99 protein-coding genes, 9 pseudogenes and 4 riboswitches are annotated in these 105,470 nt (G+C 45.5%); of the genes and pseudogenes, 71 read left to right on the top strand and 37 right to left on the bottom strand.

From position 1 onward, the window contains the following. Positions 1–41 precede the first annotated feature (41 nt). Entirely contained in the window at positions 42–395 is a 354-nt protein-coding gene (locus MOC09_RS18880; RefSeq protein ID WP_268360380.1) for a hypothetical protein, read from the bottom strand. Positions 396–642: 247 nt separating this feature from the next. Continuing rightward, entirely contained in the window at positions 643–1,008 is a 366-nt protein-coding gene (gene cotNE / locus MOC09_RS18875) for an inner spore coat protein CotNE (RefSeq protein ID WP_268360381.1), read from the bottom strand. Positions 1,009–1,112: 104 nt separating this feature from the next. On the opposite strand from cotNE, the pseudogene MOC09_RS18870 reads away from it, so the two are divergent. The 10 genes and pseudogenes from MOC09_RS18870 (at position 1,113) to MOC09_RS18825 (ending at position 9,841) form a co-directional block, all read left to right on the top strand. After that, positions 1,113–1,468: pseudogene (locus MOC09_RS18870) on the top strand (DUF3255 family protein). Further along, complete coding sequence (locus MOC09_RS18865) at positions 1,458–2,018, top strand: hypothetical protein (protein ID WP_268371516.1); 561 nt, start codon at positions 1,458–1,460, stop codon at positions 2,016–2,018. The pseudogene MOC09_RS18870 and the gene MOC09_RS18865 overlap by 11 nt, the downstream one beginning before the upstream one ends. 39 nt (positions 2,019–2,057) lie before the next feature. Further along, positions 2,058–2,870, top strand: a complete 813-nt coding sequence (gene yidA / locus MOC09_RS18860; RefSeq protein WP_268360383.1) for a sugar-phosphatase — start codon at positions 2,058–2,060, stop codon at positions 2,868–2,870. 314 nt (positions 2,871–3,184) lie between these two features. Next, positions 3,185–4,171, top strand: a complete 987-nt coding sequence (locus MOC09_RS18855) for a choloylglycine hydrolase family protein (protein WP_268360384.1) — start codon at positions 3,185–3,187, stop codon at positions 4,169–4,171. A 170-nt stretch (positions 4,172–4,341) separates the two neighbouring features. Then, a pseudogene (locus MOC09_RS18850) lies at positions 4,342–4,482 on the top strand (ethanolamine utilization protein EutH); the annotation flags it as partial. A gap of 74 nt (positions 4,483–4,556) precedes the next feature. Next, positions 4,557–5,384 carry a DUF1206 domain-containing protein gene (locus tag MOC09_RS18845; protein WP_268360385.1) on the top strand — a complete coding sequence of 276 codons (828 nt, stop codon included), beginning with the start codon at positions 4,557–4,559 and terminating at the stop codon, positions 5,382–5,384. A gap of 133 nt (positions 5,385–5,517) precedes the next feature. After that, positions 5,518–6,459, top strand: a complete 942-nt coding sequence (deoR, locus tag MOC09_RS18840) for a DNA-binding transcriptional repressor DeoR (RefSeq protein ID WP_268360386.1) — start codon at positions 5,518–5,520, stop codon at positions 6,457–6,459. Positions 6,460–6,564: 105 nt separating this feature from the next. After that, on the top strand, positions 6,565–7,236 hold the full coding sequence (gene deoC, locus MOC09_RS18835; protein ID WP_268360387.1) for a deoxyribose-phosphate aldolase: 672 nt from the start codon (positions 6,565–6,567) through the stop codon (positions 7,234–7,236). A 93-nt stretch (positions 7,237–7,329) separates the two neighbouring features. Beyond that, entirely contained in the window at positions 7,330–8,511 is a 1,182-nt protein-coding gene (gene nupC / locus MOC09_RS18830) for a nucleoside permease NupC (RefSeq protein ID WP_268360388.1), read from the top strand. 28 nt (positions 8,512–8,539) lie between these two features. Next, on the top strand, positions 8,540–9,841 hold the full coding sequence (locus MOC09_RS18825; RefSeq protein ID WP_268360389.1) for a pyrimidine-nucleoside phosphorylase: 1,302 nt from the start codon (positions 8,540–8,542) through the stop codon (positions 9,839–9,841). Between the two features lie 42 nt (positions 9,842–9,883). On the opposite strand, the gene MOC09_RS18820 is transcribed toward MOC09_RS18825, so the two are convergent. The 6 genes from MOC09_RS18820 to hutP form a co-directional block, all read right to left on the bottom strand. After that, a complete protein-coding gene (locus tag MOC09_RS18820; RefSeq protein WP_268371514.1) occupies positions 9,884–11,311 on the bottom strand; it encodes an amino acid permease in 1,428 nt (475 codons plus the stop codon). A gap of 78 nt (positions 11,312–11,389) precedes the next feature. Beyond that, complete coding sequence (hutG, locus tag MOC09_RS18815) at positions 11,390–12,346, bottom strand: formimidoylglutamase (protein ID WP_268371512.1); 957 nt, start codon at positions 12,344–12,346, stop codon at positions 11,390–11,392. Further along, entirely contained in the window at positions 12,339–13,604 is a 1,266-nt protein-coding gene (gene hutI / locus MOC09_RS18810) for an imidazolonepropionase (RefSeq protein ID WP_268371510.1), read from the bottom strand. The genes hutG and hutI overlap by 8 nt, the downstream gene beginning before the upstream one ends. Before the next feature lie 12 nt (positions 13,605–13,616). Continuing rightward, on the bottom strand, positions 13,617–15,275 hold the full coding sequence (gene hutU, locus MOC09_RS18805) for a urocanate hydratase (protein WP_268371508.1): 1,659 nt from the start codon (positions 15,273–15,275) through the stop codon (positions 13,617–13,619). Beyond that, a complete protein-coding gene (hutH, locus tag MOC09_RS18800) occupies positions 15,272–16,798 on the bottom strand; it encodes a histidine ammonia-lyase (protein ID WP_268360394.1) in 1,527 nt (508 codons plus the stop codon). The genes hutU and hutH overlap by 4 nt, the downstream gene beginning before the upstream one ends. Positions 16,799–16,910: 112 nt before the next feature. Next, on the bottom strand, positions 16,911–17,357 hold the full coding sequence (gene hutP / locus MOC09_RS18795) for a hut operon transcriptional regulator HutP (protein WP_003243875.1): 447 nt from the start codon (positions 17,355–17,357) through the stop codon (positions 16,911–16,913). A 315-nt stretch (positions 17,358–17,672) separates the two neighbouring features. Between hutP and MOC09_RS18790 the strand changes: the two are divergent. The 20 genes and pseudogenes from MOC09_RS18790 (at position 17,673) to MOC09_RS18695 (ending at position 34,607) form a co-directional block, all read left to right on the top strand. Then, positions 17,673–17,824: pseudogene (locus tag MOC09_RS18790) on the top strand (hypothetical protein). Between the two features lie 140 nt (positions 17,825–17,964). Further along, positions 17,965–19,374 (top strand): arabinan endo-1,5-alpha-L-arabinosidase AbnB, encoded by a 1,410-nt coding sequence (abnB, locus tag MOC09_RS18785; RefSeq protein ID WP_268371506.1) that lies wholly within the window; start codon positions 17,965–17,967, stop codon positions 19,372–19,374. Between the two features lie 304 nt (positions 19,375–19,678). Beyond that, positions 19,679–20,044, top strand: a complete 366-nt coding sequence (locus tag MOC09_RS18780; protein ID WP_003218945.1) for a YwqH-like family protein — start codon at positions 19,679–19,681, stop codon at positions 20,042–20,044. 11 nt (positions 20,045–20,055) lie between these two features. After that, a complete protein-coding gene (locus tag MOC09_RS18775) occupies positions 20,056–20,325 on the top strand; it encodes a YwqI/YxiC family protein (RefSeq protein WP_087961391.1) in 270 nt (89 codons plus the stop codon). A 19-nt stretch (positions 20,326–20,344) separates the two neighbouring features. Continuing rightward, positions 20,345–21,077: pseudogene (locus MOC09_RS18770) on the top strand (ribonuclease YeeF family protein); the annotation flags it as partial. Positions 21,078–21,911: 834 nt separating this feature from the next. After that, positions 21,912–22,151, top strand: coding sequence for a hypothetical protein (locus MOC09_RS18765; protein WP_268360396.1), 240 nt, complete (start codon positions 21,912–21,914; stop codon positions 22,149–22,151). 19 nt (positions 22,152–22,170) lie between these two features. After that, positions 22,171–22,449, top strand: a complete 279-nt coding sequence (locus tag MOC09_RS18760; RefSeq protein WP_268360397.1) for a DUF4176 domain-containing protein — start codon at positions 22,171–22,173, stop codon at positions 22,447–22,449. Next, positions 22,450–22,656: a hypothetical protein gene (locus MOC09_RS18755; protein ID WP_041850331.1), complete on the top strand. Its 207-nt coding sequence runs from the start codon at positions 22,450–22,452 to the stop codon at positions 22,654–22,656. It begins immediately after the preceding gene. 31 nt (positions 22,657–22,687) lie between these two features. After that, positions 22,688–23,875: pseudogene (locus tag MOC09_RS18750) on the top strand (T7SS effector LXG polymorphic toxin); the annotation flags it as partial. A gap of 16 nt (positions 23,876–23,891) precedes the next feature. Then, positions 23,892–24,218, top strand: a complete 327-nt coding sequence (locus MOC09_RS18745) for an Imm8 family immunity protein (RefSeq protein WP_268360398.1) — start codon at positions 23,892–23,894, stop codon at positions 24,216–24,218. Positions 24,219–25,211: 993 nt separating this feature from the next. Next, complete coding sequence (gene bglP, locus MOC09_RS18740; RefSeq protein WP_268371505.1) at positions 25,212–27,041, top strand: PTS beta-glucoside transporter subunit IIABC; 1,830 nt, start codon at positions 25,212–25,214, stop codon at positions 27,039–27,041. Between the two features lie 21 nt (positions 27,042–27,062). Beyond that, a complete protein-coding gene (gene bglH, locus MOC09_RS18735) occupies positions 27,063–28,472 on the top strand; it encodes an aryl-phospho-beta-d-glucosidase (protein WP_268371484.1) in 1,410 nt (469 codons plus the stop codon). Between the two features lie 102 nt (positions 28,473–28,574). Continuing rightward, positions 28,575–29,021, top strand: coding sequence for a universal stress protein (locus MOC09_RS18730; protein WP_268371482.1), 447 nt, complete (start codon positions 28,575–28,577; stop codon positions 29,019–29,021). A gap of 340 nt (positions 29,022–29,361) precedes the next feature. Beyond that, positions 29,362–29,916, top strand: a complete 555-nt coding sequence (locus MOC09_RS18725) for an SdpA family antimicrobial peptide system protein (protein ID WP_268360402.1) — start codon at positions 29,362–29,364, stop codon at positions 29,914–29,916. Beyond that, a complete protein-coding gene (locus MOC09_RS18720; protein ID WP_268371480.1) occupies positions 29,907–30,878 on the top strand; it encodes a sporulation-delaying protein SdpB family protein in 972 nt (323 codons plus the stop codon). The genes MOC09_RS18725 and MOC09_RS18720 overlap by 10 nt, the downstream gene beginning before the upstream one ends. Before the next feature lie 21 nt (positions 30,879–30,899). Continuing rightward, positions 30,900–31,469, top strand: a complete 570-nt coding sequence (locus MOC09_RS18715; protein WP_268360404.1) for a sporulation delaying protein family toxin — start codon at positions 30,900–30,902, stop codon at positions 31,467–31,469. 105 nt (positions 31,470–31,574) lie between these two features. Then, positions 31,575–32,510 (top strand): MerR family transcriptional regulator, encoded by a 936-nt coding sequence (locus tag MOC09_RS18710; RefSeq protein WP_268360405.1) that lies wholly within the window; start codon positions 31,575–31,577, stop codon positions 32,508–32,510. Continuing rightward, complete coding sequence (locus MOC09_RS18705) at positions 32,507–32,803, top strand: hypothetical protein (RefSeq protein ID WP_268360406.1); 297 nt, start codon at positions 32,507–32,509, stop codon at positions 32,801–32,803. The genes MOC09_RS18710 and MOC09_RS18705 overlap by 4 nt, the downstream gene beginning before the upstream one ends. Before the next feature lie 207 nt (positions 32,804–33,010). Further along, positions 33,011–33,934, top strand: a complete 924-nt coding sequence (locus MOC09_RS18700) for a DMT family transporter (protein ID WP_268360407.1) — start codon at positions 33,011–33,013, stop codon at positions 33,932–33,934. Positions 33,935–34,169: 235 nt separating this feature from the next. Beyond that, positions 34,170–34,607: a hypothetical protein gene (locus tag MOC09_RS18695; protein WP_268367222.1), complete on the top strand. Its 438-nt coding sequence runs from the start codon at positions 34,170–34,172 to the stop codon at positions 34,605–34,607. Positions 34,608–34,859: 252 nt separating this feature from the next. Here MOC09_RS18695 and MOC09_RS18690 read toward each other — a convergent pair. Then, positions 34,860–35,183, bottom strand: a pseudogene (locus MOC09_RS18690) (DUF2812 domain-containing protein); the annotation flags it as partial. Beyond that, positions 35,180–35,521: a PadR family transcriptional regulator gene (locus MOC09_RS18685; protein ID WP_268360146.1), complete on the bottom strand. Its 342-nt coding sequence runs from the start codon at positions 35,519–35,521 to the stop codon at positions 35,180–35,182. The pseudogene MOC09_RS18690 and the gene MOC09_RS18685, both read right to left, overlap by 4 nt. Positions 35,522–35,686: 165 nt before the next feature. Here MOC09_RS18685 and MOC09_RS18680 point away from each other — a divergent pair, with 165 nt between their 5' ends. Both MOC09_RS18680 and dbpA read left to right on the top strand, forming a co-directional pair. Continuing rightward, a complete protein-coding gene (locus MOC09_RS18680; protein WP_268360147.1) occupies positions 35,687–36,835 on the top strand; it encodes a rhamnogalacturonan acetylesterase in 1,149 nt (382 codons plus the stop codon). Positions 36,836–36,916: 81 nt separating this feature from the next. Next, positions 36,917–38,356, top strand: a complete 1,440-nt coding sequence (dbpA, locus tag MOC09_RS18675) for an ATP-dependent RNA helicase DbpA (protein WP_268371476.1) — start codon at positions 36,917–36,919, stop codon at positions 38,354–38,356. An 18-nt stretch (positions 38,357–38,374) separates the two neighbouring features. Here dbpA and MOC09_RS18670 read toward each other — a convergent pair whose 3' ends face one another. Next, positions 38,375–39,661, bottom strand: coding sequence for an MFS transporter (locus MOC09_RS18670; RefSeq protein WP_268360149.1), 1,287 nt, complete (start codon positions 39,659–39,661; stop codon positions 38,375–38,377). Positions 39,662–39,866: 205 nt separating this feature from the next. On the opposite strand from MOC09_RS18670, the gene MOC09_RS18665 reads away from it, so the two are divergent. From MOC09_RS18665 to bglS, 5 genes are all read left to right on the top strand, one after another. Beyond that, a complete protein-coding gene (locus MOC09_RS18665; protein WP_268371474.1) occupies positions 39,867–40,541 on the top strand; it encodes a hypothetical protein in 675 nt (224 codons plus the stop codon). Positions 40,542–40,634: 93 nt separating this feature from the next. Further along, positions 40,635–41,468 (top strand): transcriptional antiterminator LicT, encoded by an 834-nt coding sequence (licT, locus tag MOC09_RS18660; RefSeq protein ID WP_268360151.1) that lies wholly within the window; start codon positions 40,635–40,637, stop codon positions 41,466–41,468. A 312-nt stretch (positions 41,469–41,780) separates the two neighbouring features. Then, positions 41,781–43,613, top strand: a complete 1,833-nt coding sequence (locus MOC09_RS18655) for a PTS beta-glucoside transporter subunit IIBCA (protein ID WP_268371472.1) — start codon at positions 41,781–41,783, stop codon at positions 43,611–43,613. Positions 43,614–43,633: 20 nt separating this feature from the next. Further along, positions 43,634–45,058 carry a glycoside hydrolase family 1 protein gene (locus MOC09_RS18650; protein WP_268371470.1) on the top strand — a complete coding sequence of 475 codons (1,425 nt, stop codon included), beginning with the start codon at positions 43,634–43,636 and terminating at the stop codon, positions 45,056–45,058. A gap of 456 nt (positions 45,059–45,514) precedes the next feature. Continuing rightward, positions 45,515–46,246, top strand: a complete 732-nt coding sequence (gene bglS, locus MOC09_RS18645) for a beta-glucanase (protein ID WP_268371468.1) — start codon at positions 45,515–45,517, stop codon at positions 46,244–46,246. A 168-nt stretch (positions 46,247–46,414) separates the two neighbouring features. Here the strand turns inward: bglS and citH are convergent, their stop codons facing one another. Beyond that, positions 46,415–47,695 carry a citrate transporter CitH gene (gene citH, locus MOC09_RS18640; protein ID WP_268360155.1) on the bottom strand — a complete coding sequence of 427 codons (1,281 nt, stop codon included), beginning with the start codon at positions 47,693–47,695 and terminating at the stop codon, positions 46,415–46,417. 189 nt (positions 47,696–47,884) lie between these two features. On the opposite strand from citH, the gene MOC09_RS18635 reads away from it, so the two are divergent. The 3 genes from MOC09_RS18635 to MOC09_RS18625 all read left to right on the top strand — a co-directional run bounded on the left by MOC09_RS18635 (position 47,885) and on the right by MOC09_RS18625 (position 51,103). Then, entirely contained in the window at positions 47,885–49,945 is a 2,061-nt protein-coding gene (locus MOC09_RS18635; protein WP_268371466.1) for a catalase, read from the top strand. Between the two features lie 49 nt (positions 49,946–49,994). Next, on the top strand, positions 49,995–50,285 hold the full coding sequence (locus MOC09_RS18630; RefSeq protein ID WP_268360157.1) for a hypothetical protein: 291 nt from the start codon (positions 49,995–49,997) through the stop codon (positions 50,283–50,285). 146 nt (positions 50,286–50,431) lie between these two features. Then, positions 50,432–51,103 (top strand): DUF3298 and DUF4163 domain-containing protein, encoded by a 672-nt coding sequence (locus tag MOC09_RS18625; protein WP_268360158.1) that lies wholly within the window; start codon positions 50,432–50,434, stop codon positions 51,101–51,103. A gap of 42 nt (positions 51,104–51,145) precedes the next feature. Here MOC09_RS18625 and MOC09_RS18620 read toward each other — a convergent pair whose 3' ends face one another. After that, positions 51,146–52,339 carry a NupC/NupG family nucleoside CNT transporter gene (locus MOC09_RS18620; protein ID WP_003236213.1) on the bottom strand — a complete coding sequence of 398 codons (1,194 nt, stop codon included), beginning with the start codon at positions 52,337–52,339 and terminating at the stop codon, positions 51,146–51,148. Between the two features lie 127 nt (positions 52,340–52,466). Further along, a riboswitch (purine riboswitch) is annotated at positions 52,467–52,568 on the bottom strand. A 388-nt stretch (positions 52,569–52,956) separates the two neighbouring features. Between MOC09_RS18620 and MOC09_RS18615 the strand changes: the two genes are divergently transcribed. From MOC09_RS18615 to MOC09_RS18595, 5 genes are all read left to right on the top strand, one after another. Beyond that, positions 52,957–53,817, top strand: coding sequence for a methyltransferase domain-containing protein (locus tag MOC09_RS18615; RefSeq protein WP_268371464.1), 861 nt, complete (start codon positions 52,957–52,959; stop codon positions 53,815–53,817). A gap of 149 nt (positions 53,818–53,966) precedes the next feature. Next, positions 53,967–55,385, top strand: coding sequence for a GntP family permease (locus MOC09_RS18610; RefSeq protein ID WP_268371462.1), 1,419 nt, complete (start codon positions 53,967–53,969; stop codon positions 55,383–55,385). Between the two features lie 23 nt (positions 55,386–55,408). Then, on the top strand, positions 55,409–56,125 hold the full coding sequence (locus MOC09_RS18605; protein WP_268360161.1) for a CoA transferase subunit A: 717 nt from the start codon (positions 55,409–55,411) through the stop codon (positions 56,123–56,125). Beyond that, positions 56,122–56,778: a CoA transferase subunit B gene (locus MOC09_RS18600; protein WP_268371461.1), complete on the top strand. Its 657-nt coding sequence runs from the start codon at positions 56,122–56,124 to the stop codon at positions 56,776–56,778. Before MOC09_RS18605 ends, MOC09_RS18600 begins: the two co-directional genes overlap by 4 nt. A gap of 16 nt (positions 56,779–56,794) precedes the next feature. Then, on the top strand, positions 56,795–57,568 hold the full coding sequence (locus tag MOC09_RS18595) for a 3-hydroxybutyrate dehydrogenase (RefSeq protein ID WP_268371459.1): 774 nt from the start codon (positions 56,795–56,797) through the stop codon (positions 57,566–57,568). A gap of 51 nt (positions 57,569–57,619) precedes the next feature. On the opposite strand, the gene MOC09_RS18590 is transcribed toward MOC09_RS18595, so the two are convergent. The 9 genes and pseudogenes from MOC09_RS18590 to MOC09_RS18550 all read right to left on the bottom strand — a co-directional run bounded on the left by MOC09_RS18590 (position 57,620) and on the right by MOC09_RS18550 (position 63,966). Further along, entirely contained in the window at positions 57,620–58,756 is a 1,137-nt protein-coding gene (locus MOC09_RS18590) for a 5-methyltetrahydropteroyltriglutamate--homocysteine S-methyltransferase (protein WP_268360164.1), read from the bottom strand. A 77-nt stretch (positions 58,757–58,833) separates the two neighbouring features. Next, positions 58,834–58,940: riboswitch (SAM riboswitch) on the bottom strand. 68 nt (positions 58,941–59,008) lie between these two features. Continuing rightward, positions 59,009–60,142: a 5-methyltetrahydropteroyltriglutamate--homocysteine S-methyltransferase gene (locus tag MOC09_RS18585; protein WP_268371457.1), complete on the bottom strand. Its 1,134-nt coding sequence runs from the start codon at positions 60,140–60,142 to the stop codon at positions 59,009–59,011. An 83-nt stretch (positions 60,143–60,225) separates the two neighbouring features. Beyond that, positions 60,226–60,332, bottom strand: a riboswitch (SAM riboswitch). Positions 60,333–60,397: 65 nt separating this feature from the next. Next, positions 60,398–60,886: an LURP-one-related/scramblase family protein gene (locus tag MOC09_RS18580; RefSeq protein WP_268371455.1), complete on the bottom strand. Its 489-nt coding sequence runs from the start codon at positions 60,884–60,886 to the stop codon at positions 60,398–60,400. A 129-nt stretch (positions 60,887–61,015) separates the two neighbouring features. After that, the gene (locus MOC09_RS18575) at positions 61,016–61,264 is read right to left on the bottom strand and encodes a hypothetical protein (protein WP_268360167.1); all 249 of its coding nucleotides are present in this window, start codon (positions 61,262–61,264) and stop codon (positions 61,016–61,018) included. Positions 61,265–61,574: 310 nt separating this feature from the next. Continuing rightward, the gene (locus MOC09_RS18570) at positions 61,575–61,703 is read right to left on the bottom strand and encodes a hypothetical protein (protein ID WP_268360168.1); all 129 of its coding nucleotides are present in this window, start codon (positions 61,701–61,703) and stop codon (positions 61,575–61,577) included. Between the two features lie 104 nt (positions 61,704–61,807). Beyond that, positions 61,808–63,040, bottom strand: coding sequence for a peptidase T (pepT, locus tag MOC09_RS18565; RefSeq protein WP_268360169.1), 1,233 nt, complete (start codon positions 63,038–63,040; stop codon positions 61,808–61,810). Between the two features lie 49 nt (positions 63,041–63,089). Beyond that, positions 63,090–63,380 (bottom strand): annotated as a pseudogene (locus tag MOC09_RS18560) (response regulator transcription factor); the annotation flags it as partial. Next, positions 63,377–63,475: pseudogene (locus tag MOC09_RS18555) on the bottom strand (hypothetical protein); the annotation flags it as partial. The pseudogenes MOC09_RS18560 and MOC09_RS18555, both read right to left, overlap by 4 nt. A 17-nt stretch (positions 63,476–63,492) precedes the next feature. Further along, complete coding sequence (locus tag MOC09_RS18550) at positions 63,493–63,966, bottom strand: CcdC protein domain-containing protein (protein WP_268360170.1); 474 nt, start codon at positions 63,964–63,966, stop codon at positions 63,493–63,495. A 200-nt stretch (positions 63,967–64,166) separates the two neighbouring features. Here MOC09_RS18550 and galE point away from each other — a divergent pair, with 200 nt between their 5' ends. Continuing rightward, positions 64,167–65,189 carry a UDP-glucose 4-epimerase GalE gene (gene galE / locus MOC09_RS18545; protein ID WP_070548156.1) on the top strand — a complete coding sequence of 341 codons (1,023 nt, stop codon included), beginning with the start codon at positions 64,167–64,169 and terminating at the stop codon, positions 65,187–65,189. Between the two features lie 623 nt (positions 65,190–65,812). Here galE and MOC09_RS20280 read toward each other — a convergent pair. After that, positions 65,813–66,154 (bottom strand): annotated as a pseudogene (locus tag MOC09_RS20280) (DUF4352 domain-containing protein); the annotation flags it as partial. 265 nt (positions 66,155–66,419) lie between these two features. Further along, a riboswitch (guanidine-I (ykkC/yxkD leader) is annotated at positions 66,420–66,523 on the top strand. 69 nt (positions 66,524–66,592) lie between these two features. On the opposite strand from MOC09_RS20280, the gene MOC09_RS18530 reads away from it, so the two are divergent. Next, positions 66,593–67,429: a YitT family protein gene (locus tag MOC09_RS18530; protein WP_268360171.1), complete on the top strand. Its 837-nt coding sequence runs from the start codon at positions 66,593–66,595 to the stop codon at positions 67,427–67,429. A gap of 41 nt (positions 67,430–67,470) precedes the next feature. Here MOC09_RS18530 and MOC09_RS18525 read toward each other — a convergent pair whose 3' ends face one another. Continuing rightward, the gene (locus MOC09_RS18525; protein ID WP_268360172.1) at positions 67,471–68,928 is read right to left on the bottom strand and encodes an aldehyde dehydrogenase family protein; all 1,458 of its coding nucleotides are present in this window, start codon (positions 68,926–68,928) and stop codon (positions 67,471–67,473) included. Between the two features lie 176 nt (positions 68,929–69,104). On the opposite strand from MOC09_RS18525, the gene MOC09_RS18520 reads away from it, so the two are divergent. The 4 genes from MOC09_RS18520 to MOC09_RS18505 all read left to right on the top strand — a co-directional run bounded on the left by MOC09_RS18520 (position 69,105) and on the right by MOC09_RS18505 (position 72,989). Next, positions 69,105–69,998: a PucR family transcriptional regulator gene (locus tag MOC09_RS18520; protein WP_268371453.1), complete on the top strand. Its 894-nt coding sequence runs from the start codon at positions 69,105–69,107 to the stop codon at positions 69,996–69,998. Between the two features lie 120 nt (positions 69,999–70,118). Continuing rightward, positions 70,119–71,216, top strand: a complete 1,098-nt coding sequence (gene msmX / locus MOC09_RS18515; RefSeq protein ID WP_268360174.1) for a maltodextrin ABC transporter ATP-binding protein MsmX — start codon at positions 70,119–70,121, stop codon at positions 71,214–71,216. A 101-nt stretch (positions 71,217–71,317) separates the two neighbouring features. Next, entirely contained in the window at positions 71,318–72,046 is a 729-nt protein-coding gene (locus tag MOC09_RS18510) for a ZIP family metal transporter (RefSeq protein ID WP_268360175.1), read from the top strand. 103 nt (positions 72,047–72,149) lie between these two features. After that, positions 72,150–72,989: a polysaccharide deacetylase family protein gene (locus MOC09_RS18505; RefSeq protein ID WP_268371451.1), complete on the top strand. Its 840-nt coding sequence runs from the start codon at positions 72,150–72,152 to the stop codon at positions 72,987–72,989. A 12-nt stretch (positions 72,990–73,001) separates the two neighbouring features. Here MOC09_RS18505 and MOC09_RS18500 read toward each other — a convergent pair whose 3' ends face one another. The 3 genes from MOC09_RS18500 to cimH all read right to left on the bottom strand — a co-directional run bounded on the left by MOC09_RS18500 (position 73,002) and on the right by cimH (position 76,424). Further along, a complete protein-coding gene (locus MOC09_RS18500) occupies positions 73,002–73,202 on the bottom strand; it encodes a hypothetical protein (RefSeq protein WP_268371449.1) in 201 nt (66 codons plus the stop codon). A gap of 58 nt (positions 73,203–73,260) precedes the next feature. Continuing rightward, a complete protein-coding gene (locus MOC09_RS18495) occupies positions 73,261–74,949 on the bottom strand; it encodes a M56 family metallopeptidase (RefSeq protein ID WP_268371447.1) in 1,689 nt (562 codons plus the stop codon). Between the two features lie 122 nt (positions 74,950–75,071). After that, on the bottom strand, positions 75,072–76,424 hold the full coding sequence (gene cimH, locus MOC09_RS18490; protein ID WP_268367223.1) for a citrate/malate transporter CimH: 1,353 nt from the start codon (positions 76,422–76,424) through the stop codon (positions 75,072–75,074). 552 nt (positions 76,425–76,976) lie between these two features. Here cimH and cydA point away from each other — a divergent pair. The 5 genes from cydA (at position 76,977) to MOC09_RS18465 (ending at position 83,724) form a co-directional block, all read left to right on the top strand. Continuing rightward, positions 76,977–78,383, top strand: coding sequence for a cytochrome ubiquinol oxidase subunit I (gene cydA / locus MOC09_RS18485; protein WP_268371445.1), 1,407 nt, complete (start codon positions 76,977–76,979; stop codon positions 78,381–78,383). Continuing rightward, on the top strand, positions 78,367–79,383 hold the full coding sequence (gene cydB, locus MOC09_RS18480) for a cytochrome d ubiquinol oxidase subunit II (protein WP_268371444.1): 1,017 nt from the start codon (positions 78,367–78,369) through the stop codon (positions 79,381–79,383). The genes cydA and cydB overlap by 17 nt, the downstream gene beginning before the upstream one ends. Beyond that, positions 79,383–81,086, top strand: coding sequence for a thiol reductant ABC exporter subunit CydD (gene cydD / locus MOC09_RS18475; RefSeq protein WP_268360420.1), 1,704 nt, complete (start codon positions 79,383–79,385; stop codon positions 81,084–81,086). The genes cydB and cydD overlap by 1 nt, the downstream gene beginning before the upstream one ends. Then, positions 81,083–82,810 carry a thiol reductant ABC exporter subunit CydC gene (cydC, locus tag MOC09_RS18470; protein WP_268371443.1) on the top strand — a complete coding sequence of 576 codons (1,728 nt, stop codon included), beginning with the start codon at positions 81,083–81,085 and terminating at the stop codon, positions 82,808–82,810. Before cydD ends, cydC begins: the two co-directional genes overlap by 4 nt. A gap of 83 nt (positions 82,811–82,893) precedes the next feature. Beyond that, a complete protein-coding gene (locus tag MOC09_RS18465) occupies positions 82,894–83,724 on the top strand; it encodes an NAD(P)H-hydrate dehydratase (RefSeq protein WP_268371440.1) in 831 nt (276 codons plus the stop codon). A 13-nt stretch (positions 83,725–83,737) separates the two neighbouring features. Here MOC09_RS18465 and MOC09_RS18460 read toward each other — a convergent pair whose 3' ends face one another. Further along, positions 83,738–85,111: a purine-cytosine permease family protein gene (locus tag MOC09_RS18460; protein WP_268371438.1), complete on the bottom strand. Its 1,374-nt coding sequence runs from the start codon at positions 85,109–85,111 to the stop codon at positions 83,738–83,740. A gap of 209 nt (positions 85,112–85,320) precedes the next feature. On the opposite strand from MOC09_RS18460, the gene sigY reads away from it, so the two are divergent. The 6 genes from sigY to MOC09_RS18430 are packed head-to-tail and all read left to right on the top strand — an operon-like array spanning position 85,321 to position 88,225. Further along, complete coding sequence (gene sigY / locus MOC09_RS18455) at positions 85,321–85,857, top strand: RNA polymerase sigma factor SigY (protein ID WP_268360424.1); 537 nt, start codon at positions 85,321–85,323, stop codon at positions 85,855–85,857. After that, positions 85,850–86,170 carry a YxlC family protein gene (locus tag MOC09_RS18450; RefSeq protein ID WP_268360425.1) on the top strand — a complete coding sequence of 107 codons (321 nt, stop codon included), beginning with the start codon at positions 85,850–85,852 and terminating at the stop codon, positions 86,168–86,170. Before sigY ends, MOC09_RS18450 begins: the two co-directional genes overlap by 8 nt. Further along, the gene (gene yxlD / locus MOC09_RS18445; protein WP_268360426.1) at positions 86,167–86,373 is read left to right on the top strand and encodes a sigma Y negative regulator YxlD; all 207 of its coding nucleotides are present in this window, start codon (positions 86,167–86,169) and stop codon (positions 86,371–86,373) included. The genes MOC09_RS18450 and yxlD overlap by 4 nt, the downstream gene beginning before the upstream one ends. Continuing rightward, on the top strand, positions 86,370–86,558 hold the full coding sequence (gene yxlE / locus MOC09_RS18440) for a sigma Y negative regulator YxlE (RefSeq protein WP_003218770.1): 189 nt from the start codon (positions 86,370–86,372) through the stop codon (positions 86,556–86,558). The genes yxlD and yxlE overlap by 4 nt, the downstream gene beginning before the upstream one ends. Before the next feature lie 6 nt (positions 86,559–86,564). After that, positions 86,565–87,452 (top strand): ABC transporter ATP-binding protein, encoded by an 888-nt coding sequence (locus MOC09_RS18435; protein ID WP_268371436.1) that lies wholly within the window; start codon positions 86,565–86,567, stop codon positions 87,450–87,452. Then, the gene (locus MOC09_RS18430) at positions 87,449–88,225 is read left to right on the top strand and encodes an ABC transporter permease subunit (protein ID WP_268360429.1); all 777 of its coding nucleotides are present in this window, start codon (positions 87,449–87,451) and stop codon (positions 88,223–88,225) included. The genes MOC09_RS18435 and MOC09_RS18430 overlap by 4 nt, the downstream gene beginning before the upstream one ends. On the opposite strand, the gene MOC09_RS18425 is transcribed toward MOC09_RS18430, so the two are convergent. Both MOC09_RS18425 and katX read right to left on the bottom strand, forming a co-directional pair. Next, positions 88,222–89,424 carry an MFS transporter gene (locus MOC09_RS18425; protein ID WP_268371434.1) on the bottom strand — a complete coding sequence of 401 codons (1,203 nt, stop codon included), beginning with the start codon at positions 89,422–89,424 and terminating at the stop codon, positions 88,222–88,224. The genes MOC09_RS18430 and MOC09_RS18425 overlap by 4 nt on opposite strands. Before the next feature lie 101 nt (positions 89,425–89,525). Further along, positions 89,526–91,169 (bottom strand): catalase KatX, encoded by a 1,644-nt coding sequence (katX, locus tag MOC09_RS18420; RefSeq protein ID WP_268360431.1) that lies wholly within the window; start codon positions 91,167–91,169, stop codon positions 89,526–89,528. Between the two features lie 127 nt (positions 91,170–91,296). Here katX and MOC09_RS18415 point away from each other — a divergent pair, with 127 nt between their 5' ends. From MOC09_RS18415 to licH, 7 genes are all read left to right on the top strand, one after another. Next, entirely contained in the window at positions 91,297–91,887 is a 591-nt protein-coding gene (locus tag MOC09_RS18415) for a DNA-3-methyladenine glycosylase (RefSeq protein WP_268360432.1), read from the top strand. 27 nt (positions 91,888–91,914) lie between these two features. Beyond that, a complete protein-coding gene (locus MOC09_RS18410) occupies positions 91,915–92,073 on the top strand; it encodes a hypothetical protein (protein WP_009968374.1) in 159 nt (52 codons plus the stop codon). A 160-nt stretch (positions 92,074–92,233) separates the two neighbouring features. Then, a complete protein-coding gene (gene licR, locus MOC09_RS18405; protein ID WP_268371432.1) occupies positions 92,234–94,159 on the top strand; it encodes a transcriptional regulator LicR in 1,926 nt (641 codons plus the stop codon). Positions 94,160–94,287: 128 nt separating this feature from the next. Continuing rightward, complete coding sequence (licB, locus tag MOC09_RS18400) at positions 94,288–94,596, top strand: PTS lichenan transporter subunit IIB (protein WP_003218755.1); 309 nt, start codon at positions 94,288–94,290, stop codon at positions 94,594–94,596. A 15-nt stretch (positions 94,597–94,611) separates the two neighbouring features. Further along, on the top strand, positions 94,612–95,970 hold the full coding sequence (gene licC / locus MOC09_RS18395; protein WP_268360434.1) for a PTS lichenan transporter subunit IIC: 1,359 nt from the start codon (positions 94,612–94,614) through the stop codon (positions 95,968–95,970). 18 nt (positions 95,971–95,988) lie between these two features. Next, complete coding sequence (licA, locus tag MOC09_RS18390) at positions 95,989–96,321, top strand: PTS lichenan transporter subunit IIA (RefSeq protein WP_268360435.1); 333 nt, start codon at positions 95,989–95,991, stop codon at positions 96,319–96,321. Then, the gene (licH, locus tag MOC09_RS18385) at positions 96,318–97,646 is read left to right on the top strand and encodes a 6-phospho-beta-glucosidase LicH (RefSeq protein WP_268371429.1); all 1,329 of its coding nucleotides are present in this window, start codon (positions 96,318–96,320) and stop codon (positions 97,644–97,646) included. Before licA ends, licH begins: the two co-directional genes overlap by 4 nt. A gap of 33 nt (positions 97,647–97,679) precedes the next feature. Here the strand turns inward: licH and MOC09_RS18380 are convergent, their stop codons facing one another. From MOC09_RS18380 to MOC09_RS18350, 7 genes are all read right to left on the bottom strand, one after another. After that, the gene (locus tag MOC09_RS18380; RefSeq protein ID WP_187953060.1) at positions 97,680–98,771 is read right to left on the bottom strand and encodes a branched-chain amino acid aminotransferase; all 1,092 of its coding nucleotides are present in this window, start codon (positions 98,769–98,771) and stop codon (positions 97,680–97,682) included. A gap of 141 nt (positions 98,772–98,912) precedes the next feature. Continuing rightward, positions 98,913–99,671 (bottom strand): SDR family oxidoreductase, encoded by a 759-nt coding sequence (locus tag MOC09_RS18375; RefSeq protein ID WP_268371427.1) that lies wholly within the window; start codon positions 99,669–99,671, stop codon positions 98,913–98,915. A gap of 87 nt (positions 99,672–99,758) precedes the next feature. Then, positions 99,759–100,937, bottom strand: coding sequence for a D-alanyl-lipoteichoic acid biosynthesis protein DltD (dltD, locus tag MOC09_RS18370; RefSeq protein ID WP_003227323.1), 1,179 nt, complete (start codon positions 100,935–100,937; stop codon positions 99,759–99,761). Next, positions 100,937–101,173, bottom strand: a complete 237-nt coding sequence (gene dltC, locus MOC09_RS18365) for a D-alanine--poly(phosphoribitol) ligase subunit DltC (RefSeq protein WP_003227325.1) — start codon at positions 101,171–101,173, stop codon at positions 100,937–100,939. Before dltC ends, dltD begins: the two co-directional genes overlap by 1 nt. 16 nt (positions 101,174–101,189) lie before the next feature. Beyond that, on the bottom strand, positions 101,190–102,377 hold the full coding sequence (gene dltB / locus MOC09_RS18360) for a D-alanyl-lipoteichoic acid biosynthesis protein DltB (RefSeq protein ID WP_003227327.1): 1,188 nt from the start codon (positions 102,375–102,377) through the stop codon (positions 101,190–101,192). Next, positions 102,374–103,885: a D-alanine--poly(phosphoribitol) ligase subunit DltA gene (gene dltA, locus MOC09_RS18355; protein WP_268367224.1), complete on the bottom strand. Its 1,512-nt coding sequence runs from the start codon at positions 103,883–103,885 to the stop codon at positions 102,374–102,376. The genes dltB and dltA overlap by 4 nt, the downstream gene beginning before the upstream one ends. Positions 103,886–103,902: 17 nt before the next feature. Then, a complete protein-coding gene (locus tag MOC09_RS18350; protein WP_029317146.1) occupies positions 103,903–104,052 on the bottom strand; it encodes a teichoic acid D-Ala incorporation-associated protein DltX in 150 nt (49 codons plus the stop codon). Between the two features lie 149 nt (positions 104,053–104,201). Here MOC09_RS18350 and MOC09_RS18345 point away from each other — a divergent pair, with 149 nt between their 5' ends. Further along, positions 104,202–104,336 (top strand): hypothetical protein, encoded by a 135-nt coding sequence (locus MOC09_RS18345; RefSeq protein WP_268360439.1) that lies wholly within the window; start codon positions 104,202–104,204, stop codon positions 104,334–104,336. A gap of 160 nt (positions 104,337–104,496) precedes the next feature. Beyond that, on the top strand, positions 104,497–105,432 hold the full coding sequence (locus tag MOC09_RS18340) for a 1,4-dihydroxy-2-naphthoate polyprenyltransferase (protein ID WP_268360440.1): 936 nt from the start codon (positions 104,497–104,499) through the stop codon (positions 105,430–105,432). Positions 105,433–105,470: the final 38 nt, after the last annotated feature.

Raw genomic sequence — 105,470 nt, 5'->3', positions numbered from 1 at the left:
CAAAAACGGGGGTCAGTCCCTTGTGTTGAGCTTTTTTTATGTTACTGCTGGTAGGATTGCTGCTGGAATGGCGTGTTTTGGCCGAATGGAAGTGTAGACACATTCGTATTCATGACGCTGGATTGTCCAGTAAGTTCCTGCTGCATTTGGTTGCACATGTTGACAACCTGCTGGCACTTTTGAATGGCCATGTCGTGTCCGTGCAACGCTTGCTGAATGGTATGTGCAGCTTGTTGTTCGTGGTTTAGAATCTGCTGCAGCATTTGGATGTTTTGCTGCTCCTGGTGAAGCATTTGGCGATATTGCTGGCTGCTTTGCTGAGTTTGCTGAATGAGCTGCTGAGCAGTCTGGCGGCATTGATTCAGCTGCTGCAAGCCGTGTTGTGTTTGATGCATGAAAATAATCCCTCCATAATATCGATTGACATGAGTCGGTATTATCATGCAACTTGAATGAAAAGAAATTCTATAAAAGAGGAACTACAATTATTTTCCTTAGCCTCTCTATCTTTGAATGGAAACGGTAAAGATTGTATACTGGTAAAAACCCTTTTTATGTAAGGTCCGTTTGAATACATAAGGATCGCGGAAAACGAAACCCTGAAATCGGGAGAATCGTCTTCCGCTTTTTTCTTTTCCTGCTTCAGAAGCCGCCTTCTCCTGCAGTAAATGGGATATTCAGCCTGTTCTCTACTGTGCGGAGGCGCTGATTGAGCCGATTTAGGCGGCGTGTATGGCGTTCAACAGCCTGGCTTAGCTGATTGACCTGTTCGGCAATCCGTGCAATTTCCCGATTTTGACGGCGGTCTTCGTTTGTCAGACGGGTTAATTCTCTCGACTGCTGTTCATTTTGCCGTTCAAGTGCTGCGATTCTTCTTTCCAATGCCGGCTGTCTGTCAAGTTGGTATGGCTCGTATACATCCTGCTGCGGATAAGGGTTGTAATCATATTGGCTATAGTAAGGTTCCTGCTGAGGCAGCTGCGGGCTGTAATATTGATAAGGGTTCATGTAATCAGTCTCCTTAAAAAAATGTAAATGTGGGTGAATTCCTTATAACTTATGTAGTTATTGGCACAGTGCCACGGCATTCGCCCAAAAAAGAGGAGGAAAGGATGGTGGTCTCATTGATCAACAAATATGGCATTTTGCTTTTAATGGCTGTATGCATCGTGTTATCGGGCTGCCAACAGCAAAAAGAAGAGACGCCGTTTTATTACGGAACGTGGGATGAAGGGATTGCTCCAGGAGCCATGTATGGCGTGAAATCATCAACAGTCACATTTACCAAGGAAGTCTCCAAAGCAATGACGGGTCTATTGAGATTCAGTATCTCGGCCCCTATTATCCGCTCAAAAGCACGCTGAAAAGAGGGAAAGACGGAACATTGATCTGGGAGCAAAATGGCCAGACAAAAACGATGACAAGAATTGAATCAAAGACCGGCAAGGAGGAGAAAGATGAGAAATAAAAAAGCTGAAAGCCTGGTGGTAACAGGACTTATTCTACATATCATTCAGTGGCTATTTATAGTATGGGCTTTTCTTAAGATTAAGCATTTATTTAGTGACTATACGATCTATAACCCTAATGTCATCAGCGGATCGATGCAGTCCTTATCGTTTATCCAAATGATGCGCGCTATGATCTACTCAGGGGCAATCGTGAATGTTGTGTTGTTTGCTGCGTTTGCATTGCTTATTTATGGTGTAGTGCTTCATGCCATCTTGATTGTTCTGGAAATGGCTGCATACGTCATGATCAGACGGAATCCTGCCTCTGCATGGGGACTCTTTCTGACGGCGGCGGGTGTGAAGCTTGCCATCTTGAATATCATCGGCATTCCGTTTTTAGCTGCCGGCTTTCTGCTGATGAAACAGGAAAAAACAGAAAACGGAGACGTAGAGACAGAAAGAAAGAGAAAACCGCGCATGCGTATCCGAAGACAAGGAAGGCGACTATACAGAAAACGGAGAAAATCATCTCTTCCGGTTGAATCTCAAAAAGAAAAAACGATATGATGGGACTATAGCCTGAAAACGACATGAAGGAGATGCAGGATGTACAAACTAATTGCAATTGATATGGATGGAACACTTTTAAATGATCATCATGAAGTAACAGAGGAGGTCCGTAACGCGCTTCATGCGGCAAAAGCGGAAGGCGTCAAAATTGTGCTTTGCACCGGCCGGCCTATCGGGGGTGTGCGAAGATATTTAGATGAACTGAATTTAATTGAAGAAGGCGACTATGTCATCGCGTATAACGGAGCGCTTGTTCAAAATACGCATACAAATGAAGTGGTCTCGGAGCTGTCTCTCGGCTATGATGATTTAACTTCATTATATGACCTGAGCTTAGAGCTGAAGACGCCGATGCATTTTTTTGACTCATCTAATTTGTATACGCCTAACCGGGATATTAGCGAATTTACCGTATACGAATCCTATGTGACACAAGTGCCGCTTCATTTCCGCAAGATTGACGAGGTGCCAAAAGATATCCTTATCCCGAAAGTGATGTTTATTGATCAACCGGAGAACTTAAGCCGCGTCATTACATCGATTCCAAAAGACGTGAGAGAAGCATATACGATGGTCAGAAGCGCGCCTTTCTTTTATGAAATTCTGCATCCTGAAGCCAGCAAAGGAAATGCCGTACGCCAGTTGGCGCAGCTGCTTGGAATTGAACAGGCGGAAGTCATGTGCATAGGCGACAACGGGAATGACCTGACAATGATTGAATGGGCGGGCTGCGGCGTGGCCATGGCAAATGCTATCCCAGAAGTACTGGAAGCCGCAAACTTTCAAACACGCTCCAATAATGAACATGGTGTTGCGCATGCCATTCACGAGCTTGTTTTAGCGAAATAATGATATCCAGCCTTTTTTGAGGTTGGATTTTTTGTTATGTTGTGCCTGTGAGGTCTGTCATTTCAAGCTGCCCTTTTTCGGAATGGAGCGCCGATATTTAGAACGTCAGCAAATCATTTTTGGTTGCCGAAATAAAAAAGGGAGCAATTACATAAACATCAGCATCGTATATGTTTTTCTCATGAACGAATTTCCCCACCTTTATTTTGGGTAATGAATCTTTTGACGAATCTATTTGACTTTCGTTATGCTGATAAAACAAGTTGTTCACAAAATGTATGATCTTAATCTGAATGGAAAGGGGATTGAATCAGATGTGCACAAGTCTAACATTGGAAACTGCTGACGGAAATCATTTATTAGCGAGAACAATGGATTTTGCATTTCAGCTGGGGACGGAGGTTATTCTCTATCCGCGCCGTTATAGCTGGACGAGTGAAGCTGACGGAAAGGTGCATCAAACACAGTACGCGTTTATCGGCATGGGGAGAAAGCTTGGAAATATATTATTTGCCGACGGTGTTAATGAAAGCGGTTTATCCTGTGCTGCGCTTTATTTTCCGGGCTATGCGGAGTACGAAAAAACGATACGCGAAGACACCGTTCACATTTCCCCGCATGAGTTTGTGACATGGGCGCTGTCAGTCTGCAATTCTTTAGAAGACATCAAAGAAAAGATCCACTCTTTAACGATTGTGGAGAAGAAATTAGCTCTATTAGATACCGTTTTACCGCTTCACTGGATATTGTCAGACCGGACGGGACACAGCCTGACGATAGAACCGAGAGCAGATGGCCTCAAAGTCTATGACAATCAACCAGGTGTCATGACGAACAGCCCCGACTTTATATGGCATGTAACCAATCTGCAGCAATATACAGGAATAAGGCCGAAACAATTAGAGAGCAAAGAGATGGGCGGATTAGCACTATCCGCTTTTGGCCAAGGCTTAGGAACTGTAGGCCTGCCTGGGGATTATACACCGCCTTCCCGGTTTGTCAGAGCTGTTTATTTGAAAGAACACCTAGAGCCGGCGGCCGATGAAACGAAAGGTGTAACAGCCGCTTTTCAGATTTTGGCAAACATGACGATACCCAAGGGCGCTGTGATAACGGAAAAAGACGAAATTCATTATACGCAATATACTTCCGTGATGTGCAACGACACGGGAAACTACTATTTCCACCACTACGACAATCGCCAAATCCAAAAAGTAAGTTTATGTCGTGAAGACCTTGACCGTTTTGAGCCTAAAGTGTTCTCCGCTAAAGCAGAAGAAAGTATTCTAGAACTTAATTAAGATTCAATCAGCTGATTCCGGCATGATCCGGGGCCAGCTTCTTTTTTTGTCAATAGACCGTGCTGCGCTGAAAACATGATCAACAACGCAGTTCACGTGCTGTATTCGAATATACAGGCTGCACAATGCCGCCCCATTAATCCCGCGGAATTCTTTTCAGGTCAAAAAGTGTCGTCGGAATGAAAAAAGAAATGGCAGCTGCCATGATCATTGGAAAAGTAGCTGGCGGAATTACAGCTGCCGTAGCGGCTGCGTGGATGACGCCCGCACATTCAGCTGATCACCACAAACACGCCTCAGCCGGCCAATGATTCAAAAAAGCTGTTTCAACTTTGTCCAATCGGGAATGTTACAGTAAGGATTCTGTGGAAAGAGGGTTAGACACATGGCCGTGAAAGACCAGTACATGGCAAAAATCAAACAGGAAACCAAGCCTTGGATTAAGCGATTCGGGAGGCTTGGTTATTTTGCATTCGGCGGTGTTTTTATCCTGCTCGGGATTTTGGCGTTTATGACGGCTGCCGGGGCAGGCAGCGCAAAAGATTCGAGCGGAGCGCTCCAAACGTTATCACGCATGCCGTATGGGTCAATATTGCTTTTTTTTATCGGTGTTGGTCTTATTGGTTATGTAATCTGGATGGTGCTGAGTGCGCTTAAGGATACAGAAGGTCACGGGACTAGCAGGCGCGGCCTGTCGCGGAGAACGGGAAACTTTTTCAGCGCCGCCATTTACGCATCCATTGCTTGGAATGCTTTGCGATTTGTGTTTGACCAAGGGGACGGAAGCACCTCAGAACAGACGTGGTCCGCTTATGTATTGGCACAGCCGTTCGGCCAATGGCTCACAGGACTTACGGGCGCGGGTTTTCTCCTCTTTGCAATTGTTCAATTTATAAAAGGCGTGCGGGCAGCTTTTATGAAAGAATTTGATACGTCAAAAATGAACAAACACATGATATGCATTGCAAAAAGCACCGGACGCGCAGGCAATATCGCCCGTGCCATTATTTTCTCAGCCATTGGCTATTTTCTTATTAAGACAGCCATGACGGCTGATCCTGACGACACAAGAGGCTTTGACGGCGCGCTCGCCGAACTCGCGCAGCAGCCGCATGGCAAAATGATTCTGGCTATATTAGCGTGCGGGCTGATCCTATATGGACTGTACGCCATTATGAAAGGAATTTATCAGCATATGACATGGAAGAAATAAGCTCTGGCCGGACCTGTATCCAGAGCGTTTTTCAGTTTTTCAGAAATCAGGTGGATGAAAGCCGGCGCCAGCCTGTATAATAAAAGCAAATCGTAAGCAGTTTCATTAAGAACTGGTCCAAGGGAGGTGCGGAATGGATCGGGAAAAACAACAATTAAGCATAGAAGCGGCAAGGCTTTACTATCAGTCTGACTACAGTCAGCAGCAAATTGCTGAGCAGCTTAACATTTCAAGGCCGACCGTTTCCCGGCTGCTGCAATATGCAAAAGAAAAAGGATTTGTCCAGATTCGCGTCATGGACCCTTTTGAGGATTTGGATGCGCTCGGTTCCATGCTTGAAGAGAAATATGGGCTGCTCGAGGCGCATGTTGTGTTTTCCCCGACACCCGATTATGCAGGAATTACACATGACCTCAGCCGCTATGGTGCAGAATATATGCATGAAACTGTAAAAGACGGTGACATTGTCGGCGTCAGCTGGGGAACCACCATGTATCAAATTGCGCAAAACATGCAGCCGAAGCAGGTAAAAGGCGTTGAGGTCGTCCAGCTGAAAGGCGGCATTAGCCATTCCCGGGTAAACACGTATTCTGCTGAAACGATTCAGCTGTTTGCGGAGGCTTTTCAAACGATGCCGCGCTATCTCCCGCTTCCCGTCGTATTTGACAATGCAGATGTGAAGCGAATGGTGGAGAAGGACCGCCATATTGAGCGGATTATTGAAATGGGCAAGCAGGCGAATATCGCTCTCTTCACGGTGGGCACTGTCCGTGACGAAGCGCTGTTATTCCGGCTCGGTTATTTTAATGAAGAAGAAAAGGCCCTGCTGAAAAAACACGCTGTCGGAGATATCTGTTCACGATTTTTTGATGCGAAAGGGAATATTTGCAGCAGCGCCATCAATGACCGGACCATCGGTGTCGAGCTTGAAGACCTCAGGCTGAAGGAACGCTCCATTTTAGTGGCAGGAGGGAGCAGAAAAGTGTCCTCCATACACGGTGCGTTAATGGGGAAATATGCCAACATTTTAATCATTGACCAGCATACCGCAAGGGCGCTTGTTAATGATTTGTGACACGCTTACACCGTTCGTTGAACAAAATTTCAATTACCAATTTACATATGTTCAAAAGTCGGTTATGCTAAAAAATATCTTAATAAAAAAGGAAGTGTGCGAAGGATGTCATTAGCTAACATAATTGATCATACAGCTTTGAAACCGCATACACAAAAAGCGGAAATTCTACAACTAATTGAAGAAGCGAAAACATACAAATTTGCTTCAGTGTGCGTCAATCCGACGTGGGTGGAGCTTGCAGCAAAAGAGCTTGAAGGAACTGGAGTTGACGTTTGTACGGTCATCGGCTTCCCGCTTGGTGCCAACACAACTGAAACAAAAGCGTTCGAAACAAAAGACGCGATTTCAAAAGGTGCCACTGAAGTGGACATGGTTATTAATATTGCGGCATTGAAAGACAAGGAAGACGACGTCGTTGAAGCGGATATTCGCGGTGTGGTGGAAGCTGCAGCCGGAAAAGCGCTTGTCAAAGTCATTATCGAAACATGCCTTCTGACTGATGAAGAAAAGGAACGGGCGTGCCGTTTAGCGGTTTCTGCTGGAGCGGATTTTGTGAAAACATCAACAGGCTTCTCTACAGGCGGCGCAACGAAGGAAGATATCGCTTTAATGCGCAAAACAGTAGGCCCTGATATCGGCGTCAAAGCATCCGGCGGCGTCAGAACGAAAGAAGATGTAGACACAATGGTCGAGGCGGGAGCAAGCCGAATCGGCGCTAGCGCAGGGGTTTCCATTGTGAAAGGAGAAAACGCATCAGGCGGAGACAACTACTAAGAAGCTGACGGAAGGCACATTGCTTTCCGTTGCTTATCTTTCTTTTCTGGGGAAACAGCTATTGTAAGCGAATACAAATAAAGGAGAACACATATGAAGTATTTGATTGGGGTTATCGGTTTAATCGTGTTTTTAGGCCTTGCATGGATCGCAAGCAGCGGGAAAAAAAGAATTAAGATCCGCCCAATTGTTGTTATGCTCATTTTGCAATTTATTCTCGGCTACATTCTCCTCAATACCGGGATAGGGAATTTCCTTGTAGGAGGCTTTGCCAAAGGATTCAATTACCTGCTTGAATACGCGGCAGAAGGAATCAACTTTGTGTTTGGCGGTCTCGTCAATGCGGACCAAACGACATTCTTTATGAATGTTCTCTTGCCAATTGTGTTTATTTCCGCTTTGATCGGAATTCTGCAAAAATGGAAAGTCCTCCCGTTTATTATTAAATATATCGGCCTTGCCCTCAGCAAGGTAAACGGTATGGGAAGACTGGAATCGTATAACGCAGTTGCTTCTGCTATTTTAGGACAGTCGGAAGTATTTATCTCCTTGAAGAAAGAACTCGGTCTATTAAATCAGCAGCGCTTGTACACGCTTTGCGCTTCTGCAATGTCAACCGTGTCAATGTCGATCGTCGGTGCGTATATGACGATGCTGAAACCGGAATATGTTGTAACGGCGCTAGTCTTGAACTTATTTGGCGGTTTCATTATCGCTTCTATTATTAATCCTTACGAGGTTGCGAAAGAAGAGGATATGCTTCGTGTGGAAGAGGAAGAAAAACAATCCTTCTTCGAAGTGCTCGGAGAATACATCCTTGACGGATTCAAAGTAGCGGTAGTCGTCGCTGCGATGCTGATCGGATTTGTTGCGATTATTGCCTTGATTAACGGTATTTTTAACGCAGTATTCGGTATTTCCTTCCAAGGCCTTCTTGGATATGTGTTTGCTCCATTCGCTTTTCTTGTGGGTATTCCATGGAATGAAGCTGTTAATGCGGGAAGCATTATGGCAACAAAAATGGTATCCAATGAATTTGTCGCCATGACGTCACTAACGCAAAACGGCTTCGACTTCAGCGGCCGTACGACGGCGATCGTATCGGTGTTCCTTGTATCATTTGCGAACTTTTCTTCAATCGGAATCATTTCCGGTGCTGTAAAAGGGCTGAATGAAAAGCAAGGAAATGTCGTTGCTCGCTTCGGCTTGAAATTATTATACGGCGCTACGCTTGTCAGCTTTTTATCAGCGGCAATTGTGGGCTTGATTTACTGAACTTAATCGAAAAGGATCGGTGACTATAATGAGAATGGTAGATATCATCATCAAAAAACAGAACGGTAAAGAACTCACCACAGAAGAAATTCAATTTTTCGTGAACGGCTATACGGATGGGAGCATTCCTGATTACCAGGCAAGCGCACTTGCCATGGCGATTTTCTTTCAGGATATGAGTGACCGTGAACGTGCGGACTTAACGATGGCTATGGTGAACTCCGGTGAAACGATTGATCTTTCTGCCATTGAAGGAATTAAAGTCGACAAACACTCTACCGGCGGCGTCGGTGACACGACAACACTTGTTCTTGCTCCGCTTGTTGCAGCTCTTGGCGTGCCGGTTGCCAAAATGTCCGGCCGAGGCCTCGGCCATACGGGCGGGACGATTGATAAATTAGAGGCAATCGACGGCTTTCACGTGGAACTGACGAAGGATGAATTTATTAAGCTTGTGAACCGTGACAAGGTCGCTGTCATTGGGCAAAGCGGCAACTTGACGCCGGCTGATAAAAAACTGTACGCGCTTCGTGATGTAACGGGAACGGTTAATTCCATCCCGCTGATCGCAAGTTCGATCATGAGTAAAAAAATCGCTGCCGGAGCGGACGCAATCGTGCTTGACGTAAAAACGGGGGCGGGCGCCTTCATGAAAACGGAAGAAGACGCGGCTGAACTCGCCAAAGCGATGGTTCGCATCGGAAATAACGTCGGCCGCCAAACCATGGCTGTTATTTCTGATATGTCCCAGCCGCTCGGCTTTGCGATCGGAAATGCGCTTGAAGTCAAAGAAGCGATTGACACACTCAAAGGTGAGGGGCCTGAGGATCTTCATGAGCTTGTCTTAACGCTCGGCAGCCAAATGGTTGTGCTTGCGAAAAAGGCCGAGACACTTGACGAGGCGAGAGCAAAGCTGGAAGAAGTCATGAAAAACGGCAAAGCGCTTGAGAAGTTCAAGGACTTCCTGAAAAACCAAGGCGGCGACAGCTCGATTGTTGACGATCCTTCTAAGCTTCCGCAAGCTGCATATCAAATGGATGTGCCTGCCAAAGAAGCGGGTGTCGTCTCCGAAATCGTTGCGGACGAAATCGGCGTCGCAGCGATGCTGTTAGGGGCCGGCCGCGCCACAAAAGAAGACGAAATCGATTTAGCCGTCGGCATCATGCTCCGCAAAAAGGTCGGCGACAAGGTAGAAAAAGGTGAACCGCTTGTCACGCTTTACGCCAATCGCGAAAACGTGGATGAAGTCATCGCGAAAGTATATGACAACATCCGCATTGCAGCAGAAGCGAAGGCGCCAAAACTGATTCACACGTTAATTACAGAATAAAAATAAAGCACATCCCATCCTGAGTGGGGTGTGCTTTTTTGATTAAAGGATATGATCCATCTGATATTCTTCCTGGCTGCTTTTTTTTGCTCTCTCAAACTTTGATTTGAAGTAGAAGATGAGATAGCAAAGGATGATACAAGGAATTCCGCAGAAAAGCGCGATTCTTTGATTGGGATCAAAAGCAAGACCGATACAAGAAGCTGAGCATAATAAAAGAGCGGCTATAGGCATAAGAGGATAAAGCGGTGTGCGAAATGTCAGATCTTTTACATTCCCCCCTTTTTGAAGAAATCTTTTCCGAAACAAGAGCTGGGACAGCGCAATGCTCATCCAGACCACGACTCCTGCAAATCCAGCAATTGCTACCATCACCACATAGACAGTTCCAGGGGCCACGATACTGGAAACGAGAGATAAACAAGATACGGCCATGCTGATCATTAAGGCATTTAAGGGAATGCCTTTCGATGTGACTTTCTTAAAACGGGAGCTGATCATGTTTTCATTTGCCAACGACCACATCATACGGGTTGAAGCATATAGGCCTGAATTGGCGACAGACAGCAAGGCTGTTAGTATAACGAAATTCATAATATCTCCGGCGTAAGGGATACCGATCTCCGCAAATACGGCTACAAACGGGCTTTCAATCACGCCTGCTTCCTTCCATGAAATCAATCCGGATAAGACGAACACAGCGCCAATGAAAAAAATAACTGTCCTCCATGCGACATTACGGATGGACCGCGGAATATCCTTTTGGGGATTTGCTGATTCTCCTGCTGTAACGCCGATTAACTCTGTACCGGAAAAGGCGAAGCTTACAGATATCATGGCGATAAAAACGGCGAGAAAGCCATTCGGAAACAGCCCTCCATGATCCGTGAAATTTGACAGCATAGGTGCGTCGGCCGTCCCGTTTAATGAGATCAAGCCAAACATCGCGGCTCCCCCTAAAATGATAAATAAAATAATGGTGACAATCTTTACGCTGGAAAACCAAAATTCAGTTTCCGCAAATAACTTAACTGAAAATGCGTTGCATATAAAAAGAAGGGCTGCGAAAATCGCACTCCACATCCATACGCTGCTGTCAGGAAACCAGCGCTGCATAAGAATGCCGGATGCGGTAAACTCGGAACCTACCGTCACCACCCAATTCACCCAGTACATGATGCCGACCATAAAACCGGTAGATGGCCCGATGAATGTGGTGGCGTATTTTTGAAAAGAACCGGTCACCGGCATGGCGACCGACAATTCACCGAGACATTGCATGACGAGGTACATCATCAACCCGCCGATTAAATAAGCGAGTATCGTACCGCCGGGTCCGGCTTGGTTTAGCGTATAACCCGTGCTGAGGAAAAGCCCTGTCCCTATGACGCCTCCCAATGAGATCATAAATAAGTGCCTGCTTTTCATCGTGCGTTTTAGCTGTTGACCGCTGTTCTCCTGAAGATTCACCGTCTCGCCCTCCTTTTAGCTGCCGTTCATTAGGCAGATGAGTTTCTCGTGCCCAAAATACAACCTGCCAGAAGATCACTAGAATTGGGAGCGTTTCATTCCTTTTAAAGCGTGTAACAGAACGTGAGCTGCGGCTCTGCTTGTCATATCCCGAAAGTCGAGGGTAGGATCAACTTCAACGATTTCAATCCCGGCGACATTGGGCTGTTGTGCGATGTACTTGACTGCTTCGAGCAATTCGTCTGTATAAAGACCGCCCGGACCAATCGCTGGACAGCCCGGTGCATGGGACTGGTCTAAGACATCCATGTCAACAGATATAAAAATGGTATCTGCTCTCGCCTGAACAGCGGGCAGAATCTCTTTTACAGTCTGAATTAGTCCTTTTTCACGAATCATGTCCATCGTGTGAATGTTCACGTTATGTTTTTTTGCATATGCTTCATAGGCCTGGCTGTTGCTGAATTCTCTGATCCCCAGCTGGATCAAATGTTGACCTTCAATGATCTCTTCATCCAAAAGGCGGCGGAAGGGGGTGCCGTTTGTCGGCCCCCCGTCCTCCGTATTGCGAACATCGTGATGGGCATCAAATTGAATCACCGCTGTCGTTCCTTTTGTTTGTGCTATCGCTTTTATTGTGGAGTAGCTGATAGAGTTATCTCCCCCAAGTATGAGCGGCACCCAATCCGGATGATCCGAAAGCAGAGCGTGCATGGTTTGAAAAATGTGATGATGTGACTTGACGATATCAGTGACATGAATATCGATATCCCCCAGATCGTAAAGAAGATCTGATACGACATGTCCTCCAAGCTCCGCAGAATAGGCCGATGAATGTTTCAGGGCCTGGCGGATTGTTCCGGGTGCAAAGGAAGCGCCGGAATGACTGATGGAGGATTTTGATAGGGGAACACCTATCAATGCTGGCCCCTTAATGCCTTGGCCGTCCCATGTTGCGATCAGGTCACTCATTTTTGTCACATCCCGGTCTTTAAACGAAGAGCCTGCCTCTCTGAGAAAAGGGTATTTATCCAAGAATGGCTCCCTCCCTGTTGACAACAATAGTTCCGTTTTTCATGACTTGATGGACATGATTGACGCCGTAGTGATACGGAATATACATGTAATTCGAGGCTTGCCAAATGACTAGATCAGCTGAGCGGCCAGCTTTGAGCTGGCCGGCTTCTTCTCCTTTTCCTATGGCGTATGCGGCATTGACTGTGACCGCGTGCCATATTTCTTCCGCAGTCATTTTCAGATGAAGCGCGGCAATGGACATGATCAGCTGGATATTTTCAGTCGGCGAGCTGCCAGGATTAAAGTCCGTTGCCAAGCTGATACATACATCCTCATTAATCATGTCTCTAGCCCTGGCATACGTGTTTTTGCCAAGATAAAACGTCGTGCCTGGCAAGAGGACGGCGATCGTTCCTGCCTCAGCCAATTTCTTTATGCCTTCGTCTGAGGCACCTACCAAATGGTCGGCTGAGACAGCCTTTAGCTCACCCGCTAATTCAGCTCCTCCAAGCGGATCAATTTCATCTGCGTGTATTTTTAAGCCGAAGCCCGCCTCAGCCGCTTTTTGTAAATAATGGCGGGATTGACTGACGGTAAAAACGCCTGTTTCTGTAAAAATATCTGCAAAGCTGGCGAGCTCCTGCTCTTTGATTTCCGGCAAAAGGGACAGCATTTGATCCAGAAATTGATATGGATCGTTTTGATATTCGGGAGGAATCGCATGGGCTCCCATAAATGTGGAGACAAGGTCAACAGGCTGAATTTCATGCAGTTTTTTTGCGACACGCAATTGCTTCAGCTCTGTTTCGTTTTCCAAGCCATAGCCGCTTTTCACTTCAGCCGTGGTTGTGCCATAGGACAGCATTCTTTGCAGGTGAAAATGGCCTTTTTGCAGCAGCTCTTCTTCTGAAGCTGCTCTGGTGTCCTTGACAGTAGAGAGAATCCCGCCCCCCTGCGCCAGAATATCTAAATATGAGATGCCCTGAAGCTTCAGATTCATCTCCTTTTCCCGAGATCCGCCAAATACAAGGTGGGTGTGCGGATCGACAAGGCCTGGCGTTACAAGCCGTCCCGAACAGTCAATGATTTCCTCTGCCTTGTAGCCGGCTTCAGCTCCTTTTTTTCCGGCGAACACAATCTTCTGTTCATGGATGCCGACAACAGCGTCTTCGATCACATGAAGATCCTGCATGCTTTTGCCTGCACGAGGGCCACTGCTTTCCATCGTCAAAAGCTGCCCAATGTTAATGAGAATCGTATCAATTTGTTTCGGCATGTCATCACTCCCTTATTTTTGCATCGGCACGATAATGTCTTGTTTTTTCGCTACTTCAATGGCACGTTCATAACCCGCATCCGCATGGCGGATAATGCCCATTCCTGGGTCGCTCGTTAAGACCCGCGCGAGCCGCTCGTCAGCCAGCTCACTTCCATCGGCAACGGCGACCATGCCGGCATGCAGGGAATAGCCCATTCCAACGCCGCCGCCATGGTGGAAGGAAACCCAGCTTGCACCCGCCGCCGTGTTCACAAGCGCATTGAGCACAGCCCAATCGCCGACAGCATCACTTCCGTCCTTCATCGCTTCTGTCTCCCGGTTTGGAGAGGCGACAGAACCGCAGTCCAAATGATCTCTTCCAATGACAACAGGGGCTTTTAGCTCCCCGCTTCTGACCAGCTCGTTAATGGCAAGGCCCATCTTTTTTCGTTCTCCGTATCCAAGCCAGCAAATACGGGACGGCAAGCCTTGGAACGTGACTTTTTCCTGTGCCATATCGATCCAGCGGTGAAGGGCTTTATTTGCCGGAAACAGTTCTTTTAATAACGCATCCGTACGGTAAATATCTGCCGGATCACCGGACAGCGCCGCCCAGCGGAATGGTCCTTTTCCTTCACAGAATAAGGGGCGGATGTAGGCAGGGACAAACCCCGGAAAATCGAAGGCGTTCTCCAGGCCTTCATCCTTTGCGACTTGCCGGATATTGTTGCCGTAGTCAAATACAACAGAGCCCTTTTGTTGGAATGCCAGCATGGCTTTGACATGTTTTTTCATGCTTTGCTTCGCAAGGCGCACGTAAAGCTCTGGAGTGTCTTGGCGCAAACGGTCAGCTTCCTCAAGTGAATAGCCCTCGGGAACATAACCGATTAACGGGTCATGGGCGGACGTCTGATCCGTCACGATATCAATTTTGACGCCTCGGTTCAAAAGTGTGTGATGGACCTCAGCCGCGTTTCCGAGAAGCGCGATAGATAGAGGTTTTCCTGCCTGCCTTGCCTCTTCAGCCCACACTAAGGCTTCCTCAATCGAGGCTGTTTTTCGATCGCAGTATTTTGTTTCGATCCGCTTGTCGATGCGTGTCTCGTCAACCTCAACGGCAATGACGACGCCTTCATTCATCGTGACAGAGAGCGGCTGGGCGCCTCCCATTCCGCCGAGACCGGCTGTCAGCGTCAATGTTCCTTTTAAGCTGCCTCCGAAGTGCTGTCGCGCGAGCTCAGCGAAGGTTTCATATGTTCCTTGCAATATGCCCTGTGAACCAATGTAAATCCAGCTCCCTGCCGTCATCTGTCCGTACATCATTAACCCTTTTTTCTCAAGCTCGTGGAAATGCTCCCAGTCTGCCCACTTTGGAACAAGAACAGAATTCGCTAAAAGCACGCGCGGGGCCTGCGGGTGTGTACGGAACATGCCAACCGGCTTTCCGGATTGCACGAGCAATGTCTCATCATGTTTTAGTGTTTTCAAGGATTGCTCAATGGCGTGAAACGCGTCCCAGTCTCGTGCGGCTTTGCCAATCCCGCCATATACGATGAGGTCCTCCGGCTTCTCGGCGACTTCCGGATCAAGGTTGTTTCGAAGCATCCGAAGCACTGCCTCTTGCTCCCATCCTAAGCATTCAAGCTCTGTTCCTCTGTTGGCACGGATTGATTTTTTTACATCAGTCATATGTTCATCCCCCTTAGTTCTTCATTCTGATGATCAGGTATTAAAGATTCCTTCTTCAGCCAGTCAGTCAAGCGCTCAATGTCATAGGAAAACACACGGTCCTGCTGAATGGACGGCACGACTTTTCTCATTTCCTGAAAAAGCTGTTTCGTATAGGACGCTGCATGTTCTATGCCTCTGTATTCAACCGCCTGCAATGCGCAAATCGCTTCGATGGCAATGACCCTTCTTGTATTTGCAATCACCTGATAAGCATGCCGAGCGGCGATGGTTCCCATGCTGACATGGTCTTCTTGGTTGGCGGATGACGGAATAGAATCAACACTTGCAGGATGGGCCAGTGTTTTATTTTCAGAAACGAGTGAGGCTGCGGCATACTGCATGATCATCGCACCGGATTGCAGTCCGGGATGAGGGCTCAGGAACGGCGGCAGGTCATTCAGCTGCGGATTCACAAGGCGTTCGATCCTGCGCTCTGCGATATTCGCAAGCTCTGATATTGCGATTTTCAGAAAATCCATGGCAAAGGCGATCGGCTGTCCGTGAAAGTTTCCGCCGGAAATCACTTTGTCACCGTCATTGAAAATAAGAGGATTGTCTGTAGCTGCATTCATTTCAATCTCTAATTTTTCTTTGACATAGCCTAGTGTCTGCCAAGTCGCACCGTGTACCTGCGGAATACAGCGCAATGAATAGGCATCCTGAACCCGCAGTTCTCCTTGGGAGGTTGTCAGGCCGCTGTCAGACAGATAGAAGCGAATTCGTTCTGCGACATCGATCTGCTCCTGATAGCCGCGGGCCGAGTGAATATCCTCGTCAAATGCATCGATAATTCCCCGAAGCCCTTCAATCGTTAGGCTGGCAATGCGCTCTGTTTGATAGGCTAGTTTCTCAGCTTCAATGTAGGCAACCACTCCCATTGCAGTCATAGCCTGAGTTCCGTTTATCAAGGCAAGCCCTTCCTTGGATGTCAAAGTTGCCGGCTGAATACCGGCTTTTTTCAAGCCCGTCATTGCCGGCATTCTTTCCCCCTCAAAAAAGACTTCTCCCTGCCCGATCAGCGCAAGAGCCAGATGGGAAAGCGGCGCTAGATCTCCGCTTGCGCCAAGTGATCCCTGCTGGGGGATGACAGGATGGACGCGTTTATTTAAGAGGGCAAGCAATTGTTCGATCAGCTCAGCGCGTACACCGGAAAAGCCTTTTAACAGGGCATTGGCGCGCAAAAGCAGCATTGCCCTGGAAACACACTCAGGAAAAGGGTCACCGACTCCGCAGGCATGAGAAAGGATTAAATTCAGCTGCAGCGCCTCCGAATCTTCTTTCTGAATCAGGACATCACTGAATTTGCCAAATCCGGTGGTGATGCCGTAAATTGTCTTTTCCTCGTGTACAATCCGTTCCACAGCCGCTCTGCTTTTTTTCACGCGCTCCATACTTTCCTCGGAAGCCGCTGCCTCTTCAAAATCAAACAGCACACGAGCGACATCGGCTGTTGTCAATGAAGAACCGTCTAAAGTCACCATAAGCCCAACTCCTTTGTCTTTACTTTGGTAAAGCGCCCATACAAAAAGGGGCTATGCTGTGAACATCTGTTTTCACGCATAGCCCCCTATCGCCTAAGATCTATGGGCTGTTTCATATGTGATTAATTCCAACACCGAATGTCTCGTGCTCAAGACCTTTAATCGGTGCCCCGATTGTTCCGTAAAGCGAGACAGCAATCCAATCGCCTTCCGCTTCACTTTCATAAGGATTTCCTCTCAAAACGGCAAACCTCAAGCCCACCGTCCGAAGCAGCGATCCCAGCAGCATTTCACCCCTGGTCACGCCATGCAAAGCCTCCATCGTCGCATGATAAAGCGCATGTGACTCTCGATAACCCTCAGATTGAATGACACCGCTCTTTTTGGAAGCGGTTTCAATTGCGGCTACTACTTTATGCGCGTCCATTGATCCTACCTTGCCGAGACAGACCTTCCAGCCGTCTCGCTCCAGCTCCTCAACCTGCGTACTCTCTTCCGCCTCATTCAGCAGCAGGAGAACAGACAGCCGTCCGATCCGACGCTCTTTATGCAGTGTCATATGAATCACTCAATTCCTAAAAATTCTGATAACTATTAACTGAGTATTATATTAATTGGTTCAGCAGCAGAAGTCAAAAGGTTTTTTACAGTCTTTAACAAGTTAGATTGCTATTGTAATAGCGCGACGCAGACACGATAGCCAGACAGGAGGCAAGCGGCGGCTGTCTTACTCTCAATATGCGTTTACGAAGTCGCATTTTTCGCAAGGCATTTTCTCAAGAGCCAGCCGAATGACATCCTCAGCACCGCCAAGCCAACTGACTCCGGTGTTGACGAGCAATCAGGCATCATCTTAAAAAACGCCGACAACGAAATGGCTGTATCACAGTCGACGACTTTACAAAAACGGACAAATCAGTTATTACATGTACGCGAATGAAAAACAGAGTGATGAAAGAAGGAGAAACAGCAAAAGAGTTGAACTATGAAGGAGAGGATATGCAAGCAGCAGTTCTGCGCAAATAGCCAGACAATGTAAGAGAACAGTGAGAAATCACCTATCTGTTTGAATATGAAAACATTCGGCTGTTTTAATAGGCCGGGGTATCTTCATAGAGAAATGTAAGCGTTTAAAATTTAATAAAAAAGAGAGGCGAATTGTTTAGATGTTCAACCGATTGTTCCGTGTATGTTTTCTTGCAGCTCTTATCATGGCCTTCACCCTCCCAAACTCCGTCTATGCACAAAAACCAGTATTTAAAGAAGTCAGCGTCCATGACCCTTCCATCATTGAAACAAATGGCACCTTTTATGTTTTTGGATCTCATCTCGCTTCAGCAAAAACAAATGACCTCATGCAATGGAAGCAGCTGACCACCAGTGTAAGCAACAACAATCCTCTGATTCCCAATGTCTACGAAGAATTAAAAGATACCTTCGAATGGGCGCAATCCGATACCCTTTGGGCGGCTGACGTCACGCAGCTGGCGGACGGCAAATACTACATGTACTACAACGCCTGCCGCGGCGACTCGCCTAGGTCCGCCATGGGTGTTGCAGTCGCTGACAACATCGAAGGGCCATACAAAAACAAAGGCATCTTTTTGAAATCAGGCATGGAAGGCACAAGCAGCGATGGAACACCGTATGACGCAACCAAACACCCGAATGTCGTTGACCCGCATACCTTCTTTGATAAAGACGGCAAGCTGTGGATGGTGTACGGATCATACTCAGGCGGCATTTTCATTCTTGAAATGAATCCAAAAACGGGCTTCCCGCTTCCTGGACAGGGATATGGCAAAAAACTGCTCGGCGGCAACCACAGCAGAATCGAAGGCCCGTATGTTCTCTACAATCCAGACACCAAATACTACTACTTATACCTATCATATGGCGGTCTCGGTGCAACAGGCGGCTATAACATCCGTGTGGCCCGCTCCAAGAAACCGGACGGCCCTTACTATGATGCAGAAGGGAATCCAATGCTCGACGTTCGCGGCAAAGAAGGCACATTCTTCGACGACCGTTCCATCGAACCTTATGGCGTCAAACTCATGGGCAGCTACACTTTTGAAACAAAAAATGAAAAAGGCACCGGGTACGTCTCACCAGGCCACAACTCCGCATACTATGACGAAAAAACCGGGCGTTCCTATTTAATCTTCCACACCCGCTTCCCGGGCAGGGGTGAAGAACACGAAGTCAGAGTCCACCAATTGTTCATGAACAAAGACGGCTGGCCGGTAACAGCGCCATATCGTTATGCAGGCGAAACACTGAAAGAAGTAAAACAAAAAGACATTACAGGAACATACAAAGTCATCCTGCATGGAAAAGATATCTCAGCCGACATCAAACAAACCATCAACATCCAGCTCAACAAAAATCATACCATTTCCGGGGAAATGACCGGAACATGGAAGAAAACCGGAAAAAATACAGCCGACATCACGTTAGCGGGCAAGAAGTATAACGGGGTATTTTTACGCCAGTGGGATTCGGTGAGAGAGAAGAACGTCATGACGTTTAGTGTGTTGAATGGCAACGGTGAGGCTGTATGGGGATCTAAATAAGATGGAGAAGCGCCTTCTCTAGAAGGCGCTTTTTTATGAGCTTTATTGACTATAAGAAATGGTTGAGCGAGAGAAAAAACAGAAGTGATAGCGGGGTTCAAGACCTAAACGAAAAGTCCCCATTATGATGATTCTCCCTCTTACAAAGTTATGAAATCGAATTTTTAGCTATTTAGAACCGGGATAACGTTCCTCAAGACAATCCTTTTTACCTATTTATCCAATATGACCCATCATGTAATATGAAAATAGTCTGTATTGTAAAGAATTGACACAGTTTGATAGAAACACGAGGTGTTGCGGCATGCATAGTGAAATGTTGTTACATTCGGTAAAAGCCGACTTACATGAAAAACAGGAACAGATCCATCAGTTAAAACGAGTGCTGCACGAAATCAGGCAAATCAAACACGAATTCTCCGAGGCCCAGCATCTCATTCACCGGCCTCATCTTAACCGGGAGGCATGGAGAGGAACACATGCTCAGCGGTTTGAAGATATTCGTGAAGGAATGAACAAAGCATATCAGCAAATCAAAAGCGATCAAGTCAGCGGAATCATCGAAAGCATAGAAGGAAAAATCCACTCATTAGAGGGCGATGTCTATTCTATAAGACGCCAAATTACGAGGATAGAGCATGAAATAGAGAAGGAAAAACATAAAAAGTGAGGTGAGCACAAATGGCACAGGAAATTAAAATGGTGTATGGCACAGTGAAGCAAGGGCTTTCTCAGCTCAAGAATTCAGCTGAACTCAAGTCCTCCTTGCCCGGCCATCTCTCAGGCAGAAACCATTTGAATGTTGTGAAGTCCATCGAGCAATTAAATAAGGAAATCAAAGAGCTCACTGAAGCATATGCGTCTGTTCTGGCCAAGCATATCGCACAAACGGAAAGCGCGGTAAACGCCATGAAGGAAACGGACGAAAACATATCATCTTCCATGAAATAAAGCGCGGGAGGACAAGGGATTGAAAACATTAGATGTCCACGCTCTTCACGAGGGCATTCAGCATACGATTGAGAAACTGGACAAGCAAAAACAACAGCTGGAGAAGCTGGAAAAAAGCGTTGAGCATCTGGCAGGCATGAAGGATGCGCTGAAAGGAAAAGGCGGAGATGCCATCCGGACCTTTTACGAGGAGTGCCACAAGCCTTTTCTCCTTTTCTTTGGCATGTTTATCGACGAATACAAAAAAGTGCTGAAACAAACACAGCATGCGATTTCCTCTGTAGAATCTGACTCCCACGGCATGATCGCAGAGGCTTTTCTCTCACACGATGCGAGACATGGGGTCAAGCATGCACGAGAAGTGACAGAGCAGCTCACTGACGCAGTCAATCGCCAGACATCAGCCATAGATCACATCGTCAGCCTGCCGACAGTCAATGATACCTTTTTCCGAATGGAAACAGAACAGGCTGAGCGACTGATTTCAGACACCCTGAATAAGCTCTTTCAATTTGACGGCCATCAAACTCAAGCACTAGAAACCGCAAAATCAGATTTTCAAACGATGAAAAAATATATAGACCAGCTCGAAACCATGTATACCGGTCCGAAAATTGAAATCACAGGCTACAAAAGCGGCTCTATCCTGAAATCACAGGAAGAAGAAAACATCAACCAAACCTTCGGCGCGATTAACCCACAAATGAAGCAGGCGGATGATTCACCGATGGAGATGATGATTGAGAAGCTAAAAGATAAAATTAGCAACAAAGCTAGTCATATAAAAAAAGACAAAGGCAACACAAACAACATTCAAACAACAATTTTTACTGCAAAAAGAGACATAGGTGATTATAACGAAACGATAAACAGTCCTGAAATCCAAAGTATAGCTGGGAACAGGGATGAAAATATCCTTGATTTATATAAAAAATTTATGGACTATCGTGTTAAAATTAAAGAAGAAAGAAACGGAATCCTTGGTTTCTATGGAACAGGAAATATTTCAGGACTTTTTGAAATTAGTGATGAACAATTAGTTAATACAAAAATTGATATGAGCCTTTTTGATACGAATAAGGCTATAAAGGATAAAAACAAAAAAGAAAAAGTTAAAAAAATTAAGAAATCGGAAACTTATTTTACTGCTTTGGGAGGGAGTGCAGAATTTTCGATTCCGAGATTTTCTAATGTTTTTAATACTTTATTATCTGGTGATATGATTGGCGGTTCTGCTGAACTTAATGGTATTAATGCAGTGATTAACCATGAAAAATCGCCACTTGCTCTTGAATTTAAATTACTTCATGCAGGGGTAGAGGCGAATGTTTCGAATACTGGAGGAGGTCTAGGAGGATCGGCTAGCGTATCTGAAGTAGGAGTAACTGCGTCCCCTCTAAATTGGTTTGGTTATGAGCCTTTAGAAGAATGGTTTGGAATAGAAAATAAAAATCCGTACATCGGTGTAGGGTTTTCTATAGGAAGTTTAGGATTAGGCGCTTCGGCTAACGAGGGTTTTGAAGTTTATATAGCTGATGGAGTTGGAATTTCATTTAAGGCAGGTATAGAGGATGAGGATAAGGAAGATGAATGAAGACTTTTTATTAAGAAAAATAAATGAAGCATTATTGATAATGCAGATTGTTTTCCCTATAGCTGGTATATTTCTTACCATAATGACAATTTGGTTAGCAAATACAAATCAAGTTAACGATATAGAGTTATATGTTATTGCTGGTTTTTCATATGGTGTATTTTTCTTTTTGTTCCCATTTGGAATTTATATTTTTAGAAAAAAAATACTGCTTAAAAAGTTAAAAAAATAATCCTTAGGAGTATATAGAAATGAGTCGGATTAGAAATTGGTTTCCAATAGGAACTATAGTAAAGTTAAAAAATATGAAAAAACTTGTAATGGTTTTCGGTAGACATCAGATACAGTCATCCAGTGGAAAGGAATTTGATTATGTCGCAGTCCCATATCCAGAAGGGAACATTAGTGAAAACTTCAATGTGTTCTTTGATGAAGAAATGATAGAAAAGATAATTTATGAGGGATATACTGATAATGAAGACCAATTGTTAAGAGATAAGTTAAATGAAATTATAGAGGAGGAAAAATAGATGGAGGAATTCTGGAAGAAATTCAGAAAAAAAATCATGTTTTTTTTCTCCCTATTTTTACTTTTTACATGGACTCTTGCTATTTTATTAATAGAGGGATTTTCAATTAAAGAGAAATTAATAATGTATGCAATTGGATTAATTATGATAATTTTTTGTTTAGTGTTAGGTTATATAGTAACAAATAAAATGCTCAATAGAAAATAAATTTTTCCCCTCCAAAGAAGTGTCTTTGGAGTTTTTTTATAAAACAGAACAGGCTGAGCGACTGATTTCAGACACCCTGAATAAGCTCTTTCAATTTGACGGCCAGCAAACCCAAGCACTAGAAACCGCAAAATCAGATTTACAAACGATGAAAAAATATATAGACCAGCTCGAAACCATGTACACCGGTCCGAAAATTGAAATCACAGGCTACAAAAGCGGCTCTATCCTGAAATCACAGGAAGAAGAAAACATCAACCAAACCTTCGGCGCGATTAACCCGCAAATGAAGCAGGCGGATGATTCTCCGATGGAGATGATGCTGAAGAAGCTAGGGAAACATAAGCAGTCCAACGTTGATACCGTGATGAAGGATGACAAACAACAGAAGATCGAGCGCGAGATTCATGCTGATGACAGTAATTTAACTGTATTAAAGAAAGAAGCAGCAGCCCACCCGAAAGTCTATGGAGACATACGGGTGATAAATGATAAACTATATAATCATAAAGGATTGAAAAAGATAGATACGATAGAAGTGATTGACGAACTAACTCGCGATACTGCAAACATCGACTACGTCGGCGGTAAATATTATGTATATGAAAACGGCCAGATCGTAAGAGAATTCTACGCTGGAGGGAAAAAGCGGCTAGAAGAAGTGTCTTACATACCAGAGGATAAAGTAGGCGGAGCTAAGCCACTTGATTCATTTCTTGCCGGAACGCAGTATGAATTTGTTGAGTGGGTAAGTCCTCAGGGCGCTATTAAAAAATTGGCGGTTCGAGGCGGGAAGCGTGTTGTCACAGATGTGGCTAAGCATATTGCGGAGAAAGATATAAAGGGAGATGTAAAGAAGAAAACTTCTAAGGGTAGCGTTAATAGTAAGTGGTGGCATCCCGGATATGTAGATAATTTAAGCTCTTCCCAAACTGTTATAGGAATAAAAAATTCACCCAAAGGTTTATCAACCCTTGGTAGTTCAACACGTCAGAATGCACTAGATGCAGGAAAAGGATGGGTTGGTGAAGGAGCAGAAAAAATGTATGATAAAGCAGGAAATTTTTTAGGATACAAAAGTGTAGATAAAATGAGAGCTTTTAGATTGCAATATAAACCAAAAGAAAAAATGTGGAGAGCAAACTTTACTGAGAATGAGATTACAGTTGTAGGATCAAAAACAGAATTAAGAAACGTACATGTTGATATTTTAGATTAAAAGGTGGGATATAATTATGTTAGAAATTAAAGCTTTAACTAAGGATTATGAAAATTGGGGTGAAGACGCTGATGATTTCTACGTTTCATTTGAACTTGACGTAGGATTACACGATATACCAGGTGCTTCTGATTTGTTTACTTTTAACGTTCTTAGCCCTAAAAGATTGGATAAGATACTTGAAAGTACTGAAATTGAATTAGGCCATGGATATTTCATAATGAGAGATTTTAATATAAAAACTGTCAATTCTACTGTAGAGACTATTATGAATAAATGTAAAGACGATGATTATGATAAGTATATGAATAATTTATCTCAATATTTTAAATTACAAGGATAACACCAAAAGAGTTGTTGGCACAGAAACACATTCTTATAGTTATAATAAAAGAATATGAAGATATCGAAACTGAGATCTATATCGGACTTAATACAAATGTTATATGATAATTTAAGATAAAATAACTAAGAGTTTTTCAAGTTAGAAGATATTCCTGATTATAAATATCTCACTTCAAACTATATTTTAATTGAATAGTTTTCAGGGCCTTACGGTTTTCTTCCTAGTAGACCCCAGCTTTAGAGTAGTAACTGTTTTACCTTGATTGGCAAAGTGCCAATCAAGGCTTTTTTAAATAACTTTTGGGTGGACAAAGCAAGTCCTATCCTGAGTTTTAAAAAACTCAAAATAATAAGTGAGGGGTTTTATTAAAAACTGAATTCGATGAAACTAGCAAAGAAGATAAAGCCTTGATTGTGGACTATCACTTTCGAGTTTTGGGTGATGAGATAAATCTTTAGAGTAGAAATTAGCGAGATGTAGCGAAACTAAGCTTAAAAACAGGTCGAGAAAGTTATTGATTTAGTATTAGAAAAAAGAGTAAATCAAGAAGCTCATATCTATTTTGTAGGCGAATTTTTAAATGATAAAGAGAACATAGACATACTTTTGTAAAAGAAGTTTTGCGTGTATATTCTGAAACCAATCTAGTTGAAAGCTATCATGAACCTATTGTGGTAGAGCTAGATACATTAGAAATAATGTTATTTAAATAGTAAAATACTAATTCAAAAACCGAAAATGAAAGCGTTGACATCCCGCAAATCTAGTGCTAAAGTATACCTACAAACAAATAAAGCGACCCGTCAGGATTGTTACTGCGAAAGCAGGCAAAACCTAAATGGTGCAGATGGAGGAGACTCTCGCAATCTGTGCCATTTAGGTTTTTTTTATTCTCTTTTAGGAGGTGATGCGGCATTTGATAGAAAAAAAGCTGGATGAAAGGCGGCCACCTTTCATCCAGCAGTCCCCCCATAAAAAGGAGGTATACACATGGATTATGATAAATTATCGAAAGACATATTACAACTCGTAGGCGGTGAAGAAAACGTTCAGCGCGTGATTCACTGCATGACGAGGCTGCGTTTTAATCTTCATGACAACGCGAAGGCGGATCGAAGCCAATTGGAGCAGCTGCCGGGTGTGATGGGCACCAACATCAGCGGCGAGCAGTTTCAAATCATTATCGGAAACGATGTGCCGAAGGTGTATCAGGCGATTGTGCGTCACAGCAATCTCAGTGATGAGAAAAGCGCCAGTTCATCTTCTCAGAAAAAGAATGTGCTGAGTGCGGTTTTTGATGTGATTTCTGGTGTGTTTACCCCGATTCTGCCTGCGATTGCGGGAGCGGGGATGATCAAAGGGCTTGTTGCGCTGGCGGTTACGTTTGGCTGGATGGCGGAGAAGAGCCAGGTTCATGTCATTTTGACGGCTGTCGGGGACGGCGCGTTCTACTTCCTGCCGCTCCTGCTTGCGATGAGTGCGGCCAGAAAATTCGGAAGCAATCCGTACGTAGCGGCTGCCATTGCGGCGGCGATTCTCCATCCGGACTTGACAGCCCTGCTCGGTGCGGGGAAACCGATTTCCTTTATCGGGCTTCCTGTAACCGCTGCGACTTATTCGTCAACCGTTATTCCGATTTTGCTGGCGATTTGGATTGCAACGTACGTAGAAAAATGGATTGACCGTTTCACACACGCGTCTCTCAAATTGATTGTGGTTCCAACATTCACATTATTGATTGTCGTGCCGCTGACATTGATTACAGTCGGTCCGCTTGGCGCTATTTTAGGAGAATACTTGTCTGCTGGCGTCAATTATTTGTTTGATCATGCAGGGCTTGTGGCGATGATTTTGCTGGCGGGTACATTCTCTTTAATCATTATGACAGGCATGCACTATGCTTTTGTGCCGATCATGATCAACAACATCGCTCAAAACGGCCATGATTATTTACTGCCGGCCATGTTTTTGGCGAATATGGGGCAGGCTGGGGCATCATTTGCCGTCTTCCTTCGCTCCAGAAACAAAAAATTTAAATCACTTGCGCTTACCACAAGCATTACGGCGCTGATGGGAATTACAGAACCTGCGATGTACGGCGTGAATATGCGATTAAAAAAGCCGTTTGCAGCCGCTTTGATTGGCGGTGCAGCCGGCGGCGCGTTTTACGGCATGACGGGTGTTGCTTCCTATATCGTCGGAGGGAATGCAGGCCTGCCGAGCATCCCTGTCTTTATTGGCCCAACGTTTATTTACGCGATGATCGGTCTTGTGATTGCATTTGCGGCGGGAACAGCAGCTGCGTATTTGCTTGGATTCGAGGATGTGCCTTCTGACGGCAGCCAGCAGCCGGCAGTGCATAAAGGCAGCAGAGAGATCATTCACAGCCCGATTAAGGGAGAAGTGAAAGCATTAAGTGAAGTCAAAGACGGAGTGTTTTCTGCCGGGATCATGGGAAAAGGATTCGCCATTGAGCCTGAAGAAGGAGAAGTTGTGTCGCCTGTTCGTGGAAGCGTTACCACCATTTTTAAAACAAAACACGCAATTGGCATTACGAGTGATCAGGGAGCTGAAATACTCATACACATTGGATTGGACACGGTGAAGCTGGAAGGACAATGGTTCACGGCTCACGTCAAAGAAGGCGACAAGGTCGCACCGGGAGATCGGCTTGTGTCCTTTGATCTGGAACAAATTAAAGCCGCGGGATATGACGTCATTACCCCGGTGATCGTGACCAACACTGACCAATATTCGTTTTCGCCGGTGAAAGAAATCGGCAAAGTACAGACAAAAGAAGCGCTGCTTGCTTTATCCTAAAAAACTGATGGGGTGATCAATATGAGTTCAAACGCAAAACGATTTCCAGAAGGATTTTTATGGGGCGGTGCCGTTGCTGCCAATCAGGTGGAGGGTGCTTATAACGAGGGCGGTAAGGGGCTTTCGACAGCTGACGTATCGCCGAACGGTATCATGTCTCCATTTGATGAATCAATGACTTCCTTGAATCTGTATCACACTGGAATTGACTTTTATCATCGTTATAAAGAGGATATCGCCTTGTTTGCTGAAATGGGGTTCAAGGCATTCCGCACGTCGATTGCGTGGACGAGAATTTTTCCGAATGGCGATGAAGAGGAGCCGAATGAAGAGGGACTCACATTTTATGATGATCTGTTTGATGAACTGTTAAAGCATCATATTGAGCCTGTTGTAACGATTTCTCATTATGAAATGCCGCTCGGTTTAGTGAAGAATTATGGCGGCTGGAAGAATCGCAAAGTCATCGAGTTCTATGAACGCTATGCCAAAACGGTTTTCAAACGCTATCAGCACAAAGTGAAGTATTGGATGACGTTTAATGAAATTAACGTGGTGCTCCATGCGCCGTTTACCGGCGGGGGCCTTGTTTTTGAAGAAGGCGAAAACAAATTAAACACGATGTACCAGGCGGCACACCACCAATTTGTGGCCAGTGCTCTTGCCGTTAAAGCGGGACACGAGATCATTCCTGATTCGAAAATCGGCTGTATGATTGCAGCTACGACAACCTACCCGATGACATCTAAGCCGGAGGATGTCTTCGCGGCAATGGAGAATGAGCGCAAAACACTTTTCTTCTCAGATGTGCAGGCACGAGGCGCGTACCCAGGATATATGAAGCGCTTCCTGGCAGAAAACAATATTGAAATTGAAATGGCTGAAGGCGATGAAGAGATCTTGAAAGAACATACGGTGGATTACATCGGATTCAGCTATTACATGTCGATGGCGGCAAGCACCGATCCGGAAGATCTTGCAAAATCAGGCGGCAACCTGCTGGGCGGAGTCAAAAACCCTTATTTGAAATCATCAGAATGGGGCTGGCAGATTGATCCGAAAGGCTTGCGCATCACGCTCAATACCTTATACGACCGTTATCAAAAGCCGCTGTTCATTGTGGAAAACGGCCTTGGCGCTGTGGACAAAGTTGGCGAGGACGGCACGATCCAGGACGATTACAGAATCAACTATCTGCGAGAACATTTAATTGAAGCACGGGAAGCCATTGCGGACGGCGTTGATTTAATCGGCTACACATCATGGGGGCCAATTGACCTTGTCAGTGCATCCACTGCGGAAATGAAAAAACGCTACGGCTTCATTTATGTGGACCGGGACAATGAAGGAAATGGAACATTTAACCGCATCAAGAAAAAAAGCTTCAGCTGGTATCAGCAGGTCATCGCCACAAACGGAGAGAGTCTCTGACAACTTTTTGAAAGTGCATGCGCATCAATTGACAATAACCGGAAGCAGGCGGACAATAAAAGAGAAAGATGAACCACCCACAGTCCGAAAGGCGGGAAGAGCATGTTTAACAAAATGTTAGTTGCGATTGACGGATCAGACATGAGTGCAAAAGCGCTTGATGCCGCAGTGCATTTGGCAAAAGAGCAGCGAGCGGAACTAAGCATCCTTCATGTGGGGAGAGAAGCCGTCGTCACGACTTCTTCTCTGACGGGAATTGTCTATGTGCCTGAGCACTTTATTGATGAAATCAGGAACGAGGTTAAAAAAGAGGGCCTGAAGATCCTAGAGAATGCAAGAGAAAAAGCAGCTGAAAACGGTGTTCAAGCTGAAATCATTTACGCGAATGGCGAGCCGGCACATGAGATACTCACTCACGCAAAAGAGAAAGGCATCAGCCTGATTGTAGTTGGCAGCCGGGGGATCAGCGGCCTGAAAGAAATGATGCTTGGAAGCGTCAGCCACAAAGTGTCTCAATTATCAACCTGCCCGGTTTTGATTGTTCGATAGAATAAAGAAAATCAGATCGAAAATTCAGTCGGGGTATCTTATAGAATTTGTGGAGAAGATTCAGGGGAGAATTTAGCGATTTAAAATAAAACAATTTAATATAGAAGTTAATATTAAGATATTTAAGGAGAGCTAATAAGCTCTCTTTTTTAGTTTGGTAATATATATTATCTAAAAATGAGTAATCATAAATTAGTAACAAGGACTTTAATATAGTTTTAAGAACTAACTGTAAATAATAATGCGATTTAATATCCAAATAAATACAGTATTAATTTACCTTTTTAATCCATGTAAATATATGTATAATAAAAAATAATAAAGATACAGGAGATTTGATATGAATAATAGTTCATTAAAAAATAGGAGTTCCATAGTGTTAATAGTTATCTCTGCTGTATGGATAATTTTTATAGGAAAGTCGATCATTGCAGTTCTACCTACAAACCCATTGTCTCCAAATATTGATGAACAAAGTCTTATGAAAACTTTGTATCCTCAAGGCTGGGGTTTTTTTAGCAAAAATCCCAGAGAAGAAATGATAAATGTCTATGAAACAAAAACGTACTCACAGGCAGTTTCCTGGCCTAATAATAGTTTTAAAAATGTGTTTGGATTATATAGACATGGTAGAGCACAAGGTGTTGAGTTGGGGTATTTAATCGAACAGATTCCAAAATCAATAGAATGGGAAGATTGTAAAGACGGAACAATATCTTGTTTAAAAAAGACTGATACTGTAGTCACTATAAACAATAAAACACCTAAAGCATCCTTATGCGGAAATTTAGGTTTGTCCAGAGAAACACTAATTCCTTGGGCATGGAGCAATAAGAGAGGAAGTAATATTTCAAAAGAATCTAAAGTATTGAGAGTTGAAGTTACATGTTCTTAAAACAAAGTGTTTTTAAGACATTAAATGAGAGGATTTTTGAGTGGGTTAATTGCAACTATCCTTGGACAAACGTTTATGGTATATCTAGAAGTTTAATGGCTTTGGCTACAGCGCTAACTTTAATTTTTAATGATGCCAGTGTGTTTTTTAGACCAGCTAGCGGAATAGCTACTTATCCTTATTGTCCCAAAACTATACCAAGTGTTTTTTGCTTTACTTCAAATGATTATCTTCATCTTAATATAGTACGTTGGATTTGTGTGCTGTTATTGCTGATTATAGCGACTGGCTGGCGTCCGAGAATCACTGGGATTATTCATTGGTGGATTTGTTATAGTTTACAGGTTTCTGCATTAACAATTGATGGTGGTGAACAGGTAAATGCGGTTTTTACTTTATTACTCCTGCCAATAACATTAACGGACTCTAGGAAATGGCATTGGTATAATAATGAAGTAAATGATATTGATACCAACGGTGAGTTTTATGCTAGGATGATAGCGTTGGTCTCATTTGTTGTAATAAGAGTACAAGTATCTATTTTATATTTTAATTCTTTCGTAGCTAAGTTAGGTGAGGAAGACTGGATTAATGGAACAGCAGTTTATTACTATTCCCAACACTTAATGTTGGGTTTTCCAGAGGCAATCCTTCATATATTTCAATTTATAATTACTAGTAAATTTGTTGTTGTGGCTACTTGGGGAACATTGCTTGTTCAGTTCCTATTGTTTGCAGCTATCCTGGCGCCCAAAAAAGGTTGGAACTTTTTATTCTATATAGGATTACTTATGCATGACATTTTTGCCGTTATGTTTGGACTGATTAGTTTTTCTATGATTATGTGCAGTATTTTAATCTTATATTTAAGACCTCTAAACAAACCTTTCAAGTTGAAACAACTTAACTTAAAAAGGAGTTTATCTGAAAGGGGGGATAAACAAAAAATTCTTAATTATTAATGGGGAAAGGGGAAAAGGAAAATGAAAGGGAAAATTATTAACAGAAAAAACTTAATATTCATTTTATTCGTGCTGTTAGTTTCATCAATTACAAGTAATTTTAACTCTGTAGAGGCTATCGAAAACCATAAATTTTCTGGTGAAGAAATTTATGCTGGAGTAGCCTTTGGTCAAGGAGAAGTAGCAAAACTTTTTCCGGAAGTTTGGAGTAAAGAGAATTTAGAAAAATTGTCTACAAAGGAATCAAAAAGAAAAGCTCTTAAGTTAATCGCAGAAATGAAGGAAGTAGATCCAAACTACTTCAATAATTTAGAGAAAGCCATTTACGAAAACAAAGACCCTAAAGAAGTAAAAGAACTTCTTACGAGAAGTGGAAAAATCCTAAAGAAAATTGATCCGAACATTTCTGAAAATACTCAAGTTGACTCTGCCGAAGGAGCTTGTGTTACATTTGTTACATGGACGGCAGTAGCTGCTATATGGGTAGCTGTTGTGGCCGGAGCTGTGGTAGTTGCCTCCACTGTAACTAATGATAAGACATCTTTGATGAATGAAATGCTTGTTAAAAATATGGTGGAAAGGCTAAATTAAACTATAAAAGGATCTTAATTTTTAATTAAGATCCTTTTTTTATTGACATATCCCTCACGGGTACCTTTAAGATAAAAATGAAAAAATCTCTAAGGAGTGAATTTCATGAATATAAAACAAGTATCTGAATTAACAGGATTAACCAAAAAAGCGATTAAATACTATGAATCTGAAGGGTTGATTGAAGTTAATAAAAATCCCATAAATCAATACAGAGAGTATTCTGAAAAAGTGATTTCTCAGTTGAATTTAATTGCCTCTCTTCGATTGCTCCACCTGCCTGTAAAAGAGATTAAATCTCTTCTGAAAGGAGAAAGAAGGCTCCCAGAATTATTAAATGAACAGTTAAATGAAATTAATAAAAATTTAAAGCTACTTGAGCAACAAAAATTATTAACAGAGACTCTTATACAGAATGTAAATGAAATTGATGACTTTAGTGATAAGGTGAAAATTTTAGAAGACACTTTGCATTTGAAAGATCAGGAAAAGAAAGAATATATAATGGATAAAATTTTAAGAATGTTTCCAGGCAAATTTGGTGAATTCGTTGTTGCTATGTTTGAACCTTTTTTAGAAGTTACTATTGATAACGAAAGTAAACAATCATATTGGTTAAATTTGGTTAACTATCTTGATGATATTGAAGAAGTAGATGATAATCATCCAATAATGAAATTAATTATGGAAAATGAGCATGAGTTAGAGAGTTTTAAGAAGAACAATTATGACTTTGTTAATAAAATAATTAATAAAGATCCTGAATTATTTGAACAACAAAAAAATACATTAATAAATTTAGTAAAAAGTGTGAAGGAAAATAAAGAGTATAAAGAGAACTTTATTACACAAGCAAATAAAGGAAAAGACCTTCCTTACCTAAAAGAAGGAAGTGAATTTAGTAATATGTTGTATAAAATAAGTCCAAGATATAAGATCTTTTTAGACAATCAAACAGAAATAAAAAAACAAGCAGATGCAGAGTTAGGATTTGATTCAAAACAATTTTTAGAAGACGTTATAAAGGGTGAAAGAGATTGATAAACTATATTATTGGCGGACTTATATGTTTATTATTCGCCTATTTAATAGGGGTAAAAAAAGTATTAGTTCTTATAATAAATTACAATTCCTTCACTTTTTTAGGTGATAAGGATAAGTTATCAAAAAGAATGGGAATAATACTACTGATAATGGGAGTATTCACTTTATTAATGCCTTTATTACTCATGGTTTTTGGCGTTTTAATAAAAAGTATATATACAGCTATAATAATTGCATTGGTCGTATTGGCTTCTTTATTTATTGTAGTTCCATACTTTCAAATCAAATAAATGACTTTATTCGTTTGAGTATGGTTCAAGGAAAGAGCATAAAGCTTGTGCTTTCAAAAGTAACAGGATTATGTTCCCTGCGGCGTTCAATTGATAAAGAAATAACGTGATTGAATGGTAATGGATGAAAGTAATTAAGACTAACATACTAAAGTAAATCATCAAAATTATAAATTAGGAAGGAGTACTGGAGGTAGAATACGCTTGATGCAGCAAGATCTCTCAATCACGCCAAAACAAAAATCAACAGCCGTAATCAAAATGGTCATCTCCATGGTGATTTTCGGCTCCATCGGCTTTTTCTCAGAGCATACCAATCTGCCGTCATTTGAATTGGTCTTTGTCCGTTGCCTATGCGCGACGTTATTTTTAAGCTTTTGCTGGCTGGTGTCGGGCCAGTATAAAATCGAAAAGTGGAGCAAAAGAGACGTGCTGCAAACATTGGCGTGCGGTTTCTTTCTTATATTTAACTGGGTGTTCTTATTTAAGTCTTTTGAAGAAACGTCCGTTACAATTGCTATCTCCGTTTATCACCTTGCCCCGGTGCTTGTTCTTCTCCTGGGGAGCATCATCTATAGAGAGAAATTACATGTCATCTCCGTCAGCTCCATTATCATCTGCTTTCTGGGAACTGCGCTGATTTCCGGGATTAACGGCAGCACTTCATTGTCACAGCTGATGGGATCAGGAATCATTTGGGCAGTTCTCGCCGCACTGTTTTATGCGTTCACCACTTTATTGGGAAAAGGCATTCACAACCTCAGTCCATACACGACCACCTTCCTGCAAACCGGTTTAGGGGTGATCATCCTGATTCCGTTTATTCACTTCGGCGCTTTTGCTGACCTATCTCAGGGAAAATGGATTATGGTGGTATCTACCGGCATCATCCATACGGGTATTGTATATTTGCTGTTTTTTGACAGTTTACGATTTTTATCAACGAAATTTATTTCAATTATTGTATTTCTCGATCCGGCTGTCGCGATCGTGCTCGATACCGTCTTCACAGGCTTCCGCCCTGACCTCTATCAAACGCTTGGCATCGTACTGATCTTTGCGGGCATGGCCTTGACGCTTGTCAGGAGGCAGGGGAAGGCGGATGTGGTTGCTGAGAATTCTCAAATGTAAAGAATATCGAATGATAAAAGCAGCTGTCGAAGGCAGTTGCTTTTGTTTTATTTCCAAACGTCCTCAAGCAGAGCAGGAAATGAATCTAAAGAAATGAGTCTATAGTCATAATGTACGCGAGATGCATGATAAATCTCCATAATTTAGTATTTTAGGAGGATGCATCATCTTCTAATCATGATTATCATATTTAAAGATGATAAAAGAACTATACGAGAGCGGGAGGAATTACATAATGAAAAAGAAGAAATTGATCATGACCTTCGTTGCTTTTGTTATCGCATTGACAAGCTTTACAGCGATAGATCTTGCCGGTAACAAAGCTCAAGCAAAAGATTGGGTGAAAAGAGGCAGTATTTGGACTACCCATTACCATTCAGGCTCATTCAAAAACTATACGTACTCACCTACATTTCAGATTTTTTATTCAGGTCAAGGAACGAATGCAAGCATAAATGCAAATGGATCTGGGAGCGGGAACATAAAAGCCGAGATGCAACAGAAGACAAGTAAAGGGTGGAAAACCATTAAAACGTTTTATGCAAAGAAAAAGGGTTATACCAACTTGAGCTACAGTAAAGCATCTAAGAGCTATAAAACAAAATACAGATTTAAATTCAGTAATACAGGAACTAAAAAAACAATTAATTATACATTCGCTTCTGTATATTAAATAGCAAAACCCCAGCCTTCACTCAAGGTTGGGGTTTCTGCGTTTGACTCGCCAAATTCTGAAGACAGCGGCTGCGTAAGTAAGGGTAGCCGGGATAGTGATGGCGATGAGAAAGACAAAAAGGACGTGTATGGCGTTATGAAGTATGGAAGCTTCACCAGAAATAAACGTATTCCTGATGACAGTGACAGCCGCAGTAAGACAGAGCATGAACAATGTGATATAACGAAGGGTAAATTCACTTTGTTTTTATTTATCAATCATAGTTGAACGGTCGGAGTAAATCGGCACCGTTCCGGGTGCGGCGGCAAAGATATGTGTGGTGTATTCAGAACAAACATGTTCCCATCCGGCATTTTCGAATATGTCAAGGTATTCATCCATGCTTTCATCATCGACGGCACGATAGTCCAAGCTGTAGATCTGGTTTTGCGGTTCAGCTTTTTTAAGTTTATACCCCATAAACGCAAATGAATCGAGCACCCAGCCTTTGCTGGCCATATCGCTGAGTCTCTTCATGTCCTTTTCCTCTGAAAACGCCAATCCTTCAGACATCATATATTTTTTCTGTTTCATGATGAATCCCCTTTCAATTGTTGAAAAGCGCGTTCTCCGTGTTCAGCCATCACTTTTCTGCGCTGAATTTCTTTTTTGAGTAGTTCTTGGCCGTGCAAGGTGGTTTGGTACACTTTGCGGCGCGGGTTGTCATTGTTGACAAGCTCAATGATCTCTTCCTGCAGCAGTTTCTTTAACAATGTATATAAGGTAGCCGGGCCGATCGTGAAGGAGTCATCGGTCATGTCTTCAATCTCCTGCATGATCGAATATCCGTGCTTTGGTTTCAGCAATGTTAAGATAATATAATAGGCTGGATCTGTAAGCTGATCCATTTCCTGCGGACGTTGCTTTGGCAAGTGGTCACCTCATTCCCTATATCAATAAATGATATATCATCTATTGATATAACAAAATATTCCTTTTTGTTGTCAACGTCATTTTTTTCTGCATTCCAGTCATCATAAAGAAACAATCACAGAGTATGCATTAATGTATGCGTTTTCACAGAGGGGGGAGTCTTAATGAAAAAATGGCTGGCGGCGGTTTTTGTGATGATGCTGATGATGTGTTTTGGCGGGATTGAGGGTGTGAAGGCGGCGGAGCCGAAGGTGTATCAGTTTGATTTTGGTGGCGTTTCGGTTGAGCCTGGTTACATTGGTGTCAGGGCGTCTGACCGGTATGACCGGTCAAAGGGCTACGGTTTTCAAACACCGGAGAATATGAAGGATGTGGCGGCATCCGGGACTGGTGTGAAAAGTGATGCGGTTCAGTTTTTAGCGTATGGGACGAAAAGCAATAACACATTTAATGTGGATCTCCCGAATGGCCTTTATGAGGTGAAGGTGACGCTTGGCAATACGGCAAGGGCCAGTGTGGCGGCGGAGGGTGTCTTTCAGGTCATCAATATGACGGGGGATGGCGCGGAGGATACGTTCCAAATTCCCGTCACCGACGGGCAGCTGAATCTGCTGGTGACAGAGGGAAAGGCAGGCACCGCTTTTACGCTCAGCGCCTTGAAAATCAAGAAATTGTCTGATCAGCCGGTGACGAACCGAACCATTTATGTCGGCGGCGACTCGACGGTGTGCAATTATTATCCGCTCAACAGCAGCGAGCAGGCGGGCTGGGGGCAGATGCTGCCTCACTATATCGACAAACACACCTTTCAAGTGAGAAACATGGCGTCTGGCGGGCAGATCGCGAGAGGGTTTCGAAATGACGGGCAGCTCGAGGCGATCCTGAAGTACATTAAGCCGGGGGATTATTTTATCTTGCAGCTCGGCATTAATGACACGAATCCGAAGCATAATGAATCTGAAGCGGAATTTAAGGAGATTATGCGTGATATGATCCGTCAGGTGAAAGCGAAGGGAGCGGAAGTCATCCTTTCAACGCCTCAGGGCCGGGCGACCGATTTCACTTCTGAAGGCATCCATTCGTCTGTAAACCGATGGTACAGGGCTTCTATTTTGGCTTTGGCCGAAGAGGAAAAAACGCACCTCGTTGACTTGAATGTCCTCAGCTCTGCATACTTTACATCGATCGGTCCGGAAAAAACACTCGCGCTCTATATGGACGGAGATACGCTGCATCCGAACCGCGCAGGGGCTGACGTATTGGCACGATTAGCTGTTCAGGATCTAAAACGCCAGGGAATCGATGGGTTTTAACACGTCATTTGTCGACAAAACACATACGCTCTCGTCAATTAGAGTATAATGAGAACATCTGCAAGAGACAGGAGTTTATACATGAGTCATTTTAAAAACTATCAAATCAGTCATGACATTTTACGAGCACTGGAAGGACTGGGATATACAGAACCGACCAAGGTGCAGCAGAGCGTAATTCCCGCTGCCCTTGAACGAAAGGATCTTGTCGTCAAATCACAGACGGGAAGCGGGAAAACGGCTTCGTTCGGGATTCCTCTCTGTGAGCTGGCGGATTGGGATGAAAACAAGCCGCAGGCACTTATTTTAACACCGACCCGCGAGCTTGCGGTGCAAGTAAAAGAGGATATCACGAACATCGGACGATTTAAACGAATCAAAGCGACAGCTGTGTTTGGAAAATCATCCTTTGACAAACAAAAAGCAGAGCTTAAGCAAAAAAGCCACATTGTTGTCGGCACGCCGGGACGTGTTTTGGATCATATCGAAAAAGGAACGCTGCCGTTGGAGCGTCTCTCTTATTTGGTCATTGATGAAGCGGATGAGATGCTGAATATGGGCTTTATCGAGCAGGTAGAGGCGATTATCAAGCACCTTCCGGTTGAACGCACGACGATGCTGTTTTCAGCAACGCTGCCGGAGGATATCGAGAAGCTGAGCCGTCAATATATGCAGAATCCGGAGCATATCGAAATCAAAGCGGCCGGCCTAACCACCAGAAATATTGAACATGCGGTGATTCAAGTACGAGAAGAGAATAAGTTTTCTTTGCTGAAAGATGTACTGATAACCGAGAATCCCGATAGCTGCATCATGTTCTGCCGGACGAAAGAGCATGTCAATCAGCTGACCGATGAATTGGATGACTTAGGGTATCCATGCGATAAAATTCACGGCGGAATGATTCAGGAAGACCGATTCGATGTCATGAATGAATTTAAACGGGGCGAGTATCGTTACCTAGTCGCCACAGATGTCGCCGCGCGCGGGATTGATATTGAGAATATCACCCTTGTCATCAACTATGATCTGCCGCTTGAAAAGGAAAGCTACGTCCATCGCACGGGGCGGACGGGGCGCGCTGGGAATAAAGGAAAAGCCATTTCGTTTGTCACGGCCTTTGAAAAACGGTTTTTAGCCGACATAGAAGAATATATCGGATTTGCAATTCAAAAAATAGAAGCCCCTTCTCAAGAGGAAGTGGCAAGGAAGAAACCTGAATTTATAGCTAAATTGAATGACCGTCCGGAAACCAAAAAGGACAAAAGCGAAGAGCTGAATAAAGACATTATGAAGCTGTATTTTAACGGCGGAAAGAAGAAGAAAATCAGAGCCGTTGATTTTGTAGGAACGATTGCCAAAATTGACGGTGTGTCAGCTGATGACATCGGCATCATCACGATCATGGATAACGCCTCATACGTGGAGATTTTAAACGGTAAAGGCCCCCAAGTCCTCAAAGTGATGAAGAATACAACCGTCAAAGGGAAAAAGCTCAAGGTGAATAAAGCGAATAAATGATGAATGGCCTGCTCCCGGTTAAAGGGGCAGGTCATTTTGCTGCTGGCTGACATCTGGGCCGGTTTCCTCGGGAACAAAGGCAAGAATCACAATACCAATCACAAACAAAATGATCAGGCTGAACACCGCAGTCGAGGATTTCCCGGTCAGCTGGGCGGTAACGGCAATGAGCAGCGGCCCCATAATTGAGGCGAATTTTCCAAAAATGTTGTAGAAGCCAAAGAATTCATTGGCGTGGCGCTTTGGCACGAGCTTGGCGAAATAAGAGCGGCTCAGGGCTTGAATGCCGCCCTGCGAGGTGGCGACAAGCATAGCCAATATCCAGAAATCAAGCGTTGTCTCTAGAAAATAGGCATACACGCAGACGATCATATAAATGACGATCCCAACGTACAGCATTGTCTTCCCCGTGAAGCGTTCAGCCAGTTTTCCGTATACAATCGAAAACGGTGCGGCGACGACCTGGGTGACAAATAGGATGATCAGGAGGCTTGAGGAACTGATCCCTACATCAGATCCATAAGATGTCGACATCGTAATAATGGTGCCGACTCCGTCGATATAAAAGAAATAAGCAAGCAAAAAGAGGAACAGCGCCCGGTATTGCCTGATCCGTTTCATCGTTTGGCCGAGCCGCTTAAAGCTGTTGATGACGATATGTGGTTCTCTTTTGATGTAATAGCGCTGATGGACATGTTTGATCATCGGGATGGTGAACAGCCCCCACCAGGCAGCCGTTATGAAAAAGGACAGCTGGCTTGCGGCAGAAACAGACATCGGAATCATCTCTGCTTGTGCAAGCAGGATGACAGCAATGCTGATGATAAACGGAATCGTGCTTCCAATGTATCCTAAGCCAAACCCCCGTGCGGAGATGAGATTCATCCGTTTTTCATGCGTGACGTCAACGAGAAAGGCATCATAAAACACGTTGGCGCCGGAAAAACCGATAGCCGATATCGTATAAAACAGCAGCAATAGCAGCCAATATTCACTCGGGATAAAGGCAAGCATCGCGGTGCTGGCGACACCGGCTGATACAAAGAAACCGAAAAACTTTTTTTTGCACCCCTCATAGTCGGCGATCGTGCCTAAAATCGGCCCGAGGATTGCAAGAATAAATGTTGAAACCGCAATGGTATAGCCCAGATAGGCAGTCGATTGAGCGGCGCTGACACCGCTTTCCGCAACCGCTGATTTATAAAATAACGGAAACACCGCGGTGGTGACGACAATCGAGTAAGCAGAATTTGCCCAGTCATATAGCATCCAGCTGTTTTCTTGTTTCGTGAAACGTTTCATCATCAGCGCCCTCCTCCGGTAACGATACTTCTATTGTACGATAAATAGGCCTGAAAAGAATGGAATGAACGTTAATTTTTACAAAATGTTTATGTTTTTGTGCTTCAAATCATACTTTTGGTTTATTGCTGGCCATAGGTGTATCTGGTACCATTTATCTATATTTTTTGTATTTTCCAGAAGAGGAGCAGCAGAGAGGAGACGGGGCATGAGGCGATTCGGCTTGTGTATAAGCCTGCTGGTCACCGTTCTTGTGATGAGTGCATGTGAAAGTGATACTCAGACGTTTGCAGATCGTGATCAAAGGACGGTAAAACAAACCGCAGCCAAACCGATGAGCAATAAGAAAAAGCAAGACTTCCAAACGCTCCCAAGCGAGATGCAGCTGGCTATTGTATTCGGTTCCATGATACGTGTAAACGAAGCATTCGATTACGGAATCGGCAATCCTGAATACTTCGTGCGGAGCAGCATGACTGAACAAGAAGCAGCCATTGCGAAGGAGAATCTTGAGTCGATTCAACTTGAAAACAAACGGCTCAAAAAACAAAACAGCGAAGCACTCGCTTTCCTTCAAAAAACCCGCAATCAAGAAATGAGCCGCAACGACATTCAGCAGCTGAAAGAAAATCGAGCCGCCTTTTTAGAGATCACAGACAGTATGATCAAGCTCATCAGCCAAGTCACACCGAAAAACGCGAAGAAGACAAGGCAGCAGCTGGATCAGCTGAAAAAACAATATACGCAACATAGCGCCGAAAGCGTCAAAATTATGAACAACATTGTCAACAAGCAGAAAGCTGACGAGGCATCATTTGAACGCCATCTGGAGGCGCTGCTTCAGAAACAGCCCGGGCAGCCGGTGATAAGCGAATTGTATTAACCTGTCCCGTCTTTCCCTGATGATATTGACCTAGTACAAAAAGAATGTACAATCAAGGTGTAGTCTGTTCTTAGTTGATTGGAGGGACATGTCATGAAAATTGCGAAGGTGATCAACAATAATGTGATCAGCGTGGTCAATGAGCAGGGAAAAGAATTGGTCATCATGGGCAGAGGGCTCGCGTTTCAGAAGAAGTCCGGCGATGATGTCGATGAAGCTCGTATTGAGAAGGTGTTTACGCTCGATAACAAGGATGTATCAGAAAAATTCAAAACCCTTTTGTATGATATACCGATCGAGTGTATGGAAGTATCAGAGGAAATTATCAGCTATGCAAAACTTCAGCTCGGCAAAAAGCTCAATGACAGCATCTATGTGTCGCTGACCGATCATATTAACTTTGCCATCCAGCGCAATCAGAAGGGGCTTGATATCAAAAACGCCTTGCTGTGGGAAACAAAGCGGCTGTACAAAGACGAATTTGCGATCGGCAAAGAAGCACTGGAGATGGTAAAAAACAAGACTGGCGTGTCTCTGCCGGAGGATGAGGCAGGCTTTATTGCCCTGCATATCGTAAATGCCGAGCTGAATGAAGAGATGCCCAATATCATCAACATTACAAAAGTCATGCAAGAGATTTTGAGTATCGTAAAATACCATTTTAAGATTGAATTCAACGAGGAATCGCTTCACTATTACCGGTTTGTCACCCACTTAAAGTTTTTCGCGCAGCGTCTTTTTAACGGCACACACATGGAAAGCCAGGATGATTTTTTGCTGGAGACGGTGAAAGAAAAGTATCATCGCGCGTATGAATGCACGAAGAAAATCCAAACCTACATTAAGCAGGAATATGAACACAAGCTCACCAGTGATGAGCTGCTGTATTTAACGATTCACATAGAAAGGGTCGTCAAACAATCATAATGAAAGCGTTGACATTTCTATTTTCTTGTGTTAATTTTTTCTTACATTCACATATGATCATGTTAGGATTGTTACTGATAAGCAGGCAAAACCTAAATTACAATGAGTGCGGATCATCTCTGTCTGTGCTGATGGTAATTTAGGTTTTTATTTTTTTCAGAGGGATGGTGATGATGGCGTTTCATAGAAAAACCGAATGAGGGCATTTCTAGGATTGTTACTGGTCAGGCAGGCAAAACCTAAACTACTTGTTCCTATAGCGATAGGGGTAGTTTAGGTTTTTTATTTTTTTGCAGAAGGGATGAGAGGAAAATGGGGATTCAAGCAGCGGCAAAAGAGATTTTACAGCTGGTCGGCGGGGAAGAAAATGTGCGTTCTCTTGTACATTGTGCGACGCGCCTGCGTTTTACGCTGAACGACCGGTCAAAAGCAGATAAAGATAAAATCGAAGCTTTAGATGAAGTCGTAACTGTAGTGGAAAGCGGCGGACAGTTTCAGGTCGTGATTGGCAATCACGTTTCAGAGGTGTATCAAGAGATTGGAAAGATGTCTCATCTGCTGAATGATGACCGAGAGGAACGTTCTGCCCAGAAAGGGAATCTGTTCGGACGGCTTGTTGATATCGTATCGAGCATTTTCACTCCGTTGCTTGGCGTGATGGCGGGAGCGGGAATTTTAAAGGGCCTGCTGATGATATGTACAAATGCCGGCTGGCTCCAAGCAGAGGAAACGACTTACACGATACTGTATGCCGCTGCGGATAGCTTGTTTTACTTTTTGCCGCTGTTGCTGGCCATTACCGCTGCCCGAAAGTTTGGCGCGAATCTATTTGTTTCTGTCACAGTTGCCGGGGCGCTTATCTATCCAACGATCATTGAGCTGAAGAACGGCAATGCGGAAACGGACTTTTTCGGGATTCCAGTCGTGTTAATGAACTATACATCAACTGTGATCCCTATCATTCTGGCGATTTTTGTGATGAGTTATGTTGAGAAGTATTTGAACCGGGTGATTCATGACAGTGTGAAAACCTTCATCACGCCGTTGATTTGTTTGGTAACCATTGTGCCGCTCACATTAATTGTATTCGGCCCGATTGGGGTAAACGCAGGGAATGCCATCGCGTCTGCGATTCTGGCCATCTTCAGCTTTAACCCGATGCTGGCCGGCGCTGTGATCGCGGCACTCTGGCAGATTCTCGTCATCTTTGGCATCCATTGGGGGATTGTGCCGGTCATTTTAAATAACATTGCCGTCAATGGGCAGGATTCAATCAAACCGGCTACAGCAGCAGCTGTTTTTGCACAAACAGGAGCTGCTGTGGGTGTCATGCTGAAAACGAAAAACAAAAAATTAAAGGCGCTTGCCGGTTCCGCTGCTGTCACAGGGATTTTTGGCATTACAGAACCGGCCGTTTACGGCGTCACGCTCAGGCTGAAAAAACCTTTTGTATGCGGTGTCATTAGTGCGGCTGTTGGCGGGGCGATTATCGGGCAGGCTCACAGCGTCGCCATCGCTTCTGGCGCACCCGGTCTATTGACGATCCCAATTTTCTACGGACAGGGCTTTGCCGGTTTTATCTTGGGAATCTCGGTATCTTTTATTCTATCAATCATCCTAACGTATATTGTTGGGTTTGAAGATCCTGCAGAACAAACAGATATCAAAACAGAGCCGTCTGCACCTGCAGTCCGCCATGAAGAGATCAGCAGTCCGTTAGAGGGAAAGGTGATTCCGTTAACAGAAGTGAAGGATAAAGTGTTTGCATCGGAGACACTCGGAAAGGGAATAGCGATTTTGCCGGAGAAAGGCAGACTCGTTGCACCAGCGGATGGCGTGATATCAACTGTTTTTCCGACTGGCCACGCATTCGGCATAGTCACTGATCAGGAAGCAGAAATCCTCATTCATCTCGGATTTGATACGGTGAAGCTGGAGGGGAAGCACTTTTATCCTAAGGTCGTACAGGGACAAACCGTCAAACAAGGAGACTTGCTAGCTGAATTTGACCTGGACGACTTACGTAAGGCGGGGTTTGATATGAACACGCCGATCGTCATTACAAACGCAGATCAATATACTGATGTCATTCAAACAGACCAAAAGCAAGTCAAAATGGAAGAACGAATCTTTTCTTTAATCTAAAACCATTGGAGGAACAAACGATGAATTATAAATCACTTGCAGCATTTCCAGAGCATTTTTTGTGGGGGGCATCGACTTCTGCCTATCAAGTGGAAGGCACGTGGAATGAAGATGGAAAAGGCCCGTCAGTAATTGACGCGCGCGACAGCTATCCTGAGGGAACGACTGATTTTAAAGTGGCCAGCGACCATTACCATCGCTATAAAGAAGACGTTGCGCTGTTTGCTGAAATGGGCTTTAAAGCATACCGTTTTTCCATTGCATGGACGCGGATTATTCCTGACGGCGACGGAGAGATCAACCAAAAGGGAATTGAGTTTTACAGCAACCTGATTGATGAGCTGCTCAAATATCAGATTGAGCCAATCGTCACGATGTATCATTTTGATCTGCCGAATGCCCTGCAGAAAAAAGGCGGCTGGTCGCAACGATCGACAATTGATGCGTTTGAACGGTATTCCAAGGTGCTGTTTGAGCACTTTGGCGACCGTGTGAAGTACTGGCTGACCATCAACGAACAAAACATGATGATTCTTCATGGCAGCGCTTTAGGAACACTTGATCCGAATCTCAAAAACCCGAAAAAAGAGCTGTACCAGCAAAATCATCACATGCTGGTGGCCCAGGCAAAAGCCATGAATCTCTGCCATGACATGCTGCCCGGCGCAAAAATCGGCCCTGCTCCAAATATCGCGCTTATCTACCCGGCATCTTCAAAACCGGAGGATATTGTGGCGGCTTTCAACTATAATGCAATTCGGAATTGGCTCTATTTAGACATGGCAGTTCATGGGCGCTACAATACGACAGCGTGGGCTTATATGAAGGAAAAAGGCTATACGCCAGTCATTGAAGATGGTGACATGGAGATTCTGCAATCTGCGAAGCCTGATTTTATCGCCTTTAACTACTACACCTCTCAAACAGCGGCAGCGAGCAAAGGCGATGGCTCGGATGAAGTGGCACGCGGAGGAGACCAGCATTTAAAAACGGGTGAAGACGGTGTCTACCGCGGGAGCAGCAACCCGCATTTGAAGAAAAATGACTTTGGCTGGGAGATTGACCCGGTCGGTTTCCGCTCCACGCTAAGAGAAATCTATGACCGATACCAGCTGCCATTAATCATCACAGAAAACGGGCTTGGCGCTTTCGATCAATTAGAAGAAAATGATACGGTCAATGACGATTACCGCATTGATTATTTAACACAGCACATCGAACAAATTCAATGGGCCATCACAGACGGTGTCGATGTGTTCGGCTATTGCCCATGGTCAGCCATTGACTTGATTTCTACGCACCAAGGCTGCTCGAAGCGCTACGGCTTCATTTACGTCAACCGTGATGAGTTTGACCTGAAGGATCTGCGCCGAATCCGCAAGAAAAGCTTTTATTGGTATAAAGCGGTGATTGCTTCAAACGGTGAAGTATTGAAGGATAGTTAACAATATAAAAAATAAGAACATCGATTCATAAATGTCTTCCATGTACAGCTCCGAAGACCAAGTATTTGATGCTTCATCTGTCTTGACGAATAACGCTGACGATATGTTTTTCTTCGGCACTTCGTCAGATCGAACACAGATCACATGGATTTTGTCTGGCAACAGTCATTACTATGACCGCTTGCATCCGTTTCATTTTCGGCAGAATTCCTTTCTGTTCATACTGAAGCGTTGAAGAAGGAATACCAAATATGTTCTTACTTAGTGAATTTGATACATCTCATTACCTTCATTTTGTTTAAGTTAGGTTGCAAAGCCAAATAAATTATCAATCTAAAAGTGATAGTTACAGGATTCTAGGATTCGTTATTATCATTATTATGACCGATGTTCCCTTTTAAAAGAATCATGTATGATCGATAAAGAAAACGCTTTCGAAGAAAGGGGAATGCCAACATGTCCTATCGTATGAAACGAGTGTTGTTGCTTCTTGTCACTGGATTGTTTATGAGTTTGTCTGCAATCACTTCTACTGCCTCGGCTCAAACAGGCGGATCGTTTTATGACCCTTTTAGTGGCTATAACTCCGGTTTTTGGCAAAAGGCAGACGGTTATTCAAATGGAAATATGTTCAACTGCACTTGGCGTGCAAATAACGTATCCATGACGTCATTAGGTGAAATGCGTTTGGCGCTAACAAGTCCATCTTATAACAAGTTTGACTGCGGGGAAAACCGGTCTGTTCAAGCATATGGCTATGGACTTTATGAAGTCAGAATGAAACCAGCTAAAAACACAGGGATCGTTTCATCGTTTTTCACATACACAGGCCCAACGGATGGAACGCCTTGGGATGAGATTGATATTGAATTTTTAGGAAAAGACACAACAAAGGTTCAATTTAACTATTACACAAATGGTGCAGGAAACCATGAGAAGCTAGTTGATCTCGGATTTGATGCGGCTAATGCTTATCATACGTATGCGTTCGATTGGCAGCCAAACTCTGTTAAATGGTATGTCGATGGGCAATTAAAACATACTGCGACAAGCCAAATTCCGACAACTCCAGGAAAGATCATGATGAACTTGTGGAATGGTACGGGTGTCGATGAATGGCTCGGTTCCTACAATGGTGTAACACCGCTATACGCTCATTACGACTGGGTGCGTTATACAAAAAAATAGTGACAATTGTGATAAGAGCCTGCTGCCTCAATACAGCCAGGCTCTTATGATTGAAATGAGAAAATATCTACTACTCACTCAAAATACCCTATGTGAACTATATTGTAATCTTGGGTTTTCGGATGATACAGAACAAAAGGATTTCCGCGAGCGGAAATCCTTTTTTCATTAAAACGAAATAATCCCAATCAAAAGCGCCGCAATCGTCATGACAATTGTTGTCCCCACGGCCCATTTGATAGTGAATTTTTGATGGTCGCCAAAGCTGACGCCTGCCATTCCGACTAATAGATAGGTGGAAGGCACAAGCGGGCTGAGCAGATGCACGGGCTGGCCCAGCAAGGAGGCCCTTCCGATTTCAGCGGCATCTATTCCGTAAGCAGATGCGGCTTCTGCGATGATGGGAAGGACACCGAAGTAAAAGGCGTCATTCGACATGAAAAAGGTAAATGGCATGCTGACGATGGCCGTGATCAACGGCAGGTGCGGGCCCATGGCATCAGGGATGAGGGAAACGAGAGAATGTGCCATCGCATCGACCATTTTTGTGCCGGAGAGAATGCCTGTGAAAATACCTGCCGCAAACACCATGGACACAACGTTTAACGCATTTCCCGCATGCGCAGAGATCCGTTTCTGCTGCTCTTTGACATTTGGATAATTGACCATCAAGGCAATGGCGAACGCGATCATAAAAAGAACAGGGATCGGAAGCAGGCTGGTGATCAGAGCGGCCATCAGAGCGATAGTCAGCAGCAGGTTAAACCATTGGAGAGCGGGACGCTTGAGCGGCGCTGCATCCGGATCGGAAGACGGCGCGTGTTCAATCGAAATGACGCCGAGCCGCTTTCGCTCTTTCTTTCCGAGGATATAAGCAACGGCGATCACCCAGAGAACGCCGGCGATCATAGCGGGAATCAGTGGCGTGAAGACCTCCGACGTGTCCAATTTTAAGGAAGCCAAAACCCTTGCCGTCGGCCCGCCCCAAGGAATAATATTCATGACCCCTGAACCGAGCATCGCAATTCCCGCTAGCACCAGCCGGTTCATGCCGAGCCGTTTGTACAGAGGCAGCATCGCCGCAATGGTAATCATATAGGTTGTTGTCCCATCTCCGTCCAGCGAAATGGTCATCGTCAGAACCGCTGTGCCGATGGTGATTTTTAACGGGTCTCCTTTGACAAGCGATAGGATTTTTGCAATGAGGGGATCAAACAAACCTGAGTCAATCATAATGCCGAAATACAGGATGGCGAATAACAGCATGATGCCGGTAGGAGCAAGGTCTGTTACGCCCTGAATCATCATCTCGCCAAGATCTTTGCCAAATCCGCTGATGAGGGCAAACGCAACAGGAACAACAATTAACGCTATAAGAGCGGAAAGCCGGTTAGACATAATAAGGTACATAAAGACAATCATCATCACAAAACCGAGTATGGCAAGCACGATATGACCTCCTCCTTCTTAGTAAGCGCTTCCACCTTCTCGTTTTCGGAAGAAGGCTTATTTCAAATATGTATGACCTCATTCTGATATGTAGACCTAAAATCCTATTAAGCGGATTAGCAGTTTATATGAAGAATGCCACGGGTAAATGTGCTGTAGAATGTTTCGTTTTGAAAAGGGGGAAGAGACATGAGTGATGACCAAAACAAACGTGTAAATGAACACTCAAAGGACGAGCAGCTTGAGCAGTACAGGGTCGATAACAGCGGGAAGAAAATGACGACAAACCAAGGCGTGCGGGTGTCAGAGGATGAACACTCGTTAAAGGCCGGGGTTCGGGGCCCGACGCTGATGGAGGATTTTCACTTCCGGGAGAAAATGACGCACTTTGACCATGAGAGGATTCCGGAGCGTGTTGTGCATGCACGCGGATTTGGCATGCATGGCTATTTCCAGGTTTACGAGCCGATGACGGAGTATACACGGGCCAAATTTCTTCAGGATCCTTCAGTGAAGACGCCGGTATTTGTCCGGTTTTCTACAGTCGCGGGTTCTAAAGGCTCCGCAGACACGGTGCGGGATGCCAGAGGCTTTGCGACAAAATTTTATACTGAAGAAGGAAACTATGATCTAGTGGGTAATAACATCCCAGTGTTTTTCATTCAGGATGCGATCAAATTTCCGGATTTGGTTCACGCGTTTAAGCCTGAGCCTCACAATGAAATGCCTCAGGCCGCGACTGCCCATGATACATTTTGGGATTTTGTCGCCAATAACCCTGAGTCTGCTCACATGGTGATGTGGACGATGTCGGACAGAGGCATCCCGCGCAGCTACAGAATGATGGAAGGCTTCGGCGTGCACACGTTCCGTTTTGTCAATGAACAGGGAAAGGCACGTTTCGTGAAATTTCACTGGAAGCCGGTGCTCGGCGTGCATTCTCTCGTATGGGATGAAGCGCAGAAAATTGCCGGGAAAGATCCGGATTTCCACCGCCGCGACCTGTGGGAAACGATTGAAAACGGCGGCACGGTTGAATATGAGCTCGGTGTGCAGATGATTGATGAAGAAGATGAATTCAAATTTGATTTTGATATTCTTGATCCGACCAAGCTGTGGCCGGAAGAGCTCGTGCCGGTGAAGATTATTGGGAAAATGACGCTGAACCGCAACCAGGATAATGTATTTGCGGAAACGGAACAAGTCGCATTCCACCCGGGAAATGTCGTGCCGGGCATCGATTTTACCAATGACCCGCTTTTGCAGGGGCGGCTTTTCTCGTATACAGACACACAGCTCATCCGTCTTGGCGGCCCGAACTTCCATGAGCTTCCGATTAACCGACCGGTATGTCCGTTTCATAACAACCAATACGATGGCTATCACCGGATGACGATCAATAAGGGGCCAGTCGCTTATCATAAAAACTCTCTGCAAAACAATGACCCGTCGCCTGCGGCAGCTGAAGAAGGCGGCTACGTCCATTATCAGGAAAAAGTCGAGGGCAAAAAAATCCGCCAGCGGAGTGACAGTTTCAACGATTATTACTCACAGGCAAAGCTGTTCTGGAACAGCATGTCTCCTGTCGAGAAGCAGCACATTATTTCTGCTTTCTGCTTTGAGGTCGGGAAGGTCAAAAGCAAGGACGTGCAGCGGCAGGTCGTTGACGTCTTCAGCAATGTCGATACAGGCTTAGCGGAAGAAATCGCCAAAGGAGTAGGCGTGGCGGCGCCGGCAAAACGGAAAGCATCTAAAGAAATTCTAACCTCGCCTGCGTTAAGCCAGGCCCGTACAGTGAAAACGGCGTCAACGAGAAAAGTCGCTGTTCTCGCCGGCAATGGTTTTGATGAAAATGAGCTGCAAACAGTGCTGGACGCTTTAAAGCAAGAAGGGATCACAGCGGACATCATCAGCCAAACGCTTGGGTACATCACAAGCGGCACCGGACAGCAGCTTGAGGCCGGCGGCACGTTCCTGACGGCGGATTCTGTTCTGTATGATGCCGTCTATGCCGCAGGAGGGCCGGAGCTCAAAGACAACAAACAAGCGATGGCGTTTATCAGAGAAGCCTACAGCCACTATAAAGCGATCGGCGCAGTGAATGAAGGAATTGGCCTTCTTCAGTCAGCTGTTGGGACAACAGAGGGTCCGGGCATCGTGACAGCGAAAGATGAAGCTGACTATACCGCCTTCAGCAAGACGTTTATCGAGGCCGTCGCCGCTCACCGCCATTGGGATAGACGAATTTAATCCGCTCCTGTATCTTATAGGAAGATACTTTTCATAAGGAGCATGACAGATGAACGAAAAACAGCTCGTTGAAGCCTACGAACGCGATGAAAATATGATGATTTTGGTGTTTGCCCAATGGTGCGTGAACCATGATCTTGATCCGCTGCAGCTGTACGCCAAGGCGTATCCGCAGCAGAAGCTGAATGAAAGCTTGAAAAAAACCATGGATGAATTGGTCGTGCCGAAGCACGAATCAGAACACATTCCGGACCAGACCGTCATTGCGGTGTTAGAGATGTTTGGAAATACAGATTTGGCACAAGCGGTGCACGAAGCCATTGCGGAACGAAAACAATAAAAAAAGAGACACATTGTGTCTCTTTTTTTATTGGAAAAATCAAGCGATTAGACCTAGAAACTTCTTTTCACCCTCAAGAGTCTATAAAAGTGTACCTTTCAGAAAAAAGGGAATCATAAGCAATGCATATTAAAGGAGGAGATCGTATGAAATGGAGCAACATGCTGAAAGCTGCTGGGATTTCTGTTTTGCTTTTTGCTGTATTTGCATATACGGCCCCCGCATCGAATGCAGTTCAAGCGAAAGGACCGACTGTCAGCAGCCATACGTATAAAAAGATTAAGGAATTAAAGTATCCTCAGGTGCATCACATTGGAAATGCCGCGTTTGAAAAGAAAATCAATCAAGAGCTGAAAGCCTACATTGAACAATCGTATCAGGAATACCTGAAAAACAAAAAAGCAGGCGAACAGCAGGGATTCAAAGCGGAATATCAAACATCCTTCAGCGTCAAATACAATGCCGCAGGCAAGCTCAGCATTCAAACACTCAATTATATCTATTCAGGCGGCGCTCATGGTTTAACGTCTGTTCAGTCATTTAATTATGACTTGAAAGCACAAAAGCGGGTGACACTGAATCAGATTCTGAATACCAAAACAAAAATCAGCAAAACGAAAGATTACCTGTACAGCTATATCCAAAAACATAACACGCTGTTTTTCCCTGACGTAAAGAAAGAGGATATTACCCTTAACCAAAACACAACGTTTTACTTTACGAAAAACGGAATCGCCATCGTCTTCGGCCAATATGACCTGGGACCTTATGCAGCCGGAATCCGAGATGTGCAGGTGCCTTCCTCTGTTTATCAATAATTAAAAGAGCCATATCCTTAAAAGGGATATGGCTCAATGTTTCTACCACACAAACAGGCCGACAATCGCAGCACTTAGTAAAGATACTGCAATTCCGCTGACGAGCAATTTCCACACGTTTTTCCCGATGACGGTTGACTTTTCGCCGTCAAGGATCGAGTTGTATGTTCCGTAAATCATGCCGACAGTACTGAAGTTGGCAAATGACGTCAGGAATGTCGTCGCCACCGCAACGGTGTGAGGCGGAAGTGATTTGAGGTTTTCTTTCAAGTCAAGCATCGCAACAAACTCGTTCGTTGCCAATTTCATTCCCATTAGCTGAGCGACATACATCGCATCATGTACCGGCAGGCCAAGCAGGAAGGCAAAAGGACTGAAGAGATAAGCAAAAATCGTCTGGATGGTCAGTCCGTGTACGAAAACGCCAAGAATGCCATTGACTGCTGATGTTAATGCGACATATCCGATCACCATGGCCAAAATAACGATCACCATGTTCATGCCGACAAGCATACTGTTAGAAATCGTAGAGAAAAAGTCTTTTTTCTCTTCTTTAGGCGGGGTATAGATGATGTCTTCATCCTCCGGCACGTGAACAGGGTTCAGCAAGTTTGCGATAATCAGCGCGTTTAAGCAGTTCAGCGGAATTGCTGTAAATACGTAAGTCGCCGGCACCATTGACAGATAAGAACCAATAATGGAGCCGCTGATGCTGCTCATGCTCATTAAGCCGAATGTGAGCAGGCGGTTGTTGTTTAAAACCGTAAGCTGCTGGCGGATGACCGCAAGTGCTTCCGTATTTCCCAGGAACATCATTTGAATTGAGAAAAAGCTCTCTAATTTCGGCAAGCGGGAAGCCTTTGAAATCACCCAACCGATTTTATCAATCAGCCAAGGCAAAATGCCGAAATATGTTAAAATATCAAAGAATGTGACGATAAAGATAATTGGAAGAAGTGCACTGAAGAAAAAGTCTACTGTTTCATTCGCCATCACTGATGGGAAGGCAAACGCGATACCGTCACTGGCGCAAGCAATCAGCCAAGTGAAGAAATCACCAATTTTACCGATGGCCCAGCTCCCGACTTTCGTTCCCAGCATAAACCAAGTAATCAGCAATTCCAGAACAATTAACGTAATGATCGGGCGCCACTTGATTTTCTTTTTCTGCGGAGAACATAGGAATACAACTGCCATAATCACAATGAGACCAACAAGGTTTAATAAAAAGTACATGATAGCAACTCCTATGAGGTTTATTATGGAAACAAAAAAAGCCCTTATCCTTCACAAATTCTGGAAGTGCAGAAAGTGTGAAAAATAAGAGCAAACAGAAAAGAACTTGTCCTTTTCAACTCGTTCAAATTTATTCAAACTTTCTTGTAGTCTAGTTTTTTACGGTTACTAGGTAGAAACAATCAGACCATATTACTGATCATATACAAGAATGTCTTTTTCTAAGATGATAGCAGTATTTTATCCTTTCACTTTTTGAAAATCAACCTTTTTAACTATTTTCACAATAATAAAATTTATATTTTGAATTTGAGAAAATAAAGGAAAAACATGTTGGATTGCTATGCTGATATGATGTTGATGAGGGCAGCAGCAGTATGGCATTGATTTTTCTTCAACCTATGCTTTCAGCTCCTAGAGGTTTGTTGTATGATGTACATGGGGAAACCCATACAGCAAAAAAGGGAGTTTTTTTCATGATTATCCAATTCATTCGTTATAGATAATGACAGGTGTAGACAATCTGCCAGACCTGGCCAATTTTTGAGAGAGGCCCAGGTTTATTTGTCTATGCCTTTTTCATTTATCTAAAAATGAATGAATGAGGTGTTGTTATCATGAAACGAACAGTTGATTTCAGCCAATTCGCCCTCATGTTTCGATGTCCGCTCTGCGGTTCTTCCATGGATGCGGATTCAGGAAAAAGCTTGATTTGTACAGAACGAGGCCACACATTTGATAGATCCCGGCACGGGTATGTGAACTTCCTGGCGAAGCCGGTCAAAACCGGTTACGATGCCGGACTTTTTGAGGCGAGGAGCAGGCTGATTGGAGAATGCCGGTTCTTTGAGCCGCTCCATCATGCGATTGCAGATCTCATCAGTTACCCCAGCTCTGGTGAAGAAGCTTTCACCATCTTGGACAGCGGATGCGGTGAGGGATCTCATTTGAATGCGCTTTGCGGGTTTGATTATGCAGGGAAAGCAGCGATGGGAACAGGCATCGATCTTTCGAAGGATGGGATTATAAAAGCTTCTAAGGCATTCAAAGATCAGATGTGGGCGGTTGCCGATGTGGCGCGTGCTCCCTTTTATGACCGCCAATTTGATGTTGTGCTGTCTATTTTTTCGCCGTCCAATTATGCAGAGTTTCATAGACTGCTGAGGGATGATGGCATGCTCATTAAAGTAGTGCCGCGAAAAGATTATTTAATAGAATTAAGGCAATTTTTATATACTGATTCACCAAGGCGTACGTATTCCAATACGGCAGCTGTTGAGCGTTTTACAGCGAATGTTGAACGCAGTCATCAAGCGAGGCTGCGCTATGCCAAAACGCTTAACCGGCAAGCGATACATTGGCTGCTCCAGATGACGCCGCTCGCCTGGTCGGCGCCGAAAGACCGAGTCAGCCTGCTGAAAGAGATGAAATCAGCCGATATCACGGTTGATGTCGATATCCTAATAGGAATGAAATGATGGCAGAGGAAAGCTCCGAAAAAAGGAGCTTTCCTTTTTTAATCGGAATAGTTGGCCCCCGCTTCTCGTACATATGGAAAGGGGACGGAAACAGCCGATGCGGGGAGTTTTTGTAAACGCTTTCTTATCTGTGGAAATGGGGGATGCTTGTGGAACTGATCATTATTCTATTGGCGTTAGGTTTGCTGATGTTTACGGCGTATCGGGGATTTTCTGTCATTTTGTTTGCGCCGATTTGCGCGCTATTCGCGGTGCTGCTGACAGATCCAAGCCATGTGCTCCCTTTTTTCTCATCCATTTTTATGGAGAAGATGGCGGGCTTTATGAAACTGTATTTCCCAGTGTTTCTGCTCGGTGCAATTTTTGGAAAGGTCGTCGAAATGTCCGGGCTTGCGGCATCGATTGCAAAAACGATTGTCAGGCTTGTCGGGGCAAAAAGAGCGATACTTGCAATTGTGCTGATGGGCGCTATCTTGACGTACAGCGGCGTCAGCCTGTTTGTTGTCGTGTTTGCCGTATATCCTTTTGCAAAAAATTTATTCCGAGAAGCAAACATACCGAAACGCCTTATCCCGGGAACGATTGCTTTAGGGGCTTTTACGTTTACGATGGACGCACTTCCGGGTACGCCGCAGATTCAAAATGTCATCCCGACGACGTTTTTCAAAACAGACATTTATGCCGCTCCTTGGCTTGGCTTGATCGGCGCAGTGATTGTGCTGGCAGCGGGCATGCTCTATTTGGAATCGAGGCGGAAAAAAGCGCAGGCATCCGGCGAAGGCTATGGCGGTTTTGATTCGGAGAATACAGCCGCTCTCGAAAAGTCTGAGTTCGCGGCAGAACCTGACAAAAGCCCGGTGCAGCATGCGCTTGCCTTTGTCCCGCTTATACTCGTAGGTGCAATGAATAAATGTTTCACCATATACCTTCCAAAGTGGTATCCGAATGGATTTGATTTTTCATCGATCGGATTAAAGGAGTTCGGAAAGCTTGATATTTCTTCAGCAGCTGCCATTTGGTCGGTTGAGCTTGCTCTGGTGATTGGCATCATCACAACGATTTTATTTGATTGGAGAAGAGTGTTTGCCCAAATGAAGGAGGGGCTGAATGAAGGGATCGGCGGCGCCTTGCTGGCATCTATGAATACGGGTGCCGAGTATGGTTTCGGCGGCGTTATCGCCGCACTGCCGGGGTTTCACAAGCTGAGCAGCGGCATTTCGCACACCTTTGCCGACCCGCTTGTAAACGGGGCTGTCACGACAACGGTGCTGGCGGGAATCACCGGGTCGGCTTCAGGTGGTATGGGCATTGCGTTAAGCGCGATGTCAGATCAATATTTGCAGGCGATTCAGGCTTACAACATTCCGCCGGAAGTGATGCATCGGATCATATCGATGGCATCGGGCGGCATGGATACGCTGCCGCATAATGGAGCCGTCATTACGCTTCTGGCCGTGACGGGACTGACTCACCGGCAATCGTATCGGGATATTTTCGCGATCACGCTCATCAAAACGGCTGCCGTTTTCGCTGTGATCGCAATTTACAGCTTGACGGGTCTAGTGTAGGAGAAAACGAAAGGGGCATCAATATGGGAAAAGTGCTGTCATCAAGTAAGGAAGCTGCGGAACTGATTCATGATGGAGATACGCTGATCGCAGGAGGATTCGGGCTGTGCGGCATTCCTGAACAGCTCATTTTGGCGATAAGAGATCAGGGAGTAAAGGATTTAACCGTTGTCAGCAACAATTGCGGGGTCGATGACTGGGGGCTCGGCTTGCTTTTGGCTAACAGGCAAATCAAGAAAATGATCGCATCCTATGTCGGTGAAAATAAAATTTTTGAGCGGCAGTTTTTAAGCGGAGAGCTTGAGGTCGAGCTTGTACCCCAAGGAACACTCGCTGAGAGAATTCGTGCAGGCGGCGCGGGCATACCGGGATTTTATACGGCGACAGGCGTCGGCACCTCCATAGCCGAGGGAAAAGAGCATAAAACGTTCGGCGGCCGGACGTATGTACTGGAGCGAGGCATTACTGGCGATGTGGCGATCGTTAAAGCGTGGAAAGCGGACACCATGGGGAATTTGATTTTTCGGAAAACGGCGAGAAATTTCAATCCCGTTGCTGCGATGGCAGGCAAGATTACGATTGCCGAGGCGGAAGAAATCGTGGACGCAGGAGAGCTCGATCCAGATCACATCCATACACCGGGAATTTATGTACAGCATGTGGTGCGTGGCGCGAGCCAAGAAAAACGGATTGAAAAACGAACAGTTCGGCAAGCGGCGGGAAAGGGTGAAGCGAAATGAAGGAAGCGAGAAAACGAATGGTTAAACGCGCTGTACAAGAAATCAAGGATGGCATGAATGTGAATCTTGGGATTGGAATGCCGACGCTTGTCGCAAATGAGATCCCCGATGGCGTTCACGTCATGCTTCAGTCAGAAAACGGATTGCTCGGGATCGGCCCCTATCCTCTGGAAGGAACGGAAGACGCGGATTTGATCAATGCTGGGAAGGAAACGATCACTGAAGTGACGGGCGCTTCCTATTTTGACAGTGCTGAATCATTCGCAATGATACGAGGCGGGCATATCGATCTGGCTATTCTCGGCGGCATGGAGGTTTCGGAGCAGGGTGATTTGGCCAATTGGATGATCCCCGGCAAAATGGTAAAAGGGATGGGGGGCGCCATGGATCTCGTCAACGGTGCGAAACGGATCGTTGTCATCATGGAGCATGTCAATAAACATGGCGAGTCAAAGGTGAGAAAAACATGCTCGCTTCCGCTGACAGGCCAGCAAGTCGTGCACAGGCTGATTACGGATTTGGCAGTGTTTGATTTTGTTAACGGCCGCATGACGCTGACGGAGCTTCAGGAAGGTGTCACCATTGAAGAGGTTTATGAAAAAACAGAAGCTGATTTCGCGGTAAGCCAGTCTGTGCTCAAACAAAATTCTTAATGGGAAGGTGTTTGACATGAACGAACAAGTCGCCTTGGTAACAGGGGCAGCCGGCGGAATCGGATTCGAAATCGCGAGGGAATTCGCCCGTGAAGGCGCCAGCGTCATCATTTCAGATCTCCATCAGAAAGCGTGCGAAAAGGCAGTCTCCAAGCTTGCAGATGAAGGATTTGACGCGGTGGCCATCCCGTGTGATGTGACAAAGGAAGCGCAAGTCGCTGACACGGTGAACGCCATCCAAAAACGGTACGGGCGCTTGGATATTTTGGTGAACAATGCCGGTATTCAGCACGTCGCCCCGATTGAAGAGTTTCCGACAGAAACCTTTGAACAGCTGATCAAGGTCATGCTGACGGCGCCCTTCATCGCAATGAAGCATGTTTTTCCGATCATGAAAAAACAGCAGTTTGGCAGAATCATTAATATCGCGTCTGTTAATGGATTAGTTGGCTTTGCAGGGAAATCCGCTTACAATAGCGCCAAGCACGGCGTCATTGGACTCACAAAAGTCGGGGCGCTGGAAGGCGCGCCCCACGGCATTACAGTCAATGCGCTCTGCCCGGGTTATGTCGATACCCAGCTTGTACGCAATCAGCTTAGCGATCTATCGAAAACGAGAAATGTCCCTTACGACTCTGTACTTGAACAAGTCATTTTTCCGCTTGTGCCGCAAAAGCGACTGCTTTCCGTCAAGGAAATTGCGGATTATGCCGTGTTTTTGGCAAGCGAGAAGGCGAAGGGCGTCACTGGGCAGGCTGTCGTCCTTGATGGGGGCTACACTGCACAATGATAGAAAAAACACACTTGCTCCGTTAGGGAATCAAGTGTGTTTTTTCTTTGCTTATTTCCACACATCGTTAGCGATCTCAACCACGTGGCGAAGCTTCGCCCATTGCTGTTCTTCAGTCAGCTTGTTGCCTTCCTCAGTGGAAGCGAATCCGCATTGAGGGCTGAGGCAAAGCTGGTCTAAGCTCACATAACGGGATGCTTCTTCAATACGGCGTTTCACATCGTCCGGATGTTCAAGCTTACCAAATTTAGATGTCACTAAACCAAGGACAAGCTGAAGGTCAGAGCGCTTCACATACCGGAGCGGCTCAAATCCGCCTGAGCGTGAATCATCATACTCTAAGAAAAGCCCGTCCAGGTTCAAGCCGTCAAAAATAGTTTCGGCTGCTGCGTCATAGCCGCCTTCAGCTGTCCAAGTGGACTGGAAGTTGCCGCGGCAAATATGCATGGTTACCGTCAAGTCATCCGGACGGTCAGCAATCGCGTCGTTAATGGATTTCGCAAATAGCTGGCGAAGCTCGTCAGGCGTTGTTCCAAACGCTTCGATTTGTTTTAAGCCTTTTTCAGATAAGAAAACAGCCCATGCCGTATCATCAAGCTGGAGGTAGCGGCAGCCTCTGTCGTAAAACGCTTGAATCGCCTTTTTATATGCTTTGGATACATCGTGCTGGAAAAGGTGATAGTCATTTTTATAGGAAGCCTTTTCTAGCTTGCCGCGGAAAAACAGCATATTCGGGCTTGGGATCGTCATCTTTGGCGTCGCATCACCGGCAATGCTGTGGAGAAATGAGTAATCTTCAAGCATTGGGTGAGTTGAAAAGTCGATATCACCTGTGACTTTGATGCCGCGTGCTTTAGTCTGCACATTATGGAATTGAATGCCGTGCTCAGGAGTGAACGGCTCAACGCCATCCAGATTTTCTAAGAAATCAAAATGCCACCACGCTCTGCGGAATTCACCGTCAGTCACGACGTTCAGGCCGGTTTCCTTTTGTTTCTCCACAATGCGGGTGATTTCATCGTCTTCAATTTGGCGGAGCTGTTCAGCCGTAATTTCGCCAGCCGCTTTTTGCAGCCGTGCTTTTTTGACGGGCTCAGATCTCAGCAGGCTCCCGACTTGATCCGCGCGAAACGGCGGTTTTTTTCTTTGAAGTGATTGTTGTTCTGCGGGTGTTGTTTGTTGTGACATGTTGTCCATTCCTTCTTTCCATTCGAGTATAAAAAAGCTCTTCCTTTGGATAAGGAAGAGCTTGTGTGACAATCTCAACCTTATCTTCAAGAGCAATTATTGCTCTAAAGGATTTAGCACCATTCTGTTAAACAGCGGTTGCCGGGTATCGCAGGGCCAGTCCCTCCACCTCTCTTGATAAGGAAAACCTTTTTATGAAATTTTCTGATAGTATCTATTATTCACACATTTTCTGTTTCTGTCAATGATAGATTATCTCCACACATCGTTGGCGATGTCGATGACATGGCGAAGCTTTGCCCATTGCTGCTCCTCTGTCAAAAGGTTTCCTTCTTCTGTAGAGGCGAAACCGCACTGCGGGCTGAGGCACAGCTGATCCAAGCTGACAAAGCGCGCCGCTTCATTGATTCGGCGTTTCACATCGTCAGGATTTTCGAGCTCGCCGTATTTTGATGTGATCAAGCCGAGCACGATTTGCAGATCTTTGCGTTTCACATAACGGAGCGGATCAAAGTTTCCAGAGCGGTCATCATCGTATTCCAAGAACAAGCCGTCCAGGTTTAAGCCGTCCAAAATCGTTTCTGCAACAGCGTCATAGCCCCCAGATGCCGCCCAAGTTGAACGGAAGTTGCCGCGGCAAATGTGCATCGTGATTGCTAAATCATCAGGCCGGTCTGCCACTGCATCGTTAATCGTTTTGGCAAACAAGGCAGGCAATGTTTCTGGATCGCCGCCGAGCGCCCGGACAACCTCTCTGCCTTTTTCTTCAAAGAAGAGAGACCATGACGTATCATCAAGCTGAAGATAACGGCAGCCAGCGTCATAGAAGGCTTTGATTGCTTTTTTGTACGCTTGGGCCAGGTCATGAAAGTATTCCTCTTGGTCATCATAAATCCCCTTATCAGCCTTTTCACCGAAAAACAGCATATTCGGGCTCGGAATCGTCAGCTTGGGTGTCGCCCCGCCGGCAATCTTATGTAAAAATTGATAATCGGCAAGTGCTGGGTGGCTCGTAAAATCGAGTTTTCCCGTCACCTTGATGCTGCGTGCTTTTGTTTTGGCATGATGGAACTGAATCCCTTCAGCCGGAATGAATGGTTCCACGCCGTCGAGCCCTTCCAGAAAATCATAATGCCACCATGAACGGCGGAATTCCCCGTCTGTTACCACATCAAGGCCGATTTCTTTTTGTTTTTCCACAATGCGGGTGATTTCTTGGTTTTCGACATCACGCAGCTGTTCCGCTGTGATCTCGCCGGCCGCTTTTTTCTGCCGGGCTTCTTTCACCGGAGCAGAGCGCAATAAACTGCCGACATGATCGGCACGGAAAGGAGCTTTGCGCTGTTGTTCTGTTTTTTGTCCTGCAAGATGTGTTTGTTGAGCCATGTCATTCGCCTCTTTTCTAAATTATGTTGAGCATAAAAAAGCTCTTCCTTTGTGTAAGGAAGAGCTTGAACGATCAAATCTCCGCCTCATCTGCAAGAACGCAATGTTCTTAAGGATTTAGCACCATTCTGTTTAAAACAGCGGTTGCCGGGTATCATAGGGCCAGTCCCTCCACCTCTCTTGATAAGGTACATCTTCATATATAGATTTCAATTATCTTAATATTATTACTTTTGAATCAATTGTCAACACTTTTTAGAAAATACTTTCATCTTCATCGTTATATAAAACCATATCCAGTACGATAGCAATAGCCGTGCAAATCAGCACATCCTCCTCGTTTGCAATCTGCAAGTGATAGGAATCGCCCCAGCTTAGCCACTTTTTGCTTACGGACATCCGGACATTCTTCCCGTCCGTCAGCTGGAATTCGTCCTTCCACAAATCACCTTCGATTTCCCAGTTAAGCTTGGAAATCTCAAACTTCGGTTTGAAAAACGTTACCTTCTTCGTCACTTCACAAACCGTTTCTCCGCCAATTGAAATCTCGTATCGCGGCAAAAAAGACATCACTTTTTGTTCTATGGACACGAGCGTTTTTCCTGTTGAATCTGTCATTTGTAACGAGTCCCCTAACGAAAAGAACCGCCCCTCGACCTTGAATGTCTCCTGTTCATCCCGGTCATAAATGTGAAACGCATCTTTAAACGAGAACATTTTTTGTTTCATAAATAATTCAATCATTGCTAAAGTCTCCTTTTGGATTTGCCTAGTATGAAATTACGGATAGAGGGTGAAAAGTTTTCAGGCTCTAAATCAAAACAATTTTAAAAGGCTGCCTGATTCAGCAGCCTTTTCGTTTGAAATATAGAATTAGGAAAGATGCATCCGGCGTTTTTGGCGGATGGCGTCAAGGTCGATTAGGTTGTTGTGATGAGGTGCGGCTGCTGGCAGAGGGCTTGTCTTTTGCGGTTTGCGGCGATTGTCCTTGCTGAAAGAAAAAAGAAGATAGCCGCATAATGCGATGATAATAAATAGGATCATGTTACATACCTCCCAAAAATAGTTTTGGTATTCTCTATTGTACGGATAAAATGTCAAAAAGTATTCAAAAAATTCCAAATCGACTAAAAATAAATTACTGTCCCTCTAAAACAGTCTAACCTGTTGACCTGAAAATAGTCTTACATCTCGATGGTTATTCTAGTTGTTGGTTGGTTCTATAGTTACTATCGACGCTATAATCAATTCCTTTATATAACTTTAAGACTAAGTTTTCGTGATTCTAATTACCTGTTTTTGGATTCTCTTTTTTTTTGCTTGTTTGATGTATACCCTATTTTCCGCAATCAAACACAAAAAACCCAAATCACGGAGCATTTGGGCGGTACGAGAGGGATTGAGATTGTGGTTTTGAGGATGTGTATGTCAATTAGAAGAAGCGTTTGAACATTTTTCTGATCTTTTGAAACGGGCTGGATTTCTTTTGCATGTTTAGCGGTCTAGTCGTGATCCATTTTTTCAATAGGCTCTTTTTTGCAGCAATTGCTTGTTTTGTCACTGTTTTTCCTCCTCATCCGTTGATACTTGTTTTACGGAGGACGTTTTAAAAATGTTTCATTTTTACGCAAAAAAACCAGTCCTTTTTTGGACTGGTTTTTGGCATTACGCCTGTTCTTCAAACAGCTTTGCAATCTCAACGATGACGTTTACGGCTTTGACCATGTTATCAGCTGAGATGTATTCAAATTTTCCGTGGAAGTTTTCCCCGCCGGTAAAGATGTTTGGCGTCGGGAGTCCCATGTAGGACAGCTGGGATCCGTCCGTCCCGCCGCGGATTGGAGAAATCTTCGGTTCAATGCCGAGGTTTTCCATCGCTTGTTTGGCAATGTTGACGATTTCGATGACAGGTTCGATTTTTTCTTTCATGTTGTAGTATTGATCGTTCATATCAAGCTGAACGCGTTCTTTTCCGTATTCGTTTTGAAGCTCCTCAACGACACGCTTCATTGTGTCTTTTCTGTTTTGGAAGTTCTCTTTGTCAAAGTCTCTGATAATGTAGTGGAGTTTTGTTTCCTCTACATCTCCTTGAATCGACAGCAGGTGGTAGAAGCCCTCATAGCCTTCTGTATACTCAGGCGCTTCATCTGCCGGCAACAGGCTGTTCAGCTTCATCGCGATTTTTGCAGAGTTAATCATTTTCCCTTTTGCCGTGCCGGGATGTACGTTATTGCCTTTGATCGTGATTTTTGCGGCAGCGGCATTAAAGCTTTCGTATTCAAGCTCGCCGAGCGGGCCGCCGTCAACAGTGTAGGCAAAGGACGCATTGAACCGTTTTACATCAAATTTGTGTGGCCCTCTGCCGATTTCTTCATCAGGCGTAAAGGCGACTCTAATCGTGCCGTGCTTGATTTCAGGGTGTTTGATGAGGTAATCCATGGCTGTCATGATTTCAGCGATACCGGCCTTATTGTCTGCGCCGAGAAGGGTGGTGCCGTCTGTGGTGATGAGTGTGTGACCTCTATAGCCAGACAGCTCAGGGAATTGATCAGGCGACAGGATGACCTGAAGCTGTTCATTGAGAACGATGTCTTTTCCATCGTAGTTATCAACGATTTGCGGATTCACATTTTTGCCGGTAAAGTCTGTGGCGGTATCGACGTGAGCGAGAAAGCCGATTGTCGGCACGTCTTTTTCAGTATTGGAGGGAAGAGTCGCCATGACATAACCGTTTTCATCAATGGCTGCATCCTGCATGCCGATTGATTTCAATTCATCAACGAGCATGTTGCCTAACGTCAATTGGCCGGGTGTGGAAGGGCAGGTGTCGACGGATTCATCGGACTGTGTGTCGACCTTTACGTATGTAGTAAACCGTTCAATGATTTCTTCTTTCATTTCCAATCATCTCCTTTGCCTTATTTTATCATGATGGGATAAGGGTTTTCTATTGCACAATCCCGTTTCGAATGGCAAAAACGACTGCCTGTGTCCGGTCTTGGGCATTGCATTTTTGCAGGATGCGGTGCACGTGGGTTTTCACAGTGCTTTCGCTGACGAAAAGCTTTTCAGCAATATCCTCGTTTCGCAACCCGTAGGCCATTTGCTGAAGAACCTCGAGCTCTCTTTTTGTGAATGGCTCGGCCAGTTCTGCTGCTTGAGTTTGTTTCGAGCGAAATGTCTCACTGATCATTTTGGCAGCTGTGGCTGTACGGAAAATCGCTTCGCCTCTGGCGCTTTGGATGGGTGAGATAAAAATTGCATGCAATTGAAAATGAGAATAAGGCTCGGCACAAGCTTCTTGTAGTGCCGAGCCGGAGATTGTCGGTTCATGCTGGTCCTTCTTTCAGTTATTGAATCGATACTTTGCCAGCGGTCAGCCGTCTGTATGCTTTGTAAAGCATGATGTTGCGGGCAGTGATGGTGCCGAGGGGGATGAAGAACATAGAATGAATAACGGCAATAAAAAGCTCATTGCTCTCAGGCAGCCATACTCTCGCGGCCATACGCAAAGAAAGTATCACTAAAATGAGGATAACACTTCCAAGGGAGCCGCGTGAAGTGACCTTTCCGGTTTCTGGGTGAATCCGCACGTTTACCATCTTCCCAATGCCAAACCCGCAGGCCAGCCCGATCAGTAATAAAATGCCGCTGATCGCCACATGCAATACGGAATGGAAATACGCCGGCTGAAACGATGCTGATACGCCCCATAACAGCAGCAGCGGAATGATCAGCAGTTTACCGGGCTTTACCGTTCTTTCTCGATACATTGATAAAACAATAAGAATAAAGACAATCAAAATATAAGGGCTCATTGCCATCTCATCAAATCCTTTCTGCCTAAAGCATAGCGAAAATGCAGAAAGAAAACGTCAACCGGCAGATTGGTTTTTCTCTATCAAATTGGTCGAAAAAATATGAAGAAACTATTAATAAACGATTAAACTTCTTCAAAATGGATGTGGAGCCGTCCTAAACACTATATAATAATAGCAGGTCATTTTTTAGGAGGGTTTACATCATGGCAATACTTGTTACAGGCGGCGCGGGATACATCGGAAGCCACACATGTGTGGAGCTATTGAACAGCGGCTATGAGATTGTCGTTCTCGATAATCTGTCCAACAGTTCGGCTGAGGCGCTGAACCGCGTCAAGGAGATTACGGGAAAAGATTTAACGTTCTATGAAGCGGATCTATTGGATCGGGAAGCGGTAGATTCGGTTTTTGCGGAAAATGAAATTGAAGCTGTAATTCACTTTGCAGGGTTAAAAGCAGTTGGTGAATCTGTTGCGATTCCGCTCAAATATTATCATAACAATCTGACGGGAACGTTTATTTTATGCGAGGCCATGGAGAAATACGGCGTCAAAAAAATTGTATTCAGTTCATCCGCCACGGTATATGGCGTTCCGGAAACATCACCAATTACAGAGGACTTTCCATTAGGTGCGACAAATCCTTATGGACAGACGAAGCTCATGCTGGAGCAAATTTTGCGTGATTTGCATACAGCCGACAATGAGTGGAGCGTTGCACTGCTTCGTTACTTTAATCCATTTGGCGCGCATCCAAGCGGACGGATCGGTGAAGACCCGAACGGCATTCCGAATAACCTCATGCCGTATGTAGCGCAAGTAGCCGTTGGCAAGCTGGAGCAATTAAGCGTATTTGGAAATGACTATCCGACAAAAGACGGGACAGGCGTACGCGATTATATTCACGTCGTTGATCTCGCAGAAGGCCACGTCAAAGCGCTGGAAAAAGTATTGAACTCCACAGGAGCCGATGCCTACAACCTCGGAACAGGTACAGGCTACAGCGTGCTTGAAATGGTCAAAGCCTTTGAAAAAGTGTCAGGGAAAGAGGTTCCGTACCGTTTTGCGGACCGCCGTCCTGGAGACATTGCGACCTGCTTCGCAGATCCTGCGAAAGCCAAGCGGGAACTGGGCTGGGAAGCGAAACGCGGCCTTGAGGAAATGTGTGCTGATTCTTGGAGATGGCAGTCTTCTAATGTGAATGGGTATAAGAGTGTAAAATCATAAAAAGAAGGGCTAGGGGTTTTCCCCAGCCCTTCTTTTTATTGATCCAAGTTTACTTCAAATGTAAATGGATTGATTGTAATATCGTAGTTTTCGGAAGAACCTTCTAAAATAACATTTGCTGTTTTGCTTTCGATTTTAGGGAAAACAATAACTCCTTCCGTTTTAACTCCAGGTAAAATTTCACTTTGAATTTCAGGATACTCAGAAAGGTCAGATTTAGGCTCAATCTGTTTATTATCAGCTGTAATTTTGGCATTGAAGTCATAAAAGCTGATTTCATCTTGTGATTTGTTTTCTATCTTTACATACAGTCGAGTTTCTTTTTCAGCAAGTTCAACTTTTTGAAGTGTGAGTGCAAATCCGTGTTGGTTCTGTGTTTTATCCACGTTAATTGTTTTTTGAGCTGGGGCAAAAGCTGTTGCATAGTCGCTTTTTTCAATGGAATCGGCAATGATTCTCGGCGCTGAAACGGAACCGCCCAATGCATTTTCACCATCATATTTGTCTTTTACCATGCCGACTACATGAATAATGTCGTCATCTTTAATATCTAAATCAGAATCGTCGCTTATAATAATTGTATTTTTGCTTAACTTTTCTGGATTATTATAGCCTTGAAGATATGTGCCATCATCGTCTTGTTCAACGTCAAAAACTTTTACATACAGATCAACTTTATAGTTTTTAAATTGATCGGCATTAGTATATAGTTTTTCCATATCAGCTTTTTGTACCGTTTTTGTCGACTTTTTAGAGTCGGAGCTAGTTGTTGTAGTAGAAGCTTGAGAATCTCCACTGTTTCCGATGTTCGCAATAATGATAATGACGACTATCGCTAGAATGAACGTAATGATTTTATGTCTCATAAAAAAGTTACGTTGGTCTTTACCGCAATTCGGACATTTTTTAACACCTTTTGCAATCTCTTGACCGCAAGCTTTACAGTGTGTTAGTTTCCCTGACATTATATTTCCTCCTATGTAATTAAATGTTTAAAATATATGTTCTATTTTGCCTATATATTTTCATATAGTCAATGATAAATTGGAAATTATATTTTCTCTCAAAAAGGTACTTTGTATCATATCGGTCAAATCTATCATTTATTAACAGTAGATTATCTTTTTTATTTCTCTTAATTTACTGAATAAATCTCCGCAAATACCTCTTGAACCAACTCGAACTGTCCCTTATAATGCTAATATTGGAAAGCGAAGAAGATATGATAAAAAAGTGGTTTTCTAGGGTTCCGCAATGCAAATTGGACTGTGACCGAGAGAAAACACATAACAGCCCCGGCTGTTATGACACGGTGGGATAAAAGCCCAGGAGTTTCTGCTCTTTTGCGAGAGCGTACTCCTGGGTTTTTTTGTTGATACTATCTGGAGAAGGAGTGTTTTGTGATGAAAAAGAAAATGCTTGATGTGCTGATGCTTGTGATTGGTGCGTTTTTCTTCGCGCTTGCCGTGAATTTGTTTGCGATTCCCAATGACCTTGGGGAAGGCGGGGTCACTGGGATTACGCTGATTTTGTATTATGTGTTTCAATGGTCTCCCGGAGTAACGAATTTTATTCTAAATGCATTTCTGCTGTTAATCGGCTACAAATTTCTAGACGGTAAAACGACTGTCTACACCATCATCGCCGTAGCGGCGAACTCGCTTTTCCTTCACCTGACACACGGATGGAGCGTTCCGTCTGATGAATTGATTATTAATACGATTTTCGCGGGTGTCTTTGCGGGAGTCGGGATCGGCATGATTATTCGGGTTGGCGGCACGACAGCCGGTTCTGCGATTCTGGCCAGAATCGCTAATAAATATTTAGACTGGAATATCAGCTACGCTTTATTGTTTTTTGATTTAATCGTGGTATTTAGCTCTTATTTTATTATTGGTGCGGAAAAAATGATGTTTACGATCGTGATGCTGTATATCGGAACGAAAGTAATGGACTTCATTATTGAGGGCTTGAATACGAAAAAAGCGATTACGGTTATTTCAGAAAATAAGAGTGAGATCGCCGAACAGGTGAATACCTTGATGGATCGGGGCGTGACGATTTTATCAGGGAAGGGAAGCTATACGGGCCAGTCAAAAGAGATTTTGTATATTGTCATTAACAAACAGGAGCTGTCCATGCTAAAGAAAATCATCAGAAGCTGCGACAAAAAAGCGTTTGTAATCGTTCATGACGTGCGCGATGTGTTTGGCGAAGGGTTTGTTGATATATCTAAATAAAGAAAAATCCCTCTGTACTTCAAGCAGAGGGATTTTTTCGTTTAAAACGGATATTTGCGGTATTGCTTCTGAATCGAAATCCATTTCATCACGGTAAATTCCTCGACCACCCATGGGTTTCCGAAGCGGCCGACACCGCTTGCTTTGTTTCCGCCAAAGGCGATATTCGGCGAATCATTGACGGATTGGTCGTTGACATGCGTCATGCCGCTGTCAATTTGCAGAGCGAATTTTTCACCTTTTTCTAAATCAGAAGTGAAAACCGCCGAGCTGAGGCCGTATTCGGTATCATTGGCCATATCAATCGCTTCCTCATCACTGGAGGCTTTGATAATGGTGGCAATTGGGGCAAACAGCTCTGTTTGGGCAATGTTGCTGTTGTTGTCAGCACCGACAAAGACATACGGTGTGAGCACGTTTCCGACGCGTTTTCCTTCAACCGCAAGCTCAATGCCGTCTGCCTTTGCCTGCTCAATGATCTCCAGTGCTTTTTCAATTTGGCGTTCGTTGATCAGCGGGCCGACAACGGTTTTCGGATCGGTTTGATCGCCGTACGGAAGCTGTTTGACACGGGCTGTGAATTTTTCAACAAACTCATCGTATACATCTTGATGAACAATGATTCTGTTAATGATCATGCAGATTTGTCCTTGATGAATAAATTTCCCGAAAATCGCGGCATCAACAGCGCGATCGACATCCGCGTCTGAAAGAACGGCAAATGGATTGTTGCCGCCGAGCTCAAGGGCCATCCGCTTGAAGTCACGCCCGGCGATTTCACCGATGTGGCGCCCGACTGCAGTTGACCCCGTAAAGCTGATTAATCTTGGGATTGGATTGGTCAGCATGCCGTCCCCGATTTCTTTTAAGTCTGTCAACATGACGTTGAGGACACCCGCAGGAAGGCCGGCGTGTTCAAACGCTTTTGCAATGATGGTCCCGCCGGAAAGAGCGGTTTGGATATCAGGCTTGTGAACAACACTGTTTCCCAGCGCAATTGCCGGTGCAATGGTTCTCATTGATAAATTCATCGGGAAATTAAATGGAGAAATCGATGAAATTACGCCGAGCGGAAGGCGGTAAATTTTATTGATTTTTCCTTCAATGTTCGATGGAACCTCTTTGACCCCGCCCAACTCGCCGGTATACGTCATGGCTTCATCTAAAATCGCAATTGTTTGCTCAAGCTCAATTGTTGATTTTATAATCGTTCCGCCGGTTTCGCGGGAAATCATCATTATGATGTCATCACGGTTTTCCTGTAAGTAGCCGCGCGCTTTTTGCAGAACTGCTTTTCGGTCCTCTGTTGTGCTTTTGGCCCACTCTTTTTGCGCCTGTTGTGCAATGTCAAATGCATCCTCCAGCTGTTTGCTTGTTGCCAACGATGCTGTTGTAATCACAGACTGGTCATATGGGTTCAAAATGTCCTCTGTACGCCCGCTTTCTCCTTCTGTCCATTTTCCGTTGATAAAACTTTTGTTTAATGATTCTAACCCCATTCATGATCACTCCTTTGGTTCTGCATATATTCCTTACTGTTTCCGTTGAAACAAATGTGTAAACGATCTCTTTCAGTTTTTTGTCTGTCTATGTCGTCTATCCTTTTTTTATTGGAGAACATGCAGGTTTCGCCTTATACTGGGTATACAGATCCTTACATAAGAGAGGGGACTTTATGAAATCGCTGCTGGCTATTTATCCAGGTTCAATTGTGTCTGAAGAGCTTTGCGTAAAGGAAGACTGTCTATGCTTTTATGATGAGAACAGTCAGAGATATATCTCCATTCCGAAAACAGAGATCAGCGAAAAAGAGACATTGCTGCTCCAGTCATTTTTGACCCCCGCAGATGAGGTCAATCAAAAATCTTTGAAGTCGCCAGAGGAAAACAAGTGGTTCGCTTTTCTTTTTTCTAGAGGGGAAGTGCCGTCGAACATAAAAAAGCGAACGAGATTTGTCCATTTTCATTTGCTCGGCAAAATAGAGCGTGCGTCCTTTGCGGAAGCTGTCCGCCATTTTTGGCCGGTGTCTTTTGTGATTGTGTGGATGCATACGGACAGAGGCGTGATTGTTGAGCAGGAAAGTGAAGCGGCAGCGGGGAAAGACGAATTGGAGTCACTCGCTAAGGTTCTTGAAAGTGATTTCTACTTCAGTGTCCGTTTTTATGCCGGGAGATTTTATGAGCCGGATGAGAGTTTGCGAACACATTACGCCCGTGAACAGACGTATTTTCTCTTTGCTGAAAAACGGCTGCCTCAGGTGCAGAGTGTGACCTTTGAGATGATTTTTCCTTTTTTATTATTAGAAGCAGAAAAAGATAAGCTGGAAACGCTGTTATCTGAAGAAGCTGAGCTTTTATTTGGGAATGTATCTGAGCTGAGGAAGACAATTCAGCTGTTCATTGAAAACAACTCAAACGTGACGTTAACGGCGAAAAAGCTGCACCTGCACCGCAACAGCCTGCAATACCGGATTGATAAATTTATTGAGCGGTCAGGGATAGACATCAAATCGCATAAAGGCGCGCTGCTCGCCTATTTTATCTGCCTGCAAAGCGAAGGTTCAGAATAAATTGGAAATATGCACGAAAATTGGCTGGTTGATTTTATGAACGCTGCCCATTCAAGCGATATGAAAAAGCTGTTACACTCAATTTAGGAAAGCGTTTACATTAACAAAGGGGGATGTTAGATGGCTGAATTGCGGATGGAGCACATTTATAAATTTTATGATCAGAAGGAACCGGCGGTTGATGACTTTAACCTTCATATTGCCGATAAGGAATTTATCGTATTTGTCGGCCCGTCCGGCTGCGGGAAATCAACGACACTGCGAATGGTCGCAGGGCTTGAAGAAATTTCGAAAGGCGATTTTTATATTGAAGGAAAACGGGTCAATGATGTAGCGCCAAAAGACAGGGATATCGCGATGGTATTTCAAAACTACGCGCTCTATCCGCATATGACGGTCTACGATAATATCGCGTTCGGGCTGAAGCTTCGGAAAATGCCGAAGCCCGAAATCAAAAAAAGGGTAGAGGAAGCCGCGAAAATTCTCGGACTGGAGGAATATTTGCACCGAAAACCGAAAGCGCTGTCAGGCGGACAGAGACAGCGGGTCGCGCTGGGCCGGGCTATCGTGCGGGATGCAAAGGTGTTCCTGATGGATGAGCCTTTATCAAACCTGGACGCGAAGCTGAGGGTGCAAATGCGGGCAGAAATCATTAAGCTCCACCAGAGGCTGCAAACCACAACGATTTACGTGACGCATGACCAGACAGAAGCGCTGACGATGGCGACACGGATCGTAGTTATGAAAGACGGTAAAATCCAGCAGATCGGAACGCCGAAGGATGTATACGAATTCCCTGAAAACGTCTTTGTCGGCGGTTTTATCGGTTCACCGGCAATGAACTTTTTCAAAGGAAAGCTGACGGACGGCGTTATCAAAATCGGTTCTGCGGCATTAACCGTGCCGGAAGGAAAAATGAAGGTGCTGCGTGAAAAGGGCTACATCGGCAAAGAGGTCATTTTCGGTATCCGTCCTGAGGATATTCACGATGAATTAATTGTCGTGGAATCGTATAAGAACTCCTCGATTAAAGCGAAAATCAATGTCGCAGAGCTGCTCGGCTCTGAAATTATGATTTATTCACAGATCGACAATCAAGACTTTATTGCGCGGATCGACGCCCGCCTCGATATTCAATCAGGTGATGAGCTGACGGTTGCGTTTGATATGAATAAAGGACATTTCTTTGACAGTGAGACAGAGGTGAGAATTCGATAAGCTTGATGACCGGACATGGAGACATGTCCGGTTTTTTGTGTTTGCAAGGTTTACAGAAAAAACAGCAGCGGGTAGTGGTTGGTAAGAAAGGAGAGATAGAGATGTGGAATGCGGCAATGTGGGGCGGGATCTCAGGCTCTGCAGTTTTGCTGGGCGCGCTGGCGTCTATGTTTTTTCCGATTCGCAAACAGATCATCGGCTATATTATGGCTTTTGGCACAGGCGTCTTAATTGGTGCGGCTGCTTACGAACTCCTCGGGGATGCAGTGGCAGAAGGAGGAATTGTGTCGACAGGCGCCGGATTTATTGCGGGGGCAGTCGTGTTTACAGTTTTTGATTTCGCGGTTTCCAAAAGAGGCGCGTCCCAAAGAAAAAGATCGGGACAGGCAGCTGCCGGCGGCGGAGGAATCGCCATTTTTATCGGCACTATCATGGACGCTGTTCCAGAATCGATTATGATTGGCGCCAGCCTTCTCGAAGAACAGTCAGTCAGCTTTCTTTTGGTAGTCGCCATTTTTATCAGCAACATACCTGAAGGGCTCTCCAGTACAGCAGGAATGAAAAACAGCGGCTATTCCAGAACGAAGATTATGCTGCTTTGGGCTGCAGTGCTCGTGATTTCGATACTCGCATCATGGTCGGGGTATTTCTTTCTCGACGGTGCTTCTGAAGAAGTGATGGCAGCAATCGCAGCATTTGCAGGCGGGGGGATCATTGCGATGATTGCTTCGACGATGATGCCTGAGGCATACGAAGACAGCGGTCCGATGACAGGCTTGATCGCTGCACTTGGCCTGTTAACCTCGCTGGTTTTGAATCAGTTTTCTTAATTGTGAGCCGGTCATGCATCCATGTCCGGTTTTTTGTGCTTGAAAATCTCAGAAACAAACCGATGAAAAAAGGAGGAAGAAATAGACAGAAAGCAGGAATAAGATGAAACGACTGATCGTAAGCATTTTTCTTTTAGGCAGCTGTTTGGCTCTCGCGGCTTGCGCTGATCAAGAGGCGAACGCGGAGCAGCAGCTGCCGAAAGCGGAACAAAAGAAAACGGAAGAAAAGACAATACATGTTCAGAAAAAAGAAGACGATACATCAGCATGGATCAAAACGGAGAAACCGGCAAAGCTGCCGATTTTGATGTACCACAGCATTTCCTCTGGAAACAGCCTCCGTGTCCCGAAGGAAGAATTCGAAGCGCATATGAAGTGGCTGCACGAGAACGGGTATCAGACATTAACGCCGAAAGAGGCGTATCTCATGCTGACGCAGGATAAAAAGCCGAGTGAGAAATGCGTGCTGATCACGTTTGATGACGGATACACCGACAATTATCAAGACGCGTATCCGGTGCTGAAAAAGTACGGGATGAAGGCGACGATTTTTATGATCGGCAAGTCGATTGGACATAAACACCATCTGACAGAGGATCAGATGAAAGAGATGGCGAAGCACGGCATTTCCATTGAAAGCCATACGATTGACCACCTTGAGCTGAACGGATTAACACCTCAACAGCAGCACAGTGAGATGGCGGATTCGAAAAAGCTGTTTGACGGCATGTTTCATCAGCAAACCTCCATCATCAGCTATCCGGTGGGACGCTACAATGAGGAGACGCTGAAGGCCGCCGAAGAAACAGGCTATCAAATGGGTGTGACGACAGAGCCGGGAGCGGCAGCGAGAGACCAGGGAATGTACGCCCTCCATCGTGTGCGCGTGTCCCCTGGCATGTCAGGCGCGTCCTTTGGCGCGTACATTGAGTCGATGAAATAAAAAAGGCGGCGTTTAATCGCCGCCCCCTCCGCCGTCACAGCCGGAATCGCTGAAGCCACCGTCACTGCCGCATCCATCACGGTGTGAGCCATGATCTGAATAACCGACATACCCGCTGTCCGCCTGCTGGCGGCTTTTTGTTTCCGAGGGCTGCAGCTGAATGACTGAAAGAAAAACAATAATAGCTATAATCAGTAAGATAATCACAATCACGTCCGATCACTCCCTTTTTTCACCATATCCTGTTTTACGGGTGAAACGCTGATCGGTTTCACTTTAAGGTGATCGATTCTTTCAGCCGGTCTCTCAGCCAGCGCTTCAGCACGCCATGTCCTTTGTTTGACAATAAAGTGCTGACACGCCAATACATAGGGGGATGCGGAGCGAACTGAAAATCAATCAATCTGAAAAGCCAGCTTTTATCGCGGGTGAGAGAGTCAATTTGAAGCTCGTCCCCATCTCTTTCAGCACTGTAGGCGCTTTGTTTCTGAATATCCTCATCCTGCCGAACTGCCAAGATCCTTAAGGCTTCGGCCATTTGTTTGTGCCCGCCTTCCAGCAGTGATGCGCCAAGGTTGTCAGCACGCACCTCCATCCATTGTGAACAAAAGGATTGATAGAGCTGGAACAGGATAATGATTGCCATAATGAAAGCCCAAAGCGCCATTTTGTGGGCCTCGGGATGGGTAATATGCTGTTCAAACAAGAGGAAAATCCCAACGACTGCTCCAAGATATAGAAAACGCAAAAGCTGTGATAACAGAACATCACGTTTTTTGATATGAACCGCCTCATGGGCCAGAATGCCTTCGATGACATGCTGCGGAAGTGTTAGTGTGTTGCTAGTCAGGATGACCATCGACCTTCCGACATTCATGCCGACTGCCATTCCGTTGTATTCATCACTCTCCGTTTCGTATATCCGGACATGGGAAATGCCGGCCTTGCGGAAGATCCTGTCGGCCGCTGCCTGTACATGCGGATGATGACAGGGCTTGGCATCCATTGCTGCCAGCAATACACGGTCTGACAGGTACATATTGAATATCCAGTACAGGATCACAGCAATCGCCATGACCCATGGGGAGGCATGGAATCCGTATAACGCGAGCACCAATAAGGCGTAAGCCGAGACGCCTTTTACGCTGGCGGCAAAATAAAGCTTCCCAAGCAGCCGCTTCACATTTTTTCGATGATAAAACGGCAAAACAGAAATCACAGCGTCCTCGCTAGCTTCCGAATCTATATATTCCCGGAGAATCGTTTTCCATTTTTGCGGGTCCTTCACCGTCAGAAACAGTGTTTCCCCGGGAAGTGACAATTTGATGACTTGCTGAAAGCTTGTTGTCAAATCAATACGGGATGAATACATCGTCAGAAGCGGATGGAGCTTTAAGAGATCAGCTGTTGATTCAAGCTGAATGTCTTTCAAATCGGAAAGCGGGTATGTACGGGTTTCATAATATGAGCTGATGTGTAATTTTTCTAAGGATGCTGAATAAAAAACCTTTACGCTGAAAACATTCAGTATTCGCTTCACCAGTGCCCCTCCGCCGGAGATGAGACCGAAAAGGATCACATATTTGAGGGGGCTAGGATCAGGTCCATAGATGAAAAAAATGATGGCGCCCGCAAACACAACGGCGGTCAGGGTGATGTCTGACAGGAGGCGTGTTTTGTTTCTGCCAAGCTCAATTTCCTGCCAGTCTCCCGAAGGTTTTTCCGCACGATCTGAAACAGTGAGGTCCATCGCAGTCCAATAGCAGTAGAACATTGTCGCGATCGAGACAATACCGTCCATAAATGATAGATGAGAGAAGATGTAAAAAGAAGTGCCGACCCAAAGAACGATATCAATCCAGAAATCTATAGCCGGAATGAGTTTTGCTGTTAGGGCTGATATCCAATAGAGTCCCAGCCCGAGAATCATTATGCAAAATAGATGTGTTCCCATAGGCATGCTAGAGTCCTTTCTATCTAGTATTTCCAACTATTACTATAGCATGTGGCGGGAACTTGGAAAAACAAGGACATACAAAAAAGCAAGCTCTTTCGTTTTGCGAAGAACTTGCTTGCGGTGTATCAATAAAACTGATGCAGCAGCAATAAGGTTAAGGACACTGTGATCGCTCCCCCGATGCGGGTAGATACCTGGGCGAACGGCATCAGTTCAAGCCTTTCAGCGGCGCTTAAAATGGCGACATCCCCGGTGCCTCCCTGCCCTGAGTGGCATGCATTGATAATGGCTGTTTCAATCGGATACATGTTCAGCCATTTTCCGGTAAAGAAACCGACTGCCATCATGGTGATAACGACAGACAGAATCGTAATAATATTGCTGAGGTTGAAGGCAGCGACAAGCTTGTCCCACGGCGTCATAGACACCCCGATCGCAAAAAGCAGCGGGTAGGTCACGGCTGTTGAAAAGAAGCGGGACACGCCAAACGCGCCGTTTTCAATTGAGGCAGGCACCAATCTGAACAGCTTAATCAGGACAGCCAGCAACAGCATGGCGACGGGGGCCGGAAATCCGAAAAAGTCGTGGGCGAGCATGCCGACTAAGTATAAAGAAACAGCAAGGATTCCGCCTGACGCAAATAAAGAAAGGTTGAACATTTGCTGTCCGCTTTGCGATTCCTCTAGCGCAGCGGATTCTTCTTCAGAGCGATCTACTTTGCCGTTTCCTGTCCATTCCGGTTTTTTCTTACCAATTCTATTCAGCAATCCCGCTAGAATGATCGCACACAGGCTGCCAAGCATAATCGACGGCAGAACAAGTGCAAACGCTTCCCCCTGAGACATGGGCATAATGTCAGAATAACCGATGGACAGCGGGATAGCGCCTTCTCCGACTCCCCCTGCCATGATCGGAATGACAATATACAGCAGGGTATGCTGAAATCCGAGTCCGAGCAATGTGCCGACAGCCAATCCCACAATAGCGGCGGCAACAGAACCGGCAATTAGCGGAATAAAGATTTTCATGAATGCTTTTACGAGTGTTTCTCTTTTCATGCCGAGGATGCTTCCGACGACAATCCCGGCGATAAACAAATAAAGAAAGTTTGAGTTTTCTGTAAATTCTGTGGTGGATTTGACGATATCATTAGGCAGCAGGTGATAGTAGACGACGGCGGATGGAATAAAAGTAGCTAGGATGGCTGGGCCGCCGATTGAACGGACAATCGGTATTGATTTTCCGATTTGGGCAAAGGTAAACCCGAAAAACGCCATGACGGCAATGGATGTCAAAATGTCACTTTTTACATCGTGATGCATAACAAAAACAGTGATTAATATAAACAGCAAGGCATACACAGGAAGCGGTATGATGCCTACTTTTATATTCATGGCCTTCGCAAACCAATTCTCTTTTCGAACCCCTTCGTGAATTGTATCCGTTTGCAATTGCATTTGTGTTTGAAGCTCTCCCATTGAAAAACCTCCCCTATTCTTGATGCAGTGAAATTGTTCACTACGTTAATTATACTAAAAAATTGAAATTATTAATATATTAAAAATTTACTATTCAACTTTATTCTTGTCCCGTTACTGATGAAAAGAGGCATTCTGGCTAAAATCGGTCTATGACGGAGTGCTGAGAAACGAGTGCTGGTGCTGGACAAGCATTTTATTCGCAAGGAATGATATAGTTGATGTACGATAATAAAGGGTCATTTATCCTAGCAACCGTCATCAATCAGCAACAAAATAGACAATAATCCGTCACATCATTCAGGACTTTTTGGGTATTTTGGGCTTTATTTTTGAAATGAATCGTTGTAAAGTACTTAATATGAACCAGTCAGAGATTGTGTCATTGGTCAGTCTGGCAATCTTGCATCATATTGGACGACTTTTTGACACATTTGTGAAATATTGAACAATATTTTTTTCGTCTATTTTGTGAAGTACTGATCAAAGTTTTGGTTCTATTTGTGAAGTAGTGAGCAATATTAAAGTGTCAACCGGAATGGAGGAGAAAGCATGAGTGAATTGGTATTAGCCCGCATTCAATTTGCATCAACAACGTTGTTTCACTTCTTGTTTGTGCCGATGTCTATCGGGCTTGTGTTTATGGTTGCGTTGATGGAGACTCTTTATCTTGTGAAGAAAAATGAGCTGTACCTCAAAATGGCAAAGTTTTGGGGGCACTTATTCTTAATAAATTTCGCAGTAGGTGTTGTAACGGGGATTTTGCAAGAATTCCAGTTTGGATTGAACTGGTCTGATTACTCCCGTTTTGTCGGAGATGTATTTGGCGCTCCGCTTGCGATTGAAGCCTTATTGGCGTTTTTCATGGAATCTATTTTTATCGGATTATGGATTTTCGGATGGGACCGCCTGCCGAAAAAAATTCACGCTCTCTGCATTTGGCTCGTGTCGTTCGGAACGATTATGTCGTCTTTCTGGATTTTAACAGCGAACTCCTTTATGCAGGAGCCGGTCGGCTTTACGATCAAAAACGGCCGCGCGGAGATGAATGACTTTGTCGCGCTGATTACAAACCCTCAGCTTTGGGTTGAATTCCCGCACGTCATTTTCGGGGCGCTCGCCACCGGGGCGTTCTTTATCGCCGGAGTAAGTGCTTTTAAACTGCTGAAGAAAAAAGAAGTGCCGTTCTTTAAACAATCTTTTAAACTTGCCATGATTGTGGGCCTTTGTGCAGGTCTTGGCGTCGGCCTTAGCGGACACATGCAGGCTGAGCATTTGATGGAATCACAGCCGATGAAAATGGCTGCCAGTGAAGGCCTTTGGGAAGACAGCGGTGACCCTGCTGCTTGGACAGCTTTTGCCACGATCGATACAAAAAATGAAAATAGCTCAAATGAAATTAAAGTTCCTTATGCCTTGAGCTACCTGGCATATCAAAAATTCAGCGGAAGTGTCAAAGGGATGAAAACACTTCAGGCTGAGTACGAAAAAGTATACGGAAAAGGCGACTACATTCCGCCTGTCAAAACGACGTTCTGGAGCTTCCGCATCATGGTTGGCGCAGGTGTTGTCATGATTCTTGCTGCGTTAGGCGGCCTTTGGTTAAACCGCCGCAAAAAGCTTGAAAGCAGCAAATGGTATTTGCGCATCATGATCGCTTTGATTTCCTTTCCATTTATCGCGAACTCTGCGGGCTGGATTATGACAGAAATCGGGCGTCAGCCTTGGACGGTTATGGGCTTGATGACTACGGCTCAATCCGTGTCGCCTAACGTAACGGCGGGCTCCCTGCTATTTTCAATCATCGCCTTCGGAGTGATGTACTTGATTCTGGGTGCGCTGCTTGTCTTCTTGTTCATCCGTGAGATTAAAAAAGGTGCGGAGCATGATGAGCATCATGATGTGCCTGTATCAACAGATCCATTTAGTCAGGAGGTATACCATGGCATCTCTTCATGATCTTTGGTTTATACTCGTTGCTGTATTGTTTGTAGGATTCTTCTTTTTGGAAGGCTTTGATTTCGGGGTCGGCATGGCGACCCGTTTTCTTGGCCATAATGAATTAGAGCGCAGAGTGCTGATCAACACGATCGGGCCGTTTTGGGACGCAAATGAAGTCTGGCTTTTGACTGGTGCAGGCGCCATTTTCGCGGCGTTTCCAAACTGGTATGCAACGATGCTGAGCGGTTATTATATTCCGTTTGTCATTGTGCTGCTAGCGTTAATGGGCCGCGGGGTCGCGTTCGAGTTTCGCGGCAAGGTGGATCATTTGAAATGGGTAAAGGTTTGGGACTGGGTCGTTTTCTTCAGCAGTCTGATTCCTCCGTTTGTGCTTGGTGTGCTGTTTACGACATTATTCCGCGGGATGCCGATTGATGCCGATATGAACATTCATGCGCATTTTTCTGATTATATCAATGTTTATTCTGTACTTGGCGGTGTGACTGTAACACTCCTTTGCTTCCAGCATGGATTAATGTTTATCACGCTGCGTACGATTGGTGATTTGCAAAACCGCGCCCGCAAAATGGCGCAAAAGATAATGGGTGTTGTTTTTGTAGCGGTTCTTGCCTTCGCGGCCCTTTCTGCCTATCAGACAGACATGTTTACACGCCGCGGCGAGATTACCATTCCGCTTGTTGTTTTGATTGTCATCTGCTTTATGCTCGCGGCTGTATTTATCCGTAAGAAAAAAGACGGCTGGACATTTGGGATGACAGGCGCGGGGCTGGCGCTGACTGTAGGAATGATCTTTATTTCCTTATTCCCTCGGGTCATGGTCAGCTCGCTTCAAAGCGCGTACGATTTAACAGTAGCTAACGCTTCTTCCGGTGATTATTCGCTTAAAGTCATGTCAATTGCAGCTTTAACGCTATTGCCGTTTGTGATCGGCAGCCAGATCTGGAGCTATTATGTCTTCCGGAAGCGCGTCAGCCATAAGGAGCCTATGACTTATTAATGGGAAAAGACCTGTTTCGATATAAAGGAATGAAGCGGATTCTCACCGTTATTACTTGTTTAACGCTGATTCAGACAGCCGCCATCATTATGCAGGCAGAGTGGCTGAGTGAAGCCGTAACCGGGCTGTTCAACGGGGAGAGCATAGCCTCCCTTTTTCCGGTGATCGGTTTTTTCCTCATCGCTTTTGTCGCCCGGCACGGGGTGACGGTGGCGCGCCAGAAAATCGTTTATCAATATGCCGCCCGGACAGGGGCCGATTTGAGAAAAAGCTTTCTTGATCAGCTGTTCCGGTTAGGTCCCCGTTTTGCAAAGAAAGAGGGGACGGGGCAAATGGTGACGCTGGCGATGGAAGGCATCAGCCAGTTCCGCCGTTATCTGGAGCTGTTTCTGCCGAAAATGGTCAGCATGGCGATTGTGCCTGCGGCTGTTGTCATTTATGTGTTTTTTCAGGATCGCACATCAGCGGTCATTTTAGTCGCTGCTATGCCGATTCTGATCATCTTTATGATTCTTCTCGGCCTTGTCGCGCAGAGAAAAGCAGATCGTCAGTGGAAATCCTATCAGAGACTTTCCAATCATTTCGTTGATTCTCTTCGCGGGCTGGAGACATTGCGTTTCCTAGGGTTGAGCAAGTCGCACAGCAAAAATATTTTCTACGTGAGTGAGCGGTATCGCAAGGCAACAATGAGCACGCTCCGAGTGGCGTTTTTATCTTCATTTGCCCTCGATTTTTTCACAATGCTGTCGGTGGCGACAGTCGCAGTGTTTCTGGGCCTGCGCCTCATTGACGGCGATATTTTGCTTGGCCCCGCTTTAACGGCGCTTATTCTGGCACCTGAGTATTTTCTGCCGGTGCGGGAAGTGGGGAACGATTATCATGCAACGCTGAACGGGCAGGAGGCAGGCAAAACCATTCAAGAGATTTTGTCGCAGCCTGAATTTAAGGAAGAGGCGCCGCTTCAGCTTGGGACGTGGTCCGATCAGGATGAGCTGAAGCTGTCAGGCGTGTCAGTCGGCCGATCAGTGTCCGATATTGATCTGTCATTTAAAGGCAAGAAAAAAATCGGCATTATCGGTGCAAGCGGTGCCGGGAAATCAACATTAATTGATATCCTTGGCGGGTTTTTGGAGCCGGATGGCGGTATGATCGAGGTCAATGGGTCAAGCCGGTCCCACTTGCAGGATAGCAGCTGGCAGAAAAACCTCCTCTATATTCCGCAGCATCCGTACATTTTTGATGATACACTGGCAAACAACATTCGCTTCTACCATCCAAGCGCGTCGGATGAAAATACAGCCCGCGCCGCTGCCTCAGCGGGACTGACGGAGCTGGTGAACAGCCTTCCTGACGGATTAGAGGGACGGATCGGGGAAGGCGGCCGGGCGCTCAGCGGGGGCCAGGCCCAGCGTGTCGCACTGGCCCGCGCTTTTTTGGGGAACCGACCGATCCTGCTGCTGGATGAGCCGACTGCCCACCTTGATATCGAAACCGAATATGAAATAAAAGAAACGATGCTGGATTTATTTGATGATAAGCTCGTCTTTCTCGCGACTCACCGCCTTCACTGGATGCTCGATATGGACAAAATTATCGTGCTGGACGGAGGCAGGGTTGCGGAAGTCGGGACTCACGATGAATTGCTGGCGAAAAATGGTGTGTACACCAAACTCGTGAAGGCACAACTGGGGGAAAGAGCATGAAGAAAGAAGAATGGATTTTGCAGTATATCAAACAAAATGTCCGCCTATTCGTTCTGGTTATCTTTTTGGGTGCGGTGACAATTTTTTCTGCTGCTTTTCTCATGTTCACCTCTGGTTTTTTGATTTCTAAGGCGGCGACAAGGCCGGAAAACATCTTGCTCATTTATGTGCCGATTGTCGCTGTGCGTACCTTGGGAATTGCCCGGTCTGTGTCACGATATGTGGAACGCCTTGTCGGCCATCATATCATTTTGAAAATCGTGTCCAACATGCGCGTCCGCCTTTACAACATGCTTGAGCCGGGGGCCTTGATGCTTCGTTCCCGTTTTCGTACGGGGGATATGCTCGGCATTTTGTCTGAGGATATTGAGCATTTGCAGGATGCCTTCTTAAAAACAATTTTTCCTGCGATCTCTGCCTTGCTTTTGTATACTGTTTCAGTGATTGCACTCGGCTTCTTTTCTTGGCCGTTTGCCCTATTGCTTGCGTTTTATTTGTTTGTTCTTGTTGTGCTGTTTCCGGTTGTATCTTTGCTCGTGACGAGAGCGAGGAATGCAAAGCTGAAAAGCGGCCGGAATGTGCTCTACAGCCGTCTGACAGACGCCGTGATGGGTGTCAGCGACTGGATGTTCAGCGGACGCCGGCATGCGTTTATTGATGCCTATGAAAAAGAAGAACATGATTGGTTTGAGCTTGAACGGAAAAAGCAACGCTTTACGAGATGGCGGGACTTTGCAGCGCAATGTCTTGTCGCCGGCCTTATTTTCATGATGCTGTTTTGGACGGCGGGGCAGCAAGCGGACGGCGAGCTTGCCAAAACGATGATTGCGGCTTTTGTGCTTGTGGTGTTCCCGCTGACGGAAGCCTTTCTGCCGCTTTCAGATGCCTTGGGTGAAGTGCCCGGCTATCAGGATTCCATCAGGCGCATGAACAAGGTGGCTCCTCAGCCAGAGGCGTCACAAACAGAATCAGCGGCTGAAACGCTCGATCTCCAAGATGTCACCCTGTCCTTTCGTGATGTGACGTTTTCTTATGACAATAGCAGCCAAGTGCTGCGCAGTTTTTCCTTTACACTGCGCCAAGGAGAAAAAATGGCGCTGCTCGGCCGGAGCGGGTCGGGGAAATCGACGTCGCTTGCTTTAATCGAAGGCGCCTTGAAACCGGACTCCGGTTCTGTGACGTTAAACGGAGTAGAGACAGCACTGTTAAAGGATCAAATTGCTGATGCGGTGGCTGTGTTAAATCAAAAGCCCCATCTGTTTGATACAAGCATTCTGAACAACATCAGGCTTGGAAACGGAGAAGCAAGCGACGAGGATGTGCGCCGCGCCGCAAAACAGGTCAAGCTGCATGACTATATTGAGTCACTGCCTGATGGATATCACACCTCTGTTCAGGAAACCGGCATCCGGTTTTCCGGAGGAGAGCGGCAGCGGATCGCACTTGCCCGGATTTTGCTGCAGGATACGCCGATCATCATCCTCGATGAGCCGACAGTCGGCCTTGACCCCATCACCGAACGCGAGCTGATGGAAACGGTATTTGATGTGCTGAAAGGAAAAACGATTCTATGGATTACACACCATCTCGCGGGAGTGGAAGCGGCCGATAAAATCGTGTTTCTCGAAAACGGAAAAACGGAAATGGAAGGAACGCATGAGGAACTGCTGGCGTCAAACGAACGGTATCGCCGCCTGTATCATCTTGATGTTCCTGTAAAATAGAAGACAGCCATTCAGGCTGTCTTTTTTGTTTGAAAAAGAAAAGTACAGGAAAAATAGGAAGAGAACGAAGAGGAGGGATAGAGATGAATGTTCCCATGTGGACGGAAGAGCATGTGAGGGCCTCGCTTCCTGAAAGAGATGCAGAGAGCCATAAAGGCACGTACGGTACAGCTTTGCTGCTGGCGGGCAGCGACGAAATGCCGGGCGCAGCGCTTCTTGCGGGGCTCGGAGCCATGCGGAGCGGACTCGGGAAGCTTGTCATCGGGACGTCTGAAAGCGTGATGCCGCTGATCGTGCCTGTTCTCCCCGAGGCGACCTATTGGCGTGACGGCTGGAAAAAAGCAGCGGATGCCCAGCTTGAAGAGAGGTACCGGGCCATTGCCATCGGACCGGGGCTTCCGCAAACCGAAAGCGTACAGCGGGCAGTTGATCATGTGCTTGCGGCGGATTGCCCCGTGATTTTGGATGCCGGAGCACTGGTGAAGCGCACGTATCCGAAACGGGAGGCCCCCGTCATTCTCACACCGCACCCAGGCGAGTTTTCCCGCATGACAGGGGTGCAGGTGAACCAATTACAAAACAAAAGAGCAGAATATGCAAAGGAATGGGCTGCTCAGTTGCAGGCTGTCATTGTGTTAAAAGGAAATCAAACCATCATTGCGTTTCCCGATGGTGACTGCTGGCGCAACCCAACAGGAAACGGCGCGCTCGCCAAGGGGGGTACCGGTGACACGCTGACGGGCATGATATTAGGCATGCTCTGCTGCCACGAAGACCCGAAGCACGCCATATTAAACGCGGTCTATCTGCATGGTGCATGCGCCGAGCTCTGGACGGATGAGCACTCCGCTCATACCCTGCTCGCTCACGAGCTTTCTGACGTGCTGCCTCGCGTGTGGAAACGATTTGAATGAGAAAAAGCTGTCTTCATAAAGAAGACAGCTTTTCTTGATAACCCGCCCGTTTTTTCAGACGCGGTTTCATCAATACATAATAAAGCACAGAAGGCACGGCCAAGCCGACAATCCATGCAATGTCTCCGCCGCCAAACATTTTGGCCAGCGGCCCCATGTAAAAGGACGTATTGATAAACGGGATTTCAAGCAAGATGGACAGGACGAACGCAATCGTGGTAATCCAATTGACTTTTCCATACGGCCCGTTCACATCAAACATGGCTTTGACTTGATAGTTTCCGTGGCGGACGAAGTAGTAATCGACTAAATTGATTGCCGTCCATGGAATTAAGAAATAACTGATGAAAAAGATAAAATTCAAAAACAGCTCCATAAAATTGCTTTGCCCCAGTAGGCTTAAGACTGTGCCGACAAGCGTGACGCCAAGGATCATGATGATTCTGACTTTGGGCGTGACCTTTAACTTCAGAAACGGCTCAAGCGTTGTGGTCGTGGACATGAAAGCCCCATACAGGTTAAAGACATTGATCGCCATTTGCCCAAATAACACAATGATCAGCATAATGAACGAGAAGGGGCCGAACAATTGGACAATCTGGCTGCCTGAGTTTGCCGTAAAGTCAGGAAGTGCTGTCGTCAGCAAAGCGCCGAGCAGCATCATCCAGATGGAGCTGAAAGATGTACCTGCATAGCTGTACCAAAACGTTTTGGACGCCGGCGTTTGAACTGGCAGATATCTTGAATAATCGGCAACATACGGTGCGTATGCAAGCTGCCACGTTGCAACTGCACTGACCGCCACTAAGAAAATGGGCAGATCAACCGCTCCGGGAATCCAGCTGCCTGCCGGAATCGGCAATTGAAAAATGAGTATTGTTGCGGCAAAAAATACAGCAAAAGAGGTCCAGGAAAGGATTTTTTGCATTTTGTGAATCAAATCATGGCCGAAAATGGTGAGTAAAAAACATACGGCGCTTAAGCCTATAATGCTCCATGATCCCGGGATGGGAACAAAGCTGCTTAAGGTTCCAGCCGCCAGAATCGTGCTGCTTGCGAAGAAACCAAGGTAGATAAACATAACTAAGAAGAGGGGAAGAATCGCTCCGATTACGCCGAATTGGGCACGGCTTTGAATCATTTGCGGGATGCCAAGCTGAGGGCCTTGCGCGGAATGAGACGCCATAAATATGGCACCGAGTAATGTTCCGCAAATAATAGCGGCAACACTCCAAAACAGATTAAGTCCCATTGCAACGGGAATCGTGCCGGTCACTAACGTGGTGATATGCATATTAGCCCCGAACCATACGGGAAATAAATCTTTCGCTTTACCATGTCTTTCTTCATTAGGAATATATTCAATCGTTCGCCTTTCTACTTTCAATGCATCGTCCTCCATATTGGATATTTTTAAAATCGACATAAAGTCATAGCTTAACAGACTGTGAGGGGGTTTACAAATGCGGATGTGCAGCCATACGGCCGGGAAGCCTGATCTGTCAATGGCTGAAAAGAATTGTAAAAAAGATGAACGCTTTTAAATCCGGTGTCGTCTCATAAGGCAGAAAAACAAAAAAGGGGGGATCGCGGCCATTGGATACACATGAAGAACAGCAGCTGATACAACAGGCGAAAGAGGGAGACGACGAAGCGTTTACAGCTCTTTTCCACTATCATTATTCTTTTTTATATAAATATTTGCTAAAACTATCTCTTCATCCTGACCTCAGTGAGGAGCTCGTTCAGGAAACCTTTCTGAAAGGGTACATTCATTTAAGAAGCTTCCAAGGCCGTTCCAAATTCTCCACGTGGCTGATTTCTATTGCATCGAGGCTCTATCTCGATCACCAGAAAAAGAGAAAGAGAGAATGGAAACGGAAACAGGCGATGACAGAGGAAACCATCCGCAAGATCAAGTGGGACGTGTCAGTGAAAGGGGCAGAATGGAGCGAGACGCTTGATCTGTTTTCAAAGCTGGACCCTAAACTGCGCACGCCTGTTTTATTAAGGCATTACTACGGCTATACCTACGCCGAAATCGGGCTGATGCTGCAGATCAAGGAAGGCACGGTGAAGTCCAGAGTTCATAAAGGGCTCCAGCAAATCAGAAAGGAGTGGGACGATGAATAAAGAAAAGATTTCCGGGCATTTAAAATCAGAATTGCAGAAAATTGATCAAACAGCCAACCCCTCTATACCAGATCAAAAAGAAATGCTTTACCGGCTGTCACAAATGAAAGCTGAACGCAGAAAAAAACTGCTGAAAGAGATCATCTTATTTGTATTCTGTGCGCTGATGGTTGTGAGTGCGGCAATTCTGGCATTCACTCGAGCTCCAGCAGTGTTTATCGTACTTCAGGTTTGTGTGCTTGCGGTGCTGCCGATTTTAATTGCGGCTGAGAAAAAAAGTCATCCTGGTGAATGCGAGGTGGAGCGCCGATGACACAAACAGAAATTGTCATCATGGTTGCGGCTTATCTTATTGTTTTGGCGCAGGGAATCTTTTTATTTATTGATGCGAAAAAACGTAATCGCATGGCATGGGTTTGGGGGATTATCGGATTGATTCAAGCACCAATGCCTCTGATTTGCTATTACTTTTTTGTTATAAAGCCGGACAGGAAGAAAAGGGGGATCAAGCAATGAATATTTCTTGGGAAATGATTTTGCCGCTGATTGTATTACAGTTGGTTTTAGCGGTGTTTGCCCTTATCAGCTGTATAAAAGAAGAACGGACGAACGGGCCAAAGTGGATGTGGGCCGCAATCATCGTATGTATCAATATTATCGGGCCGATTTTGTTTTTTACCGTCGGCAGAAAGCAAAGGTAAGCGGATATGCTGTCTATTGAATCATTATGCAAATCGTACCGGCATCATGAAGCTATAAAGAATGTCAGTTTCCACGTGAATGAAAACGAGTGTGTCGCATTATTAGGCCCTAATGGAGCCGGTAAAACTACAACACTGCAAATGCTGGCCGGACTGCTTTCGCCAACCTCTGGAACCATCAAGCTGTTAGGGGAGAAAAAGCCGGACCGGCGTTTGATCGGGTACCTCCCGCAGTATCCTGCTTTTTATTCGTGGATGACTGCAAACGAGTTTTTAACATTTGCCGGGAGACTGTCCGGTCTTTCAAAGAAAAAATGCCAAGAGGAAATCGGCGAGATGCTGGAATTTGTCGGCTTGCAGGAATCCGCACACAAAAGAATCGGCGGCTATTCAGGCGGCATGAAGCAAAGACTCGGGCTGGCACAGGCGCTGCTCCATAAACCGAAGCTGTTGATCTTGGATGAACCGGTATCCGCTCTTGATCCGTCAGGGCGGTTCGAGGTGCTGGACATGATGCGAGAGCTGAAGAAGCATATGGCTGTTCTGTTTTCTACACACGTTTTGCATGATGCAGAGCAGGTGTGTGATCAGGTGGTGATCATGAAAAACGGGGAGATTTCATGGAAAGGCGAATTACAGCAGCTTAAGAAACAGCATCAAACGAACGTTTTCACTCTTACAGTGAAAGAGAAGCTGAACGGCTGGCTTGAAGAGAAGCCTTATGTCTCAGCTATTGTCTATATGAATCCGTCTCAGGCTGTTTTCGAGCTGCCAGATATACAAGCTGGCCGGACCTTGCTGAGTGAGTGTATCCGAGCGGGATTGACCATCACTTGTTTTCAACAGCACGCGGAGTCTCTTGAAGACGTCTATCTAAAGGTGGTGCACGCATGAAGGTGATGATAACGCTATTGCAGAAAGAATGGCTCGATGGGTGGAAAAGCGGTAAGCTCATCTGGCTGCCGATCGCGATGATGATCGTGGGATTGACACAGCCGCTGACCATTTATTATATGCCGGAAATCATTGAACACGGAGGAAACCTTCCTGATGGCATGAAAATCAATTTTACGATGCCTTCCGGGTCTGAAGTGATGGTCAGCACGCTTTCTCAATTCAACACGCTTGGCATGGCTCTGGTCATCTTCAGCGTCATGGGCAGCGTGGCGAATGAAAGAAATCAAGGCGTAACGTCGCTGATCATGTCTCGGCCTGTGACGGCAGCCCATTATATCGTGAGCAAATGGCTCACCCAAAGCATGATCTGCATTGCGTCGTTTGCAGCAGGATACGGGCTTGCTTATTATTACGTCCGGCTGCTGTTTGAGGAGACATCATTCAGCCGTTTTGCCGGAAGCCTTGGCCTCTATGCTCTTTGGATCATGTTTATTGTGACTGCCGGCCTTTACGGAAGTACGATGTTTCGGTCTCTCGGCGCAGCCGCGGCTTCCGGGATCGGGCTGACAGCTGCCGTTTCCTTTGCTGTATCGCTATTTCCTGATGGTTCGAAATGGCTTCCAGCTGCGCTTTGCAAGCAGGCGGAGCATATCCTTCTTCATGGGGAGAAGGCCGATTTTTTCGGATGGTCGCTCACATTCTCCATTTTATGCATCATGCTTCTGGCCATGTTTTCAGCGTGGCGCTTCCGGCAGTATGAAAGCTATTAATAGATCATGTGACGCTTTTGTGCGAGCATCACTAGAAAGGCGGCAAATGCCAGCGACCCGGCTCCATAAAACACTCCAGCAAGCCCGAAAAGCTGTGCGGTTTTTCCGGCTAAAAGGGGTCCGAGGAAGATGCCCAGCGCATAAAACGACTGATAAAACCCCATCACTGACATTTTCAAACGGACGGAACTGATATCGACGACCCGGCTTAGCAGTAAAGGAAATACGAAACCGAGGGCCAGCCCGATGCAGGCGTGTGTGATGCAAACCGAGAATAATGTTTCTGAAAAAGGTACAAATAACAAACAGATTCCAGTGACCGCAAAACTGATGAGCATTACGAAGTAAGCAGTTCGGCTTGTGAATCGCAGAAACACAAAGCTTAATGTGGCGGCTGCGTGAGGGAGGAAAAAGGCGCTCATCACCCAAAGCAGCTCCGCGTCACCCATTCCGAGCTGATGGATGTAAAGCGGTGTAAAACCAAACACGGTCATAAATAACACCGCGTGGGCAGTCATAGACAGGATGGTGAAAAGCTTCAGCTTCGGCAGCCGCAATGTGTCTTTGATGGATTGCGGCACCCGTATTGTGTCACGGTTCGCGGGAGGAGCCGAAGGGTCTTTAATAAAGCAGCAGATCACCAGGCCGATGGCCGAGGCCGCCAGCGCCATCCAAAACGGAACCTGCCTGCCTAAGCGAGCTGCCGCAAGCCCGCAGAACACAATGCTGGCAAACTGAGGCATGACAGTGAAAAACTGCATAATGCCCATTGCTTTTGAGGCGTTATCGCTGTTGAAATACTGCGCATATAAAATGGTCGCCATGACCCACATAGAGGCGGTAATTCCCGCAAACAGCCGTGCGGCCAGCACGAAGAAGAAAGAATCAAACATCAGAAAAAGCAAGCTGCTGAGGACGGAAAACCCAAACCCGGCAATTAACAATTGCTTGCGTATCGAAAAGAGGATGTCTGACAGCAAGCCGAGCGGAAATCGAAGAAGGATTTGCGTGACCCCGTAGCTGCCGAGAATGATGCCGATTGCGCCGTAAGAAAAGTGCAGATCCTCCAAGTACAGGCCGAATACAGGAACATAAATATAGCCTGAAAACCAAAAACAAAATACCATGCATAAAAAAACGGCGTGATCTAAAGCGCCGATTGTTTTTTTCCGAGGAATCATGTCCGGCTGTAACTCCATACTTCTTCCCACCCCTTTCCTTCCAGTACACCATAATTGCTGAAAGCGTTTCAACAGAAAAATGAAAAAAACAGGACTTCAAACAAGTCCTGTTCACTGTTTTAATACGGGTCAGACGGATGGCTTTCCTGCTCAGCCTGTTTTGCAGCCTGTTCCGTTTCAGTTGTGCCGATCGGCCCGTTGCTGTTGTTTTCGGAAACTTTTTTCAGCCCTTCTGCCACGCGTTTCCCGTAGTCCGGATCAGCTTTTGTGAAATTCTCAATCATCTGATCCTGGATTTCTTTGCGGCATGTAGAAAGCGTATTGACCAGGTTCGTGATCAATTCGTTCCGTTCAAATTCAGTAAATCTCCGGTACGTTTCGCCGGCCTGTCCGAAGTTGTTCGTTCTGTCGATTGCTTCACGCTTTACATCACCTTCGACGTGCGGCGTATGATCCTTTCCATCCTGCTTCGCTTCCTGCAGCCCGCCCATAATGGACGGCTCATAGTTAACGTGCGGGTTTTGGCCTTCTGCTCTATCGACCCGGTACAGCATTTGCCCGCCTTCCTGGTTGGTGGCGACATGTTTTTTCGGTGAGTTGATCGGAAGCTGCAGGTAATTTGCGCCTACACGGTAGCGCTGCGTATCAGAGTAGGCAAACGTCCGGCCCTGAAGCAACTTATCATCTGAGAAATCAAGCCCGTCAACAAGCACTCCCGTTCCGAATGAAGCTTGTTCTACTTCCGCATGGTAGTTTTCCGGGTTTTTGTTAAGAACCAATTTGCCGATCGGTTTCCATGGGAAATCGTCTTTATACCACAGCTTTGTCGGATCAAGCGGATCAAAGTCCAGTTCAGGATGCTCATCATCGCTCATGATTTGGGCATACACTTCCCATTCCGGATAATCGCCATTTTCGATCGCTTCATACAAATCCTGTGTTGCATGGTTAAAGTTTTTCCCTTGAATCTCTTCTGCTTCCTTCTGTGTCAGGTTGCGGATGCCCTGTTTCGGTTCGAAATGATATTTCACGAGAACGGCTTTGCCTTCCTCATTCACCCATTTATAGGCGTGTACGCCCGAACCCTGCATTTGCCGGTAGTTGGCCGGAATGCCCCAAGGCGAAAACAAGAAGGTGATCATATGTGTCGCTTCAGGGGACTGAGAAATGAAGTCGAAGATACGTTCACCGTCCTGGATGTTGGTTACTGGATCAGGCTGAAATGCGTGCACAAGATCCGGAAATTTCAGCGGGTCGCGGATAAAAAAGATTTTCAGATTGTTCCCGACCAAATCCCAGTTTCCGTCTTCGGTATAAAGCTTAACGGCAAAACCGCGCGGGTCTCTCAATGTTTCAGGTGAGTGTTTTCCATGATTCACCGTAGAAAAACGGACAAATGCAGGGGTTTTCTTGCCTTTTTCCTGAAAGAGCTTGGCCCGGGTGTATTTTGAAATCGGTTCGTCTCCAAAGCTTCCGTACGCTTCAAAATATCCGTGTGCACCTGCTCCTCGGGCGTGGACAACCCGCTCCGGGATGCGCTCACGGTCAAAGTGGCTGATCTTTTCGAGAAAATCGTAGTTCTCAAGTGTTGTAGGCCCTCTGTTCCCGACAGTTCTTACATTCTGGTTGTCAGTGACAGGATGTCCCTGCCTGTTCGTTAAGGTATCCTCTGATTCGTTTTCCCCAGATGTCTTATGAGAAAGCGCATCCTCACTGCCTTGGGCATTTGTTCCGTGATGCTTGTTTTGATGATCCTCTTTCATTGTTGACCCTCCTTTTTTGAACGGTAACAATATTCCCTTAATGGAAAGATTTTAAAACAGCCGTTTTTTTTCATCGGCTTCGGGAATGGTACAATGTACAAAAATCGGTAAAAGGAGAGTTCGATTCGTGACAAGAGAAAGACATCCGCTGCCTATCACGTTTTACCAAAAAACTGCTCTTGAGCTCGCCCCGTCGCTTCTAGGCTGCCTTCTGGTAAAAGAAACAGACGGAGGCACAGCGTCAGGCTATATAGTGGAAACAGAAGCTTATATGGGAGCCGAAGACAGAGCCGCCCACAGCTTTAACAATCGCCGGACGAAGCGGACTGAGATTATGTTTGCGGAAGCTGGGAGGGTGTATACGTATGTCATGCACACCCATACATTGCTGAATGTCGTTGCCGCAGAAGAGGGTGTCCCGCAAGCCGTATTAATCAGGGCGATTGAGCCTCATGAAGGGCAGCTGTTAATGGAGGAGAGAAGGCCGGGCCGGCGTCCGAGGGAATGGACAAATGGGCCCGGAAAGCTGACGAAAGCACTTGGCGTCACGATGAATGACTACGGACGCTGGATCACGGAACAGCCGCTTTACATTGAAAGCGGATATACACCGGAACAGATTTCTACCGGCCCGCGCATCGGCATCGACAACAGCGGAGAGGCCCGCGATTATCCGTGGCGTTTCTGGGTGACGGGAAACAGGTACGTGTCGCGTTAGATGTTTAAGCAAAGGGCAATCAGGGGAATGGTTGAGAAAAAAGAAGGGAGAATCGGAGCTTTGAAAAAGATGATCAAAACCGTTATCAAATGGGCGCCGGTCATTTACCCCATTGTTCGAAAAATCATGAAGGATCGAAAGGCGTCTAAACAAAAAAATATGTCCGCATCCCGAACAGCCGGCTGACCCCGGCTGTTTTTTATGGGTCAGTTTTCCCCCCAGTCTCCCGATGTTCATTGACTTGCCATTCTCTCCATTATAGAATTTATATACATTTCACATTCCTTCATCATCCTTTCTGCTCACTCACTTAATCCCTGCATCTACTTGATAGGAGGTTTTTCTCATGCTTCATGGGCGACTTCGTGATATTCTGCGCTTGCTGATGGCGGCCGAAGCTCCGGTGACAAGCTCGTTTTTTGCCGCGCAATTAAACGTGACAACACGGACGGTCCGCAATGATATAAAGGAACTGCAAGGCGTGCTGAGCGGCCATGGCGCTTTTGTCCAATCCGTAAGAGGTTCCGGCTACAAACTCCGCATTCATGACGAGCAGACATTCAGAACGCTGCTGCAAAATGAATGTCAGCAAAAAAAAGGCCTGCCGGTATTGCCGGAGGAGAGAATGGCCTATCTTATGAAAAGGCTGCTGCTTGCGGAGCATTACCTCAAGCTCGATGAACTGGCTGAAGAACTATTTATCTCAAAATCTACGCTTCAAACGGATTTGAAAGAAGTCAAAAAAAGGCTGCTGCCTTACCGCATCGTCATGGAAACACGCCCGAATTACGGCTTCAAGCTCCGCGGTGACGAGGTGCAGATGAGGTACTGTATGGCGGAGTACATTTTTGATGATAGAGAAATGGAGATTGATGTTCTGAATGAAAAGGCTGATATTGTGCCTAATGAAGAAATCGAAATCATCCGTTCAGCCATCCTCAAAAAAATGAAGAACGACCGCATCCCACTGTCTAACTTAGGGCTGAATAACCTCATCATTCATATTGCCATCGCTTGTAAACGGATCAGAACGGAAAACTACGTATCTCTTTTTCCGGATGATATGGATCATATCCAGCATCAAAAGGAATATCAGGCGGCAGAAGCCATCGTAAAAGAGCTGGAATCAGCACTTGCCGTTACATTTCCGAAGGACGAGACGGCCTATATCGCCATGCATCTCCTTGGCACAAAACGAATTCCGCAACCACAATGCGGGGAGGATGCTTTTTCAATTGACGAAGAAACTGATCAGCTGACATTTGCTATGATAAAGGCCGTTGATCGTGAACTGAAGCTCGGTATCCTGCATGACCAAGAGCTGAAAATCGGCTTGTCGCTGCATATGAAGCCGGCGATCAGCCGCAACCGATACGGCATGAACTTGCGAAATCCGATGCTGGCGGCGATCAAGGAACATTATCCACTGGCTTTTGAAGCCGGGATCGTTGCCGGAATGGTGATAAAGCAACAAACGGGCATTGAGATTCATGAAAACGAAATTGGTTATCTGGCCCTTCACTTTGGCGCCGCGATTGAACGAAAAAAAACAGAAAGCCCGCCGAAACGATGTATCATCGTATGCGCATCAGGTGCAGGAAGCGCCCAGCTTCTGCGTGAAAAACTCCGCTCCCATTTCGGCAAACGGCTTGATATTCTTGGAACGGCTGAGTACTACAGTCTTGACCAGATATCCTATGATTCAATTGATTTTGTCATCAGCACCATCCCGATCAACAAAGAGCTCCCTGTGCCAGTGCTCAAGGTCAACACACTTCTGGGCGGGACTGACTTTACAAAAATCGAATCCATTCTAAGTGATGAAAAAGAAAAAGCGGCCCGCTATCTGAAAAAAGACCTGGTGTTTTTCCAGAAGGATCTGCGCTCAAAAGAAGAAGTGATTCAATTTTTAGGGCAGAAAGCAGTTGATTGCGGCTATGCCGATAAAGAAATCATAGATTCTATCTTTGAAAGAGAAGACATGTCGCCAACGTGCTTTGGCAATCTAGTTGCCATCCCGCACCCGCTCGTTCCGCAGACAAAAACTACGTTTTGGGCCGTCTGTACGCTCAAAAAACCGATAGATTGGGAGAATCAGCGTGTTCAATTTGTCTGTCTGCTTTGTGTTGAAAAGGAGAACAAGGCCGATCTGCAAAGCATGTACAAACTGCTTGGCAGCATTTTGGATGACCCGTCGGCGGTGAACCAGCTGATCAAATGCCGTTCGTATCAAGAGCTTTCGGATGTGTTTGACCAAAAAATGCTGAGCTGACAGTCTGTATATACCTTTTTTCCGTTTGCTGCGGAAAAACCTTGAGTGTTTATGAAAGCGATTTCATAATATGATGATAGCAACAGCAGGACATGACAAAATTGATCAAACTCTAGGGGGTCTTTTACATGAATATATTACTCGTTTGTGCAGCAGGCATGTCTACCAGCTTACTGGTGAGCAAGATGGAAAAAAGTGCGCAGGAACAAGGAAAAGACTATACCATTTGGGCAGTTTCAGGCGATTCTGTACAGAATCATATCGATAAAGCGGATGTACTGCTTCTCGGCCCGCAAGTCCGTTATATGCTTCCGCAGCTGAAAAAATTAGGAGAGTCAAAGGGGGTTCCGGTAGACGTCATTAATACCGTTCATTATGGCACGTGCAACGGGGCGGAAGTGCTGAAATCAGCTGAACAGCTTGGACATGTGTCATAGAGAGGAGCGGGCTGTGTGAATAAAGTCAATCAGATCTTAGAAGAAAAGGTTATGCCTATAGCTGGAAGAATTGCGGGACAGCGCCATTTGCAGGCACTGCGTGATGGTATCATCCTCACGATGCCGCTGATTATCATCGGTTCTTTTTTCCTCATTATCGGCAACCTCCCGATCCCGGGATACGCCGAGTTTATGGCAAAAACGTTTGGCAGCTCCTGGTCTGAAAAACTGGCCTACCCAGTCGACGCCACCTTTGAAATTATGGGACTGGTCGCCGCATTCGGCATCGCCTACCGGCTCGCCGAGAAATACGGCGTCGATGCCTTGTCGGCAGGAGCCATTTCCCTTGCGGCATTTTTGTTAGCGACACCGTATCAAGTACCGTTTACACCTGATGGTTCGACGAAAGAAATTATGGTCGGCGGCGGAATTCCGCTTTCGCTGATGGGAAGCAAAGGCCTGTTTGTCGCCATGATTATCGCGATGGTGTCGACAGAGATTTACCGTCTCATCATCCAGCGTAACTTGGTCTTCAAAATGCCGGATGGCGTTCCGCCGGCAGTCAGCAAGTCATTTGTCGCGTTAATCCCCGGCTTTGCGGTCATCTTCCTGATCTGGGCAGCCCGGCTGCTTGTTGAAGCGACGCCGTTTGAAAGCCTTCATAATATTGTAAGCGTTTTATTGGGGACGCCGCTTTCCATTCTTGGCGGAAGCCTGGGGGGCAGCCTCGTTGCGGAAGGCGTCAAAATGCTTTTATGGGCCTGCGGCCTTCACGGCGCCAATATTGTCGGCGGCGTCATGGCACCGATTTGGTACGGCGCCATGGACGCCAACCGAATCGCGTTTCAAGCCGGCGAGGAGCTGCCTAAAATTTTCACCCAGCAGTTTTTTGATATCTGGATTAATATCGGCGGAAGCGGAGCCACATTGGCACTCGTTGTCACAATGTTCCTGCGCGCCCGAAGCAAACAAATGAAGCAGCTCGGAAAGCTTGCAATCGGTCCGGCCATCTTCAATATTAACGAACCGATTATATTTGGAATGCCGATCGTCATGAACCCGATGCTCTTACTTCCGTTTATCATCACGCCGCTTGTCACAGTGACACTCACTTATATCGGAATGAGCACCGGCCTTGTCGCCAAACCGGCGGGTATCGCAGTCCCATGGACCATGCCGCCAATCTTTTCAGGCTATTTGGCGACAGGAGGAAAAGTCTCAGGCGCGGTCATGCAAGCCATTAATATCGCTGTATCCTTTGTTGTCTATTATCCATTCTTCAGAATGTGGGATAAACAGAAGCTGAGAGAAGAAAACGATCTGGAGCTGATCCAAACACCTGCAGCATCAGATGACAAAGAAGCGGCTCTGTAGAGAAAGGAAGTGAATCGCGTGAATGAGAAAATGGAGCAAATCATTTTTCAAATTATTCTTCACGGAGGAAACGGCAGGAGCTCCGCCATGGAGGCCATTGCCGCTGCGAAAAGCGGTGACGCAGAAGAAGCGCAGAAAAAGCTTCAAGAGTCCGCAGAAGAATTAACAAAAGCCCATCATTACCAGACAGAGCTGATCCAAAATGAAGCGGGCGGAGAAAGGACGGAAATGACGCTTCTGATGGTTCATGCACAGGATCATTTAATGAATGCGATGACAGTGAAGGATCTCGCGGCGGAGTTCATTGCGTTATATGAAAAAATCACCGAGCAAAGGGGAGCAAGCATATGACAAAAGGATTAAAAATTGTAACGATTGGCGGAGGTTCAAGCTACACGCCAGAGCTCGTGGAAGGGTTCATTAAACGGTATGATGAACTGCCTGTCCGTGAATTATGGCTCGTCGATATCCCTGAGGGCGAAGAGAAGCTGAATATTGTCGGCACGCTCGCCAAACGGATGGTTGAAAAAGCCGGTGTCCCGATCGACATTCACCTTACGCTCGACCGGAGAAAAGCGCTGAAGGACGCAGATTTTGTCACGACTCAATTCCGCGTCGGACTTCTGCAGGCAAGAGCCAAGGATGAACGCATTCCATTAAAATACGGGGTCATCGGCCAGGAAACGAACGGCCCGGGAGGCCTGTTCAAAGGATTGCGCACAATTCCGGTCATCCTTGAGATCGCAAAGGACATAGAAGAGCTCTGCCCGAACGCTTGGCTTGTTAATTTCACAAACCCGGCCGGCATGGTGACAGAAGCCTTGCTTCGCTACTCCAACCTGAAGAAAGTCGTCGGTCTCTGTAACGTTCCAATCGGCATCAAAATGGGTGTAGCCAAAGCGCTTGATGTAGATGTGGACCGCATAGAAGTCCAATTCGCCGGACTGAATCATATGGTATTCGGGCTGGATGTCTTCTTGGACGGTGTCAGTGTGAAGGAGCAAGTCATTGAAGCCATGGGTGATCCGAAAAACGCGATGACGATGAAAAACATTTCGGGTGCAGAGTGGGAGCCGGAATTTTTAAAAGCGCTCGATATCATCCCTTGCGGCTATCACCGTTACTATTTCAAAACGAAAGAGATGCTGGAGCATGAGCTGGAAGCATCACAAACAGAAGGCACACGCGCTGAAGTCGTGCAAAAGGTTGAAAAAGAGCTGTTCGAGCTTTACAAAGATCCAAACCTAGCGATCAAACCGCCGCAGCTGGAAAAACGGGGCGGCGCTTACTACAGCGATGCAGCGTGTAATTTAATCAGTTCCATTTACAATGATAAACACGACATTCAGCCGGTGAACACGGTCAATAATGGCGCAATAGCCAGCATCCCAGACGACTCCGCAGTTGAAGTGAACTGTGTCATGACGAAAAATGGGCCTAAGCCAATTGCTGTCGGCGATCTGCCGGTATCTGTCCGGGGCCTCGTCCAGCAAATCAAATCCTTTGAGCGGGTCGCGGCAGAAGCGGCAGTTACAGGCGACTATCAAACAGCACTTCTCGCGATGACCATTAATCCGCTCGTCCCATCTGACAAGGTCGCCAAGCAGATTTTAGACGACATGCTGGAGGCGCACAAAGCGTACCTGCCGCAGTTCTTTAACAAAATTGAAGCGTAAAAAACGCCGGCCTTCAGTGGGCCGGCTTTTTGCTTACTTGCTTTCAGTCAGTGCTGCAACCTCAGTCGTCCATCCGAACTCATCAGCGACAGCGCCTTTTTGAATACCTGTAATCGTATCATATAGCTTTTTGGCGATTTCACCTGTTTCACCGTTGTTAATCGACAGTGTTTCATCCTGCCAGATCAGCTCACCAACCGGCGAAATCACAGCAGCTGTGCCTGTGCCGAAGGCTTCCTCGAGGATGCCGTCTTTATGGGCTTGGATGACCTCATCGATCGCAATTTTCCGTTCTGAAACCGGAAGGCCCCAATGCTTAAGCAAAGCGATGACGGAATTGCGCGTAATGCCTTCCAGGATGCTTCCGTTCAGCATTGGCGTTACAATTTCACCGTTGATTTTGAAGAAGATATTCATGCTTCCGACTTCTTCAATGTATTTCTTCTCAATGCCGTCCAGCCAGAGTACTTGAGAAAATCCTTTCTCTTCAGCCACCTGCTGCGCTTTTAAGCTTGAAGCGTAGTTCCCTGCGGTTTTGGCATTTCCCGTTCCGCCTTTTACCGCACGCACAAATTCACTTTCAACAGCGATTTTGACCGGCTTGATGCCTTCTTTGTAATAAGAGCCGACCGGAGAAAGAATGATAAAGAGCTTATACGTATGAGATGCTGCAACACCGAGGAAAGGCTCGGTTGCGATGATAAACGGACGGATATAAAGGGACGTGCCCTCTGCATTCGGAATCCAGTCTTTGTCGATCGCAACAAGCTGTTTTAAGCCTTCCAGAACCTGTTCTTCATCAATTTGCGGGATGCAGAGCCGGTCGTTTGATTGATTCAGGCGTTCCATATTTTTTTCCGGTCTGAAAAGCAGGACATGGTCATCCTCTGACACATAGGCCTTTAATCCTTCAAACACAGTTTGGCCGTAGTGATATACCATTGCGGCCGGGTCCATTGAAACAGGTTGATAAGGAATGATTCTTGGATCATACCATCCTTTATCCGCCGCGTAGTCCATTACAAACATGTGGTCTGTAAACACTCTTCCGAATGAAAGCTGATTTGGATCTGGTTTCGGTTTTTTTGTTGATGTTAATTCAACGCGAATCGTTTGTTTAGTCATGGTCAATCTCCCTGTTGTTAAATTGTTTATATTATCAAACTTATTTGAAAATAATTTATATTCTATTGTATACCTTCAACAAATATTCGCAATAGGTTTGCTCAAATATGTAAGAAATTCATAAGAAAAAAGCAGGAGAAATTAATTCTCCTGCGCGTTCATTTGTTGGAACACCCTGTCATAATCAGCGCGAGTGGCATTCCGAAGACCTTCAACACGTTCATTTGTAATCTCTTGTTTCCCTTCTTTCAAGCCGTCCAAGAAATATTGAACATATTCTTCAGCTGACATGCCCCGGTATGTCAGGCCTTGTTTATCCCGTGATTTTTGGTTTAGTCCCGTGTCCACCATAGGAGGCGCCATTTCAATCACTTCCACGCTCGTATCGCGAAGCTGGTGTCTGAGCGTAAGCGAGAATGAGTGAAGTGCCGCTTTTGTTGCACAGTACACCGGATAAACAGCTAACGGGTTAAACGCTAGTCCCGACGTGACCTGAACGATTGCCGCCTCGGGCTGCTTCATCAAATGAGGTGTGAAAAGGGCTGATAAATGGACAGGCGCTTGGAAATTAAGTTCAATTTCATCTCCGTCTACAAACAGCTCCTCTGTCCCTTTTTTGAAGTCGATTTCCTTTTGAATGCCGGCGTTGTTGACGAGAACATTCAGGTTCGGGAATTCCTTTAGAGCCCATTCAAACAATGCCTCCCGCTGCGAACGGTCTGCAACATCACATTGCTTTGTATGGATGTTTGGGAGCTGCTGCTTCGCTTCTGAAAGCCTCGTCTCGCTGCGTCCGCAAATAATGACTTCATTGCCAAGTTCCAGCAGGCGCTTGGCCAGTTCAAGCCCGATGCCGGCGGAACCCCCTGTGATTAAAACCGTATTGCCTGTCATCTTCATTGATATACCACCTCTAACTAGTTGGCTGTGATTCCTTTACTATTTGAAATCTTAGCAGGAAATATGCAGCCGTGTCCTATGAGATGCTTAGGATGAAGTGACTTTTCCGGTTTTGTAAAATTCGTCAATTGCTTTATCGACATACACCCAGCCTTTCCAGCCGATGTGAATGGTATCTTTCATGAAATACGGGTCATATTCATGCCCCGAAAAGTCAGCAACCTGGAAGCCCTTCGCTCTAATCTGCTTATTCACTTTTTTGTAATAATCAGTGCGGCCTTTTTTCGGGAAGCCTGTGTAGTCGTACCATTTTCCGTTGACAGGGATGGTGACAAACATAGGCTCTGCGCCCGCATCCTTCAGGATATCGAGCATCATTTCAAAGTCGCCATATTCCGGTGACACCGCATACGATCTTCCTTTGTTTTTCCCTTTCAGCTTAGGCACTTTCGGCTTCAGCTTTTTATAGACAGGGTTGTCGATGTGAAAATCGTTAGAACCGGAGTGGCGTTTGCCTGATTGATCCGCCAGTTTATTCAATTCAGACCATGACTTATCCTTTACTGACTGCGAGATATAGCGCTTTGGCCCGGATGATTCTGTCGTTGAATAATACAGATCTTTCTTTTCCAGCATGCTGTAATACACTTTCGCCGCCGGCTTCAGCGCGTTCACTTTCCACGTCTGGCCGTTTACCATTGCTTTGTACAGCTCAGAAAGAATGGCATCGTTTTGCACAGCCTTAAAGCGCAGCATGCGTTTCATCATTTTCTTTTTAATTTCAGGGTCGATCTGATCGTTAAATGCCAAATCAAGCCCTTGCAGTGCAGAATAGTTCGGCGCGAAATGCTGTTCATCAGACCCGCGCTTAATAAACCATTGCGGAGACACGATGAATACGATTTTTTTGCCCTTCAGCTGATCCATATGGGCAGCGAAGTTTAAAGAATGAATCAATGACTGGGACCCGCCTTTGCCGACAAGGTATGGCGTGAATCCCTCATTGTTTACCTGAAAATAATTAGATGGGTGGAACTCGTCCAGCCGGGAAAGCTCAGAAGACCCGTAAATCGGAAGATATGTCGGATCTTTGAGCATCTGATCTTGTAAATATAGCCCTTGAAACATACTCGGATTCAAGGCTGTTGCTGACTCTTTCACACGCTTATCGGTGATGAAGCCTGTCAGCCATGAAGATGGAATTGCGATGGCGCCTGCGAATAGAATAAACGCCAAAATAATTGGACCGAAAAAACGCTTTTTCATTATTTCAACTCAGACAGCTGATTTACAATGTTGTTAGGTGTATTCCAAACGTCCCGGTCAAATTCAGTGATCGGCACTAAAATATCAAAACGGTTTTCAATCGCAAGCAGCAATTCTACTGTTCCAAAAGAATCAAGCAAACCTTCTTCAAAAATTTCAATATCAGGATTTTCCTTTACGATGTCATCCTGGCAAACCTCTGCTAAAACGTCTAATACCTCTTGTTTAAAATCCATAGCTATCTAATCTCCTTTAATGGTGGTGATGAAATGGTTTTCCTGAGAAAATATAAAACCCGAAGCAAACGAAATGGAATGTGATCACAATCGCGAGAATGGTTGTCCAGCGGTTGGACGGCAGCCATTTATATTTCTTATTCCACTTCTCGAAAAAGTTGTAACACGTCATCAGAACGGCGTGATAGAGGCCGTAAATGATATATTGCGGCGCGAGCCCGTGCCAAACCCCCATCAGCATAAACAGCAGGAAATACCCGATGTTTGAGACGGCCATACGGTTTTTGATCCACTTTTTTTTAGTCATCCAAAATACGAATCTCATAAACACATAATCTCTGAACCAGAATGACAGAGACATATGCCAGCGATTCCAGAAATCTTTAATATTTTTACTGATAAACGGTTTATTAAAGTTTTCCGGTGATTTAATGCCCATAATGTAGCTGACCCCGACGGCAAACATTGTGTAGCCGGCGAAATCAAAGAATAAATACATGCTGTAGCCGTACATGTACAGCAGGTTCCCGAGAATCTTATTGTGCGTGATCGCGGGAAGATTCATGATGAAGTACGTATTGATTGCGTAGCCGATAATAAACTTGTACAGGAAACCGATAAAGATCTTATGAATCCCTGTGTACAATAGATCAGCGTATTCTTCTTTTGTCCAAGCCTTCTGTTCATCCTTGACGAACCGGCGGTATCTGTCGATCGGACCGGAGGAAATCGTCGGGAAAAACAGGATGAAATACAGCAGGCGGTGCAGCGGCAGCTGTTCTTTCAGCAGGCCGTCTCTTGCTTCCATAATCAGCTGAACGCCTTTAAAGGTTAAATACGAAATCCCTAAAAAGCTGATCAGGTTATGTGGCGGGTGATGCGGCTGCGGGTGTGAAAGAAACGGCCATATTTTTGACAGAAATAAAGGCAGAATCGACGCGATAACAGCTCCGCAAAAGACAAAGCCGCTGTTCGCTTTCTGCCGGTATGCCAGGTAGCCGCTGATCAGGAGCACCTGCCATATTGTAAACAGGCACAGTGCGATGACTCCGTGTAAGTCGTGCGAAAAAATTAAAGCCAATATAATGATAGATATGAACATGTTGTATGCTTGAAATCTTTTTCCGTTCAGGCCGAGAATGATCGTCGGCAGAAGAAGAATGCCAAGCAGTATAAAGAATAAAAACGAGCTGTAAGGCGTCATACAAGAACCTCTTCGCCGATGCGTTTCCGGTCAATTTTGCCGTTGGCCGTCATTTGAATATGATCCTGATAGATGAACTTTCTCGGGATCATATACGCCGGAAGGGAAGCGGCAAGCTCTTTCTTAATGGCGCTTGTCAGCTGGAATTCCTTCTGGAACTCATGCTCCTCAGGCACAATAGCAGCGATCAGGTACTCAACTGTTCCGTTTGGCTGATACGGAATCACGACAGCAGAGCGAACGTACTGAGACTGTCTGACATGGAACTCAATTTCCTCCAGTTCCATTCGGTAGCCGTGAAGTTTAATCTGGAAATCCAACCGCCCTTGGCAGAAAATCTGACCATCTTGAATATAGCCGGCATCACCAGTTCGGTATGCCCACTGGCCTTCATAAGAGAAAAACGCTTTTTCCGTCAGCTTTGGCTCACCAAGGTAGCCTCGGCTTACGCTCGGCCCCGCAATGACGATTTCTCCCTTTTCTCCATCAGGAAGCGGCTGTCCTTGTTCATCCATAATGAAAATATTCATATCTGGCTTGGCAAAGCCCACTGGAAGCGATTCGCTGCGGCTGATGACGTCACTCGTAATTTCAACAGATGTGACAGCCACTGTCGCTTCAGTCGGACCGTACGTATTAAAAATCTTTGCTTGCGGAAAACGCTCAAGCAGCGCTTTTGCCACAGAAACCGGAAGAACCTCTCCGCAAAACATAAATGTGTCTGCCTCAGGCAGCAGGTCCTGAGAAAAACCAGGGTCCATCAGGCACATCTGCACAAAGGAAGGGGTCGATGTCCATACATTCAGCCCGGACTTCTTCAGTTCTTCGAATAAGATTTTCGGCTTATTCACAGCATCCTTTGTCACGCAGTGTAAAGTCCCGCCTGATTGAAGGCACGGATAAAGATCCATAACAGATAAATCAAATGAAAACGGCGCTTGGTTTAAAAATGTTTTTCCTCCGGTCACTGGAAAGTCTGCACAAATCCAGTCTGTGAAGCTTTGAAGATTCGCAGCGGAAATCTGCACGCCTTTCGGATTTCCTGTGCTTCCGGAAGTGTAAATGATATAAAACGTCTCGTGTTCCTTGACCCATTGATCTTGGCTGACAGAGCCGCCTTCGTTTTCCAGCAGTTCTTCTGCCGAAACCGTCTGAATGCGGTAGCTGTCTGCATCAATTGAAAGTCCGGCAGCATGGATTAGCAATTCTGCTCCAGAGCTTTCGATAATTTTCGCAATCCGCTCGGACGGAATGGACAGATCAACCGGAATATAAGGGTGTCCCGCTTTGACGCTTCCTAAGAAGGAAACGATCATATGCGGCTCCATATGGCCGTACACAAGGATAGGAGATTTCTTTTCCCCAGAAATGCGTTTTTGGATCGCGGCAGCCGCACGGTCAGACTGCTCCCATAATTCCTGATAGGTGAGCGACTGGCCTTGAGAGCGGAAGGCATCGGTTTGCGGATAAGTTTCCGCATGTGTTTGAATAGCATGTAAAAGTTTCATAGTTATTCTCTCTCCAATTAGAAATCGTTATAAATATATGAACCGGTATTCGCGGTGTGAAAACCATACATAAAAAACAAAACAAGCAGTATCATCAAATAAAAGCCTGTATGACATGTCCACTTGATAGCGGGCTTTTCATACAGCTGTTTCATCAATTGCAGCATATTAAAAATTCCCTTCCCGTTTTTTCGACAATCACATGAGTATTTGACGATCAGATGCTCAAAAAGTTTCATTTTTTCCCTAATCTCCCTCGAATTAATATATCGGCGTCTGTTTTTGAAAATGAATCTTTATACCTGCAAGAGTGAGAATGGAATGTTTCAAGCTGATTCATAATAAAGGAAAAGATGAATGGAGTCAAAAGATCTTTTTAACTTTTAAAAAGCGTAATGCACTTAAAAAAATTTTTCCGTGCCAGCTCGTTCAGGTAAAAGCAGAAACCTAATGAAATCGGGGCCGAAAGCGTATAATAAGAAAGAAAACGCCTTCTTGCGGTATCTTGTGAAATGGGGGAGAAGTCATTATGATAGATAAGGAAGCAAAAGGAGTTTTTATCAAGCTGCCGGCTGAAAAAAGTAAGCCTTTTAATAGAAAGGAAGAGGAAGATGAACCAAACAAATAAGGGTGAGGGTCAGACAGCGCCGCAGAAAGAAAGCATGGGGCAGATCCTTTGGCAGTTAACCCGTCCCCATACGTTAACTGCATCGTTTGTGCCTGTGCTGCTCGGAACCGTTTTGGCGATGTTTTATGTGAAGGTTGATCTGCTGCTGTTTCTGGCTATGCTGTTTTCTTGCCTATGGATCCAGATCGCGACGAACTTATTTAATGAATACTATGATTTTAAACGCGGGCTGGATACAGCAGAATCTGTCGGAATCGGAGGGGCAATTGTACGCCATGGAATGAAGCCTAAGACGATTTTGCAATTGGCTCTCGCATCATACGGGATTGCCATTTTGCTCGGCGTTTATATTTGCGCGAGCAGCAGCTGGTGGCTCGCTTTGATCGGCCTTGTCGGTATGGCGATCGGCTACTTGTATACAGGAGGGCCGCTGCCAATTGCATACACGCCGTTTGGTGAGTTATTCTCAGGCATTTGCATGGGATCGGTGTTTGTGCTGATTTCATTTTTCATCCAGACTGATATGATCAATACGCAAAGCATTTTGATTTCAATTCCGATTGCGATTCTTGTCGGTGCGATTAACCTGTCGAACAACATTCGCGATATTGAAGAGGACAAAAAAGGCGGACGCAAAACATTGGCGATTTTGATGGGGCATAAGGGTGCTGTCACTCTCTTGGCTGCGTCGTTTGCTGTCGCCTATATTTGGGTTGTCGGCTTGGTGATTACCGGTGCCGCAAGCCCGTGGCTGTTTGTTGTCTTTTTAAGCGTGCCTAAGCCAGTTCAGGCAGTGAAGGGCTTCGTCCAAAAAGAATTGCCGATGAATATGATTGTTGCAATGAAATCAACAGCCCAAACGAATACATTTTTCGGATTTCTGCTCTCGATCGGATTATTGATCAGCTACTTCCGATAAAAAAAAGACCGCTCGTTTGGTCTTATCCCTGTCAAGTA

The sequence above is a fragment of the Bacillus sp. N12A5 genome (assembly GCF_026790125.1).
In the GTDB taxonomy this organism is placed as follows: Bacteria; Bacillota; Bacilli; order Bacillales; family Bacillaceae; genus Bacillus.
Note: the sequence above shows the minus strand (reverse complement) of the source record. Positions and strands in the feature narration are given on the sequence as shown.

Coding starts and splice junctions, on each gene's coding strand:
- MOC09_RS18730 (WP_268371482.1), top strand. CDS start 28,575: ATGTTTAACAAAATGTTAGTTGCGATTGACGGATCAGACATGAGTGCA.
- MOC09_RS18345 (WP_268360439.1), top strand. CDS start 104,202: ATGGAATGTTTCAAGCTGATTCATAATAAAGGAAAAGATGAATGGAGT.
- hutH (WP_268360394.1), bottom strand. CDS start 16,798: ATGGTGACTTTAGACGGTTCTTCATTGACAACAGCCGATGTCGCTCGT.
- hutI (WP_268371510.1), bottom strand. CDS start 13,604: ATGCCGAAACAAATTGATACGATTCTCATTAACATTGGGCAGCTTTTG.
- MOC09_RS18665 (WP_268371474.1), top strand. CDS start 39,867: ATGAGGCGATTCGGCTTGTGTATAAGCCTGCTGGTCACCGTTCTTGTG.
- hutP (WP_003243875.1), bottom strand. CDS start 17,357: ATGACACTGCATAAAGAGCGTCGGATCGGACGGCTGTCTGTTCTCCTG.
- MOC09_RS18620 (WP_003236213.1), bottom strand. CDS start 52,339: ATGTACTTTTTATTAAACCTTGTTGGTCTCATTGTGATTATGGCAGTT.
- yxlE (WP_003218770.1), top strand. CDS start 86,370: ATGAATATTTCTTGGGAAATGATTTTGCCGCTGATTGTATTACAGTTG.
- cydA (WP_268371445.1), top strand. CDS start 76,977: ATGAGTGAATTGGTATTAGCCCGCATTCAATTTGCATCAACAACGTTG.
- MOC09_RS18825 (WP_268360389.1), top strand. CDS start 8,540: ATGAGAATGGTAGATATCATCATCAAAAAACAGAACGGTAAAGAACTC.
- MOC09_RS18530 (WP_268360171.1), top strand. CDS start 66,593: ATGAAAAAGAAAATGCTTGATGTGCTGATGCTTGTGATTGGTGCGTTT.
- MOC09_RS18525 (WP_268360172.1), bottom strand. CDS start 68,928: ATGGGGTTAGAATCATTAAACAAAAGTTTTATCAACGGAAAATGGACA.
- licT (WP_268360151.1), top strand. CDS start 40,635: ATGAAAATTGCGAAGGTGATCAACAATAATGTGATCAGCGTGGTCAAT.
- MOC09_RS18715 (WP_268360404.1), top strand. CDS start 30,900: ATGAAAGGGAAAATTATTAACAGAAAAAACTTAATATTCATTTTATTC.
- bglS (WP_268371468.1), top strand. CDS start 45,515: ATGTCCTATCGTATGAAACGAGTGTTGTTGCTTCTTGTCACTGGATTG.
- pepT (WP_268360169.1), bottom strand. CDS start 63,040: ATGAAAGAAGAAATCATTGAACGGTTTACTACATACGTAAAGGTCGAC.
- MOC09_RS18625 (WP_268360158.1), top strand. CDS start 50,432: ATGAAATGGAGCAACATGCTGAAAGCTGCTGGGATTTCTGTTTTGCTT.
- MOC09_RS18635 (WP_268371466.1), top strand. CDS start 47,885: ATGAGTGATGACCAAAACAAACGTGTAAATGAACACTCAAAGGACGAG.
- licH (WP_268371429.1), top strand. CDS start 96,318: ATGACAAAAGGATTAAAAATTGTAACGATTGGCGGAGGTTCAAGCTAC.
- MOC09_RS18655 (WP_268371472.1), top strand. CDS start 41,781: ATGGGGATTCAAGCAGCGGCAAAAGAGATTTTACAGCTGGTCGGCGGG.
- MOC09_RS18720 (WP_268371480.1), top strand. CDS start 29,907: ATGTTCTTAAAACAAAGTGTTTTTAAGACATTAAATGAGAGGATTTTT.
- MOC09_RS18495 (WP_268371447.1), bottom strand. CDS start 74,949: ATGCCTATGGGAACACATCTATTTTGCATAATGATTCTCGGGCTGGGA.
- MOC09_RS18775 (WP_087961391.1), top strand. CDS start 20,056: ATGGCACAGGAAATTAAAATGGTGTATGGCACAGTGAAGCAAGGGCTT.
- MOC09_RS18760 (WP_268360397.1), top strand. CDS start 22,171: ATGAGTCGGATTAGAAATTGGTTTCCAATAGGAACTATAGTAAAGTTA.
- MOC09_RS18435 (WP_268371436.1), top strand. CDS start 86,565: ATGCTGTCTATTGAATCATTATGCAAATCGTACCGGCATCATGAAGCT.
- MOC09_RS18505 (WP_268371451.1), top strand. CDS start 72,150: ATGAAACGACTGATCGTAAGCATTTTTCTTTTAGGCAGCTGTTTGGCT.
- bglP (WP_268371505.1), top strand. CDS start 25,212: ATGGATTATGATAAATTATCGAAAGACATATTACAACTCGTAGGCGGT.
- MOC09_RS18510 (WP_268360175.1), top strand. CDS start 71,318: ATGTGGAATGCGGCAATGTGGGGCGGGATCTCAGGCTCTGCAGTTTTG.
- cydC (WP_268371443.1), top strand. CDS start 81,083: ATGAAGAAAGAAGAATGGATTTTGCAGTATATCAAACAAAATGTCCGC.
- nupC (WP_268360388.1), top strand. CDS start 7,330: ATGAAGTATTTGATTGGGGTTATCGGTTTAATCGTGTTTTTAGGCCTT.
- MOC09_RS18755 (WP_041850331.1), top strand. CDS start 22,450: ATGGAGGAATTCTGGAAGAAATTCAGAAAAAAAATCATGTTTTTTTTC.
- yxlD (WP_268360426.1), top strand. CDS start 86,167: ATGACACAAACAGAAATTGTCATCATGGTTGCGGCTTATCTTATTGTT.
- MOC09_RS18780 (WP_003218945.1), top strand. CDS start 19,679: ATGCATAGTGAAATGTTGTTACATTCGGTAAAAGCCGACTTACATGAA.
- MOC09_RS18595 (WP_268371459.1), top strand. CDS start 56,795: ATGAACGAACAAGTCGCCTTGGTAACAGGGGCAGCCGGCGGAATCGGA.
- MOC09_RS18520 (WP_268371453.1), top strand. CDS start 69,105: ATGAAATCGCTGCTGGCTATTTATCCAGGTTCAATTGTGTCTGAAGAG.
- MOC09_RS18695 (WP_268367222.1), top strand. CDS start 34,170: ATGAAAAAGAAGAAATTGATCATGACCTTCGTTGCTTTTGTTATCGCA.
- MOC09_RS18465 (WP_268371440.1), top strand. CDS start 82,894: ATGAATGTTCCCATGTGGACGGAAGAGCATGTGAGGGCCTCGCTTCCT.
- MOC09_RS18450 (WP_268360425.1), top strand. CDS start 85,850: ATGAATAAAGAAAAGATTTCCGGGCATTTAAAATCAGAATTGCAGAAA.
- MOC09_RS18350 (WP_029317146.1), bottom strand. CDS start 104,052: ATGCTGCAATTGATGAAACAGCTGTATGAAAAGCCCGCTATCAAGTGG.
- MOC09_RS18590 (WP_268360164.1), bottom strand. CDS start 58,756: ATGTCACAACAAACAACACCCGCAGAACAACAATCACTTCAAAGAAAA.
- MOC09_RS18410 (WP_009968374.1), top strand. CDS start 91,915: ATGGTTGAGAAAAAAGAAGGGAGAATCGGAGCTTTGAAAAAGATGATC.
- MOC09_RS18430 (WP_268360429.1), top strand. CDS start 87,449: ATGAAGGTGATGATAACGCTATTGCAGAAAGAATGGCTCGATGGGTGG.
- MOC09_RS18375 (WP_268371427.1), bottom strand. CDS start 99,671: ATGAAGATGACAGGCAATACGGTTTTAATCACAGGGGGTTCCGCCGGC.
- MOC09_RS18580 (WP_268371455.1), bottom strand. CDS start 60,886: ATGATTGAATTATTTATGAAACAAAAAATGTTCTCGTTTAAAGATGCG.
- MOC09_RS18615 (WP_268371464.1), top strand. CDS start 52,957: ATGAAACGAACAGTTGATTTCAGCCAATTCGCCCTCATGTTTCGATGT.
- deoR (WP_268360386.1), top strand. CDS start 5,518: ATGGATCGGGAAAAACAACAATTAAGCATAGAAGCGGCAAGGCTTTAC.
- MOC09_RS18585 (WP_268371457.1), bottom strand. CDS start 60,142: ATGGCTCAACAAACACATCTTGCAGGACAAAAAACAGAACAACAGCGC.
- MOC09_RS18340 (WP_268360440.1), top strand. CDS start 104,497: ATGAACCAAACAAATAAGGGTGAGGGTCAGACAGCGCCGCAGAAAGAA.
- MOC09_RS18425 (WP_268371434.1), bottom strand. CDS start 89,424: ATGGAGTTACAGCCGGACATGATTCCTCGGAAAAAAACAATCGGCGCT.
- MOC09_RS18700 (WP_268360407.1), top strand. CDS start 33,011: ATGCAGCAAGATCTCTCAATCACGCCAAAACAAAAATCAACAGCCGTA.
- msmX (WP_268360174.1), top strand. CDS start 70,119: ATGGCTGAATTGCGGATGGAGCACATTTATAAATTTTATGATCAGAAG.
- galE (WP_070548156.1), top strand. CDS start 64,167: ATGGCAATACTTGTTACAGGCGGCGCGGGATACATCGGAAGCCACACA.
- MOC09_RS18630 (WP_268360157.1), top strand. CDS start 49,995: ATGAACGAAAAACAGCTCGTTGAAGCCTACGAACGCGATGAAAATATG.
- cydD (WP_268360420.1), top strand. CDS start 79,383: ATGGGAAAAGACCTGTTTCGATATAAAGGAATGAAGCGGATTCTCACC.
- bglH (WP_268371484.1), top strand. CDS start 27,063: ATGAGTTCAAACGCAAAACGATTTCCAGAAGGATTTTTATGGGGCGGT.
- MOC09_RS18855 (WP_268360384.1), top strand. CDS start 3,185: ATGTGCACAAGTCTAACATTGGAAACTGCTGACGGAAATCATTTATTA.
- MOC09_RS18380 (WP_187953060.1), bottom strand. CDS start 98,771: ATGACTAAACAAACGATTCGCGTTGAATTAACATCAACAAAAAAACCG.
- cimH (WP_268367223.1), bottom strand. CDS start 76,424: ATGGGAGAGCTTCAAACACAAATGCAATTGCAAACGGATACAATTCAC.
- MOC09_RS18600 (WP_268371461.1), top strand. CDS start 56,122: ATGAAGGAAGCGAGAAAACGAATGGTTAAACGCGCTGTACAAGAAATC.
- abnB (WP_268371506.1), top strand. CDS start 17,965: ATGTTCAACCGATTGTTCCGTGTATGTTTTCTTGCAGCTCTTATCATG.
- MOC09_RS18550 (WP_268360170.1), bottom strand. CDS start 63,966: ATGGCAATGAGCCCTTATATTTTGATTGTCTTTATTCTTATTGTTTTA.
- deoC (WP_268360387.1), top strand. CDS start 6,565: ATGTCATTAGCTAACATAATTGATCATACAGCTTTGAAACCGCATACA.
- MOC09_RS18670 (WP_268360149.1), bottom strand. CDS start 39,661: ATGATGAAACGTTTCACGAAACAAGAAAACAGCTGGATGCTATATGAC.
- katX (WP_268360431.1), bottom strand. CDS start 91,169: ATGAAAGAGGATCATCAAAACAAGCATCACGGAACAAATGCCCAAGGC.
- hutU (WP_268371508.1), bottom strand. CDS start 15,275: ATGACTGATGTAAAAAAATCAATCCGTGCCAACAGAGGAACAGAGCTT.
- MOC09_RS18680 (WP_268360147.1), top strand. CDS start 35,687: ATGAAAAAATGGCTGGCGGCGGTTTTTGTGATGATGCTGATGATGTGT.
- cotNE (WP_268360381.1), bottom strand. CDS start 1,008: ATGAACCCTTATCAATATTACAGCCCGCAGCTGCCTCAGCAGGAACCT.
- cydB (WP_268371444.1), top strand. CDS start 78,367: ATGGCATCTCTTCATGATCTTTGGTTTATACTCGTTGCTGTATTGTTT.
- MOC09_RS18880 (WP_268360380.1), bottom strand. CDS start 395: ATGCATCAAACACAACACGGCTTGCAGCAGCTGAATCAATGCCGCCAG.
- MOC09_RS18765 (WP_268360396.1), top strand. CDS start 21,912: ATGAATGAAGACTTTTTATTAAGAAAAATAAATGAAGCATTATTGATA.
- MOC09_RS18845 (WP_268360385.1), top strand. CDS start 4,557: ATGGCCGTGAAAGACCAGTACATGGCAAAAATCAAACAGGAAACCAAG.
- MOC09_RS18745 (WP_268360398.1), top strand. CDS start 23,892: ATGTTAGAAATTAAAGCTTTAACTAAGGATTATGAAAATTGGGGTGAA.
- dltC (WP_003227325.1), bottom strand. CDS start 101,173: ATGGATTTTAAACAAGAGGTATTAGACGTTTTAGCAGAGGTTTGCCAG.
- dltD (WP_003227323.1), bottom strand. CDS start 100,937: ATGAAAAAGCGTTTTTTCGGTCCAATTATTTTGGCGTTTATTCTATTC.
- licB (WP_003218755.1), top strand. CDS start 94,288: ATGAATATATTACTCGTTTGTGCAGCAGGCATGTCTACCAGCTTACTG.
- MOC09_RS18710 (WP_268360405.1), top strand. CDS start 31,575: ATGAATATAAAACAAGTATCTGAATTAACAGGATTAACCAAAAAAGCG.
- dltA (WP_268367224.1), bottom strand. CDS start 103,885: ATGAAACTTTTACATGCTATTCAAACACATGCGGAAACTTATCCGCAA.
- MOC09_RS18605 (WP_268360161.1), top strand. CDS start 55,409: ATGGGAAAAGTGCTGTCATCAAGTAAGGAAGCTGCGGAACTGATTCAT.
- MOC09_RS18865 (WP_268371516.1), top strand. CDS start 1,458: ATGAGAAATAAAAAAGCTGAAAGCCTGGTGGTAACAGGACTTATTCTA.
- licR (WP_268371432.1), top strand. CDS start 92,234: ATGCTTCATGGGCGACTTCGTGATATTCTGCGCTTGCTGATGGCGGCC.
- dbpA (WP_268371476.1), top strand. CDS start 36,917: ATGAGTCATTTTAAAAACTATCAAATCAGTCATGACATTTTACGAGCA.
- MOC09_RS18725 (WP_268360402.1), top strand. CDS start 29,362: ATGAATAATAGTTCATTAAAAAATAGGAGTTCCATAGTGTTAATAGTT.
- MOC09_RS18650 (WP_268371470.1), top strand. CDS start 43,634: ATGAATTATAAATCACTTGCAGCATTTCCAGAGCATTTTTTGTGGGGG.
- yidA (WP_268360383.1), top strand. CDS start 2,058: ATGTACAAACTAATTGCAATTGATATGGATGGAACACTTTTAAATGAT.
- dltB (WP_003227327.1), bottom strand. CDS start 102,377: ATGACGCCTTACAGCTCGTTTTTATTCTTTATACTGCTTGGCATTCTT.